This window comes from Paenibacillus shirakamiensis (assembly GCF_017874255.1).
In the GTDB taxonomy this organism is placed as follows: Bacteria; Bacillota; Bacilli; order Paenibacillales; family Paenibacillaceae; genus Fontibacillus; species Fontibacillus shirakamiensis.
Genome location: NZ_JAGGLD010000002.1, coordinates 288,358 through 403,700 on the forward strand (window position 1 = coordinate 288,358; position 115,343 = coordinate 403,700).

Annotated in this window: 117 protein-coding genes (2 of these 117 only partly in view); 42 read left to right on the top strand and 75 right to left on the bottom strand. The window is 43.0% G+C overall.

Going from position 1 to position 115,343, the window contains the following annotated elements:
* A protein-coding gene (pstA, locus tag J2Z69_RS08255; protein WP_209861018.1) for a phosphate ABC transporter permease PstA crosses the window boundary here: on the top strand, positions 1 to 836 show its 3' portion. 52 nt of this gene lie to the left of the window's left edge; only the last 836 of its 888 coding nucleotides appear in the window; its start codon lies beyond the left edge, outside the window; the stop codon is at positions 834 to 836.
* 21 nt (positions 837 to 857) lie between these two features.
* A complete protein-coding gene (gene pstB / locus J2Z69_RS08260) occupies positions 858 to 1,613 on the top strand; it encodes a phosphate ABC transporter ATP-binding protein PstB (RefSeq protein ID WP_209861020.1) in 756 nt (251 codons plus the stop codon).
* Positions 1,614 to 1,766: 153 nt separating this feature from the next.
* Here the strand turns inward: pstB and J2Z69_RS08265 are convergent, their stop codons facing one another.
* Positions 1,767 to 2,330: a GbsR/MarR family transcriptional regulator gene (locus J2Z69_RS08265; protein ID WP_209861022.1), complete on the bottom strand. Its 564-nt coding sequence runs from the start codon at positions 2,328 to 2,330 to the stop codon at positions 1,767 to 1,769.
* A 227-nt stretch (positions 2,331 to 2,557) separates the two neighbouring features.
* On the opposite strand from J2Z69_RS08265, the gene J2Z69_RS08270 reads away from it, so the two are divergent.
* A complete protein-coding gene (locus J2Z69_RS08270; protein WP_209861024.1) occupies positions 2,558 to 3,763 on the top strand; it encodes a quaternary amine ABC transporter ATP-binding protein in 1,206 nt (401 codons plus the stop codon).
* Positions 3,764 to 3,803: 40 nt separating this feature from the next.
* Positions 3,804 to 5,513 carry a glycine betaine ABC transporter substrate-binding protein gene (locus J2Z69_RS08275; protein ID WP_209861436.1) on the top strand — a complete coding sequence of 570 codons (1,710 nt, stop codon included), beginning with the start codon at positions 3,804 to 3,806 and terminating at the stop codon, positions 5,511 to 5,513.
* Between the two features lie 65 nt (positions 5,514 to 5,578).
* Here the strand turns inward: J2Z69_RS08275 and J2Z69_RS08280 are convergent, their stop codons facing one another.
* The 4 genes from J2Z69_RS08280 to J2Z69_RS08295 form a co-directional block, all read right to left on the bottom strand.
* Positions 5,579 to 5,968, bottom strand: coding sequence for a response regulator (locus tag J2Z69_RS08280; protein ID WP_209861025.1), 390 nt, complete (start codon positions 5,966 to 5,968; stop codon positions 5,579 to 5,581).
* A 149-nt stretch (positions 5,969 to 6,117) separates the two neighbouring features.
* On the bottom strand, positions 6,118 to 6,798 hold the full coding sequence (locus J2Z69_RS08285) for a Na-translocating system protein MpsC family protein (protein WP_245339133.1): 681 nt from the start codon (positions 6,796 to 6,798) through the stop codon (positions 6,118 to 6,120).
* A 455-nt stretch (positions 6,799 to 7,253) separates the two neighbouring features.
* Positions 7,254 to 8,363: a YhgE/Pip domain-containing protein gene (locus J2Z69_RS08290; RefSeq protein ID WP_209861029.1), complete on the bottom strand. Its 1,110-nt coding sequence runs from the start codon at positions 8,361 to 8,363 to the stop codon at positions 7,254 to 7,256.
* 83 nt (positions 8,364 to 8,446) lie between these two features.
* Positions 8,447 to 8,875 carry a MarR family winged helix-turn-helix transcriptional regulator gene (locus J2Z69_RS08295; protein WP_209861031.1) on the bottom strand — a complete coding sequence of 143 codons (429 nt, stop codon included), beginning with the start codon at positions 8,873 to 8,875 and terminating at the stop codon, positions 8,447 to 8,449.
* Positions 8,876 to 9,354: 479 nt separating this feature from the next.
* Here J2Z69_RS08295 and J2Z69_RS08300 point away from each other — a divergent pair, with 479 nt between their 5' ends.
* Together J2Z69_RS08300 and J2Z69_RS08305 are read left to right on the top strand one after the other, a co-directional pair.
* Complete coding sequence (locus J2Z69_RS08300) at positions 9,355 to 11,580, top strand: LamG-like jellyroll fold domain-containing protein (RefSeq protein WP_209861033.1); 2,226 nt, start codon at positions 9,355 to 9,357, stop codon at positions 11,578 to 11,580.
* Positions 11,581 to 12,031: 451 nt separating this feature from the next.
* Positions 12,032 to 12,253, top strand: coding sequence for an excalibur calcium-binding domain-containing protein (locus J2Z69_RS08305; protein WP_245339098.1), 222 nt, complete (start codon positions 12,032 to 12,034; stop codon positions 12,251 to 12,253).
* Positions 12,254 to 12,311: 58 nt separating this feature from the next.
* Here J2Z69_RS08305 and J2Z69_RS08310 read toward each other — a convergent pair whose 3' ends face one another.
* From J2Z69_RS08310 to groES, 3 genes are all read right to left on the bottom strand, one after another.
* Positions 12,312 to 12,533 carry a hypothetical protein gene (locus J2Z69_RS08310; protein WP_209861037.1) on the bottom strand — a complete coding sequence of 74 codons (222 nt, stop codon included), beginning with the start codon at positions 12,531 to 12,533 and terminating at the stop codon, positions 12,312 to 12,314.
* A gap of 585 nt (positions 12,534 to 13,118) precedes the next feature.
* Positions 13,119 to 14,747, bottom strand: coding sequence for a chaperonin GroEL (gene groL, locus J2Z69_RS08315; protein WP_209861039.1), 1,629 nt, complete (start codon positions 14,745 to 14,747; stop codon positions 13,119 to 13,121).
* A 62-nt stretch (positions 14,748 to 14,809) separates the two neighbouring features.
* The gene (gene groES, locus J2Z69_RS08320; protein ID WP_209861041.1) at positions 14,810 to 15,091 is read right to left on the bottom strand and encodes a co-chaperone GroES; all 282 of its coding nucleotides are present in this window, start codon (positions 15,089 to 15,091) and stop codon (positions 14,810 to 14,812) included.
* A 270-nt stretch (positions 15,092 to 15,361) separates the two neighbouring features.
* Here groES and J2Z69_RS08325 point away from each other — a divergent pair, with 270 nt between their 5' ends.
* A complete protein-coding gene (locus J2Z69_RS08325; protein WP_209861043.1) occupies positions 15,362 to 15,841 on the top strand; it encodes a DUF3885 domain-containing protein in 480 nt (159 codons plus the stop codon).
* Positions 15,842 to 15,894: 53 nt separating this feature from the next.
* The gene (locus J2Z69_RS19470; RefSeq protein WP_209861045.1) at positions 15,895 to 16,041 is read left to right on the top strand and encodes a DUF3885 domain-containing protein; all 147 of its coding nucleotides are present in this window, start codon (positions 15,895 to 15,897) and stop codon (positions 16,039 to 16,041) included.
* A gap of 113 nt (positions 16,042 to 16,154) precedes the next feature.
* Here J2Z69_RS19470 and tatC read toward each other — a convergent pair whose 3' ends face one another.
* From tatC to J2Z69_RS08355, 5 genes are all read right to left on the bottom strand, one after another.
* Complete coding sequence (gene tatC / locus J2Z69_RS08335; RefSeq protein WP_209861047.1) at positions 16,155 to 16,916, bottom strand: twin-arginine translocase subunit TatC; 762 nt, start codon at positions 16,914 to 16,916, stop codon at positions 16,155 to 16,157.
* Between the two features lie 73 nt (positions 16,917 to 16,989).
* A complete protein-coding gene (locus J2Z69_RS08340; protein WP_209861049.1) occupies positions 16,990 to 17,208 on the bottom strand; it encodes a twin-arginine translocase TatA/TatE family subunit in 219 nt (72 codons plus the stop codon).
* Positions 17,209 to 17,317: 109 nt separating this feature from the next.
* Positions 17,318 to 17,803: a MogA/MoaB family molybdenum cofactor biosynthesis protein gene (locus J2Z69_RS08345; protein WP_209861051.1), complete on the bottom strand. Its 486-nt coding sequence runs from the start codon at positions 17,801 to 17,803 to the stop codon at positions 17,318 to 17,320.
* Between the two features lie 41 nt (positions 17,804 to 17,844).
* A complete protein-coding gene (moaC, locus tag J2Z69_RS08350) occupies positions 17,845 to 18,327 on the bottom strand; it encodes a cyclic pyranopterin monophosphate synthase MoaC (RefSeq protein WP_209861053.1) in 483 nt (160 codons plus the stop codon).
* Between the two features lie 23 nt (positions 18,328 to 18,350).
* Positions 18,351 to 18,965: a 5-formyltetrahydrofolate cyclo-ligase gene (locus J2Z69_RS08355; RefSeq protein ID WP_209861055.1), complete on the bottom strand. Its 615-nt coding sequence runs from the start codon at positions 18,963 to 18,965 to the stop codon at positions 18,351 to 18,353.
* 199 nt (positions 18,966 to 19,164) lie between these two features.
* Between J2Z69_RS08355 and J2Z69_RS08360 the strand changes: the two genes are divergently transcribed.
* From J2Z69_RS08360 to J2Z69_RS08370, 3 genes are all read left to right on the top strand, one after another.
* Entirely contained in the window at positions 19,165 to 21,114 is a 1,950-nt protein-coding gene (locus J2Z69_RS08360) for an ABC-F family ATP-binding cassette domain-containing protein (protein ID WP_209861057.1), read from the top strand.
* 419 nt (positions 21,115 to 21,533) lie between these two features.
* Complete coding sequence (gene cysK / locus J2Z69_RS08365; RefSeq protein ID WP_209861059.1) at positions 21,534 to 22,457, top strand: cysteine synthase A; 924 nt, start codon at positions 21,534 to 21,536, stop codon at positions 22,455 to 22,457.
* A gap of 34 nt (positions 22,458 to 22,491) precedes the next feature.
* The gene (locus J2Z69_RS08370) at positions 22,492 to 22,869 is read left to right on the top strand and encodes a rhodanese-like domain-containing protein (protein ID WP_209861061.1); all 378 of its coding nucleotides are present in this window, start codon (positions 22,492 to 22,494) and stop codon (positions 22,867 to 22,869) included.
* A gap of 110 nt (positions 22,870 to 22,979) precedes the next feature.
* Here the strand turns inward: J2Z69_RS08370 and J2Z69_RS08375 are convergent, their stop codons facing one another.
* The 14 genes from J2Z69_RS08375 to tsaE form a co-directional block, all read right to left on the bottom strand.
* Positions 22,980 to 23,369 carry a tautomerase family protein gene (locus tag J2Z69_RS08375; RefSeq protein ID WP_209861063.1) on the bottom strand — a complete coding sequence of 130 codons (390 nt, stop codon included), beginning with the start codon at positions 23,367 to 23,369 and terminating at the stop codon, positions 22,980 to 22,982.
* An 11-nt stretch (positions 23,370 to 23,380) separates the two neighbouring features.
* On the bottom strand, positions 23,381 to 23,734 hold the full coding sequence (locus tag J2Z69_RS08380) for a hypothetical protein (RefSeq protein ID WP_209861065.1): 354 nt from the start codon (positions 23,732 to 23,734) through the stop codon (positions 23,381 to 23,383).
* Between the two features lie 34 nt (positions 23,735 to 23,768).
* Positions 23,769 to 24,251, bottom strand: coding sequence for a tetratricopeptide repeat protein (locus J2Z69_RS08385; RefSeq protein ID WP_209861067.1), 483 nt, complete (start codon positions 24,249 to 24,251; stop codon positions 23,769 to 23,771).
* 30 nt (positions 24,252 to 24,281) lie between these two features.
* Positions 24,282 to 24,737: a GNAT family N-acetyltransferase gene (locus J2Z69_RS08390; protein WP_209861069.1), complete on the bottom strand. Its 456-nt coding sequence runs from the start codon at positions 24,735 to 24,737 to the stop codon at positions 24,282 to 24,284.
* Positions 24,738 to 24,761: 24 nt separating this feature from the next.
* Positions 24,762 to 25,151: a DUF2500 domain-containing protein gene (locus tag J2Z69_RS08395; protein ID WP_209861071.1), complete on the bottom strand. Its 390-nt coding sequence runs from the start codon at positions 25,149 to 25,151 to the stop codon at positions 24,762 to 24,764.
* A 228-nt stretch (positions 25,152 to 25,379) separates the two neighbouring features.
* Complete coding sequence (locus J2Z69_RS08400; protein ID WP_209861073.1) at positions 25,380 to 25,772, bottom strand: VOC family protein; 393 nt, start codon at positions 25,770 to 25,772, stop codon at positions 25,380 to 25,382.
* 124 nt (positions 25,773 to 25,896) lie between these two features.
* Complete coding sequence (locus J2Z69_RS08405; protein ID WP_209861075.1) at positions 25,897 to 27,108, bottom strand: SLC45 family MFS transporter; 1,212 nt, start codon at positions 27,106 to 27,108, stop codon at positions 25,897 to 25,899.
* Positions 27,105 to 27,851, bottom strand: a complete 747-nt coding sequence (locus J2Z69_RS08410) for a glycerophosphodiester phosphodiesterase (protein ID WP_209861077.1) — start codon at positions 27,849 to 27,851, stop codon at positions 27,105 to 27,107. The genes J2Z69_RS08405 and J2Z69_RS08410 overlap by 4 nt, the downstream gene beginning before the upstream one ends.
* A 116-nt stretch (positions 27,852 to 27,967) precedes the next feature.
* Entirely contained in the window at positions 27,968 to 28,141 is a 174-nt protein-coding gene (locus tag J2Z69_RS08415; RefSeq protein ID WP_209861079.1) for a hypothetical protein, read from the bottom strand.
* A 241-nt stretch (positions 28,142 to 28,382) separates the two neighbouring features.
* Positions 28,383 to 28,565: a hypothetical protein gene (locus tag J2Z69_RS08420; protein ID WP_209861081.1), complete on the bottom strand. Its 183-nt coding sequence runs from the start codon at positions 28,563 to 28,565 to the stop codon at positions 28,383 to 28,385.
* A gap of 224 nt (positions 28,566 to 28,789) precedes the next feature.
* Positions 28,790 to 29,851 (bottom strand): tRNA (adenosine(37)-N6)-threonylcarbamoyltransferase complex transferase subunit TsaD, encoded by a 1,062-nt coding sequence (gene tsaD, locus J2Z69_RS08425; protein ID WP_245339099.1) that lies wholly within the window; start codon positions 29,849 to 29,851, stop codon positions 28,790 to 28,792.
* Positions 29,852 to 29,857: 6 nt separating this feature from the next.
* Positions 29,858 to 30,328: a ribosomal protein S18-alanine N-acetyltransferase gene (rimI, locus tag J2Z69_RS08430; protein ID WP_245339135.1), complete on the bottom strand. Its 471-nt coding sequence runs from the start codon at positions 30,326 to 30,328 to the stop codon at positions 29,858 to 29,860.
* Between the two features lie 97 nt (positions 30,329 to 30,425).
* Entirely contained in the window at positions 30,426 to 31,262 is an 837-nt protein-coding gene (tsaB, locus tag J2Z69_RS08435) for a tRNA (adenosine(37)-N6)-threonylcarbamoyltransferase complex dimerization subunit type 1 TsaB (RefSeq protein ID WP_425354990.1), read from the bottom strand.
* Positions 31,244 to 31,738: a tRNA (adenosine(37)-N6)-threonylcarbamoyltransferase complex ATPase subunit type 1 TsaE gene (gene tsaE / locus J2Z69_RS08440; RefSeq protein ID WP_209861085.1), complete on the bottom strand. Its 495-nt coding sequence runs from the start codon at positions 31,736 to 31,738 to the stop codon at positions 31,244 to 31,246. Before tsaE ends, tsaB begins: the two co-directional genes overlap by 19 nt.
* A gap of 212 nt (positions 31,739 to 31,950) precedes the next feature.
* On the opposite strand from tsaE, the gene ku reads away from it, so the two are divergent.
* From ku to ligD, 3 genes are read left to right on the top strand one after another with little or no spacing between them, the layout of a single operon-like run.
* The gene (ku, locus tag J2Z69_RS08445; protein WP_209861087.1) at positions 31,951 to 32,877 is read left to right on the top strand and encodes a non-homologous end joining protein Ku; all 927 of its coding nucleotides are present in this window, start codon (positions 31,951 to 31,953) and stop codon (positions 32,875 to 32,877) included.
* The gene (locus J2Z69_RS08450) at positions 32,874 to 33,827 is read left to right on the top strand and encodes an ATP-dependent DNA ligase (protein ID WP_209861089.1); all 954 of its coding nucleotides are present in this window, start codon (positions 32,874 to 32,876) and stop codon (positions 33,825 to 33,827) included. Before ku ends, J2Z69_RS08450 begins: the two co-directional genes overlap by 4 nt.
* Positions 33,828 to 33,843: 16 nt before the next feature.
* Positions 33,844 to 34,743 (top strand): non-homologous end-joining DNA ligase, encoded by a 900-nt coding sequence (ligD, locus tag J2Z69_RS08455; protein ID WP_209861090.1) that lies wholly within the window; start codon positions 33,844 to 33,846, stop codon positions 34,741 to 34,743.
* A gap of 51 nt (positions 34,744 to 34,794) precedes the next feature.
* Here ligD and cls read toward each other — a convergent pair whose 3' ends face one another.
* Complete coding sequence (gene cls, locus J2Z69_RS08460; protein ID WP_209861092.1) at positions 34,795 to 36,225, bottom strand: cardiolipin synthase; 1,431 nt, start codon at positions 36,223 to 36,225, stop codon at positions 34,795 to 34,797.
* 211 nt (positions 36,226 to 36,436) lie between these two features.
* On the opposite strand from cls, the gene J2Z69_RS08465 reads away from it, so the two are divergent.
* Together J2Z69_RS08465 and J2Z69_RS08470 are read left to right on the top strand one after the other, a co-directional pair.
* Positions 36,437 to 37,420: a M23 family metallopeptidase gene (locus J2Z69_RS08465; protein WP_209861094.1), complete on the top strand. Its 984-nt coding sequence runs from the start codon at positions 36,437 to 36,439 to the stop codon at positions 37,418 to 37,420.
* 15 nt (positions 37,421 to 37,435) lie between these two features.
* Positions 37,436 to 37,840 (top strand): bactofilin family protein, encoded by a 405-nt coding sequence (locus tag J2Z69_RS08470; RefSeq protein ID WP_209861096.1) that lies wholly within the window; start codon positions 37,436 to 37,438, stop codon positions 37,838 to 37,840.
* A gap of 301 nt (positions 37,841 to 38,141) precedes the next feature.
* Here J2Z69_RS08470 and J2Z69_RS08475 read toward each other — a convergent pair whose 3' ends face one another.
* From J2Z69_RS08475 to J2Z69_RS08505, 7 genes are all read right to left on the bottom strand, one after another.
* Positions 38,142 to 38,936, bottom strand: coding sequence for an ABC transporter permease (locus J2Z69_RS08475; protein ID WP_209861099.1), 795 nt, complete (start codon positions 38,934 to 38,936; stop codon positions 38,142 to 38,144).
* Positions 38,929 to 39,837 (bottom strand): ABC transporter ATP-binding protein, encoded by a 909-nt coding sequence (locus J2Z69_RS08480; RefSeq protein ID WP_209861101.1) that lies wholly within the window; start codon positions 39,835 to 39,837, stop codon positions 38,929 to 38,931. Before J2Z69_RS08480 ends, J2Z69_RS08475 begins: the two co-directional genes overlap by 8 nt.
* A gap of 93 nt (positions 39,838 to 39,930) precedes the next feature.
* The gene (gene rfbD / locus J2Z69_RS08485; protein WP_209861103.1) at positions 39,931 to 40,830 is read right to left on the bottom strand and encodes a dTDP-4-dehydrorhamnose reductase; all 900 of its coding nucleotides are present in this window, start codon (positions 40,828 to 40,830) and stop codon (positions 39,931 to 39,933) included.
* Complete coding sequence (rfbC, locus tag J2Z69_RS08490; RefSeq protein WP_209861105.1) at positions 40,820 to 41,365, bottom strand: dTDP-4-dehydrorhamnose 3,5-epimerase; 546 nt, start codon at positions 41,363 to 41,365, stop codon at positions 40,820 to 40,822. Before rfbC ends, rfbD begins: the two co-directional genes overlap by 11 nt.
* Positions 41,366 to 41,515: 150 nt before the next feature.
* Positions 41,516 to 46,111 (bottom strand): glutamate synthase large subunit, encoded by a 4,596-nt coding sequence (gene gltB, locus J2Z69_RS08495; RefSeq protein ID WP_209861439.1) that lies wholly within the window; start codon positions 46,109 to 46,111, stop codon positions 41,516 to 41,518.
* Between the two features lie 354 nt (positions 46,112 to 46,465).
* Positions 46,466 to 48,742, bottom strand: coding sequence for a YhgE/Pip domain-containing protein (locus tag J2Z69_RS08500; protein ID WP_209861106.1), 2,277 nt, complete (start codon positions 48,740 to 48,742; stop codon positions 46,466 to 46,468).
* Between the two features lie 53 nt (positions 48,743 to 48,795).
* Positions 48,796 to 49,371, bottom strand: a complete 576-nt coding sequence (locus J2Z69_RS08505; RefSeq protein WP_209861108.1) for a TetR/AcrR family transcriptional regulator — start codon at positions 49,369 to 49,371, stop codon at positions 48,796 to 48,798.
* A gap of 366 nt (positions 49,372 to 49,737) precedes the next feature.
* Here J2Z69_RS08505 and J2Z69_RS08510 point away from each other — a divergent pair, with 366 nt between their 5' ends.
* Positions 49,738 to 50,922 carry an MGDG synthase family glycosyltransferase gene (locus J2Z69_RS08510; protein ID WP_209861110.1) on the top strand — a complete coding sequence of 395 codons (1,185 nt, stop codon included), beginning with the start codon at positions 49,738 to 49,740 and terminating at the stop codon, positions 50,920 to 50,922.
* A gap of 17 nt (positions 50,923 to 50,939) precedes the next feature.
* Here J2Z69_RS08510 and J2Z69_RS08515 read toward each other — a convergent pair whose 3' ends face one another.
* From J2Z69_RS08515 to tatA, 5 genes are all read right to left on the bottom strand, one after another.
* Positions 50,940 to 51,737: a cell wall hydrolase gene (locus J2Z69_RS08515; protein ID WP_209861112.1), complete on the bottom strand. Its 798-nt coding sequence runs from the start codon at positions 51,735 to 51,737 to the stop codon at positions 50,940 to 50,942.
* Between the two features lie 265 nt (positions 51,738 to 52,002).
* Entirely contained in the window at positions 52,003 to 52,167 is a 165-nt protein-coding gene (locus J2Z69_RS08520; protein ID WP_209861114.1) for a hypothetical protein, read from the bottom strand.
* A gap of 148 nt (positions 52,168 to 52,315) precedes the next feature.
* Positions 52,316 to 52,780 carry a Dps family protein gene (locus J2Z69_RS08525; protein ID WP_209861116.1) on the bottom strand — a complete coding sequence of 155 codons (465 nt, stop codon included), beginning with the start codon at positions 52,778 to 52,780 and terminating at the stop codon, positions 52,316 to 52,318.
* Positions 52,781 to 52,963: 183 nt separating this feature from the next.
* Positions 52,964 to 53,353: a DivIVA domain-containing protein gene (locus J2Z69_RS08530; protein ID WP_209861118.1), complete on the bottom strand. Its 390-nt coding sequence runs from the start codon at positions 53,351 to 53,353 to the stop codon at positions 52,964 to 52,966.
* 297 nt (positions 53,354 to 53,650) lie between these two features.
* Positions 53,651 to 53,854, bottom strand: coding sequence for a twin-arginine translocase TatA/TatE family subunit (gene tatA / locus J2Z69_RS08535; protein ID WP_342591572.1), 204 nt, complete (start codon positions 53,852 to 53,854; stop codon positions 53,651 to 53,653).
* 142 nt (positions 53,855 to 53,996) lie between these two features.
* Between tatA and ytaF the strand changes: the two genes are divergently transcribed.
* Positions 53,997 to 54,608, top strand: a complete 612-nt coding sequence (gene ytaF / locus J2Z69_RS08540; RefSeq protein ID WP_209861120.1) for a sporulation membrane protein YtaF — start codon at positions 53,997 to 53,999, stop codon at positions 54,606 to 54,608.
* Positions 54,609 to 54,721: 113 nt separating this feature from the next.
* Here the strand turns inward: ytaF and J2Z69_RS08545 are convergent, their stop codons facing one another.
* Positions 54,722 to 55,573, bottom strand: coding sequence for an SDR family oxidoreductase (locus J2Z69_RS08545; protein ID WP_209861122.1), 852 nt, complete (start codon positions 55,571 to 55,573; stop codon positions 54,722 to 54,724).
* A 130-nt stretch (positions 55,574 to 55,703) separates the two neighbouring features.
* Here J2Z69_RS08545 and J2Z69_RS08550 point away from each other — a divergent pair, with 130 nt between their 5' ends.
* Positions 55,704 to 56,639, top strand: a complete 936-nt coding sequence (locus J2Z69_RS08550) for a hypothetical protein (protein WP_209861124.1) — start codon at positions 55,704 to 55,706, stop codon at positions 56,637 to 56,639.
* 67 nt (positions 56,640 to 56,706) lie between these two features.
* Complete coding sequence (locus J2Z69_RS08555) at positions 56,707 to 56,946, top strand: NHLP leader peptide family RiPP precursor (protein WP_209861126.1); 240 nt, start codon at positions 56,707 to 56,709, stop codon at positions 56,944 to 56,946.
* Positions 56,947 to 56,975: 29 nt separating this feature from the next.
* Here J2Z69_RS08555 and J2Z69_RS08560 read toward each other — a convergent pair whose 3' ends face one another.
* Positions 56,976 to 58,871, bottom strand: coding sequence for a sensor histidine kinase (locus J2Z69_RS08560; protein WP_209861128.1), 1,896 nt, complete (start codon positions 58,869 to 58,871; stop codon positions 56,976 to 56,978).
* Between the two features lie 292 nt (positions 58,872 to 59,163).
* Positions 59,164 to 60,597, bottom strand: coding sequence for a SulP family inorganic anion transporter (locus tag J2Z69_RS08565; protein ID WP_245339100.1), 1,434 nt, complete (start codon positions 60,595 to 60,597; stop codon positions 59,164 to 59,166).
* Positions 60,598 to 60,783: 186 nt separating this feature from the next.
* Between J2Z69_RS08565 and J2Z69_RS08570 the strand changes: the two genes are divergently transcribed.
* Entirely contained in the window at positions 60,784 to 60,960 is a 177-nt protein-coding gene (locus tag J2Z69_RS08570) for a hypothetical protein (protein ID WP_209861134.1), read from the top strand.
* A 187-nt stretch (positions 60,961 to 61,147) separates the two neighbouring features.
* A complete protein-coding gene (locus J2Z69_RS08575; protein WP_209861136.1) occupies positions 61,148 to 61,507 on the top strand; it encodes a hypothetical protein in 360 nt (119 codons plus the stop codon).
* A gap of 68 nt (positions 61,508 to 61,575) precedes the next feature.
* On the opposite strand, the gene J2Z69_RS08580 is transcribed toward J2Z69_RS08575, so the two are convergent.
* From J2Z69_RS08580 to J2Z69_RS08595, 4 genes are all read right to left on the bottom strand, one after another.
* Positions 61,576 to 62,688 carry a Ger(x)C family spore germination protein gene (locus J2Z69_RS08580; protein WP_209861138.1) on the bottom strand — a complete coding sequence of 371 codons (1,113 nt, stop codon included), beginning with the start codon at positions 62,686 to 62,688 and terminating at the stop codon, positions 61,576 to 61,578.
* Positions 62,685 to 63,794 (bottom strand): GerAB/ArcD/ProY family transporter, encoded by a 1,110-nt coding sequence (locus tag J2Z69_RS08585; RefSeq protein WP_209861140.1) that lies wholly within the window; start codon positions 63,792 to 63,794, stop codon positions 62,685 to 62,687. Before J2Z69_RS08585 ends, J2Z69_RS08580 begins: the two co-directional genes overlap by 4 nt.
* Positions 63,781 to 65,154 carry a spore germination protein gene (locus J2Z69_RS08590; protein WP_209861142.1) on the bottom strand — a complete coding sequence of 458 codons (1,374 nt, stop codon included), beginning with the start codon at positions 65,152 to 65,154 and terminating at the stop codon, positions 63,781 to 63,783. The genes J2Z69_RS08585 and J2Z69_RS08590 overlap by 14 nt, the downstream gene beginning before the upstream one ends.
* 127 nt (positions 65,155 to 65,281) lie before the next feature.
* Complete coding sequence (locus J2Z69_RS08595; RefSeq protein ID WP_209861144.1) at positions 65,282 to 66,352, bottom strand: GGDEF domain-containing protein; 1,071 nt, start codon at positions 66,350 to 66,352, stop codon at positions 65,282 to 65,284.
* A gap of 200 nt (positions 66,353 to 66,552) precedes the next feature.
* On the opposite strand from J2Z69_RS08595, the gene J2Z69_RS08600 reads away from it, so the two are divergent.
* Positions 66,553 to 67,278, top strand: a complete 726-nt coding sequence (locus J2Z69_RS08600) for a peptidylprolyl isomerase (protein ID WP_209861146.1) — start codon at positions 66,553 to 66,555, stop codon at positions 67,276 to 67,278.
* A gap of 99 nt (positions 67,279 to 67,377) precedes the next feature.
* Here the strand turns inward: J2Z69_RS08600 and J2Z69_RS08605 are convergent, their stop codons facing one another.
* The 6 genes from J2Z69_RS08605 to J2Z69_RS08630 all read right to left on the bottom strand — a co-directional run bounded on the left by J2Z69_RS08605 (position 67,378) and on the right by J2Z69_RS08630 (position 72,133).
* Complete coding sequence (locus J2Z69_RS08605) at positions 67,378 to 67,587, bottom strand: hypothetical protein (protein ID WP_209861148.1); 210 nt, start codon at positions 67,585 to 67,587, stop codon at positions 67,378 to 67,380.
* Between the two features lie 124 nt (positions 67,588 to 67,711).
* Positions 67,712 to 68,050: a cytochrome o ubiquinol oxidase subunit IV gene (gene cyoD / locus J2Z69_RS08610; protein ID WP_209861150.1), complete on the bottom strand. Its 339-nt coding sequence runs from the start codon at positions 68,048 to 68,050 to the stop codon at positions 67,712 to 67,714.
* A gap of 1 nt (position 68,051) precedes the next feature.
* Positions 68,052 to 68,657: a cytochrome o ubiquinol oxidase subunit III gene (gene cyoC / locus J2Z69_RS08615; protein ID WP_209861152.1), complete on the bottom strand. Its 606-nt coding sequence runs from the start codon at positions 68,655 to 68,657 to the stop codon at positions 68,052 to 68,054.
* Entirely contained in the window at positions 68,657 to 70,639 is a 1,983-nt protein-coding gene (locus J2Z69_RS08620; RefSeq protein WP_209861155.1) for a cbb3-type cytochrome c oxidase subunit I, read from the bottom strand. Before J2Z69_RS08620 ends, cyoC begins: the two co-directional genes overlap by 1 nt.
* A 23-nt stretch (positions 70,640 to 70,662) precedes the next feature.
* Positions 70,663 to 71,583: a ubiquinol oxidase subunit II gene (locus J2Z69_RS08625; protein ID WP_245339101.1), complete on the bottom strand. Its 921-nt coding sequence runs from the start codon at positions 71,581 to 71,583 to the stop codon at positions 70,663 to 70,665.
* A 289-nt stretch (positions 71,584 to 71,872) separates the two neighbouring features.
* On the bottom strand, positions 71,873 to 72,133 hold the full coding sequence (locus tag J2Z69_RS08630) for a hypothetical protein (RefSeq protein WP_209861157.1): 261 nt from the start codon (positions 72,131 to 72,133) through the stop codon (positions 71,873 to 71,875).
* Between the two features lie 241 nt (positions 72,134 to 72,374).
* Between J2Z69_RS08630 and J2Z69_RS08635 the strand changes: the two genes are divergently transcribed.
* The 6 genes from J2Z69_RS08635 (at position 72,375) to J2Z69_RS08660 (ending at position 78,285) form a co-directional block, all read left to right on the top strand.
* On the top strand, positions 72,375 to 73,151 hold the full coding sequence (locus J2Z69_RS08635) for a threonine/serine exporter family protein (RefSeq protein WP_281069389.1): 777 nt from the start codon (positions 72,375 to 72,377) through the stop codon (positions 73,149 to 73,151).
* A gap of 21 nt (positions 73,152 to 73,172) precedes the next feature.
* Complete coding sequence (locus tag J2Z69_RS08640) at positions 73,173 to 73,592, top strand: threonine/serine exporter family protein (protein WP_209861161.1); 420 nt, start codon at positions 73,173 to 73,175, stop codon at positions 73,590 to 73,592.
* A gap of 90 nt (positions 73,593 to 73,682) precedes the next feature.
* Positions 73,683 to 75,491 carry a DUF2339 domain-containing protein gene (locus J2Z69_RS08645; RefSeq protein WP_209861163.1) on the top strand — a complete coding sequence of 603 codons (1,809 nt, stop codon included), beginning with the start codon at positions 73,683 to 73,685 and terminating at the stop codon, positions 75,489 to 75,491.
* 26 nt (positions 75,492 to 75,517) lie between these two features.
* Positions 75,518 to 76,495: an aldo/keto reductase gene (locus tag J2Z69_RS08650; protein WP_209861165.1), complete on the top strand. Its 978-nt coding sequence runs from the start codon at positions 75,518 to 75,520 to the stop codon at positions 76,493 to 76,495.
* A gap of 101 nt (positions 76,496 to 76,596) precedes the next feature.
* Positions 76,597 to 77,388 carry an SDR family oxidoreductase gene (locus J2Z69_RS08655; RefSeq protein ID WP_209861167.1) on the top strand — a complete coding sequence of 264 codons (792 nt, stop codon included), beginning with the start codon at positions 76,597 to 76,599 and terminating at the stop codon, positions 77,386 to 77,388.
* 153 nt (positions 77,389 to 77,541) lie between these two features.
* Positions 77,542 to 78,285 (top strand): SDR family NAD(P)-dependent oxidoreductase, encoded by a 744-nt coding sequence (locus J2Z69_RS08660; protein ID WP_209861169.1) that lies wholly within the window; start codon positions 77,542 to 77,544, stop codon positions 78,283 to 78,285.
* Positions 78,286 to 78,392: 107 nt separating this feature from the next.
* Here the strand turns inward: J2Z69_RS08660 and J2Z69_RS08665 are convergent, their stop codons facing one another.
* The 4 genes from J2Z69_RS08665 to J2Z69_RS08680 form a co-directional block, all read right to left on the bottom strand.
* On the bottom strand, positions 78,393 to 79,004 hold the full coding sequence (locus J2Z69_RS08665; RefSeq protein ID WP_209861171.1) for an alpha/beta hydrolase: 612 nt from the start codon (positions 79,002 to 79,004) through the stop codon (positions 78,393 to 78,395).
* Positions 79,001 to 79,951 carry a ring-cleaving dioxygenase gene (locus tag J2Z69_RS08670; protein WP_209861174.1) on the bottom strand — a complete coding sequence of 317 codons (951 nt, stop codon included), beginning with the start codon at positions 79,949 to 79,951 and terminating at the stop codon, positions 79,001 to 79,003. The genes J2Z69_RS08665 and J2Z69_RS08670 overlap by 4 nt, the downstream gene beginning before the upstream one ends.
* Positions 79,952 to 80,076: 125 nt before the next feature.
* Complete coding sequence (locus J2Z69_RS08675; RefSeq protein WP_209861176.1) at positions 80,077 to 80,517, bottom strand: MarR family winged helix-turn-helix transcriptional regulator; 441 nt, start codon at positions 80,515 to 80,517, stop codon at positions 80,077 to 80,079.
* Positions 80,518 to 80,771: 254 nt separating this feature from the next.
* The gene (locus tag J2Z69_RS08680; RefSeq protein WP_209861178.1) at positions 80,772 to 81,674 is read right to left on the bottom strand and encodes a copper amine oxidase N-terminal domain-containing protein; all 903 of its coding nucleotides are present in this window, start codon (positions 81,672 to 81,674) and stop codon (positions 80,772 to 80,774) included.
* 257 nt (positions 81,675 to 81,931) lie between these two features.
* Here J2Z69_RS08680 and J2Z69_RS08685 point away from each other — a divergent pair, with 257 nt between their 5' ends.
* The 3 genes from J2Z69_RS08685 (at position 81,932) to J2Z69_RS08695 (ending at position 84,508) form a co-directional block, all read left to right on the top strand.
* A complete protein-coding gene (locus J2Z69_RS08685) occupies positions 81,932 to 82,861 on the top strand; it encodes an exonuclease domain-containing protein (protein ID WP_209861179.1) in 930 nt (309 codons plus the stop codon).
* Positions 82,862 to 83,051: 190 nt separating this feature from the next.
* Positions 83,052 to 83,936, top strand: coding sequence for a LysR family transcriptional regulator (locus J2Z69_RS08690; RefSeq protein WP_209861181.1), 885 nt, complete (start codon positions 83,052 to 83,054; stop codon positions 83,934 to 83,936).
* Positions 83,937 to 84,049: 113 nt separating this feature from the next.
* Positions 84,050 to 84,508: a rhodanese-like domain-containing protein gene (locus J2Z69_RS08695; RefSeq protein WP_209861183.1), complete on the top strand. Its 459-nt coding sequence runs from the start codon at positions 84,050 to 84,052 to the stop codon at positions 84,506 to 84,508.
* Here J2Z69_RS08695 and J2Z69_RS08700 read toward each other — a convergent pair.
* Positions 84,486 to 85,001, bottom strand: a complete 516-nt coding sequence (locus tag J2Z69_RS08700) for a mismatch-specific DNA-glycosylase (RefSeq protein ID WP_209861185.1) — start codon at positions 84,999 to 85,001, stop codon at positions 84,486 to 84,488. The genes J2Z69_RS08695 and J2Z69_RS08700 overlap by 23 nt on opposite strands.
* 500 nt (positions 85,002 to 85,501) lie before the next feature.
* Here J2Z69_RS08700 and J2Z69_RS08705 point away from each other — a divergent pair, with 500 nt between their 5' ends.
* The 3 genes from J2Z69_RS08705 to J2Z69_RS08715 are packed head-to-tail and all read left to right on the top strand — an operon-like array spanning position 85,502 to position 86,568.
* Positions 85,502 to 86,122, top strand: a complete 621-nt coding sequence (locus tag J2Z69_RS08705; RefSeq protein WP_209861187.1) for an RNA polymerase sigma factor — start codon at positions 85,502 to 85,504, stop codon at positions 86,120 to 86,122.
* Entirely contained in the window at positions 86,115 to 86,279 is a 165-nt protein-coding gene (locus J2Z69_RS08710) for a YvrJ family protein (protein ID WP_342591573.1), read from the top strand. Before J2Z69_RS08705 ends, J2Z69_RS08710 begins: the two co-directional genes overlap by 8 nt.
* A 7-nt stretch (positions 86,280 to 86,286) precedes the next feature.
* Positions 86,287 to 86,568: a helix-turn-helix domain-containing protein gene (locus J2Z69_RS08715; protein ID WP_209861189.1), complete on the top strand. Its 282-nt coding sequence runs from the start codon at positions 86,287 to 86,289 to the stop codon at positions 86,566 to 86,568.
* Positions 86,569 to 86,628: 60 nt separating this feature from the next.
* On the opposite strand, the gene J2Z69_RS08720 is transcribed toward J2Z69_RS08715, so the two are convergent.
* The 7 genes from J2Z69_RS08720 to J2Z69_RS08750 form a co-directional block, all read right to left on the bottom strand.
* Entirely contained in the window at positions 86,629 to 87,120 is a 492-nt protein-coding gene (locus J2Z69_RS08720; RefSeq protein ID WP_209861191.1) for an LURP-one-related family protein, read from the bottom strand.
* Between the two features lie 133 nt (positions 87,121 to 87,253).
* On the bottom strand, positions 87,254 to 87,424 hold the full coding sequence (locus J2Z69_RS08725) for a hypothetical protein (protein WP_209861193.1): 171 nt from the start codon (positions 87,422 to 87,424) through the stop codon (positions 87,254 to 87,256).
* On the bottom strand, positions 87,421 to 88,446 hold the full coding sequence (locus J2Z69_RS08730; protein ID WP_209861195.1) for a TIR domain-containing protein: 1,026 nt from the start codon (positions 88,444 to 88,446) through the stop codon (positions 87,421 to 87,423). Before J2Z69_RS08730 ends, J2Z69_RS08725 begins: the two co-directional genes overlap by 4 nt.
* A 36-nt stretch (positions 88,447 to 88,482) precedes the next feature.
* Positions 88,483 to 89,058: an SLOG family protein gene (locus J2Z69_RS08735; RefSeq protein WP_209861197.1), complete on the bottom strand. Its 576-nt coding sequence runs from the start codon at positions 89,056 to 89,058 to the stop codon at positions 88,483 to 88,485.
* Between the two features lie 118 nt (positions 89,059 to 89,176).
* Entirely contained in the window at positions 89,177 to 89,614 is a 438-nt protein-coding gene (locus tag J2Z69_RS08740) for a hypothetical protein (protein WP_209861199.1), read from the bottom strand.
* A gap of 111 nt (positions 89,615 to 89,725) precedes the next feature.
* Positions 89,726 to 90,718 (bottom strand): Gfo/Idh/MocA family protein, encoded by a 993-nt coding sequence (locus J2Z69_RS08745; protein WP_209861201.1) that lies wholly within the window; start codon positions 90,716 to 90,718, stop codon positions 89,726 to 89,728.
* A 12-nt stretch (positions 90,719 to 90,730) separates the two neighbouring features.
* Positions 90,731 to 90,877, bottom strand: coding sequence for a hypothetical protein (locus tag J2Z69_RS08750; RefSeq protein WP_209861203.1), 147 nt, complete (start codon positions 90,875 to 90,877; stop codon positions 90,731 to 90,733).
* Between the two features lie 79 nt (positions 90,878 to 90,956).
* On the opposite strand from J2Z69_RS08750, the gene J2Z69_RS08755 reads away from it, so the two are divergent.
* From J2Z69_RS08755 to J2Z69_RS08780, 6 genes are all read left to right on the top strand, one after another.
* Positions 90,957 to 91,442, top strand: coding sequence for a DUF4358 domain-containing protein (locus J2Z69_RS08755; protein ID WP_209861205.1), 486 nt, complete (start codon positions 90,957 to 90,959; stop codon positions 91,440 to 91,442).
* Positions 91,443 to 91,447: 5 nt separating this feature from the next.
* Positions 91,448 to 92,854: an MBOAT family O-acyltransferase gene (locus J2Z69_RS08760; protein ID WP_209861207.1), complete on the top strand. Its 1,407-nt coding sequence runs from the start codon at positions 91,448 to 91,450 to the stop codon at positions 92,852 to 92,854.
* Positions 92,855 to 92,886: 32 nt separating this feature from the next.
* Positions 92,887 to 94,035 carry a DHHW family protein gene (locus tag J2Z69_RS08765; protein ID WP_245339102.1) on the top strand — a complete coding sequence of 383 codons (1,149 nt, stop codon included), beginning with the start codon at positions 92,887 to 92,889 and terminating at the stop codon, positions 94,033 to 94,035.
* A 134-nt stretch (positions 94,036 to 94,169) separates the two neighbouring features.
* The gene (locus J2Z69_RS08770; protein WP_209861210.1) at positions 94,170 to 95,309 is read left to right on the top strand and encodes a zinc-dependent alcohol dehydrogenase; all 1,140 of its coding nucleotides are present in this window, start codon (positions 94,170 to 94,172) and stop codon (positions 95,307 to 95,309) included.
* Positions 95,310 to 95,618: 309 nt separating this feature from the next.
* Complete coding sequence (locus tag J2Z69_RS08775; RefSeq protein WP_209861212.1) at positions 95,619 to 97,262, top strand: SWIM zinc finger family protein; 1,644 nt, start codon at positions 95,619 to 95,621, stop codon at positions 97,260 to 97,262.
* Positions 97,259 to 100,207 carry a DEAD/DEAH box helicase gene (locus tag J2Z69_RS08780; protein WP_209861214.1) on the top strand — a complete coding sequence of 983 codons (2,949 nt, stop codon included), beginning with the start codon at positions 97,259 to 97,261 and terminating at the stop codon, positions 100,205 to 100,207. The genes J2Z69_RS08775 and J2Z69_RS08780 overlap by 4 nt, the downstream gene beginning before the upstream one ends.
* A 125-nt stretch (positions 100,208 to 100,332) precedes the next feature.
* On the opposite strand, the gene J2Z69_RS08785 is transcribed toward J2Z69_RS08780, so the two are convergent.
* From J2Z69_RS08785 to J2Z69_RS08810, 6 genes are all read right to left on the bottom strand, one after another.
* Positions 100,333 to 101,253 carry a DMT family transporter gene (locus J2Z69_RS08785; RefSeq protein WP_209861216.1) on the bottom strand — a complete coding sequence of 307 codons (921 nt, stop codon included), beginning with the start codon at positions 101,251 to 101,253 and terminating at the stop codon, positions 100,333 to 100,335.
* A complete protein-coding gene (gene gntB, locus J2Z69_RS08790) occupies positions 101,250 to 102,236 on the bottom strand; it encodes a guanitoxin biosynthesis L-arginine gamma (S) hydroxylase (RefSeq protein ID WP_209861218.1) in 987 nt (328 codons plus the stop codon). The genes J2Z69_RS08785 and gntB overlap by 4 nt, the downstream gene beginning before the upstream one ends.
* A gap of 164 nt (positions 102,237 to 102,400) precedes the next feature.
* Positions 102,401 to 102,823 (bottom strand): DUF948 domain-containing protein, encoded by a 423-nt coding sequence (locus J2Z69_RS08795; RefSeq protein ID WP_209861220.1) that lies wholly within the window; start codon positions 102,821 to 102,823, stop codon positions 102,401 to 102,403.
* Between the two features lie 141 nt (positions 102,824 to 102,964).
* Positions 102,965 to 103,792 carry a nucleotidyltransferase domain-containing protein gene (locus J2Z69_RS08800; protein ID WP_209861222.1) on the bottom strand — a complete coding sequence of 276 codons (828 nt, stop codon included), beginning with the start codon at positions 103,790 to 103,792 and terminating at the stop codon, positions 102,965 to 102,967.
* A 37-nt stretch (positions 103,793 to 103,829) separates the two neighbouring features.
* Positions 103,830 to 105,650: an ABC transporter ATP-binding protein gene (locus tag J2Z69_RS08805; protein ID WP_209861223.1), complete on the bottom strand. Its 1,821-nt coding sequence runs from the start codon at positions 105,648 to 105,650 to the stop codon at positions 103,830 to 103,832.
* On the bottom strand, positions 105,631 to 107,454 hold the full coding sequence (locus tag J2Z69_RS08810; protein ID WP_209861225.1) for an ABC transporter ATP-binding protein: 1,824 nt from the start codon (positions 107,452 to 107,454) through the stop codon (positions 105,631 to 105,633). The genes J2Z69_RS08805 and J2Z69_RS08810 overlap by 20 nt, the downstream gene beginning before the upstream one ends.
* A gap of 252 nt (positions 107,455 to 107,706) precedes the next feature.
* Between J2Z69_RS08810 and J2Z69_RS08815 the strand changes: the two genes are divergently transcribed.
* Complete coding sequence (locus tag J2Z69_RS08815) at positions 107,707 to 108,027, top strand: PadR family transcriptional regulator (RefSeq protein ID WP_209861227.1); 321 nt, start codon at positions 107,707 to 107,709, stop codon at positions 108,025 to 108,027.
* 172 nt (positions 108,028 to 108,199) lie between these two features.
* Here J2Z69_RS08815 and J2Z69_RS08820 read toward each other — a convergent pair whose 3' ends face one another.
* The 4 genes from J2Z69_RS08820 to J2Z69_RS08835 all read right to left on the bottom strand — a co-directional run.
* Entirely contained in the window at positions 108,200 to 108,466 is a 267-nt protein-coding gene (locus J2Z69_RS08820; RefSeq protein WP_209861229.1) for a metal-sensitive transcriptional regulator, read from the bottom strand.
* 73 nt (positions 108,467 to 108,539) lie between these two features.
* Entirely contained in the window at positions 108,540 to 109,031 is a 492-nt protein-coding gene (locus J2Z69_RS08825; protein WP_209861231.1) for a DsrE/DsrF/DrsH-like family protein, read from the bottom strand.
* Positions 109,032 to 109,868: 837 nt separating this feature from the next.
* Entirely contained in the window at positions 109,869 to 110,282 is a 414-nt protein-coding gene (locus tag J2Z69_RS08830; RefSeq protein WP_209861233.1) for a barstar family protein, read from the bottom strand.
* Between the two features lie 13 nt (positions 110,283 to 110,295).
* Positions 110,296 to 115,343 carry the 3' portion of a S8 family serine peptidase gene (locus J2Z69_RS08835; protein ID WP_209861234.1) on the bottom strand. Its footprint extends 3,700 nt past the window's final position, so only the last 5,048 of its 8,748 coding nucleotides appear in the window; its start codon lies off the right edge, out of view; it ends in the stop codon at positions 110,296 to 110,298.

Here is a 115,343-nt window from a genome sequence, read left to right on the forward strand (position 1 = left end):
CCCTATTCATCGTAGCGATACTGCTCGGGATGCTCGGATATATCATGGTACGAGGTCTAAGCCATATTGACTGGCATTTCCTTACTTCCCCACCTCAGACAATCAAGGAAGGCGGAGGGATTGGTCCTCAGTTATTTAACTCTTTATACTTGCTAGTGTTAACAATGATTATTACGATTCCGCTTGGACTCGGTGCAGGGATTTACATGGCGGAATACGCCAAACCTAACCGTCTTACGGATACGATTCGCTTAGTCGTAGAAGTGCTATCATCCTTCCCATCCATCGTAGTCGGCCTCTTCGGTCTTTTAGTAATTGTTAACGTATTCGGTCTTGGATTCTCGTTAATGTCTGGGGCCATGGTCCTTACGATCTTCAATATGCCTCTCATGGTACGGGTTACGGAACAGGCTTTCCGCAGCGTGTCTAGAGAACAAAAAGAAGCCGGACTTGCCATGGGGTTATCCAAGTGGAAAATCATTACCTCTATCTTGTTCCCTGTGGCGCTGCCGATCATCGTGACCGGAACCATTTTAGCCGCAGGACGGGTATTCGGTGAAGCTGCCGCACTACTATTCACGGCAGGGATGACTACACCACGTATTCACTTTGACGACTGGAATCCACTACATGCAGCATCCCCGCTTAACCCTTTCCGCCCAGCTGAGACGCTGGCAGTACACATTTGGAAAGTAAATAGTGAAGGGATTGCACCTGATGCTCTTGAGATCGCTGCTGGCGCTTCCGCTGTTCTTGTCATTATGGTTCTTATATTCAACCTTCTCGCGCGCTGGCTTGGAAGAGCACTCTACCGGAAGTTCACCTCCATTAAATGATAGGGATAGGAGCCAACTGCAATGACTGACTTATTACGCACACAAAATTTAAAAGTCTATTATGGGCAGAACGAAGCGGTAAAAGGTATAGACCTAAATTTTGCCGAGAATAGTGTGACGGCCCTAATCGGACCCTCCGGTTGTGGCAAATCTACGTTCCTTCGTTCTCTGAATCGTATGAACGATGAGATTGCGGATGCTCGGCAGACGGGAAACATCTGGATTGGCGATCAGGATATCAATGCACCTGGAACCGATGTAACGGTTCTGCGCCAGAAAATTGGTATGGTGTGGCAACGTCCTAATCCATTTTACAAATCCATCTATGACAATATAGCCTTTGGTCCTAAGTATCATGGCATCCGTAACAAAAAAGAACTGGACCGGATCGTTGAAGAAAGTCTACGGAAAGCAGCACTATGGGATGAAGTCAAAGATCGTCTGAGCAGCTCAGCGTTGTCCCTCTCGGGCGGACAACAACAGCGTCTATGCATTGCCCGTGCACTATCCGTTAACCCAAGTATATTATTGCTCGATGAGCCCGCCTCAGCGCTTGATCCTGTATCCACTTCCAAGATTGAAGAATTGATTACCGAACTTAAGCAGTCCCTAACTATTGCGATTGTGACGCATAACATGCAGCAAGCGGCTAGGGTATCCGATTATACAGCTTACTTCTATTTAGGAACGTTAATGGAATACGGAAAGACCGAGATTATGTTCACAAATCCAACCAAGCCTAACACACAGGAATATATTTCAGGTCGTTTCGGCTAAGGCATGAATCTTTATTTAATTCACAGCAAAAAGGTCCTAAGCGCATTCACTGCACTTAAGACCTTTTTTGCTGTAATCCCATATTTAAAAGTTCGTATAGTGGCGAATTAGGCTAAGGTCATACGAATTATATGTCGAATTCAAAACTCTATCTTAATCCTGTCTATGATCTACCTTCGGAACAAGCTTGTAGATGTCTCCACTCTCCATCGTATCAATCAACCGATCTAGCCACTCGTAATACTGCACGGCTTCCTTCATCTTTCGCTTGTCCTCTTTCAGGACACTTAAGACATTCTCCTCGGATTGCTGCCCTATCCAGCGGTCAATTTCTTCGATAGATCGTTGCAGAACACTCAGGTTCGTCTCCACAGCGTTACGCCACTTTGTCGAGAAGAAATCATGAAACGTCTGATACCAGTCGAATTCCACTTCATACAGATCCTTGCGTGATCCCTTCTCCCATACTTTGTTGACCATTTTGAGATCCAAGAGTGTACGTACTCCAGTACTCATACTGGTCTTACTCATTTTCATTTCTTCGCCCATTTCATCGAGCGTCATCGGCTTGTCTGCAAAAAATAACAGTCCATATAAATGACCTGTAGATAACGTAACACCATACAAATCCATATTCCTACCAATCGCTTCAATTACACGTTTGCGTATTTTCTGTACGTCCAATTGTTCCTGTTCCGTAAGCTGGTTCAAGCTCATGCTTGCGCCTCCTAGTATGCCTAGTTCTCTACCTATATTCTATCTTAAAAAATGACCTTTCAAAAGTAAAGAAACGACTCTTATAGCAATTGGGCGCATACATGAGGATACTCAATATATTATGTGTACAGTTTTTTCTGTACGTACAATATGTACAGTTTTTAAGTTTGATTAAAAAATAGTTATTTTGTTACACTAATCCAGACAGATACAAAGGGGTGAACGTTATGAATAACACAATTCTTGAAGTTAGAAACGTGAGCAAATTGTTTGGACCCGGCGCCGAACAAGGCGTTCTACTTCTCGAGAAAGGGCAGACCAAGGAACAACTTGCCCGCGACAAACAAATAACCGTAGGCGTCAATAGAGTAAGTCTCGACATCCGCCAAGGTGAGATTTTCGTGATAATGGGACTCTCGGGCAGCGGAAAATCTACACTAGTTCGCATGCTCAACCGGCTGATTGAACCTACATCAGGTGAAATTTTACTCCATGGAAAAGACCTGCGTAAGATGAATAAAGCACAGTTACGTGAAGTTCGCAGAAAGAATATAAGTATGGTCTTTCAGAAATTCGCCTTATTTCCTCATCGTACTGTCTTGCAGAATGCCGAATACGGACTCGAAATTCAGCAGGAAGATAAAGTAGTGCGTAGAGAAAAGGCGGAACGGGCCTTAGAACTCGTAGGGCTAAAGGGCTGGGGTGATAAAATGCCCGATGAGCTCAGTGGTGGCATGCAGCAGCGCGTTGGGCTCGCTAGAGCATTAGCAAGTGAACCTGATGTTCTTTTGATGGACGAAGCCTTCAGCGCCTTAGATCCTCTGATCCGCCGTGATATGCAAGACGAATTAGTGGAGCTGCAAGATAAAATGAAGAAGACTATCGTCTTCATTACACATGATCTCGATGAAGCCCTTCGCATCGGCGACCGGATTGCACTTATGAAGGATGGAGCCTTAGTTCAATTAGGAACGCCGGAGGAAATGCTTACGCAGCCAGCCAATCGATATGTTGAACGGTTCATAGAAGACGTCGATCTTTCTAAAGTTCTTACCGCTTCGCATGTCATGCGTCGACCAGAGAGCGTGACGTTAGACCGTGGACCCCGTGTGGCCCTTACACTTATGGGTGAGCGAGGGATTTCTAATCTTTTCGTCATTGATCGGGCTAAGCGCTTGCTCGGTGTCATCACAGCCGAGGATACTGCACATGCACTTAAGACGGGCGCGGCTCTTACAGATATTTTAATTCAAGATGGCCCTACTGTGGGACCCCATACCTTATTAGGGGATCTGTTCGAAGTGACTAGCTCAGCTAAAGTCCCGCTGGCCGTCATTGATGAGAATCGCCGGCTTATCGGGGTCATCGTACGTGGAGCTGTATTAGGCGCACTAGCTGGAGATACGAAAAAGGAGGTGCAGCCTCTTGCCTAAAATTCCTTTAGCCGACTGGATTGAGTCCATAGTAAGTTGGATGAGTATTCATCTAGCTGGGCTATTCTCTACCATATCAACCGTAATTGAACATATTGTAAGTTTTTTTGCGGGAATATTCTTGTTGCCGCATCCATTCCTATTCATCGCTATCTTAGGAACCCTTGCCTATCTAGTAGGAAGGTTACCCCTTACCTTGTTCACGGTAATCGGCTTCTTGCTTATAGATAACCTGGGGTATTGGACGCAGACGATGGATACACTGGGACTCGTTATTACGTCAGGACTTGTATCTATACTATTAGGTATTCCCATTGGAATATTTAGTGCATATAACAAAACCGCGCACCGCATAATCTCTCCAATTCTCGATTTTATGCAGACGATGCCGGCCTTTGTCTATTTGCTACCTGCTGTTACTTTCTTCAGTCTGGGTGTGGTTCCTGGTGTAATCGCTTCGGTCATCTTCTCCATTCCGCCGACCATTCGTATGACGTATCTTGGTATTCGTCAAGTATCTGGAGAATTATCTGAAGCCGCTGAAGCCTTTGGTTCTACCACGTGGCAAAGGCTCACCAAGGTTGACCTTCCCTTAGCTATGCCGACCTTAATGGCTGGGGTCAATCAGACAATTATGCTTTCCTTATCTATGGTCGTCATTGCCTCTATGATTGGCGCGCAAGGCATTGGTGCCGAAGTGTACCGCGCAGTGGCCCAACTTAAGATTGGGCAGGGCTTTGAGGCCGGTCTGGCTGTAGTGGTCCTAGCTATCGTGCTGGATCGCTTCACACAGAACTTATTTCGATCAGGAGTACGTAAGCCTTCGCTACAGCGCCATCCACGTTATCGCCTAATCTGGGCTTCTGTACTTGCAGGTGTAATCCTTATTGGGGGTATCGTTCAGTATCTCGTTGTGCCAAAAGAAGCATCTAATGGAAATTCTGCGGGAGGTGCTGTAGCAACGCAGTTCGATCATCGCATCATCGGAATCGATCCTGGCGCAGGCATCATGAAATCAACCGCTAAAGCTATGGAAGATTACAAACTTACCGATTGGACCCTAGTGGAAGGTTCAAGCACAGCCATGACAGCCGTTCTAGATAAAGCCATTCGTAATAAAGAACCCATTATCGTTACAGGCTGGACTCCACACTGGATGTTCACCAAATATGATCTGAAATATCTCGACGATCCGTTAAAAGCCTACGGCGATGCAGAAGAGATCCATACGCTGGCTAGGCTCGGTCTGAAGCAAGACCATCCTACAGCTTACACATTCCTTGATCGTTTTAACTGGAGTGCGGATGAAATGGGAGAAATTATGGTTGCCGTCCAAGGCGGTCAAAGTCCTGAACAGGCAGTTAAAGCGTGGGTGAATCAACATGCCGATCGCATTGATGAGTGGACTAAGGGCATTAATAAAGTGCAAGGAGATAAATTGACACTTAGTTATGTCGCTTGGGACTCAGAGATTGCAAGTACAACGTTACTGTCTTATCTATTAGAAGATCGTCTAGGATTCAAGGTCACTTCTCTACAAGTTGAAGCTGGACCTATGTGGACAGGTGTAGCCAATGGGGATGTGGATGCTACAGCTTCAGCATGGCTTCCTCTAACCCATGCGGACTACTGGGCTAAATATAAGGACCAAGTTGAAGACTTAGGCCCAAATATGACCAACGTACGAACAGGGCTCGTCGTCCCCGCTTATGTGAACAATATTCAGAGTATAGAAGATTTGAACAAATAAGAATGCTTGAGCTCCGGTCCTTATGGACTGGAGTTTTTTTATCCATCAGACGGACGAAATTCACCTTACCTCTGCTTCGATTCCAGACAACTCTGAACAATGTCTAGTAAAGCACCCACGCGTATGGGTTTTGTTATATACTCATCAAAGCCTGCTTTTAGACCTTTTTCAATATCTCTAGCGAGAGCAAATGAACTAATTGCGATGACAGGAATATGCCGAGTCTCGGGTTTACTTCGCAATAATTGTAGCGCTGCATACCCATCCATACCAGGTAGCTGAATATCCATTAAAATTAATGCCGGGATTTCTGTGACCATATGGTCGAATCCCGCTTCGGCCGAATCAACTTCAACCAGTTCCAAATGGGGAGCCCGCTTAAAAAGATGACGCATCAGTACTCTATTCAGTTCATTGTCTTCAATATGAAGCACTTGGTGCCGGACTGTACTCATCTCATCACTCCTCGTCTTAACAAAAAAATAAGCCAAAGAAGAGGCCTACTCTTCTTTGGCTTATGTTCAGCTCATTCTCATGTCTGATTCATTACTACCAACTGCATTATGAGATTGTTTGAATTAATTAACTGCAATGATTGTTTGGATTATTCAAACGTGTACGCAATAACACTGCGATCTCTGTTGAAATCCCAATCGACGTATAAATCTGATAATTTCTTATCGAGTACCGTAGTGAACTTGGCATCTTGATCCAAGAACCGCTTCTCCATCTTACGCTTTGTCGTTCTAAGTACATTTTCATACCCTAAATCCAAAAGTTCTTTCTCCAGAACAATCAGAATACCTTCACGAACTACAATGAGTGTCTTGCTATTCAGCCACCAAGAATCAATGTTGACCGGTTCCTTCTGGACCTTCCCGCTCACTTCAATCACATGATCATGAACACTCTTCTGGCCCTTATATACCTCGGCTTTATCCTGATGAGAATCAAAAAGTCCAACGATCATACCAGACGCATTATGAAATCCCCAATCATAATACATCTCTTGTGTGTCTAATGTAAGCTCACTTTTTAAAAAAGCGGCAAGCTCAGGCATTAGAGATTTCATTAATAATTCACGGGTGTGACGTAATGCCTGTTCTTCCTCCTTAGCGAGTAAGAATTCTTCTACAGGACTTATAAAATTACGAATGTGTATGGCAACCCCGCGTTTGCCGATGGAGACATGCACCGATTCTGGGCCTTTGCCGAATCGATTGCGAAGCAGCTTACCCGTAAAGCTAGCAATCTGCGTAGTTTGTTCTTTTACTGCCAATCCCATCACTTCTCCTCTACAAACGAGCTCTAACAAATAAAAGAGGCATTCCCCAAAATTCACCGTTACGGGAAGCCTCAGTACATAGCCTAATTGGAGACAAACATGTATCCGCATATTTAGAGAAGTTGACTCCGCCGTCCCAGACAGTCAACCTAAGTTTAATGCATCGATTAGCCAATGGTCAATTGGAATTTACTACTCTTTTATAATAAAAAAATCCCCCTGCAGCAACGGCTCAGAGGGATTTTCCATATCGACTATAAGTTACTGTGTAAAATAGCTGTAAAGGAACCTTTCCCACCATCATCCGTGACGGCTTCTACATACCAATTCCCTTTATCCTTTACAGAAAAATTAAGTGGAATATCTATACGTGCGCCCGGCTGAAGGGTATTTCTGTATAATTTAGACTGAGAAGGTTGCGGACCAGTTAACCAATAGGAGAAGGTTAAAATTGCTTATATAGCCTGCTCTTGGACAAGTGAGATCGGTTGCTTCTTAGAGCTTTTATCTAGCATGACCTTAAGCCATGTCGCTCCGCCCGTAACCAGGATAATGAGCAGCAGATGAACTACATAGGAAGCAATCGATGCATTGGTGTAGACGAGCTTCATGAATCCTTGCACACCATTCGGTGCGGGGAGGAAATTCCCGATATAACGATAAAAAGGAGCCAACATGACCACAGGAACAATGTTCCCGGCTGTCATCAACTGGAAAGGAATCATCGCTGTGTTGAACAAAGGGGCCACATGTCCAAGAAGCGTGAAGCTCATCTGTGTAAAGGAGACACATGCTGCATAGACTAGCACATGAAAGATATACATCTGTCCGAAACTAGCTTCTGTCTCTGTGAATAGAAGAGTAAGACCCGTAATGAGCAGCGGTGCGATCAGCACAGTGGCTAACAAAATGATTTGTTTGGCTAGGAATAATCGACGTAAGCTGTAGAACTTGCTCAAGATTTGTGTAGAAATATTGAACTGAATAGCTAGAGTCATTGTCCCTATATAAGTAATGAATCCTAGAATCATAGGAACCATAGAAGTGGCAAAATCCGAAGGGGCTTCTGAAGCCACGACCGTTGTCTTTATTTCGATCGGCTCAGAACCTGCGGCCAATTTGCTATTTTGTGCAATGCCTTTCTGTATTTGCTTGGACATTTGATCTGCCGCTTGCTCTAGAATGGAACGACTTACACTGGAACTTCCCTCATCTACATAGACGGATAATTGGCTGCTATGCTTTTGCGTAACCTCCTGCATGAATGCTTTAGGGATAACAATTAGCATGTCATATTTCTCATCAACCAGCACTTTTTTAGGATCTTTTGCCTCTTTCACTACTTCCATATGAAATGGAGCCGAGGATATCATACTCTTTTGGATTGCCTCAGCAGCATTTCCCGCCTCATTTACCACCGCTACACGGAGCTGGTCCAATCGTTCTGTAGCTTGATGATAGCCTGTCATCCATACAAGGACGAATAAAAGTGGAAGGCCAATTCCAAATACCAAACCCACCTTTGTATTGGTCATTTTCATAAAATCTCCAAGCGTTTGCATCATGTCTAAACACCCTACTTATCTATAAATTTAAATGAATGCATATGATATAATTGCACATGCTATTATTTATACAAAAAAAATTTTTATTGCAAATTATCGTATATTCTATTGATTAAGTCAGCAAACATCTCTTTCTCAATCTCAGTTAATCCATGGAATGCTTGCGCATGAAACTGATCCATTAACGGGGCTACTTTCTCTACCACATCTCTTCCTGTAGAAGACAGATAGAGCAAAAAAGCTCTGCGGTCCGTTGGATCTTCCGCTCGAATGAGCATCTCTTTATGTTCTAATTTATCTAAAATTTTGCCCGTACTCGTCTGGTCTCTTCCAATTAATTCAGCTAATTTCTTCTGAGAAATCCCTTCACCTAAGCTTAATTTGTGAAGCATACCATATTGCTCTGGCGTAACATCATACTCATTCATGGCTTTGGAGGCGACCTTTTTGAATGAAAGATAGGTCCGTGACAACATAAACCCAAGCGGATGCTGATCCAAATTAAATGACATCGAATGTCCCTCCTTACAAATTACATGCATATGCTATTATATAGGGCGTAATAAAATCCTGTCAATCCTCTATTCAATTCTGCATTAGGCCTGATGTGAAGAATTATGCTAAGATACAAGTAACATTTACCATAATATGGGGGTATTGATTATGTTCACATCGGCTTATTTCTATATGTTCATCGCTTTACTCGTAGTTTATGGCATATTCAGTGTTCGCAACAGACGCTAAGTAAGCATAAAAATTTATGTATCTGTTTTATAATTTCCTGCTATAATATTTTTGTATTTACTAGCGATTAACGAGTTGAGTTGGGGAATGCACAATTTATACAGAATTCATCTTCATGAATTCTAAGACACTTAAGCTTGATCCATGTGGTCGAGCTTACCTTTTACCCATTAAACCAAGTTAACCGCTACGTTTATACAAGATTACATATGTACGGCCAGTCAACTGGAGTCCATAACCCTATCTCATGGAGTTGATGGATATGATGTCGCAGTTCTTTATTAATCGGTTCACATTTTTGTTCAGACTGGTTCTAGCCGCCTTGCTTGTGTGGATACCCACGGGAATACAACCGGCTCTTGCAGCAGGTACGTCGTATTATGTGGATTGCTCAGCAAATGGTGAGGGAAACGGCACTAGTTCTTCACCTATCAATTCTTTAAATGCAGTGAATGCTTTAACGCTGAGCCCAGGTGATTCTGTCTTGTTCAAACGGGGTTCTTCTTGCAGTGGGTCACTGTCGCCTCAAGGAAATGGGAGCGCTAGTCAACCTATTGTAATTGGTTCTTACGGAACTTCCTCTGCAAGATCTCGCATTGATGCATCTGGGCAAGAAGACGCGGTAAAGTTACGTAATCTCTCTTATGTGACGGTGCAAGATCTGGAGCTGACCGCTTCAGGCGATAATACTTTAGCTAGACGTGGTGTTCATGTCCTGGGGCAAGATGCTGGTGAATTATATGGCATTCGGCTGAATAACTTGTATATCCATGATGTTCGGGGCTATATGCCTTCCACAGTCCCAAGTCGCTATCATGGAACTGGTAAATATGCCAATGCATCAGGTGGGATTGTCGTTGAAGTGCTTGGAAGTTCCGTACCTACGGCCTTTCACGGTGTCACGATTGAGAATAATATCATTACCGCGGTAGATCGTCAGGGGATTTATGTGTGGTCGAATTACTGCCAACGTGCGGAGTTAGCCGAATTCTGGGGCAGCTTGTGCACAAGCAATTGGAAACCCGCCACAGACGTAACGATTCAGAACAATATTTTATCTGATGTTGGTGGTGATGGGATTGCTCCCATGACTGTAGATGGCTCGTTAGTCCAAAATAATAAACTTAGTGGATTCAACGTGAGGTCACAATCGCCAAATGCAGGCATGTGGACGGCCAATGCCAATCATGTTACTTTTCAATATAATGAGGCTTCTGGTGGCAAAACTACAAGTGATGGTATGGGATTCGATGTCGATCACTCCACCAGCAACGTTATATTCCAATATAATTACTCTCACGAGAATGAGGGTGGCTTCTTCTTACTTTGCCCTCAAGGTAAAGGCAAATCCGTGGATTTCATTATACGTTATAACGTATCCGTGAACGATCGAGCCCGTCTGTTCCAAAGCTGCGGAGGCGAGATTCGTAACGGTCAAATTTATAACAATACGATTTATTCTGGGGACACCATAGGCCCTGTTATTTATCAGGAGTCTTCTGCACAGACGCAAGCTATTCAATTCCGCAACAACCTACTTTATAAAGAAGGATCGGGAAATTTAAGTTGGACGCTCAATGATACTACGTTCACTGTTGATCATAATGTATTCTTCCGCGTTCCCGACTCCACTACGCCAGCAGGAACGAATACGATTACGAGTGATCCTCTGCTTGTACATGCCGGAGGCCTGGCTACGACGGATTACAAACTAACCGAAGGATCCCCCGCGCTAGGTGCAGGTGCCATCATCTCAGCGAACGGCGGTCGGGACTATTTCGGTAATGCGGTATCCGCCTCATCTCCACCCAATATCGGCGCTTATCAAGGAGCTGGATTATCTGTTCCGCTACCTGTTCCGCTAGCCTCCTATCATCTAGATGCAACTAGCGGAGCCTCGGCTACAGACTCTAGTGGAGGTAGTTATAACGGAACGCTCATTGGCGGTCCAGTCTGGAATGCATCAGGTGGGGCTTCCGCTGGGTTCTTACAACTCGATGGCGTTGACGATTATATATTACTTCCTCCTTTATTGAATCCAGCTTCTGGTGATTTCACGATTACAGGCTGGGTCAAACTAGGGGCTGGAGCAGGCTCTTCCCAAATCATCGTGCAGCAAGAAGGTTCATCAGGTCGTTCCCTATTGTACCGAGATACCGCAAGCGGCAAATTAGGGACGTACTTAGGCAATGCTGCTCTCCTATCCAGTGCAACAATCCCTACGGGAGCATGGACGCATATCGCCCTTATAAAAAAAGGTACCACCATTTCACTATATATTAATGGCCAGCCCGATGCCTCAGCCTCCCGCACAGCAGAATCCGAGAGCAGCGGATTCAGACTCGGCTCTCACAAGTCTCCTACATCTAGCAACGTTAACTTTAGAGGGGGGCTTGATGAATTTCGAATCTACGGTAGCGCGCTGAGTTCCACGCAGATCGTGAAACTGTACAATGATGCTGGACTGCAATAAATCTCTAAATAGTACAGGTCTTGGATCTCCCTTAGGGATTCAAGACCTTTTTTTGTAGGATTTTTACGATCGTTAATATTGAAATCTTTAAAACTTATATCAAAAAAACTTATATCTTTAAAATTCAAATCTCTAATATTCAGATCTCTAAAAATATTTAAATCTCTAAAACTTAAATCTCTAATATTCATTTATCTTCAGTTTCATTTTTTTAATATTCTAGCTACAAAAACTAATACTTTTATAGACTAGGTTGATCCTTTTTTTTAATATGTATATGCGTTTCTTATTGTTCCTGCATTCCCCTAATTGTTAATAGAAAAACAAGCATATATATACTATCTATTTAAATTTCGCTTAATTTAATAAAATTTTACATTTTCTATATAGAGTTTTGCTATAATACACGTATGACAAAATACTATAAATCCTTTGGAGGTTAATGATGAACTTGAAAAAGAAGCTAGTATTCAGTATATTATCCACGGTTGTAGTCTCTACTTTTGCTGTAGGAGCTTTCACAACAGAGGTCCAAGCTAAATCCAAATCTCTATATTTTAAAAATTGTACTGCGGCAAAAAATGCGGGCTACTTCAATATTTTACGTGGTGAACCCGGCTATCGTGCAACACTCGACCGCGACCACGATGGGGTTGCCTGCGAAAAAAGATAATAAAAAACGATCTGCTGATCATCAGCAGATCGTTTTTATTTGAGCAGAATATACCTTCTTAAGCTGATTTCACTTTAAATGCAATAATACGCGTCACGTGTACAACTTCATCAAAGGGAACCCAAGCAGGTCCCTCATTTGTTAGTATGGTCAGTCGACTTTTTTTATCATCCCATTTAAGTAGCCCATGTGCTCTAGATCCATCTTGCAGCAAGATGGTAACTCGGTCAGAACGTTCTATTGCCGTATTTATGGCAATTCTATTTTCTCTCTCAGTCAAAAAAACAGCCCCTTTAGAGAATATTATTCTCCACTTAGGACTATTTTCCTGCTACCTATGTATCAATTCCGAGGTTTATTTTTAATATTCCCACAATATCAGGTCTAATTACTCAAATAATTACTGCTCAACATAGAAAGCCCTCAATCTCACTTTAATCTTATTCGGTATGATCTTTAATATTTAATTTCGTTATTCTATGTTCAAGTTTTTTCAGTATGGCTGACTTTTTTAATGAAGAAATATAAATAAGCACTAACATTAGAACAATAAGAGATTGCAAAGTTAAAGTATACACATAAAAATCACCCGATGACATTGGCATAATCCTCCGTAAATCTAATTTTGATTAAAAAAGTATGAGTAAGTTGTGACCTGAGTATTTATATCCCTACTATTCGCTTCATTCATATTGTCTATAACATAATTCCCTTCCCCTAATTCTAAATCAAAAAGTAAAGAGGCTTCTCAAAAGTTCAGCGAACTAATGAGAGCCTCTTAAAATCAATATCTAGTTAACACTTTGTTAACCTCATAAAACCAAGTCCACCTTAGCCCTTATTCATACAAGGGTTCTTGGCAGTATTACATCATGCCGCCCATTCCACCCATGCCGCCCATGTCTGGAGCTGCAGCGGATGCTGGTTCTGGTTTGTCAGCGATCACGGCTTCAGTTGTCAGGAACAAGCCTGCTACGGAAGCTGCATATTGAAGCGCAGAACGAGTTACCTTAGCTGGGTCAACGATACCTGCATCGAACATGTTAACCCACTCGCCAGTAGCTGCGTTGTAGCCTACGCCGATTTGTTCTTTTTTGAGACGCTCTACGATAACAGATCCTTCTTCGCCTGCATTTGCAGCGATAGTACGGATTGGCTCTTCCAATGCACGAAGTACAATATTCACGCCTGTTCTTTCGTCGCCTGTTACGTTCAGTGCAGATACAGCACCATATACATTCACAAGGGCAGTACCCCCACCGGATACAATACCTTCTTCAACAGCCGCACGAGTTGCATTCAACGCATCTTCAATACGAAGTTTACGCTCTTTCAATTCGGTTTCTGTTGCTGCACCGACTTTGATTACTGCTACGCCGCCAGCCAATTTAGCCAGACGCTCTTGCAGTTTTTCTTTGTCGAAATCAGAAGTCGTCTCTTCCAATTGGGAACGGATTTGGCTAACACGTGCTTGAATGTCACCTTTATCTCCGCTTCCATCTACGATTGTTGTAGCTTCTTTAGTTACGCGTACTTGACGAGCATTACCCAGTTGCTCAACTGTAGTGCTCTTCAGATCCAGACCCAATTTCTCAGTAATCACTTGACCACCAGTAAGGGCAGCAATATCTTGAAGCATCGCTTCACGGCGATCACCAAAGCCAGGAGCCTTCACAGCTACAGCATTGAATGTTCCACGAAGTTTGTTCACGATTAGCATCGCTTGTGCTTCACCTTCGATATCTTCTGCGATGATAACGAGTGGACGAGCTTGTTGAACGATTTTCTCAAGAACAGGCAAGATTTCTTGCGTGCTGCTGATTTTTTTGTCTGTGATCAAGATATATGGGTTCTCAAGAACGGCTTCCATCTTGTCCGTGTCGGTAATCATGTAAGGGGAGATATATCCACGGTCGAACTGCATACCTTCAACCACTTCAAGTTCTGTAGCGAATCCACGGGATTCTTCAACCGTGATAACGCCATCCTTACCTACTTTTTCCATAGCTTCAGCGATCAATTCGCCTACTTCTTCGTCAGCCGCTGAGATCGCAGCTACTTGAGCGATGGATTGTTTGCCTTCGATGGTTTTGGAGATCTTTTGCAATTCTTCTACTGCAGCGCGAACCGCTTTATCAATCCCTTTACGAAGACCAATCGGGCTAGCTCCCGCTGTTACGTTCTTCAAGCCTTCACGAATCAATGCTTGAGCAAGAACTGTAGCTGTAGTCGTACCGTCACCAGCTACATCGTTCGTCTTTGTAGCTACTTCTTTTACAAGTTGTGCGCCCATGTTCTCAAAAGCATCTTCTAATTCGATTTCTTTGGCAATGGTAACACCGTCATTTGTGATGAGCGGGCTTCCGAATTTCTTCTCTAATACTACATTACGTCCTTTTGGACCTAGTGTAACTTTTACTGCATTTGCCAAAGCATCCACGCCACGCATCATCGCGCGACGAGCGTCTTCACTGAACTTAATATCCTTTGCCATCTTCAAAAACCTCCCTAAGTATTGGTTGTGTACTCTATACGTTCATTTCGTTCGATTCTGTATTAGCCCAAGATTGCGTGAATGTCGCTTTCTTTCATAATCAAATACTCTTTACCTTCATATTTGATTTCTGTGCCAGCATATTTGGAGAATAAGACACGGTCGCCTTCTTTCACTTCAAGCGCTACACGGTTACCATCTTTAAGCGTTCCACTACCCACAGCAATAACTTTACCTTCTTGTGGCTTCTCCTTAGCAGAGTCCGGAAGCACAATCCCGAATGATGTAGTCTGTTCTTGCTCGATCGCTTCTACCAGTACGCGTTCACCTAATGGTTTGATCATGAAAAATAGCCTCCTTATTCATATATGGTGTTAATGTTATACACTTTATTATTTACGTTAGCACTCGACATGCTGTAGTGCTAACAACATGTTTTATGATACCCAATATGAGCGCAGATTTCAAGTCCCAACCCCTATTTTTTTCTGGGACATGCCACCTTTCATCCTATCCGAATCGCTACCTAAATATTCTTAGTCATCTATAAGTTGTATACTTTGATGCATTGCCGCTTGCTTAAAGATTCATTTCATAATATTTAAGGAGGTCCCATGAACAATGTATTAACTGACTTCATGCAAAAGTATTTTAATACGCCCGTGCTAGAGCCTGGCCTTTTCTACAATTCTCAATATGGGCTTCGCTTTGAGATATCCCAACCCAGTTTAGATTTTTATCATCCAAACAATCAGGAGCAAATCTATCAAAGGGCGACGACTTTATTTCAAAGTGTGTTCGAAGCTACGGACAACATCCTGCTGGTAACTCAAGTATATTGTGATCGAGACCATCGTGTACTTCAGCGAAAACCTCTAAATATCTATCGTAAATATATTCGCAATCGTTCTCTCCTTCGCCAATTACAGCATAAAATTCTACCTCCGCTTATTACGGATGATCGGGATGAAAGCTATGCACCGAACGAGATTACGCATCAATTCGTCCTTCCCTGTACAACGTCAGATATTAGATATGTTCCTCTATTATCTGCCATTTGGCATGAAGATTTTAAGCACCTACTTGCATATTAAAGGATTTCCCCCGGTACCAATATGATATATTTTTCATCCATCTCCGTAAAAAAATGATCTTTCATCTCTACGATGATCGAGGTTGCGATGTCATTTCTACAAATTTGTCCACCCTGCTCCCTCTATATCATCAATACAATGCATGGATTCTGGACTACGATCGAGAGGCTATAGACCAAATGGTGCTAAACAATGGATAATGTATTTCCCCCTCTATATAAAAAGGCCTGTCAACTCATCCAAAAGGTGATTGACAGGCCTTAATATTATAATCCTTGCTTGCTTTTGCTAATTGCAATCTATTCAGAGGATGTTACTCCTCATACTTGGCTTTACGCTCCGCATCCGAAGCCACTTGCTTCGTATGGATTCTAGCAGATAACATTACACTGAATTCATAGAGAAGAATCATAGGAATTAATACCAAGAAAGCCGAGAAGAAGTCAGGTGGCGTAATCATCACGGATAAGACCACCAAAGCAAAGTAGGCTACCCTCCGCATTTTCTTCAGACGTTTTGGATTCAGCAGTCTAAGATGAGTAAGGAAAAGGACCACTACAGGAAGTTCAAAAAGCAGAGCGATAGGAAGAATGATATTCGTCATGAACTTCAAATAATCAGCGATCCCATAAGTCTCAACTAATCCGAGCTGCTTATTCAGAGAAGACGTAAATGTCATTGCTAATGGAAATACAACATAATAGCCAAAAGCTGCCCCTGCTATGAAGCATATGAACACAAACGGAATGTATTTGAGCGTCGCTCTACGTTCCTTGGGCTTCAGCCCCGGACTTACAAATGCCCATAACTGATACATGATAAATGGCAACATAATGCCAAAAGCCACGATCAGAGCAATCTTCATGTACACGTTAACCCCATCCCAGAAGGAGAACGCATTCAATTGAAGGACGATGTGATTCGTATCGTGCGTAGTTAAATATTGATAGACAGGCTTAGCTACGAAAAATCCACCTACCAATACTATAGCGAATAAGATGATCGTTACGAACAACCGCCTGCGCAGCTCAACCAAATGATCGACCACGGTTAACTCATCTTTTTTTTCCGTCATGCGGTCGCCTCCTCATGTGCATCATGATCTAGACAAAAAAAAGCACTTCCTTCCAAGGAGGAAGGAAGCTCCATTATTCCGGCAACCGGCGATCCTGTGCCTTTGGCTGTTCTACAGCCTTTGGTGCAGCTTCCGTCTTATTCACGGGAGGTTCGTCCTCCACGATATCACGTGTAGCTTCTTTAAATTCACGAAAGGTTCGGCCTACAGCTCGGCCCAAATCGGGTAACTTGTTCGGCCCAAATAACAAAAGTGCTGCAATCACAATCAGTAGAAATCCACCTGCACCCACGAGAAAGCCCTCCGTTCATGCTTATGTTCAAGTCCACATCATAATAACATACCTATCTCAAAAGAACATCTGCTTCCAAGTAGAACATTCACATCTTCAGCTAGCTTACTTAAAGACGAAACTGTCCGGTAACCATCAGCAACGCTTCTGGAAGTTGCCCCATAATTGCAGCCAAATTCTCGTGGACTCCTTTTGGTGTACCTGGAAGGTTCACAATAAGCGTTCGGCCTCGAATACCTACGACACCTCGGAACAACATTGCTGCGGGATTTTTCTGCATGGCGCTCATCCGCATGGCTTCTGCCATACCTGGCACTTCACGCTCAATGATACGGCGCGTAGCTTCAGGCGTGACATCGCGCGCAGCCAATTCCGTTCCTCCCGTAGTCAACACCAAATTTGCTTGGAAATAATCTGTCATCTCAATAAGTGCCGCAATAATCTCATCTTGTTCATCGGGAACAATCCGATATTCTACAATCTCTCCACCTAGTTCTTCCTCGACCAGTTCCCGGATAACCTGAGCGCTCGTATCTTCACGTTCGCCCCTGGCTCCCTTATCACTTGCCGTTAGGATCGCTGTTTTCCACACCATGAAGTCACCCTCCTTATCCGAATCGGAACATTTTGTTGTGTCTAGACCTCGAGGTGATAGTCTCCGTTCTTGCCGCCCTTTTTGGACTTCAAAAGCGTAGGCCCGATGACCATATCTTTCTGTAATGCCTTACACATATCATAGATGGTTAGCGCCGCCGCGGATACCGCCGTTAGCGCCTCCATTTCTACACCCGTCCGGCCCTCCGTCTTCACGGAAGCTTCAATATACAATTCATCTTCATCATTATCCGAGAATACAATGTTCACACCTGTCAAAGGAAGAGGATGACACATTGGAATCCAGTCCGACGTTCTCTTCGCTGCTTGGATGCCCGCAATTTGAGCTACGGCAAGTACGTCTCCTTTACCGATGCGCCCTTCCTTAATAGCAGACAAGGTAGCCTTGTCCATCGTTACCTTACTGCCAGCAACAGCTGTGCGAAAGGTCACCGATTTCTCAGATACATCCACCATTCTTGCTCGGCCTTGCTCGTTAAAATGGGTTAACTTCGTAGGCTCCATGCTGACCTGTCACAACCTTTTAATTATATATAAGTGAGGCCAGATGCCGTAATAAGTACATCTAGCTTGACATCATGTTCTTCCATAGGAATGCGCGGTACAATTTGCTCCTTCAAAGCTAAGCTTCCAAGGATCATTCGATCATTGACACTAGGAGGATGAACAATATTATGTTCTAAAAAACGATCATAATAACCCCCGCCAAAACCAAGTCGTCCTCCGTTTCGATCAAAAGCAAGTCCAGGTAGGAGCATAAAGTCGAGGTCTTGTTGTTCAGGTTGCCAGATCGGACAGTGCTCCTTCGGTTCAGGTATGCCCCAGCTTCCTGAGACAATATCTTTCATAGAAGCAATTTCATGTAATGTGAATGTAGAAGTAGCTCGGTGGACACGCGGAACCCAAATTCGGTCTCCTCTGGACCAACACATCTGAAGAAGGGAAGTTGTAGGAGCCTCGTCTCGAAAAGCTAGATACATAGCTAAATGAAGATTACGCCCTTTACGCTGCCGCATAGGAGCTAGCAAGCCCTGTTCTATCCATCTACTTGCTACTTCTGCTTGTTCTGCTCTACTGGCTTTACTTACAGCCGCCCGTACGGCCAGCATCTGTTGTCTAAGTTCTTGCTTATTTTCTTTCATCTGCATCCGATTCACCTGTCATTTTATGTGTACACAGTTCTTTCTTTAGTTTAGCACTCTTCCGTCAAAATGAAAACTTGCTTGCTCCGCCCTCCTATTCCCGCCTAAGCGCGGTGCATTTGACTAATGATTCATGTAAAATAGAAGTAATCAGACCTGATGCATCAGGCTTCTTTAAGAGATGGAGGATCAAGACGTTATGTTGCTTCAAGCTACGGATATTCGTAAGGGATATGGCACTATAAGTATACTCGAAGGCATTAGCCTGCAAATCTTGGAACGAGATCGAATTGGCCTAGTTGGTGTGAACGGAGCTGGAAAATCAACCTTCCTCCAAATCGTGGCGGGTGAGCTCTCCTACGACGGGGGCCAGATCTATAAAGCAAAAGAAACAACCATCGGCTACCTCGCTCAGAACAGTGGTCTGCAATCCGAGAAATCCATTTGGGAAGAAATGCTTCATGTGTTCGACCATCTTACAGAGGCAGAAGCGGAACTACGCCGCATGGAGCAGCAAATTGCCAATCCTAAAGCGGGTGAGAATGAAAAAGCATTTGAAGATCTACTAGAACGATATGCACGTAAATCGGATTGGTTCAAAGATCATGGCGGGTATGAGATGGAGACGCGAATTCGCAGTGTATTGCACGGTATGGGATTCGGAACATTTGCCCCAGATACGTTGATCTCTACACTAAGTGGCGGTCAAAAGACTAGACTTGCCTTAGCTAGAATCCTTTTACAAGCACCCGATCTTCTTATGCTGGATGAGCCAACTAACCATTTGGACATTCAGACGCTCACTTGGCTGGAAGATTATCTACGCAATTATTCCGGTGCCTTGCTTGTGGTATCTCATGACCGTTACTTCCTAGATCGTCTAGTCACAGCCATTGTTGAGATAGAGCGTCATCAATCACGTAAGTATACCGGCAACTATAGTCGTTATATAGATCTGAAAGCGGCCGATTACGAGGCAGAGCTCAAACAATACGAGAAGCAGCAGGGTGAGATCTCCAAAATGGAAGATTTCATTCGCAAAAATATTGTACGAGCTTCGACGACCAAACGAGCTCAGAGCCGCCGCAAAGCACTAGACAAAATGGATGTGCTCGATCGTCCCATGGGGGACTTGAAGAAAGCTAATTTTGCATTTGAACCTGAATACATGTCTGGTAAAGAAGTGTTGCGTCTAGAAGACTTAGCTTTTGCCTTCGACCCCGAATCTCCGTTATTCAAGCATGTTTCATTCGATCTTCGACGAGGCGAGACCGTGGCACTCATCGGGCCGAACGGCATTGGAAAATCCACCTTACTCAAAATGCTTACGGGTGATTTGCGGCCAGCAACAGGACAAATACACTGGGGAGCCAAGGTCAAACTTGGATACTATGATCAGGAACAGACGAATCTAACTAAAGAAAATACGGTGCTTGAAGAACTATGGAGTGCTTTTCCTCATATGGAAGAGGCCCGAATACGAAGTGTCCTAGGTAATTTTTTATTTAGCGGAGAAGAAGTACTTAAGCGAATCAGCGCTCTTAGCGGCGGTGAGAAAGCACGAGTTGCTCTGGCGAAGCTCATGTTGCTTCAAGCCAACGTGCTCATTTTGGATGAGCCCACCAACCATTTGGATCTCTATAGCAAAGAAGTATTAGAATCGGCACTCATCGACTATGAAGGAACGTTGCTATTCATTTCACATGACCGTTACTTCCTGAACAAAATGGCAGAACGAATCATTGAGATGCATCCGGATGGAGCGAACCCTTATTTAGGCAACTATGATGACTACCTAGAGAAAAAACAGGAAATCGCAGAACTTGCCTTAGAACGAGCAGCAGAAATCAAGCCTAACCCCTCTAAAGTGATCAAAGATGAGTCGCCCGTCCTTAAAAGTGGTGCACAATCTTACGAAGCCAGCAAAGAAGCCAAACGAGAAGAACGTAATCGCCTTCGCCGTATTGAACAATTGGAGGCCCAAATTGCCCAGTTAGAACTTGATATTAACCGCCTGGAAAATGAACTCACTCTTCCCGAGGTATATCAGGACTATATGGCTGTGCAGGAGCGTCAAACGGCTATGACTGAGGCTAAGCATCAGCTCGAAATTGTCTTCTCAGAGTGGGAACAACTAGCTGACGAATAAAAAAACTAATTTTGTTCAAAAAAACATTAAAATGTTTATGCACAGAGTTATCCCCATGATAAACAGAATATAATTTATGAAAACGGTCCTTGAGACCGTTTTTTTACGCAGAGTTTACGAAACTTCCTGGTTTATCCACCAAGTTATACACATTATCCACAATTTGATCCCTTCATTTTGAAAATGATATCCCCTATTTCATGTTTCAATCAAAAAGAAGCTGGGTAAGGGTTTTTAAATTCTATCCACATAAAATGTTCATTCTGTGGATAACCTTGTCCACATCTTGACAAAGTGACTTTCGCCCTGTACGGTCCCTACTTCAGACCTATACCTATACAAGCTTCATCTTGTATCCATCTAGGCAAACCGATAGAATAGATTCGTAGAACCTAGCTTTAGGGAAGGTGTGCATTAAGATGTCCAGACTCGTTGTGAACAGCATTACAGAACTTATTGGGGATACCCCAGCCGTTCGCTTACAACGGATGACCGATGCTGAGGACGCTGAAGTATATGTGAAGCTTGAATATTTCAATCCTAGTCGAAGCGTAAAAGACCGTGCAGCCTATCATATGATTACAGAAGCAGAACAATCGGGTAAGCTTACGCCCGGGGCTACTATTATTGAACCTACGAGTGGCAATACAGGCATTGGGTTAGCCATGAACGCCGCTGCTAAGGGATATAAAGCGATTCTAATCATGCCAGATAATATGACGCAAGAGCGAATTAATATTTTGAAGGCTTATGGTGCTGAGGTATATCTTACCCCTGCCGCTGAGCGGATGCCGGGAGCGATTCGTAAAGCGCTTGAACTTCATGAACAGATGCCAGGGAGCTTCATTCCTCAGCAATTCGAGAATCCAGCTAATCCAGAAATTCATCGCCGCACAACGGCTCTAGAAATTTTACAACAGATGAATGGATCTTTAGATGCTTTTGTAGCCACTTCCGGTACAGGTGGAACCATTACAGGGACTAGTGAAGTCCTGCGGCAACATCTGCCGCAGATTCAGATCTATGTAGTTGAGCCTCAGGGGTCACCCGTATTGTCTGGCGGAGAACCCGGTCCACATAAGCTCGTAGGAACAAGTCCGGGATTTATACCTAAGATTCTCAATACAGACATCTATGATGAGATCGTGCAGGTCACAGATGAAGATGCGCTTAAGACGACACGTCAGCTAGCATGCCAAGAAGGGATTTTGGTGGGACCTTCAGCTGGAGCTTCCGTCTGGACTGCTCTGCAAGTAGCGCGCAAGCTAGGTAAAGGTCATAAAGTGCTCTGCATTGCCCCAGACACAGGTGAGCGATACCTCAGTATGAATGTTTTTCAATAACTATATATCGATAACAAGAGAGGTGGACCCTACTATGAGTACCCTAATTGATGGTGTATCCCACGTTGATCGCGAGGAACTATTTGATCTTCTTCATAATGATGAGCGTAAAGCCCTAATTATTGATGTTCGTGAGTTAGATGAATATGAAGAAGGACACATTCCCCAAGTTCCCTTGATTCCTATGGGAGAGATCGCAGCATATGTCAATGAATTTGACAAGGACAGAGAATATGTATTTGTATGCCGCAGTGGCAAACGCAGCTTTGAAGTGGCGCGATTTTTCCAATCTCAAGGTTTCGAACATGTGCATAATTACTATGGAGGCATGTTGAACTGGGACAAAGATATCGTATCGGGTCCGGAAAATGTAGTTGAAGATTTCAATGCTGAGCAGTTGGAGCGTAAGTAGTATTAGCTACACGCATGCATATCTGATCAATAAAAAACCATGTTGGAGCTAAGAAGCCCGACATGGTTTTTGCGTTTGTACATTGGAACTGTGAACAGAAGATATGTTCTTTAAACATCCACTTTATAGCCCAAGGTCAACTCATCTCCAGGTAAGCCTCGAATACCCCAGTGGTGTTTGGGCGTCTCATATATGGTAATCTCTACATCGTTAGGTTCAATATATGCATGCTGTGCTATGCGCTCAAATAATAACCGAATTAATTTACGCTTGGTCACCGCGCTTCTTCCCTCGAACATGCTGATCTCCACAATGATATACCGCTCACTTCGATCGCTAGGATAGATGAAATCCTGTGAATTCATTGGAAAAAATCGGTGGAATCTCTTCTCTTCTGGATAGGCTAGCGCCTCCATGACTGCCATATGTATAGCTTCAGATAGAACTGTGCGAACTTCTGCCAAATGATGATCTATTCCATATATTTTAACCTGAGCCATGGAAACCTCCCTCACATACTGGTAATGAACACGCCCATAATATACAAAATAAGAAGTATACTACCGATTCCACCTGTAATAAAAAAGAACACGACATTGATACGGTTTTTTGTTATTTTCCAAATTCCGTACACAGCGATATAGATCCCTGAAAGACACACCCACCACCAAATAATATGTCCCCAGATGCCCAAGGCTTGAATGACATCGGTGATAAATAAGAACAGGAAGATCACCTGAAGCCCGATCGTCAGACAACTATAGCCAAGAAACGTTCGATTCAATTCCTCCGTTAATGTACGTCGTCGATTCATTTCAATGATAAAGAGCGGCACAACCATCAATCCTATAAAAATTAAAATCATAAATATTGTCGTAACCACGATGTTCTCCTCTCATTTACCATGTCTCATTCAGACGATCTGCATAAAAGTGAATCGCTTTGCTATATTCCTGAATGCCTGAATGGGAAGAAGTATCCCCTAGCTCATGTAGCAATCTGCGCATTGCCGCTTCGTATTCTCCCAAATTATATAGGGCCATTGCTAAAAAAACACCAAATTCCTTATTCTCCGGATACTTAACCAGCCCATCTTCCAATATTTCTTTGGCTTTCTCGTAATGTCCCAGTGTGCGATATGTACTTCCTAGTCCTAACATAGCCCCCGCCCTATATCTTTCTGCTAATTCAAGAGAAAGAGCCTGCTCATAGTAAGGAATAGCCTCTCGTTCGAGTCCAAGTACATCATAGGTCCAAGCCAGTTGATACAACAGAAATGCATCTTTGGGCTGAAATTTCAATATACCCAGCATGTGTTCCAATGCTTCTGCCGCTTGGCTTGACTCTCTAAGCTCTATAGCATTCTGTAAGTCTTTCTGCATCGTTCATCCTGCCTTTGTAAATAAAAATGATTAACACTGTACATAGTAATGTTCATATTTCGTATCTTTAACATATCCGTGTTGCTTGTAAAGTGACTGAGCCTCGTAATTGGTACATGCCGTAGAAAGTTCGATCCCTTGAACACCCAATTCTACTCCACAAGCATAAACTGCGTCTAATAATCTCCCTGCTAGACCCTGTCTTCGATGTTCATTAACAATGTAAAGATCGTTCAATATAAGAGAGCGCTTCATACCGATAGAAGTAAACACAGGATATAATTGAGCAAATCCTACAATCCGGTTAGTAGACTCTTCTATAACTATAATAATTGTGGATTCTTGACGATCCATCCGTTCTTGCAAGAACGCCTTCGCCCCTATCACATCAGACGACTGTTCATAAAAAATACGATAGAAATCGAACACTTCACTTAGATTCTCCACATCTTGAATGGCAGCCTGACGTACGGTATAGGTTGGCATGTTGTTATTCCTCTCACAACTGAATTATAATGAAGTACCTTGTCTTTGAAAGCCTTTAAAACGAGTGCCTTGATAGGAAAGTTCACCTTGGTCGCCCTCAACCTGTAACCCATACACTTTACCAGACACTTCGAATTCCTCTCTTCGTCCATCTGTGAATTCATATGTAACAAAATATGAAGTAAAGCCAGTCGAATCCTCAGACCCCGATCCTATTTCCGTTCTCTTTGTAACAAGTTTGGCCGACTCCCTCAGAAGTTCCTTCCCGTTGTTAGAATTCCAGGTGTACAAACCTTTAATAATGACATAGGCAAATCCTGATATCACAAAGATGAAGATCATAATCATAAAGAGTGCCATTACAGGAGCATCTTGAAAAAGCTCTTCAAAAAAACCTGTCTCATCCATACCCATTCCTGTACCTCCTGTATTTCACACTTATGATAAAATGATCGTGGACAGATACAACAATACAAAACCTTTTTTACCACAATTATACAACGAATAGTAATCAGATGTTAGCTTCTTCTTTATAGAACATTTACAGCGCACTGCAACAAGCTGGAGTACATAACAAAACGGCTCTCCGAAGAGAAGCCGCTTTTTTGTATCATCCTATTGCCTTTACTAAAAGTTACGGAATTAACGTATCACTTGATGCACTACAAACAGATTGCCACTCAAATCAGAAAATTTCACAAATCTCATTTCAGCATTCTTTTCGATAGGCATAAGTTCGATTGTTGCTCCCGAGTTCTCAAGCTTCGCTGTGAAAGCCTCCATATCATCCGTCTCTAAGCCCATAACCGGAAGATACTCCCCGTCCACATGAATAGTCATCTCTCTTGTATCCTGCGTCTCCCACAGGAACAGGTCCGGGCCTTCTCCAAACTTTAGCACGGCAAAAGCTTCGAAATTCGCTTTTAGCTCCAAGCCTAAGTAGGTCGTATACCACACTACAGACTCTTCCACATTCTTCACAGGTAATTGAACGTGAGATATTCCTTTGAGCATTGTACCCACCGAATGGAACATCGAAATAGCCTCCTATTTCAAAAATTCATGACTGGCTCCGGAGTATGTACTAGAGTATAACCACCTGTTAAATATACCATATTAACCAATTAATTGGTAAATTATAAGAGGGTAGTATTCTCTTCTACAATCGAACGTTGGTTACAGTAGGATCTCCCTCTGTCCTACTCAGCTCTGATGGAATAGGTAGGAGACATAGAAGAGCTAACAAGAGACCTACGGAAGCCGTAATAAATAAGGCTGGATATCCCCACTGATCCATAAGAAGCCCTAGAAGAGGAGGCGAGATAATAGCAGCCAGGGAGGAGACCAGATAGTATAGTCCTGTGCGAGTACCAATGCTCTCTTCCGACCCGGTGGACACTATCCAAGGATACGAATTGATATTAATGCAGGCCCAGAATAGTCCTCCAGCTACTAAAAGGAGACGTAGAGCTAGTAGATGGTGTACAAAAACTATCGCGCTAAAAATGATAAATAGTCCAACAACTCCGCTCAGTATGACCCTCTTCTTCCCATATCGTGCACCCAGCCAGCCACTAGGAATTGCAAAGGCTAAGAAGGCTAAGGAGAAGAACGTAAGCGAGAAGGAAGCTGCACTGCCAGATAAGCCCAAATACTTCGTACCATATAAAGTAAACATGGCTTCAACTCCTTGATAGGCAAGGAACCAGCAGAAAATGGCCGATAAAATAAGGATGGTTGTGCGATCGAGCTGCGCTCGCAATGAAATACGAGGTTTACTGAAAGCATGGACATCTTTATTCGCTATTGGATTAGGAACTTCCTTAATACCAAATTTAAGTATTAACATAGCACCTATAATGATGACACCCGCACATAGAAAAGGCACAAAAGTACCTATTTTATATAATATAGAACCTACGCCAAAAGCTAACACCGAACCAAGACCGCCCATTACGTTGATGATCCCATTAGCCTTTGTTCTTTGGGGTTCAGGCGTAATATCTGGCATAAGAGAGACGGTAGGTGAGCGAAATAGACTCATCGAGAGATTCATAAGAACCATGAAGATCACGAGTGTACTTAGGCTGGTATACCAAGGAATTAAAGTTACGAATAGGGCAGCAAGCGGCATCCCCATTAGTAAATAAGGCATTCTTCGCCCGAAGCGAGTATTGGTTCGATCACTGCGATGACCAATCCAAGGCTGAATGAACAAGGCGAGATAATTATCAATAGTCATCATGAAGCCAATCAGTGAAGCTTTTTGCAGGTATTGAGCCAAAAATAACGGAACAAAAGCATTATAAAGCGCCCATGTAATACTTATACTGAAGAAACCAAGACCAAGCAGCCAGGTTTTCTTCGTCATACGGGCAATCCTCCCCGCGAGCCTAATAACTCAGCCAATCGATCGGGGTAATCCGTAATGATGCCCGAGATGCCCGCTTCAATCCATTTCTTCATCTCTTGTGGATCATTTACGGTAAAAGGATGGTAAGGCATACCTTGCCTTATAGCTTCTTGAATAAGTTCGGGGGTCAATGCGTATTTAAAAGGATGTAAAGCAGAAGCTCCAATCGTACTTGCATACGTCCACGGTTCATAGAGGCCTTCCATATAAAGCACAGCAGTTCGAATCGAAGGATCGATGGTGTGACACGCTACTAAAGAGTAATGATTAAAACTTGACAAGATAACACGATCTTCTAGCTGATAATCACGAATCAGATCGATAACCTTCTGCTCCATGCCAGTATAAGGAATAATACCATTCTTGAGCTCCAAGTTCAGACATAATGACTTATCTCGTGCCCATTCAAGCAAATCTGCTAATTGGGGAATCCCCTCCCCGCGGTATTGTTCATGATACCAGCTTCCTACCTCTCTAGTACGCAGTTCAGCAAGCGTCAAATCCTTGACCCATTCGGGAGTTCCCGCCGTTCGGGTTAAGGTCTCATCATGAATTAGGACGAGAGCCCCGTCTTTAGTCATTTGGATGTCGGTCTCTATGCCCGTAGCTCCGAGTTCCCACGCATACTTGAAAGAGATCATCGTATTCTCTGGACGATGCCCAGCCGCTCCACGATGAGCCAAATTAATTACCGCTGACATAACCTTTTCCCCCTTGGTTCGTGCATAACATTCACACTACTTTTAGGATACGGTCTAATTGTAAACGGGTTGTTATCTCCTTTAACAAATCCTATTCAAGTCGGGACAATTCCATGCTACGTCCATCTTTTAATTCGAATCGACTTCCACTGAGCATGCAGCATCCTCTCGCGATAAGCGTAACTGCCTTTCCTCCGTCCAAATACGGGGGAAGTTCGGCCAATATCCAGAATGGCCTCGGGTGATTCTCCCTTAATTTTGCCACACACCATTTCATACAAGATTCCCATAACTGTCCATCCTTTCTTATTTGAAATTTTGCTTAATTGATATTGATAATCATTATCATTATTGTCTGTAGTCAGTATAAAAGGAATTGTAGTGGAACACAAGCCTTAATTTGGAGAAGCAGAGGTGGCTATTAATAAATTAATGATTGCTATTAAAAGTAAAGATGATAGATAGCTTTCTAAACTAGTAGCTATTAAAAAAGGCCTGATATATTCTGCTTACCGCAGCATATATCAGGCTTTATCTAAATCTTAACATATAAACTACAGCAATAATAATGGCCATAATAGCTACTACAATCGACGTATTCATAAGCTGACTAAGCATAGTAGATCGTAATTTATTCTTGTCATTTTGTATTTCTGCATATCTCTTTTTTGCTAAGTCTTCCTCTACTCCATTAAGTATTCTAGGTTCAAACATGCATTATCCTTCCCTTCTTGCTCTGCATAACTCTTAGTAATTTCAATGAAATACCTTCTCTTAAAAGATTACTATAATCCATATTATACCATAATTTAACTTAAAATTACTTTTGATTTATTCACTTCTACTAAGGCTATGCTCTCAGATAAAATGCTTAGCCTAGTAAATAGAATCAAATAGATGAATAAAAAAGCTGTTCCGAATAACCGGAACAGCTTTTATTATGATTGCACGGACCAGGCTTCTAGCGAGAGCCCTGGCTCTGCTTTCATCGTCTGCGGAACGAACTCTCCATGTAACCATTTCAGATGAGCTGCGGCTCCAATCATCGCGGCATTATCCGTGCAGTATTTCAGAGGTGGAACGAGAAGCGCGATACTCTCCTGCTTACAACGAGCGGTTAAGGCTGCGCGTAACCCCTGATTTGCTGCCACACCTCCGCACAGTAACAACTGAACGGCGCCCGTCTCCCGGACCGCACGAATAGCTTTCTCGACCAATACTTCCATAACAGAGGCTTGGAACCCAAGTGCGATACCTGATTGATCGGGTGTCTCGCCCCGCATTTTGCTCTGATTTACAGCGTTGAGTACAGCTGATTTGAGTCCGCTGAAACTGAAGTCATAGGAGTCAGGTTCCAGCCAAGCGCGTGGTAACTTGACCTCGGTCTCAGACTGCATAGCAAGCTGATCCACATAAGGCCCGCCCGGATAAGGGAATCCGAGCGCCCGTGCTACTTTATCATAGGCTTCCCCTACAGCATCATCCCTTGTACGGCCAATCAGATGAAAATGCCCTTCTTGTTCCATAAGTACAAGCTCAGTGTGCCCACCAGACACTACCAGTGCCATGCAGGGGTACTCCAACTCTTGCACCAAACGATTGGCATAAATATGTCCTGCAATATGATGCGTGCCGATCAGAGGCTTGTCTAGCGCAAAAGCAAGGCTTTTAGCGGCCATAATTCCTACTAATAATGCTCCTACCAGACCAGGTCCCTGGGTAACAGCAATCGCAGACAATTGGTCCAGCGGAATACCCGCTTCTTCTACTGCCTCTTCAAGCATAACCGTGATACTTTCCACATGTTTACGTGAGGCGACCTCGGGCACTACACCGCCAAATGCTTTATGCGTCTCAATCTGACTAAAGATCATATTAGAAAGCACATCTCGCCCGTTCTTCACTACCGAAACGGCCGTCTCATCACAACTTGTCTCAATCGCGAGAATATAACTATCCTGACCCGGCTTTGGTGGATTAGACAATTGATTCGAATTCAATAGTTATCATTCCCATTCATTAGCTTCCCCGTGTAGAGAAGTCAGTTCTTCTGGAAGATCACACCACATAATCAGTGCATCTTCATTGTTATCTGAGTAATATCCTTGTCGCAAACCAACGGGATGAAATCCCAACTTCTCATAAAGCGACTGGGCTACTTGATTCGATACTCTAGCTTCAAGCGTCATCCTTAGCATACCAAGCTGTCCGGCAAGCTTCATCAATTCACGCATTAGCTTCTCGCCAAGGTGTTGACCTCGGTAGGCCTTGCGCACAGCAATGTTGGTGATATGAGCTTCATCTACGACTGTCCACATGCCGGCGTAGCCAATCGATTGTCCTTCATGCTCCATCATTAAATATTTAGCAAAGTGGTTGTTGGTCATTTCACTACGAAACGCATTCTCAGTCCAAGGAAGTGTGAAGGACTCATGTTCAATGATCATGACATCTGGAATATCTTCGAGCGTCATCATTCGAAATTCGACCTGACTTTGTTCCCTCGGCTCAAGTTCATTCGGCTGGTGATTAGGATGTTGATTGGTATGTTCTGCTTCCATTCATCGTTCCCCCTTATCCCCGCTGCTGATTCGCTTCAGCTTCCGATAGCTGGGTATAGTTAGGGACGAGCGTATGCAGCTCGTCCGATTCGCCGGCTAGCAGCCGCTCTGCTCCGAGCAGACCGGCTGCGGCCCCCTCCAGTTCATAAGGCATGAACTGGAGGCCTTCGCCAAGCAGCGGGCGCAGCGCTTCCGCCGCTTGGCCATGCACTGCCGTCTCGCCCGTGAACCACACGGCGGACGGCCGCGCCTGCGGCGCAAGAGCCGCAAGGCGTCCGGCGAGCGCGCTGACCCAGCGCTCCATTAGCCGGATGCCATCCGGCTCCAGGCGCCGGGGCAATTCGCCCGGCGCCGCTTCGAACAGCGCGGTATAAACTTGACCGCGCCGTGCATCCATCAGCGGAATGATCCATTCCGCTGGGGAGCCGGCCGTGCCCGGGGCAGATGGCCCCGTGGCCGCGGCGGCGAAGGCCTCTAGCGGCTGGCTAGTTCCAGCCGCCCAGCCCCCCAGCCCTAGCGCAGCTAGGCTGGAGAAGCCTGCCACGGGCAGGCGCAGCGACCAAGCCAGCGTCTTCGCTGTGGTCACTCCGATGCGAATGCCCGTATAGGAACCTGGCCCCACACCTGTGGCAATGCCTGTAAGTTCATGTTTGTTCACACCAGCTTCTTGTAATGCTTCCTCAATAGCTGTGATCAGGAAGACTGAATGATTGCGCTCTGCTGTTATCTTCTGCTCCGCAAGCAGATTTCCTTCTTCCATCACAGCTACAACCAAAGAAGCCGTGGACGTATCCAAACTTAATGTTTTGCGCGGACTTATTACCTGCTTATTCATTGCGTTAATCCCCATTCCCTAATCAGGTTCAGCATCCATGCTTCATATTTTGAACCTATAGGCTCCAAATAGATCCGCCTCGACTCATCCCCGCTCACTTCAAGATATACATGTAGATAAGCAGATGGCATGATTTCTTCAATAAGACTGGCCCATTCTACTACCGTGACGCCAGATCCTTCGAAATATTCATCCAATCCCAGCTCATCCGCTTCTTCCATAGATAACCGATATACATCCATATGATAAAAGGGCATTCTACCCTCATATTCCTTAATAATTGTAAATGTTGGGCTGTTCACTTGCTCCTGTACCCCAAGTGCTTTAGCGAACAATTGTGAAAAAGCCGTCTTCCCTGCGCCCAAATCGCCATCCAGTGCAATGACACTCCCCGGACAGCATAAAGCCGCTAGTATAGCCGCAAGTTTCCCCGTATCCTTCAGACTATGTGCATCTAGCACAAGCTTTGCGTCGTCTTTCTTCCAAGCCACTTCGACTCCCACCTTTATCCATCGCCCTATTCTGCCCTAATTCATAGGTCCATCACATATCCTTACATTATATCGGTCCCCTGCACAGGCCGCAAGAAGAGGTACCTAAGTCGCAATCAACGTGATTAGAACTATAATTTTGACCCATACTAGAGATAACCGCTTTCCAGTCAGAAGCCCTTATTTTTGATGAGCGAAAGGAGAATTTACTTATGCATACCGTTTGGAAAGGCGCAATAAGCTTCGGACTCGTTCATGTTCCGGTCAAAATGTTCTCGGCTACAGAGGATAAAGATATCTCTATGAAGTACATTCACAAAACATGCGGTAGCCCATTATCCTATGTACGGCGCTGCCCCGCTTGTGAAGTCGACGTGAACTGGGAGGATATCTCGCGAGGATACGAGTATGAAAAAGGCAGATATGTTCTGTTTGAGAAAGAAGAACTGGAGCAAATTTCCGCCCAAGCTAACCGAGCGATCACCATTTTAGATTTTGTCGATTTGAATGAAATTGATCCCATCTATTTTCAGAAGACTTATTATTTAGCACCGGATCAAGCTGGGTCCAATGCCTATTTGTTACTTTTAGAGGCCATGAAGCAGTCGGGCAAGATCGGCATTGCCAAAATTGCCATCCGTTCTAAAAGCAGCTTGGCCGCAATCCGAGTGATGGATGGATGTCTTGCTGTTGAGACCATATTTTATCCCGATGAGATTCGTCCTATTGCTCAAGTGCCGAACCTGCCAGACATGCAGCAACAAGTCAATGACAAAGAACTATCTATGGCTAAAATATTAATAGATCAACTATCTACTCCCTTTGATGCCAGCAAATATACCGATGATTACCGAGAGGCATTATTGAACTTAATTGAGCACAAAGTGGCTGGAGAGGAGATTACGCTCGCTCCTGACAAACCGCAAAATAATGTGATCGACCTTATGGCTGCGCTGCAAGCTAGTATTGAAGCAGTTCAACCCATCGCTACAGATCCAGGGCCATCCAAAAAGACACGAACTAAAAAAGCTTCGGCTTCAGTCGAAACAACCGCAGATGGGGGTAAGACGCCTGAGATCGTTACTACTCCTGCTCCTATGAAGAAAACTACAGCCAAAGCCAAGAAAACGATCTCATGAAGCTTCGCTTGGAACCTGTGATTCCTTTTGAACCTATATCTACATCTCATCTACCTCAAGGTAAGGCATGGACAGCTCAAATGAAGTGGGATGGCGTACGTATGCTGACCTATTATGATGGGCAAAATGTACGCTTAATTAACCGAAAATTAAATGAACGCTCCCAACAGTACCCTGAACTTCTCCCCATTCATGATTACTGTACTGCGAAAAGCATCATTCTCGATGGGGAGATTATTGCGTTTGATGCGGAAGGTAAGCCATCCTTTCACGAAGTGATGCGTAGAGACGCAGTACGACGACTACAGCAGATTCCTACGCTGACTCAACAAGTACCGATCACGTACATGGTATTTGATCTTCTTTTTCTTAACGGAGAATGGGTCATAGACTTTCCCTTAAAGAAACGACAAGATTTGCTTAGAAAAGTAATTCTCCCCTCTACGCTTGTACAGGTGACTGCGGATTTCGATGCTCCAGAATCGCTCTATAAAGCCGCCCTACAGCATGGTCTTGAAGGGATCTTAGTTAAAGACCTCAATAGCACGTATGCAGTGAACGGCAAAGATAAGCGTTGGATGAAACGAAAGGTGATTCAAGATACGATTGCAGTTGTAGGAGGATATACTCTAAGAGGTAATATAGCGAATGCCCTCATGTTAGGTCTATATGATGAACATGCGCAACTTCATTACATTGGGCATGCAGGAACGGGCAGACTAACTTCGGCAGACTGGAGGCAGATCACAGCGGCTCTTCAGACATTAACCATACAGCAGAGTCCTTTCACTGGAAAAGTGTCTAGAGCACGTGAAGCCTTATGGGTTCAGCCTGCACTTACAGTCAAAGTTAATTATTTGAAATGGACACCCGGCGGAACTCTACGTCAGCCCAGTATTCAAGCATTTGTCACTCAGAACCCCCTTGAATGTATCGATGACAGAGGATAAGAAAGGAGGATATAGCATGACCACAGCTGTAAAAGGTACGATCTTAATTGAGGGTCACGAACTTACAATTTCAAATCCCGGCAAGCTGCTCTGGCCTGAAGCCAATATTTCAAAACGTGATTATCTGAAAATTCTAGCCCAGCTATCCCCTTATCTCCTTCGTAGTTGTCACAACCGGCTTTTGACCACTATACGTTATCCAGGTGGCATTCATCATCCTTACTTTTATCAGAAGAATGCCCCGGAGCCTCTGCCATCCTTCGTGACAACGGTCCAGCATGATTCTATTCGCTATGTAGTCCTTAATAATTTACCTACGCTCATTTGGCTCGGGAATTTAGCTTCTATTGAATTCCATCCTTCCTTGCATCTTTTTGGCGAGGATCTGCCTTGTGAATGGATTATTGATCTTGACCCTACCCTTGAAGATGATGAACGGATTATGGAAGCAGCTTATTATGTTGGCGAAGTGCTCACTTCGCTTGGCCTGTCTTCTATTCCAAAAACGTCCGGAGCTACGGGAGTCCAGATTATCGTACCGATTGAATACGGCGTAACTTTCGATGAATTACGAACACTTGGACACTTTTTAGCGAGGTTTGTCACAGAACGCTATCCCGATTTGTTCACCATTGAACGTTTGAAGAAGGACCGTGGGCACAAAATTTATTTTGATTATTTGCAGCATTATAGCGGAAAAACACTGGCCGCAACTTACACACCCAGAGCGCGTAAAGCAGCTAGTGTATCCACCCCACTTACTTGGGAAGAAGTGCGGCACAATCCCCACCCTTCCGAGTTCAATTTACTGAATATTGTAGAGCGTCTAAAAACAAAAGGAGATTTAATTCAGACTGTACCTCCACAGTCGATTGAGCTGATCCTACGACATTTACAGATGCCGGGAGTACGCTGATTCCTGATACTATATATTAATACTCCACGGTCAACGTCCAACAGCATACCGTTAAAGTAAAGGGGAGAGCATCCGCGCGAGGATCTCTGCCCCTTTTTGCAACCTCGGACGATGCGAGAACTCCCTTAAAAATATCGGTCTGCATACTTGCAGATCGTTCTCGAAATCAGATGAAAGCCGCTCAATGGGAGTCTTGTCGAACAAAACAGCCGTCATTTCAAAATTATAAAAGAAACTACGCATATCCAGATTGGCTGTACCCACCGTAGCTAGTAGGTCATCTATGATCATAACCTTAGCATGCACAAATCCTTGCGTATATTGATAAAACTTCACCCCAGCATGCATCAACTCTTCTACATAGGAGAGAGAGGCTAGATGCACGAGCTTGCTATCTGATTTGTAGGGAATGATGATCTTTACTTCCACACCACTTACTGCAGCCGTTTTTAACGCTGTATAAATACTTGCATCGGGAATAAAATAGGGGGTTGTGATCCACACTCGTTTTTTGGCAACCGCAATCGCCTCAAAACACATCTCTTGAATAGCATCCCAATGTTGATCGGGCCCACTCGTCAAAATCTGTACCTGCTCGTCCCGCGTACAAGTATGCTCAGGGAATAGTTCAGGATCTGTAATGCGTTCGCCGGAAGCCAGTCGCCAATCGGCAAGGAAGGTATGTTGAAGAAAATACACAGCATCTCCTTCTACCTTAAGATGAGTGTCCCGCCAGAAACCAATTTTGGGATACCGACCTAAATAATCATCCCCTACATTGATCCCCCCCAAGAATCCGACATGCCCATCCACCACAACAATTTTGCGGTGATTCCGATAGTTAACCCTGCGGTCTATCGTCGCAATCAGCGGAGGTAAGAAGAAATGAAATTCCACCCCAGCCTCCCGTAACTCTTTAACAAATCTGTTCTTAAGATAATAACTTCCTAGTCCATCACAGACCATCCGAACCTTCACACCGGCCTGTGCCTTACGTATCATAATCTCTTGAAACTTCGTGCCGATCTCATCGCCACGGAATATGTAATATTCAATATGAATATGGTGCGTGGCTTGCTCCATCGCTTTGAGAATTTCAGAGAAGGCTTCCTCCCCATTCGTTAGGACTTGAGTAGAATTGCACCCGGTAATGGGGCTCTCTGATAAGTGTGTGAGCAGGTTGAATAAGCGTTCTTGATGTTCAAATTCAGGATTATGCATATTCTTAAGTGACTTAACAATGTCGGTCTGATTCCAAATCCGAGACTTCATTTCTTGAAATAATCTTGTTCCTCTACGCCGAACTTTTTTTCTCTTCTTATAATCTTGCGCCACAAAATAATAGACGACAAACCCAATAATCGGGAAGCAAAATAATATGAATAGCCAAGCGACGGTCTTTGAGGGATTACGGAATTCTAAGATTAATATCGTAGCGCTTTGAAAAATGAAGGCAATCAGAGCAAAAACCAACCAAAGCATAGTCATCCTCCTTTAGTGAACGTTTTATAATTTGCTTGTTTGCTTGCTATGTACTTAATTATGTATTAACCATTAATGTGTCCAATGATGCTACTGATCTTTAAGAGTCCAGCTAGATTTTAGCATGATTTGAGAGAATACCGAATACATAAAGTATAGAAGTATTTGAGATCGAAAGATACAACCTTAGCTACACCTGAAAGGAGAACCTATGCGAAATTCAAGCAAGATGACACTCCTCATTCTTCAAGACGCGAACCCATCCGTTAGACAAATCCAAGTATCCAAACCCTTGGTCTTAGCTGTACCGCTCGTTGTTCTTTTATCCATCTCCGGTCTACTCGTTAGCCTCCAAACCCACTCAGGGCAAATGGTCTCGGGTCTACAACAGGAATTAGAGCAGACTAATCTCCAGCTTGAAGCTACGGTAACTGACAAAGAAGAAGCCTTAAAGAGAATTCAACAAGAACTGACGAACTTATCTTCTCAATCCAAAAGTATGAAGTCAAAAATGCAAAAAGTTACGAATATGGAAGCTGAGCTACAAAAGATGTTAAAAAAGTTCGAAACACCAACACGAATGGCTAAAAACAAGAAGACTGCTCTGACCCCTTCTATATCGGACAAGCCAGGTAAGGGTGGAGAGTTCATCGCCATTCATAATATCAATACCTCCGAGCTTGCCGCCGAAGCCAAAGATGATTTCGCAGATATGGCCCGCTTATTCCAAGTTATGGAGCAAAAATTACCTTTAACACTAGAAGAAGCAGCTTCTGTACAAGAGGCTCTATCGGCAGCACCCTCCCTATGGCCAACTCTGTCTCATAGCTTAACTTCTAACTTCGGTTACCGATCTGATCCTTTTACGGGGAAGGGTGCTTTTCATGCAGGTGTCGATATTTCCGGGGAAATAGGTGATTCTGTCTTCGCTGCTGGTGCAGGAACGGTTGTTGCAGCTGAATCTAGCCCAGCTAGAGGCAACTACATCATTATTCAGCATGATTCAGGTCTTCAGTCTTGGTACATGCACTTGAGCAAATTAGACGTATCCGTGAATGATTCGGTCCTCAAAGGAACAGTCATTGGCGAGTTAGGTTCATCTGGAAGAAGTACGGGTCCCCATCTCCATTTTCAAGTCGTCAAAGGAATAGAACCCTTGAATCCTCTTCCTTTTTTAGAAAACACTTTAGATTAAATTGGAGGTTTTATCATGTTCAAAGATGCTAATAAAAATAATAAGCACACCCATACTTTACTAGGACAAGGGACAAAGATGAACGGCACATTGCAATGTGAGGCCAATCTTCGAATTGAAGGAAGATTCCACGGCGTCATAGAAAGTACCCATGAGATTATTATTGGCGAAACTGGTGAAGTTCACTCTTCTATAAAGGGAAGTAGTATCATTATCGCTGGAAAAGTATATGGCGATGTGCTTACAGAAGGAAAATGTCTCATTACAGCTAAGGGTCAACTAGACGGCAATGTGACTGCACATTCCTTAGTGATTGTAGAAGGAGGCATACTAAATGGAATTAGTATTATGGAGAGTGCTACACTTATTCCTGATAAAGTGAGCACACTCCAAGCAATACCTCGAACCGAAGCTGGATAAGAGTCCCTTATTCTTTATTCAGAGTTTAGAGTTTAGAATTTAAAAGTTAAAAGTTAAAAGTTAAAAGTTAAAAGTTAGAGCATTATCTGTCTCTTTCCCCTTCTGCTGCAATCATTTATTATTGATTCATTATTCTTTTGCTATTCAGTATTGCATGAACAAAGTTTGTTTGGGATCAACCTGCCCGTGCTTCATTACTTAATCGACTACACGAAAAAAGTTTCCCTCTGTCTTAACGACACAAGGAAACTTTTTTGTTCAATCTATATTGAAGAATTTAATACCCTTCTACTTATTACTCTCAAGCCGCTACGTCTCTTTTCATGAATACAACCCAAGATATCACGAGAAATGCAACCACATATACAAGCAAAATAGTTACAGAAAAGCCCAAGGACATCCCCGTTGTTGTCGTTATATTCGTAACAGCACTCTTCATATATTCATATTTGGATAGATCCATATTATTAAATAACAAGTATTTTGCCCAATCGTATTTTACAGGACTGAAGATAGCGGAAAGAATGTTTCCAGCTACTAGCAGGAACATCGACAGTCCAATGGCTAGGCCACTGGTCCGAAACACAGTAGACAACATAAATGAAAAAATAGTAATGACTAAAAGATCAACAAACTTATAAAAGACTTGAAGAAGCAATTGCCCTGATTCAGTGCCTCCAAAAACGACTTCTATAGGGAGATTCGGGAACAGACTGAATGAAGTGGCTAAGTTCGTAACAACGAACACTACGGACATACTTATTGCAAACAGAAGTACAACGATAAATTTGGATAGCAAAATTTTCGCTCTAGACCATGGGCGAATCAATAGTAGTTTTACAGTACCCCATGTAAATTCTGAGGACACCATGTCCGCAGCAATGATTACCGAAAAGATGGAGACTAGAAAATAGATTATGTTCAATTCAGAGGCAATATCCCAAGCACTTATGGGTTTACTACTTGGCGTATTCACGGCTACCACAATTCCCAAAACAATAGGCAATGCTACAACAAGACCTAACATAATCCATGTGCGCAGACGCCGATATATTTTCATATGCTCATTATGAATCAGTCCCATGAAATTACCCAATTGTACCGCCTCCTGTCATCTCTAGAAATTGATCCTCTAATGAACGTGTAACTACCTGTATTCCATATACTTTGAGTCCAGCAGCTACTAGACGACTATTGACCTCAGCAATCTGTTCCCGGTTCAATAGCACAATGAAATGGTCTCCTTCGGCGCGTCCACTTCCAAGTAAATCCAAGGCCTGGGCTGGATTATCGACTTCGAACATCGTCTCACTGGCTTGATCCCCTACTTGACTAGCTTTGAGATCCTGTACATTGATTAATTTCCCACTCTGGATGACTGCTACGGTATCACACATTAATTCCATCTCGGACAACAGGTGACTGGAGACAAATACAGTTGTCCCTTCTTCTTGCGTAAGTACTCTTAAATAGTCACGAAGTTCTCGAATCCCTTGCGGATCTAATCCATTAGTGGGCTCGTCCAATATTAATAACCGTGGGCGATGTAAAATAGCTTGGGCTACTCCAAGACGCTGCCTCATCCCAAGCGAATATGTCTTCACTTTATCATGAATTCGATTCTCAAGCCCAACAAGCTTGATCACTTCCTGAATTCGCTCTTTAGGTACTCCCGGCGACATACGAGCAAAATGGAGCAAGTTCTGATATCCGGTTAGGAATTTGTACATTTCCGGGTTCTCTACAATCGCACCTACATATGCAATAGCTTTCTCAAAGTCATTCCGAACGCTTATGCCCTGGATGAAGATATCGCCTTCCGAAATAGACATCAATCCCACCATCATGCGAATGGTTGTCGTCTTTCCTGATCCATTAGGACCGAGGAAACCGAACACTTGACCCGAAGGAATATCTAGTGTGAGACGATCAATAATAGTCTTTGAACCAATCCGTTTTGTTACATTGGACAGCCTTACAATAGGTTCTTGTGACATAGATTTCACTCTCCTTATGTATCTGTATCGGTAATTTCCGACACAGTATTCTTTTATGTTACCATACTTATTTAGACATAATTTACAAATTTGTTAAGTGATTTCATTAGAACTCCGTTGTATTAGGAACTCCTCCAGTGCTTCTCGCCATGGACGCATCTCCTTGAATCCATTTAATCTCAAGGCTTGATGCTCTAGCACCGAATAAGCGGGGCGCGGCGCGGCGCGCACAAATTGATGTGAGGTGACCGGAAGCACCGTTATCTTCAGTCCTGATATTTCGAAGACTGCCTTGGCAAAACTGCACCAAGAACATGAACCCGCTCCCGTAATGTGATAAGTCCCATAGTTCTCAGTACGTAGAATTTTACTAATCGCCATTCCTAAGTCAAGGGTATACGTAGGGCAGCCAACTTGATCTTCTACCACAGATATTTGATCTTTAGTAGTAGCAAGATTCAACATCGTTTTGACAAAATTAGGTCCATATTCGCCATACACCCAAGAGGTTCGAATGATAAAAAATCGATTATGCATCTGCCGCACGAACTGCTCTCCTTCCCATTTGGAGCGTCCGTATACATTGATGGGATCTACAAGATGGAATTCGTCATAAGGCGTGGTCCCTTCTCCATTGAATACATAATCCGTACTGATATAGACGAGCTTTGCACCGCTTGAAGCTGCGGCGACTGCCATATTCCTCGTTCCCCATGCGTTGACTTGATAGGCCAGATCTACATCTGTCTCCGCTTGATCTACTTGCGTATAGGCTGCTGCATGAATTACCACATCGGGACGAATGGAGGTGATCTTCTCTCTGCATGCTTCTGCATCGGTAATATCTAGTTCAGCTCGACCCAGCCCCGTCACCGCATATCCTTGCTTTGTGAGGAGTGCGACCAGTTCTCTTCCGAGTTGACCACCCGCTCCCGTAACGACAATTTTTCTTTTGTATCCCGGTATATCTCCACTCCGATAGTCAAAAATCATAGTCGGCCTCGTGCAATAGCGGATGTACTTTATCCTTGTCAGAGGTAACTACCTTTGTGCTTGGCCATGGAATATGAAGGGTGGGATCATTCCAAAGAATACCTCGATCATGCTCTTTAGAAAACATTTCGTCCACTTTATACAGCACTTCCGTATGAGGAACTAACGTGCAGAAGCCATGTGCGAATCCTTGCGGAATCAACACTTGTCTACGATTGGCCGCAGTTAAGATCACCTCACCCCATTGCCCAAAGGTAGGAGAGTCTTTTCTCAAGTCCACAAATACATCATAAATAGCTCCAACTAACACCCTAACTAATTTCGTCTGAGCTTTCGGTTTTAGTTGATAATGTAGTCCCCGCAAAGTTCCCGCCTCCGCAGAATAAGAATGATTATCCTGAATGAATGTGTACCCTATCCCTTGTTCAGCAAAAGCTTTTTGGTTGTAACTTTCAAAGAAAAGACCTCGGCTGTCTTCATACGCATCCGGCTCTAGAATAACCGCATCGGCAAGTCCTGTATGGATCACTCTCATTACTGATATCCCTCCTGAATGGATCTACTCAATTGTAATATCCTATTCAATGAGGGAACTAAAAGACAGGGGTATCCCCCCTCTCTCCTAAAAGAAAGAAAAAACCCGCATCATCCTCATCCAAGGACGATACGGGTTTATTTTAATCCTTTAGTTACCTGCACGTGCCAGCTCGCGCATATTAGCTTCGAAGGCAGCGAGTAAGGCCGCTTCTCCTTGAAGGCCTTGATCTAGAACTTTGCGAATCTGTTCTAACATCCGTTTGTAGTCTTTAGGAATGACACGTACAAAGTCTTGCAGAGACTCGTTCCAATTCTCCAGTACCCGGCGTCCTATTGCACTATCCGTATAGTCAATATGGCGTCCAATCAGAGCCTGAAGTTGCTCCGCTTCCTCCGCATCTTCTACACGCTCAAGCAATACCATTTCTAAATTGCAGCGTTGTAAAAAAGTACCTTGTGGATCATACACGTAAGCAATACCGCCAGACATCCCTGCTGCAAAGTTGCGGCCCGTATCACCAAGCACAACAACACGTCCACCGGTCATATACTCGCAACCATGATCGCCTACGCCTTCAACTACCACATTGGCACCTGAATTCCGAACGGCGAATCGTTCGCCAGCAATACCTCGAACATAGGCTTCTCCACTCGTAGCTCCATAGAAGGCTGTGTTACCAGCAATGATATTTTCTTCCGCTACAAATGTTGCCTTGGACGAAGGTCTAACCGCAAGTTTCCCTCCAGAGAGACCTTTTCCGATATAGTCATTCGCATCCCCATCAATAGTTAGCGTCATTCCTTTCGGTACAAATGCACCGAAGCTTTGACCAGCTGAACCGACAAAGTTGAAGCGAATTGTATCTTCTGGAAGACCTGCAGCACCGTAGAGCCGTGTCACTTCACTCCCCAGAATGGTCCCGGTCGCCCGGTCTACATTCGTAATCGGAAGTTCAGCAAATACGGATTCCCCGCGCTCAAGCGCAGGTGCAGCAAGATCCATTAATTTCGTCATATCCAAAGTCTTCTCTAGACCATGGTTCTGAACTTGCGTATTAAAGCGATCTGCTCCTTCATGCTGAGTAGGCATATGCAGTAGTGCATTCAAATCTACGCCACTCTTCTTCCAGTGATGCACAGCTTTGTTGCTCTCCAGACAGTCCGTACGGCCTACCATTTCGTTAATGGTGCGGAAGCCAAGTTCAGACATCCATTCTCTTAAATCCTCAGCTACGAAGGTCATAAAGTTCACCACATGCTGTGGATCCCCCGTAAAGTTTTTGCGAAGCTCTGGATTCTGAGTGGCCACCCCTACAGGACAAGTATCCATTTGGCATACTCTCATCATGATACAACCTACCGCTACAAGCGGTGCCGTTGAGAATCCATACTCTTCTGCGCCAAGCAATGCCGCTACAGCTAAGTCCCGGCCACTAAGAATTTTGCCGTCTGTCTCAAGAACGACGCGATCCCGCAGGTTATTGAGCATCAATGTCTGGTGCGTCTCAGCAACGCCAAGCTCCCAAGGAAGGCCTGCGTGACGAATGGAACCTTGAGGAGAAGCTCCTGTTCCCCCGTCGTACCCACTGACTAGGATGACATCGGCGCGACCTTTTGCTACCCCTGCTGCGATCGTTCCCACGCCCGCTTCCGATACAAGCTTCACGTTGATTCGTGCGCGAGGGTTAGAGTTCTTCAAATCATAAATTAGTTCTGCCAGATCCTCAATCGAATAAATATCATGGTGAGGAGGTGGAGAGATTAGACCTACGCCTGGCGTAGACCCCCGAACTTCAGCTACCCAAGGATAGACTTTACGTCCTGGAAGCTGACCGCCCTCACCTGGCTTCGCTCCTTGTGCCATTTTGATCTGAATTTCATCGGCATTCACTAAATAATGAGAAGTAACTCCGAACCGTCCCGAAGCCACCTGCTTGATCGCACTACGGCGTGAATCGCCATTCGCATCAGGAATATAACGCGCTGGATCTTCCCCACCTTCACCTGTATTACTCTTACCACCAATTCGGTTCATCCCGATCGCAATAGACTCATGTGCTTCTTTACTGATAGATCCGAAGGACATGGCGCCAGTCTTGAATCGAGTCATAATCGAAGCCGCAGACTCCACTTCTTCTAGAGGAACCTTAGGACCTACAGGTCTAAGTTCGAGCAACGAACGAAGCGTAAGATGCTTCTCATTCTCCCCTTGAACCAAGTCAGCAAATTTCTTATACAGACCATAATCTCCTGTGCGGACGGATTGCTGAAGCAAGTGAATCGTCTGTGGATTGAACAAATGTTCTTCTGCGTGGGCACGCCATTGATATTCCCCGCCAGAATCCAGAACTTTGTCATTGCCATCTTTATCTGTAAATGCACGGTAATGCTGCGTAAGTGTCTCTTGAGCGATCTCTTCCAGACCAATTCCACCTATACGGGAAGGCGTCCAAGTAAAGTAACGATTAACAAACTCGTCATTCAGACCTACGGCTTCAAAAATTTGTGCACCACGATAAGATTGAATGGTGGAAATCCCCATCTTGGACAAGGTCTTCACTACGCCTTTAGAAGCAGCTTTGATATAGTTTTTTACGGCTTTATCATGGGTGAGTCCACGCAACATGCCTTGAGATAACATATCGTTCAGCGTCTCAAAAGCAAGATAAGGATTTACCGCACTTACGCCGTAGCCAAGTAAGAGTGCATAATGATGAACTTCACGAGGTTCACCCGTTTCGAGCAAAATACTGACTTTAGTCCGTGTCTCTTGACGGATCAAGTGATGGTGAAGGCTAGATACGGCTAAAAGTGCAGGGATAGCGGCATTCTCAGCATTCACGCCACGGTCAGACAAGATAATTATGTTATGTCCTTTATCAATGACACGATCTGCTGCACTACATAGGACGTCAATTGCTGAACGTAGTCCTTCTGCACCTTCCGAAGCAGTAAACAAAATCGGAATGGTCATCGATTTGAAGCCTGGACGATGTACATGGCGTAGCTTCGCAAAATCTTCATTGGATAGAATCGGAGACTCAAGTCGGATATGACGACAGCTCTCCGGTTCAGGATTAAGAAGATCCCGCTCAGGTCCAATCGCTGTTAATGTGGATGTTACCAGTTCTTCCCGAATCGCATCAATGGGAGGATTTGTGACCTGTGCAAACATCTGCTTAAAGTAGCTGTATAGCCGCTGAGGCTGATCCGACAATACGGCTATCGGAGCATCATAACCCATGGAGCCAATAGCTTCTTGGCCTGTAGATGCCATCGGTTCGATAACTTTACGAAGTTCTTCATACGTATAACCGAAAGCTAACTGTTGTTGAGTCACATTATCATGACCTGGTTCTGGAAGTTCCGGTGCATCAGGAAGTTCATCCAGACGAATCAAATGTTCATCAAGCCAGTCACGGTATGGATTCTCCGCAGCAATCGAGGCTTTCACCTCTTCATCTGAAATAATCCGTCCTTCATGGGTATCTACGAGCAGCATCCGACCTGGACGCAAACGATCTTTATATAATACATTCTCCGGAGCAATATCCAAGACCCCAGCTTCAGAAGACAGCACAATTAGATCATCTTTAGTTACATAATAGCGGGATGGACGAAGACCATTCCGGTCAAGAATCGCTCCGATCTGTACGCCATCCGTAAAGCCCATTGCGGCCGGTCCGTCCCAAGGTTCCATCAGTGAACTGTGGTATTCGTAAAAGGCTTTCTTATCATCGTCCATGCTCTCATGGTTATTCCAAGGCTCTGGAACCATCATCATCGCTACATGCGGCAAAGAACGTCCGCTTAAGTACAGAAATTCAAATGTATTATCAAACATGCCTGTATCCGAACCATCTGGGTTAATAACAGGTTTTACTTTCGCTAGATCTTCGCCGAACACTTCACTCTTGAAGAGAGATTGACGGGCATGCATCCAGTTCACATTACCGCGCAAAGTATTGATCTCACCGTTATGAATCATGAAGCGATAGGGATGCGCCCGCTCCCAGCTAGGGAACGTATTCGTACTAAAACGGGAATGCACTAAAGCAATAGCAGATTCTAATAACTCTTCTTGCAAGTCAAGGTAGAACTCGCCCACTTGATCGGTAGTTAACATCCCTTTATATACAATTTTGCGACATGACAAGCTCGGCATATAAAAAGCGTCCGATTGCTCTGCACCACTATAACGAATCGCAAGCTCGGCACGACGACGAATTACGTACAGCTTACGTTCAAAACTCATGTCATCTGTAATTCCCGCGCCACGGGCAATAAAAGCTTGGCGGACGTAAGGCTTGGCTTCTCTGGCTGTTTTACCCAGCATGTGATCATCGGTAGGCACCGTACGGAATCCGATCAGCTGTTGTCCTTCTTCCTCAACAATTTGAGTGAACAACGCTTCTTGACGGCTACGAACCTCTTCATCATGGGGAAGGAACATCATACCTACACCATATTGTCCTGCTTCAGGAAGATGGAATCCAAGCTTTTCTGCTTCGGATTCGAAGAAACGATGCGGGATCTGAATCAGAATTCCTGCTCCATCTCCAGAGTTAGGTTCCGCTCCTTGTCCTCCGCGGTGTTCCATATTAATTAGCATGGTCAGCGCTTGGCTGACAATCGAATGGGAAGGCCGCCCTTTGATGTGAGCAACAAAGCCCATTCCGCATGCATCTTTTTCGAACGAAGGATCATACAAACCTTGCTTTACAGGGATATCGGTATGTTTCATCATCATCTATGCAACCTTTCTGTCAGTAAAATATCTTGTTCCCAACAATTTATACGCAAATCGACGGCTTTCCAATAGACTAAAGAACACTTTATTTGCATAAATTTCACGTCATGTTAGGTGTGAGTAGTCACAACATTGTAGCATCCAGTTCACTTATAGGGAAATCTAATCTTTTTATAATCTCGATAATTTTTTTTATCAAGCCGATGCTCATAAGCCTTACTAACACTTGAAATTACTATAGCATCTCAAGCCTGGAATAGACATCCTATACAAACAGAAAAATAGCTGTCTGGGCATCCTGCCCAAACAGCCATAATTTATCTAATACTTATAAATCAAAATTTATGATTATGCAGTTACTGCAGCCTCGGTATTGCTCTTATTCACTCGTTCTTGCTTTGGTGTACGAATAAGAAAATATGCAAGCGTCAGCAGAAGGAAGCTAACTCCATAAATTAAGAGTAGGTCGAATTGTCTCCACATCACACTATAATCACCACTAGCAATTACGGCTTTGAAGCCCGTAACCGAATGACTCATCGGCAACCAAGGATTAATAGGCTTCATCCAGTTAGGTAAAAGTTCGAGTGGGAATGTACCTGCACTCGTGGTCAGCTGCATAACCATCAAGATAACCACTACGAAACGGCCTGGTTGATCCAGCCAAGTTACAATCGCTTGAATGATCATCATGAAGGCAAAGCTCGTAGCTAATGTAAAGAGATAGAATAGAGGTATGCTTTGCACTTTGAGATCAATCAGTTCCAGAACAATTGTATCCAAAATTAAAGACTGGAGTATACTCATCAACATGAAAGTAAATGCCCGACTGAAGAATCGTTGCCATCCTGTCGCCCCCTCCACCGTTGTACCTCTCATGGAGATAATGATTGTAGATATCAAGCTTCCCACAAACAAGCTGATGGATAAGAAATAAGGAGCAATACCTGTTCCATAATTTTTAACTTTCTTCGAAGTATCTTCCGTGACTTTCACAGGTTGTGCGTACATCGTCACCGTCTCATCGGTAGTTTTGACATCTCCTGTTTTGTGCGCAGCTTCTGTCAACTTGTCGGCGAGCTTGCCTGATCCGCTAACTAAGTCTCCCATACCATTTTTCAACTCACCAGCACCATCATTCAGTTTCACTGAACCACTTGCAAGTGTGTTTACGCCGCCGCCAAGCTTTTGAATCCCTTGCACAAGTGAATTACTTCCACTTTCAAGCTTAGTAGTACCCGCAGCTAGCGTATGACTTCCTGTTGCTGCTTCGGAGAGCTTAGAACCAAACTGCTTCATGCCTTGCTCAATTTTGGTGCTGCCAGCATTAAGCTTATCTGCACCACTTACCAATTTTTTATTTCCAGCTACGAGTTGATCGCTACCTTTAGCTAATTGACTCGTGCCTGTTGCTAATTGATCCGCACCTTGCGATAATTTCTTGCTTCCCGCAGCCAATTGTTCGCTACCTTCGGCTAGCTGCGTCTGACCTGCTGCAAGTTGTTCGCTCCCTTGAGCTACAGCCTGACTTGCGGCCAGTAATTTCTGCACGGAAGGATCTTGGGCTAACGCTGGGTTGGATTTGGCTAACTGTTCTAATCCTTGGGCAACGCCCTTGGCTCCCTGCGCTACTTTGTTACTACCTTCTACAGAAGATTGTAATCCTTGGTTCAGCTTAGTTGCGCCTGTCTCTGAAGCTTGAAGTCCTTGTTGCAGCTTCGCAGCTCCATCAGCAGAAGCATGTGCGCCTTGATTCAGCTTCGTATTTCCTGCGAGTGCCGAGTGCAGTCCTTGGGACAGCTGTTTTACTCCGCCTGAGGATTGGCTCACACCTGATTGGAGTTGTTGATGAGCTGCATTCAGCTTATCCAGACCTCCAGATAAATTGTGGGCGCCAGTACTCAAGTCGGCAGTGCCGCTATGGATTTGAAGCGCACCATTTTTGAGTGGGCTCAGACCGTTCTGAAGTTCACTTGTTCCGCTCACAAGCTTACTAAGATTCTCTTTTAACTTGGTGGCTCCATCTTCTAGTTTGCCAGCACCTGTATGCAAGTCGCCTGCCCCATTTCCGGCCTCTTTAAGCCCGGAAGAAATTTCAGTTATTTTATCGAACAGACTATTTGTATAAGCCTCTGTAACTTTTGCAGAAATCTTTGATTTTAGATCTTTCATCGCCGTATTTCCAATTTGCCCAGCTACAAAGTTATAATTCCCGTTAGGTTCATAGACTAAATCTGCTGGCTGAGGATGATCATTCATTAACGTAGTAGCCTGAGAAGAGAAATTCTCTGGAATGGTAATCTTCATGTAGTACTGATTATCATCCATTCCCTTATTAGCTTGATCATTATTAACAAATATCCATTTAAAATCTTTCGTCTTCTTCAGTTCATCCACTAAATCAGTACCGACATGAAGAGCCTTTCCATCATAAGTGGCTCCCTTATCCTGATTTACAATAGCCACAGGCAATTCATCCAAGTGACCATATGGATCCCAAAAGGCAGATAAATACATCCCACAATACAAAATGGGTATAAATATCACCGCAATGAATGAAACTAAAGTCAATGGTTTCTTGACTCCGGCTTTGATGTCTTTCGCAAATACAGATAATAATTTCATCGCGGTTTCTCCTATTCTCTTGGTTATACTCTCTCCAAATGTTTCTCTACGTTTTATTTAGGTAGCAATCCCTCGGCAAAAAAAAGCCGGATATAAGATTTAATATCGTCTTTGTCCATCGGATCATGCTGCTTGCTCCATTCAAGCGTCAACGTGATATAGAGCTTCAACAAGACGAATGAGGCTACTTTCGCGTCCACTTCCCGAATTTCACCTTGAATCGTGGCATGTTCAACCTGTCTCTCCATATAATCCAGAATGGCGTTCTCAACGCGCTGCATGGCTTCCCTAGCTTGTGGGGTTCCGAACTCCCGTACCTCTTGTGCTAGTTTAATCAATAATTCATGTTCCACTCGGAATTCCAACAATCCATCCAAAGCATCATATAAATTCTCGAAGAAAGCTTGATCCTTACGAATCTTCTGCTCAGTAATTCGCTTCATCTCTGCTATTACACCTTGCAAGATGTCATCGAACAGCTCTTCCTTGTTCGCAAAGAACGTGTAGATCGTACCTTTGCCCACATTTGCAATTCTTGCTACTTGATCCATTGTCGTCGCTTTATATCCAAACATAGAGAATGACTTGGTTGCAGCATCCATGATTTGTGTACGGCGATCTACCGACATTGAACTCCTCCTCTCTACAAGGTTACGCCCTTATAAATGACTAATATTCTAAAACGGTCAATTAGTCATACGGTCATTTATTAATTTAGCATCTTTACTATGGATTTGCAACTTTTTTCATGAAATAAGCATGTCCTTTTTCATAATAGTTAGTCATACGCTTTGACTTTCATCCTAGACCTTGGTCCAGCCCTTTTTCCGCCCACGGTCTGTTCTCTATAACTCAGCTTGAAAATAAACTATATATAGAAAGTTTGCGTCCCTATACATATGAAGAAGGAATTATCCCCCCCTCATAGGGAATAGAATAAAAAAAGCCTCCCTCTACTAAAGAAGAGGAAGGACTACTTGAAGCAGGTGAATTCAGTGACTAGAAAAAGAGTGCTAATTCTGTCCGAAGGTTTCGGGAGCGGACACACCCAAGCTGCTTATGCTATTGCTGCCGGCATGAAGAAGATTAGCCCGCGTATTCAGACTAAGGTGCTCGAACTAGGATCGTTCCTTAATCCAATGGTTGCCCCTTTGATCTTATCCGCCTATCGAAAAACGGTGACGACAAGCCCTGCTCTGGTTGGACTATTGTATAAAAAGAAGTATGAAAAGCGAATGACTCGCCTAACTAGGCTAGCACTACATAAAATTTTTTATACGCAAACGGCAGAAGTCATTCGTCATCTTCAACCTGATTTAATCATATGCACGCATCCGATTCCCAGTGCCGTAGTAGCCCACCTCAAATCTACAGGACTGAGTATTCCTCTTTATACGGTCATTACAGATTATGATGCTCATGCCTCATGGATTAACGCTGAAGCGGATCGCTATCTAGTATCTACACCTCAAGTGCGGCGTCTTCTTCTAGAACGAGGCATCGAATCTAGAGCTATTCAGATTACAGGCATTCCTGTGCATCCTAATTTCTGGACGATTCAAAATAAAGAACATGTGCGATTAGAACTAGGTTTAAAACATATGCCTACTGTCCTCATCATGGGAGGCGGCTGGGGCATGCTCTTCAAAAAAAATATATTGGATCGGATGACTGCCTGGAGCAATCAAATCCAGTTGGTATTCTGTGTTGGAACAAATACCCGTCTAGCCGACAAGCTGCATGATCATCCTGCATTCAGACATCCTCATATTATCGTATTAGGACATACGAAAGAGATTAGTAAGTGGATGGATGCTTCCGATCTCCTGATTACTAAGCCAGGGGGAATGACTTGTACTGAAGGGCTCGCCAAAGGAATACCTATGCTTTTATGCGAATCCATTCCAGGTCAAGAAGAAAGCAACAAAAATTATTTTATCGCTAGCGGCTTTGGACAATCCTTATCATCTGAAGAGGAAATTGACCTCTGGTTTCAACGATTAATACAGACCGCTACCCATTCAGAAACATTACAAAATTCTTCAGCCTCATCACATAACACCTATGAACCTGATCTTTGCGCAAGAAATTTAGTCTCTATGCTATACTCTAGCTCGAACTTTTCCCGTAAGGTTCCTCTAAGTTCGGATGAGTCGGTTTGGACGCAAGTTGGAGTCTAATTCTTATTTATGAAAGATTATTTATAAAAGGTATGATTGCCAATTTGTTTTGTCTTATGTTGAGTCCGTGCGATGGTAAGGTCCTTAGCTAATTTAATGGACAAAAAATAGTACGTATCGTCAGTAACCTCTTTGGTACCATATAAAGCAGCAGTCACTGCGCGTACGGAGTCTTTATTTGGCGTGACACGATTAAGACGCCCATTTCTAACCGGACTAAATTGATATTTTTGATATACAACTTCTCTAATGGTTTTGGGATAATTAGCTGACCGCAGCCGGTTTAAGACAACATTGGCAACTGCCACTTTGCCTTCGTACGGTTCGCCTTCCGCTTCTGCCATAACAATCTTTTGCAGGAGAAGCAGTTCTTTATCAGACAGTGCGTACTTCCAAGTAGATTGATCTTGATCTTCTGGACTTAGTAGCGCTGTTCTTGTAAAGAGTATTTGTTTTGGGGGGATGGTCTTGTCAATCTTTGGTGTTACAGGTAAGGCTTGTACAGGTATGGCCTGAGAAGCTGCATGCTCTGAATGAGTGAGTTCCACCTGACTAGAATGCGGTAATGTGTGTACAAATTGCTTTTGAGCAGGCACGACTACATTAGCACTCGACTTCACTAGCGAGGCATGATCTAGTTTCAAAGACAGACTATCTTGCATTAAGATCGGCGTTCCGGCATGCAACTTTGGCATGTACACTTTCGCTTCACCTTCAGCTTGTCCTGTTCTCCACAAAAGACAAATTGATCCAACACATACTAGAATAGCGCCAATCAAGAGCGCGACATAACGGTTTTGCTTAAAAATATCCATAAAAACCTCCTATTGGTTCCGGCCTTCATCTTATCCTCTGAACCTCCCGCTTCCCCAGCAGGAAAAAATCTACACAGAACAGATACTATGATATGTAACCAATAAACAAATCATAGAATCACGTTGCATATATTGGTATAGGTTCATAGTTGATGAAAGAATCTCGAAACATTTCTGCAAATTAAAAAGCTCTTTCCACAGAAAGAACTCATTCTAACACATAAATGTACTTTTGACAAAATCGCTTCCATTCATTGTTAGCTCTCTACAAATTTGCCTCGGATCTATTTTGATCACCGACATGATGATCCTTATTGAATTTTCTCGCAATCGGGGCATAGGTCAATCTATCAATAAATAAATCATTATTGGTTCTTTTTCCATTTACTGTAACGATAATTTTTGTATAATCTTGATTTTGCGTATTCATAACTTACTCTCTCCTTACATATATGCTTGTTCCAACTAACTATTAACCTCTTTTAAGCATTTTGAAACTTATCAATCCCTACTATATATAAAAATAGCCCTTTCGCTGAATCATGTTCGACTCAGGAAAGAGCTTTACGAAGAGAATTTTAATGTCCAAGATAGGATTGTAACATCCAAATGTGCTTGTCCAATTTGGACTGAATGCTTAGGAGTAAATCTTCTGTAACTCCATCCTGTGCTTCTTCTGCCACTTGTCTGGCTTCCTTGAGCTCGGTTACGAGTTGAGCAAAGTCACGAATCGTCTCGGCAACCCATGCGTTGGGTTCTTGAGTTCCTTTAGCTTCTTGAATAGTCGCTGTAGATAAGGTTTCCTTAAGCGTAGCAATAGGTCGACCTCCGATTGACAATAATCGCTCTGCGATTTCATCCAGATAAGTTCCAGCCTCAGTAAATAACTCTTCAAATTTTACATGAAGTGTAAAGAAGTGAGGTCCTGAAAGATACCAGTGAATATGATGAAGCTTCGTATATAGTAATGTCCAGTTGGCTACTTGCAGGTTCAAATGCTGTTCAAGTGTTGCCTGTTGCGTACTTTGAATTTGAGTTGGCATGCGTAATCCCTCCATGAGGTTTAGATTCATGTACTATTTTTAGATTTGATCTAAATCTTAAATCTATCTTATCATAATAGATCATCCTATACCCATGAAGATTCCATGAAAATTATCCTCATCAGTAAATTCGCTTAACTACACTCAAGTATGTGTACCTACCTTAACTTTTATACGAATGAACTATACTTCGAACTCTTTGCGTATATTCAAGCGGAAATGTTCTAGACTACGCTCTAAAGCACGAATGCCTTCATCTACAACTTGACGGTCTACCACGTTCGTATTCTCAAGTTTTGCTCGCTGTGCAGACCATTGCCGCTTCTCTTCTTCAAAATAGGCTTGTCTGCGCTGAATTTCTTTATATTTATCTAGAAGGTCCGTAATAATATCGTAGAACCGCTCATAATCCACAATGACCTCATCTAGCAAACGGTCTACATCTTCCTTTTCATAACCGCGCATCTTAATAGGGAATTCCTTCTCGTGAATGGACAAGGCATCCAGTTTGATCCCTAGCTGTTTGAATAAGTCTTTTTGGTCCTGCAATTTGCGTTCGTAATCTTCTTGCATCTCTTATCCCTCCATAAGCTGTTTGCTGCAACTACTCTCTACATTATAATGTACCACATTTAATTAGGAGGAATACAACTCCTTGTGTCCTTAATATCAGCAGTTAATAAAGTGAAGAACCTCTAACTCCAGCCCTTCTAGAGGGCACCAGAAAAGAATATACTCAGAGGAATACACATCTAATGACTTACATTTCGTAATTATGGCTCAGCCTATCAGGCAATAATTCCTACACAATAAATAACGCTAAAATAGCACCAAAAATAACAAAAAAGGCACCCGATGGGTGCCTTTCATTTATGGTTTGCTGTTCTCTTCTACGGCTCTAACGTCCTGATGCTTCTCTTCATCCATATAATCTCCACGCGCGCCTTTCTTGAACTCCTTCAGCATAGAGCCAAAGCTACGTCCGAGTTCAGGCAACTTGCTTGGACCGAATAACAACAATGCAGCGATGACCAATAAAAGTAGGTGCGTTGGCCGCAACAAATTCTCCAGCACATGTATCACTCCTCAGTGGATCTTGCCTTCAATTATACACGTTTATCTTGCTTCTGGGTAACCTTTTGTCTCTAAATGTAGAAACCATTTCGATAATCTGGGCATATGCTGTCTCATAAGCAACGGTAAAGGGGCGAACCTCATGAGTAGTACTTATCATCTGCTGGCAGTCCTGATTATAGGTCTGGCATCGAATCTGGACAATGCTGGTGTTGGCATTGCCTACGGTGTACGTAAAATACGAATTCCCTGGTATTCTAATCTAGCCATCGCCATAATTTCTTTTTTGGCCACAGTTCTGTCAGGACTTTTCGGCAGCCTCATTTCTGCATGGGTTGAACCATGGGTGGGTCAGCTTGTAGGAACATTAGTTATTGTAGGCGTTGGAGTATGGGTAGTCATACAACCTTTCCTAGAGCAAAAAAAATCCCTCCCTGAGCATAGTGGGCACATTACTCGCCTGCTCAGCAATCCAGAAGAAGCAGATAGAGATCTATCCCAGTCCATTAGCTTAGGCGAGTCCATACTGCTGGGTGCCGCACTAGCTATGAATGCCTTGGCAGGGGGCTTTAATGCCGGAATTACCCATTTGAATGTATGGCTAACTTCATTATCCGTGGGTGTATTTAGCTTCCTCCTTCTCTCGCTTTGTTCATTATTTGGTGAAAAATATGCAGCGGAGAAACTTGGCAATCGAGCTACGGTCATTTCTGGCCTGCTTCTTATTATTATTGGCATTCATCAGATGTTCTAGCAGTGAATTTTCCCATATACAGCATACAAAAAAACCTCCTAATCCGTATAAGCGGATAGAAGGCTACATAGTTAAAAATATATTAGTTATGTTCACATGTGAATTTGTTCTTACTATTCTTCGGTATGAAGCCCTACCTCTTGTTCACTCCAACCCCAGAACTTAAGAGCGGCTTGGGGATCTGTGGCTTTAGACTGTAAGGCTTGCGGCTTCTTCTTATAGAAGTATTCGCCGCTTATGTTCTTCACTTCAGGTGAGGTTGCTAAGTATATAGCTGTCTCTGCCCCCTGTTCAGCCGTAAGGAAGAAAGGACGAAGCATACCTACGATGGTCTTCCCAAATCCCGTTCCTCGGTCTACCCCAATATTGGTAGCTACTGCGCCCGGATGTAGACAGTTTACGGTTAGCGAAGTCCCCTTCGTTCTCCGCGCTAACTCCTTAGTGAACAGGATATTAGCTAGTTTAGAACGAGCATACCCTTTGGCAACAAAATATCTTTTGGACAACGTAGGATCCTCATAGTGAATCGCTCCAATTTTATAAGCTCCCGAGGATACATTCACGACTCTCCCTTGTTCAGCGCGAAGCAAAGTATCCAGCAGCAGACGCGTTAACAAGAAATGTCCCAGATGATTCACGCCTAGCATGACCTCAAAGCCATCTTCAGTGAGCTGCCTTTTCAAGGAGACCACACCTGCATTATTTACAAGCACATCCAACGCCTCATATTTTGCTGTAAAAGCCTCCGCAAAGGCTCGTATACTTCGTAAAGAGCCCAGATCCAATAACATTAATTCGATGCGAGAAGAACCACTCCGGCTCTTTGCTTCTGCCAGAGCTTTCTCTCCCCGCTCTTTATTTCGGCAGGCCATGATTACCGTGGCACCTTGTCGCGCTAACTCCACCGTGGTCGCAAGTCCCATCCCGGAATTTGCACCCGTTACAATGACTAGTTTATTCTTCATACGCTCCCCATTTCCGGTTCATCCCATTCTTTTTATATCCAAAAAAGTGCAACTATAGTTCCTTGGTCCGTGTTGTTCTAGTAACATCTGGCTAATCCACTTACAATCTATTAACCAGGAGGGCTTACAATTGAATTGGTATGAGGACTATGAAGAAGATATACGTTGGGTTTTTACGGAGGCAGAGAAGATTATTCAGGAATTTCCCGAACCCTTCGACACCAATGGACAAGTATTTTTAAGTAAATTTAATATTTTTGTTAAAGGGAGTTCCAAGAGTTATATCTGTTTCCTTCTTCCATTCTGGTTGGAAGACTTCGCTCATCTTAACCGCGAGGAGAGCCGACAGTTCTCTTTAGCCAATGTATTCATCATGCTGTTCTTCCACCTGCAAGATGATGTCATGGATAACCCTTCATCCCCCATCAAAAGTCATCTTGCATTAGCAAACCTCATTCAACTAAAGTATATGTCTATTTTTCATCATTATTTTGAAGCCTCATCAAAATTCTGGCATTATCTTCGCACCTATCTAGAGGAATGGGCTTCTGCTGTTTCTCGCGAGGGACGCATAACGGGCGGTTTACTGGACACATCCACTATGGCGCATAAAGCAGCTCCATTAAAATCTGCTCTAGCTGGCTCCCTCCTCCTCTCTAATCAAGAGCATCAGCTTGCAGAACTAGAGGATGCCGTCAATCGTACCTTAGTCACATTACAGATGCTGGATGATTGGCAAGACTGGGAAGAAGATTTAGCCCTTGAAAACCATAATAGCCTACTTGCTTTTATTCGCAGAGAATTGGATATCCCTCTAGAAGCTCCTCTGACTACCTCAATCATTGAACAATCCATATACTCCGGAGGCATTCTTAAGCGTTTTGCTGAACAACACTCCTTATTTGAATCTAACTTCGAACTAGAGATAGTCCCACATCTCTATGCATTTCATCAAGATCTGTTAGAAGATCTACAAGCCGCAGCAGCTCGAATTGATTCTAGGCGTCTAATGCTAGAAAAAGGAGGATTGCACTATTGGATTTCCAAAAATGTAACAAATACCTAGATTTACCATTTGCAATATGATATATTCATTTATGAAACCAAATACCTATTTTGAGAGGATGAATTCTATGACAACAGAGGCTATCCTTCATAATCAAGTCATTCAAAAAGCATGGCAAGATCCTAGTTTTAAAGCAAAACTTGTAAGCAATCCTAAAGCAGCGATCCAAGAAGCGCTCGGCGTTTCCCTCCCGGATCACATCAACATCCAAACCGTTCAAGAAACACCAGATCAATTCTTCCTCGTATTGCCTGCGAATCCAGTAGAGCAAAAAGAAGAAGACAAACAAGTTAAATACTACTGGTAATATAAAGACATCGGTCCGGTTCTCTGAGATTATTCAATATCCTCGGGGAACCGGATTATTGCTTCCGTTCCTACGCCTTTTTCACTTACAAAGGTTAGTTCCCCCTCCATCACCTCAATAATGCTGAAAGTTACCATTAATCCTAGTCCCGTTCCCTTACTTTTATTAGAAAAATAAGGTTCTCCTAACCTCGAGACTTCCATCGGTGTCATTCCTTCTCCAGAATCCCTCACATGAATGTAGACGTTCCCTTGCTTAGCATACGCCCAAATTCGAATATCGCCTTCTCCATTCAAGGCTTCAATGCTATTTTTAATAATATTAATGAGTGCTTGTTTGAATTTTGATGAATTACCTCTTACATATAAATGCTCGGGTATTTCCGTACTGATCTTGCCGCCTTGCAGATTAGCCATCGGTATAAGAATGCCTTCAATATGTATAAATTCATCTAGTATATTAAGAGAAGTAAATTTTGCTACCTCCGGTTTGGCAAACGTGAGGAAATCCGTAATGATGCCCGAAGCTCGATCTAGCTCTTCAAGGGCCATATTCAAGTACACTTTATCCTGACTCTGTTGCTTCTCCGCTAGCAATTGAAGGAATCCCCGAGTCACCTGCAAAGGATTTCTAACCTCATGGGCTACCGAAGCGGCAAGCTCGCTTATAATTTCCATTTTCTCTGAACGCTGAAGTTCATCATTAAAAATAACCAGACGCTTTGAATATTCTACGACCTGCTCATGGTTATTAGCGAATTTCCGTCCTAAGATAACGATCAACGATAACATAAAGCAGACAATTCCCCATTTCCAGTAGTACACTTGATACTTTTGATCCGAGGCAAAATATTGCACCAGTTCACTAATACAAATCCCTGCTAATAAGACAAATCCAATACAGAAGATGATCGCTTCACTTTTGCCTCGGATCGCATCAAGTAGGGCGGTTACCATCAAGACCGTAAATAATAAAATCATAAAATAGCCAATAATATTCACAGTAAAATAGCTATAGGTATCCGAATATTGTTGTCCCGACCATTGGTTCACAAGTAGGAATACAAAGCAAAACAGGCTATACAAGGTTTGCACTCGCATACACCACAATATAATCGAGTATCTCCCTGCCCCAATGACCTTCCAAAAGAAAAAATACATGGCTGGAAGGAAGGTAAACAATGAAATATCAAATATCCAGCTTGTCCCTTTCTGACTTATCTCAAAAAAGGTATATAAAAATGAAGAATACGTAATTACTAATAATCCACTGGTCAGAATCACAATGGATAAGGAAATCCAGCTATTTTTGTGCTCCATATTAAGAAAAAACGAACAAGAAAACATGACAACTGCTATGAAAATTAGCGCAGTACCGAGTACAAAGTCGATAACATCTTTTTTTACATATGATTTCAATAAGTCATCATAATACCCTACCTGTATCTCATCTTTCATAATCCCAATTCGGGAATTCGTAGAATGCATGCCTATGTAAAATGTACTTCCTCGTGTAGGATCCACAGGAATAATTATTTTTTTGAGATTGTAGGTGTTGCTAGCTGGGCTTTGATAGATTTTCTTACTCTCATTAAAGACAGTTACATTGGTGGCGTAGATTTTGTCCATTAATAAAGCTTGAGGAATTTGAAGGCCAGGATCGACTTGAAGCTGAATCCATGCATCTACGGAACCTGATGGGCGATTGGGCATGGGATTGCCAATATTCGCATCATTCCATCCTGTCAGAGGAACGATGTGCAGTTCATCTGTATTGAAATCCACCTCTTGAACCCAAGCTACTTTCCAAGAGTGAATATTGTAAGATGGATTCGATTTCGGATCTAATATCCCGGAGGAATACACGCTTATTCCCATAATTAATAGAATCATTGAAATACCTAAACCTTTTAACAACGCGTTCATGAGTGCACCTCTAACTTCTTAATCAACTTGGTTAAAGAACATGTAAAGTAGGAAAGGAAACTAGGTAAGAGGGAAAAGTAAACATCATCAAAAGGTGGGTAATTCGTCGGTGTGGACAATCGTCTTTCTAACCCTAACAAGCTTCTCTAGGAAAATAATAAAAGCACCATAGCGGTGCTCTAGGTGTCGACTCTAGGTTCAAAGTACATAGATAAGACTATCAAATTATTCCAAATTGGTAAATAGATTCTCTTCAATTACCTCTTATCTCGAGTTGCTTTTTTGCATCTATTTACCTAACTCTCCCTATCAGTTGCGCACTTTCATCATTCAAACCTAGGATTTCTATCTGTTTGTGAAGGACATCATATTTTGCAATAAGCTTGTGAAGTGCCTCACAACCAGACTGATCCCACACGTGGGAGTGGTGCATATCTACAATGATCTGGTCAGGATCATCAACACCTTGGAAAAATTGCTGAAATTGAGCGGTGGTTCCAAAAAATAAAGGACCTGCGATCGTGTATCTTTTAGCACCACTTTCCTCTATTTCTATCCCTACTTTAAGTGTAGCTGAGCGCCATCCATAAGAGATTGCACTAAGAATCACTCCTGAGACTACGCCAAGGGCAAGATTAGAGGTCCATACGACAACAAGAACGGTAACTACCATGACTACAGCATCTGCTCTGGGTATTTTATGAAGTGTACGGAGTGATCTCCAATCAAATGTCCCAAAAGAAACCATGAACATTACCCCTGCAAGTGCGGCCATAGGAATCTGCTTTACGATTTCGCCTAAACCAAGGATAAGGAATAACAAAAATGAGCCTGCCACAAACGTAGATAGACGAGTTCTTCCTCCAGATCTAACATTAATTACAGTCTGCCCAATCATAGCGCAACCCGCCATTCCTCCAAATAAACCGGTAAGAACATTAGACATTCCCTGTCCACGAATCTCCTTATTCTTTGAACTTGATGTATCCGTCATATCATCTACAACCGTTGCTGTGAGTAAAGATTCTGTGATGCCTACAACCGATAGAGCCAATGAAAAAGGGAAAATAATAGTTAATGTATGAAGATTAAAAGGAACTTGGGGCAAATGAAAGAAAGGTAGGCTTTGTGGAATCTCACCCATATCTCCAACTGTAAGGATTTTCGCTCCGGACAGAAATGTTATTACCGACATAATGATGATAGCTACAAGAGGTGAAGGCACTGCTTTAGTCAAATATGGAAGACCATAGACAATTATTAGTGTACCTAAAAGAAGGGCATAGGCGATCCATGTAGCTCCCTCGAAATTCGGTAACTGAGCCATGAAAACAATAATAGCAAGAGCATTTACAAACCCTACCATAACAGGATGAGGTACAAATGTAATAAATCGACCAAATTTAAGTACTCCCATCATCCATTGAAGAATCCCTGTCATTATGGTCGCTGCAAATAAATATTCTATACCGTACTTCGCAATCAGAGGTCCCATTAAAGAAGCCATCGCACCCGTAGCTGCGGATATCATACCCGGCCTTCCTCCAAAAAATGAAATACTCACAGCTATTGTAAAGGAAGCATAAAGACCCACCATCGGATCAACTCCGGCCATAATCGAGAAAGCTATTGCTTCTGGAATAAGGGCGAAAGCTACCGTTAGACCTGATAATATATCTTTTCGGACATTACTAAAAAAGTTGTATCTAATCCATGCTAAATTCAAACTTTGTTCACTCCTCATCGTGTGGTTCACATTTGTCCATTATAAACTACACGTCAAGCCAAAAGATGAGAGGTTTACCTCATAGCTGTTTCAGCCTGTCTTCTTTGTGTGTATGTATTACCAAGTAACGGGAAGTCAGGGCATTAAGCCCAGCAGACTTCTACGCTAAGGGGAGGATGGATGAACATGATTGAAAATCAAAATCGTAGTGAAGTTAGCAATGTAGAGGTTGAACACCGGGATATTCAGAAAAAATCTGACTCGAGCATGGTGGCTTCCACTTTTATCAAATATGCGGCTTATATTATTATATTTTTTGGATTCTTATACTTCCTGGTCAAGTATGTATTTCCTAAATTTTAATCGTCTCGATTTCGTAATACATAAAGCCTGAGGAATCGTTGATTCTTCTGGCTTATTTTTATAGATGTAGCTTCCAATCATATGCCTAGTTTGACCTACGAAGTTTGATACGACATGGTTTAGGGTAAGCTCCAAGTAAGGTGAAATTTATGGCTGAACAGCCATCCATGAAAGGATGTTAACAGATATGGCAGATGAATTTGATGATGTGAAGAGCAGAGGCCAACAAGAATACGATGAATATAAAACCTTAGCAAGTTATAATGAAGAAAATGATATTCCAAGTGATGATTTGTTACCGCACGATTCCAGATCTACACAAAGTCTGAGTGAAGGGGAGTCCATTTCCAATTCTAATTCACACTTTGATAAGGATCTGCCCGCAGCTCCTTTAGATGATGTTGAAGAAGACATGCCACTGCAAGACGTTCCAGATGCAGATGAAGTTTCCGAAGATAGCCCGGTAGATCCTGTCTCACCACCTGAGATTTTGGATCATGGTATTGATATTATCAATGGTTATGATGGTACAGATGAAGATGTATAAAATAACATATTAGATCTCAAAAAAGCGTCTCTCCATTAGGAGAAGCGCTTTTTTTTGCTAGATGGTATCTAGTTCAACATCCCTGAGTAATGAATCTTAATTGAAGCGTGGACTTTAAAATCCAGCTTAGGATACATTTCTGTCCATTCTTTCATCTCGGTGCTGTTATTCCAGTGAGTTGCCTCATAACGTAGTCCCCAACCTATAGGGTCCAGATGTGATTTCTGGATTTTCTTTAACAGAGCTTCTACCTGTTGGTTCATTTCTTCGCTAGCGGCTACTGAGATTTTTTCCAATGTTGTTTTGTTCATAGGGAGCTCCTGCTGGTTTTCTTCCAGTTCAGCTGTGATATTAATTTTATAGTCAATAGAAGATTTATCTTTGACATTGGATTGAATCTTATAATTTGATTTCGAATGCTCAACATTGTAATCCATCTTATCTCCTTGATATCGGAAACTAAAATTGGTTTTCAGATCTTTGGTGGTCAGTAGATTGAAGAGCCTGGTCTCTTCTGGAGTAAGAAGAACTTGTATTTTCTTTTTGTCCAAAAGATAAATCTTATTAATCAAAAATTCATCATCTGTTTGGAATTCAATCACAGGCAGCACTGGGTCCCACCCTTTTTCTTGCAGCCTTCTATATAAATTGTACAAATAAATGTTCACGATAAATGGGGATTCCGTACCATCCTTACTCAGGGCAAGCAAAATAGAATTCGCAGGAATCCGCTCTGTAGGAGGTTGTACCGTCAGAACCTCTTTAGCTGAAGGTTTGGCAATACCAATAAAGTTCAACAGCTGGATATCCCGTCTTCGTAGGGCCCAGTCTGTTCCGCCTCGAAGATCTTTACGAGCATAGGCCTCGCCAAAAAGGATCGCCTTACAATGACCAAAATCAATTTCCTTATCCACTCTGGATTTGGCTTCTCGGATAGCCTCCGCAATACTCACGGCTTCTTGCGTCAAAATTTCCACCTTTTCATCGGAAGTTTTGGGATCACCTTGTGGAATAGCTATTTTTAAAGTGACACTTAATTTATCCGGTGATTTTTCAGATACATCAATTCCCATAGCAATCACAAACAATTTAAGATCGATATCTTTGAATTTGCAGGCTTGTATGGGGAGCATTAACACTACAACTACTAAGATTAGTACTATCCGAAAGGTGGGCTTCATGTACTTCTCCCCCTTTTAAGCTTTCTAAATACCAGAAAAATCGTAGCTAGAAGCATGATTTCCCCTATCAGGCGGACGTCGAGAAAAATCTGTCCAACCTTATACATCGTATATTGATTCAGGTTATCCATTAGTAAAGTAATACCGCTAAAAATGATAATACAAGCCCAATCCACAACTTTTTTTGTATTTTTCCCCTGATCTTTTCCTTGTTTGGATTGAAAAGCACCTTTGAGGAGCTCCAGCGTAATGTGCCAGCTAGTAATCGCACTGACCAAAGAAAATGTCAGATAGGTAAAGTAGAACAAAAATAATACACGTTCAATAATAAAAGCCTTAGTTCGAAGAGAATCTGCTGTAGTAAACCAAGGATATACATGTTTGCTGATTCCCTCAACTCCTGAAAAGCCAATCGGCATCAGAAATGCTATTAATAACGTGACTAGGGCCGTCAAGCTAATAAGCCAGACATGTCTTACCTTTAAGTTTTCAAATACACGATTAAATATAGCCAGATTAATATACCCTGTGAATACAAAGGTCGATTTTGCAACGGAACTATAATGCGGTATATCCCATAGATAGGTAACCATCTGCCTAACCGCATCCCAACTGAAATATGGATTGAATATCCCTTTAAGCAGATAATATATTATTAACGGCAGATTCAAGACAAGCAATACTTCTAAACCATAGAGAATAGATTCAGTACGCATTCTCATGCTGAAACAGATAATCAAGAGAAACCCGAGAATGACTATATAAGATGGGACATCTGAACTGATATAACGCATAGTAATATCGACAAAAGCTAAAATCGTAATCAGCCCTGCAACAAACCAGATGGTCGAATACAGAACTAATAAAGGACGTGAAACAAATCCAGATAAATTCCCGTTAAGGATTTCAGGTAAACCCTGCTGGGGGAATTTTGACATCAATTTGGTAAACAGGATTAGTAATACTGTCCCGATAGGAATCGAAATGAGAATAGACATCATAGCGCCGTCAAATCTTCGGTCGATTAGAGATCTCGGCACATAATTGATGACGCTAATCAAGGCAGTAATGAGGAAGAGATAATAAAAATATTTATTTTTGACCATTTTCTTTCCCTCCTTGTACCCGATTAGCCCATTGATCCAACGCAAATATTTTAAAGTATGGCTTGCCAAAACTTCGCAGAGAACACAAGTACATAACCACGCCTACGAGACCCAATACGATCCCCAATAGACCAAAGACTGCTGCAAATATGATAAAGAAATATTTCATCACCCGTATGGAATACATCATCATATTCAAAGGAATCACAAAATTGGAGATCGCCACGGCAGATACAATGATGATCATAATGTTACTTACCAATCCCGCTTCTGTAGCCGCTGTACCCAAGATTAGACCACCAACCGTCGTAGCCGTAGGACCAATCGATTTGGGCAACCGTAGGGAAGCCTCTGTCAGGAATTCCATAAGTACCAACATAATAAATACTTCCAGATACGATGGATAAGGGACAGAGGCTCGGCTGCCGGCTACTAGCAAGGCAATTTGTACTTTCCATACTTCTGGATTAAAGGAAGTGAAGGCCACATAAATCGCAGGAAGTATCGTAGATATTATCAGACCAAAATACCGGATCGTCTTCAAAAACCAGCCGCTGATGGGGAGCTGTAATTTATCATCCATCGCAGTGAGGTAGTCATTGAATATGGAAGGCAAAATAACTACATACCCCGTGGTATCTACAACAAGCAATATTTTACCTTCGGAGAGGTTAAATACCGCTCTATCGGGACGTTCTGTTACAACCACTGTAGGAAATAATCGATGTTTGGTGTCACTTAAATGCTTGTCTAGTTCTCCTGCCCCTTGGATTAAATCCACCTTGATTCCCTCAAGGCGAACACGTAGTTCCTCAAGAATGGCCTTATCCACCCGGACATCATCATACATAATGGCAACTCGGGTTCTTGACTTTGCGCCTACTACCGTAAGTTCAGCTTTGAGATGCTCCGATTGATAGCGATGCCGAATCAGGTTGATATTGACTTGTAAATTCTCAGTAAAAGCATCGGATGGCCCTTGTACGATCACTTCAGTCTGACCATCGGATACCGGAGAAGATTCATTTTTATTGGCTTCAAATAGATAGATATGTCCATTCTCGAACTCTAAGCAAATGAAACCTTTGAGTACATTTTCCAATAGCGTCTTCTCATCTTTACCTACCGTAGTACCTGGATAATTCTCGATATAACTCTCGTAAGCTAGAATATCCTTCATCTCATAAAAAGGAGTAATTACGTAACGACTTACAATAGATGAATCACTCATACTCTTCAGGTAAAGCATATGTACACCGTCTGCTCCCCGCCCGAGCTCCTTTTGAGCCAGATCCGCATTGCCAGACAACTGCTGACTTAACTGTTGCAGTAAGGAATCTCCACTTTGTCTGATTCGCATGTTCCATGCCCCGTTTCCTAAATGTTGAGGTTATTTTGGCACAAAGCGGACAAATCCATGCAAAAAAGAGAAAGATTGCCTAAAAGGCATTCTTTCTCTTCATCTTCAACATTCAATTATTAGATCATTAACTAGCTAGACAAACAAGGTTCCTACCGGACTTTTTCGCCGTATATAACGCATCATCGGCTTTATGGAACAAATTCTCTGGGATAATATCTGGATAGGTTGCCGCACCTACGGATACTGTTAATTTCAACTGCTCACCCGTAGGCAGTATGAACGCAAACCGCTCTACATTCGTCCTCAGTCGCTCCGCTGTTCGTCGAATTCGTTCCTGTCCACAATTATCTACAATAATGATGAATTCTTCTCCCCCATTGCGTGCAATATGGTCTCCAGGTCGGAAGGAATCTCGGAGTACATCTGCCAGCTGAATCAGTACGGCATCCCCAGCTGCATGACCGTACGTATCATTCACCAACTTAAAGTGATCAATATCTACGGCTAAGATGGAAAAGGGAAGGGATGTGTTCTGACTAGACTCTACTTGTTGATCAAAAAATGCCTTGAATGCTCTTTTATTATGTAACCCCGTCAAAAAATCTCGATGTGCCGCTTCCTCCATCATATGAAGCAGATCATCAGATTTCTTCAGATTACGCAATAAGAAATAGGTGAATAATCCAGCTGCAGTAGACAATAAAGAAAAGATTACAATGGGTTGCAGCTTGTCCTCAGGTAAAATAACAAGATAGACGAGATCTGTAGCCACTAGAGCAAGCATCTGAACGAGGAACCAATTCTTAAAACGGAGTCTTTTGCGCGGCATAAGCCACAGAGCAATACCCAAAGTCACCACCGCATTCATAGCCGCTATTATAGAAGCAAAGCTTACCCCGTGTATGAAAAATAACCGATAAGCAGCGATGAGTATGACGGTTATACCTCCGGATAATACCCCGCCTAGATATACAGAGACCAATATAGGAATTTGACGAAAGTCAGATGTGGCATTCTCCGTAATAGGAAATGTAAAATACATAAGAAGGATACCAAACAAACCAAGGAACAATCCACTAATTGCATGATTCCATACGGTACTAAATTTATTTTTCATATATTTACTTCGCAGCAGATTACCAAAAAACAAAAATGTAGTAAGCAACGTAAAATTACTAATTAATTTTTCAATCATGACACCTACACCTCACTTACTTGCCTAAGGGCAGCTATATCCTAAAAAAGTTCAACCTACTTTAAGCCAATTGTACCATATGATGTGAAACTTAAGGCCTACAGCATTGGAAGAAATTTTTCATTTCGATCATAAATCCGTATAATAAATAAAAGTTAGTCAAAAGGCTCGAATTATACTTAAAGGAGTGTATTCAACACATGTTCAATTGGCAACGCAGCAAACCTCTATTCGTTCTCCTGATATTTACGCTCGTCTTTGTATTATCGGCTTGCGGAGACAAAAACAGAAGCGAATCCGGGCAAAACAAAACAGATTCTCCAAAAACCGCTTCTCCAGCACCCGCTGAACCCACTCAGCCAGCACCAACCGAATCAGATAAGACAACGGACAAGAACAGTGCGAAGAATCCAGTAGTCACCATTGAAATGAGTACAGGTCAAAAAATCAAACTAGAGCTTTATCCCAAAGTAGCTCCAAATACGGTGAATAACTTTATCTCATTAATACACAAAAATTTCTATGACGGCAAGATCTTCCACCGCGTTATTCCAGGCTTTATGATTCAGGGGGGAGACCCGAACGGTAATGGTTCAGGGGGGCCCGGCTATTCCATCAAGGGCGAATTCACATCCAACAACTTTCCGAATGATCTCCTGCACACACGCGGAGTTCTTTCCATGGCACGGACAAATGAACCGGATTCTGCGGGTTCTCAGTTCTTTATTATGGCCGCAGATGCTACTTCATTGGATGGACAGTATGCGGCATTCGGTAAAGTAGTTGAAGGACTTGAAGTCGTTGATAGTATTGTAGGTCAGAACCGAGATAGTAATGATAAACCTGCTACCGATCAAGTGATGAAAAAAGTAACTGTCGATACTTTTGGGGTCACGTACAAAGAACCTGAGATTATCAAACCTTAATTTTCTACAGCAACCTATTCGAAGAGAGCCATGGATAAAGCCCACAAAGGCCTATCATGGCTCTCATTTTATTTTATGTATACTTCCTATATTGCAACATCAGACAGATAGCATATACAGCGCCGCTGTCCCTACACTCACTACAGTAACCACAAGATAAATCCAGCTTAATCTGCTTATATTTCCTAAGCTACGCTTCTCATAATTCGGATTAGAGGTCTTATTATCTTTAGACTGACCAATGATGAAGGTGCCAATACCGCCAATCAGAGCCACACTTATAATCAATATATATGGTATGTAATTCACCCTGTGATCTCCCCCTTTTGCTTCATTGTAACATCGTATGTCAACACTGCTTGATTAACTTTGTTCTTCACTATGTATAAAAAAAAGCCGGAACCTTAAAAGGTTCCGGCTTTTAATGACAACCCTATTGAACGGTAGAGTTAAAGGACATAATCCAGATGGATCCACCTACGACGGTGAATACGATCAGGAGTCCAACGATTAACGTCATAACGTTCCATCTTGGCTTCTCACCTTCACGAATATGCATGAAGAAGAACAATTGAACCAAGAGCTGCATAACTGCCATAAGCATTAAAGTCACGACAGTTTGCGTCTTATTGAGCATATCATTCATAACGATAACAAGTGGAATGATCGTTAGTACAATAGAGAAGATGAATCCAAGTAGGTAAGATTTCAAAGAACCGTGACCTTGGCTCACTTCATCAGTCGTAGAATGACCGTGTGTATGTTGACTCATCTTACATCACCCCCATCAAGTAAACGACGGTGAATACAAAGATCCAGATAACATCCAAAAAGTGCCAATACAGACCTAAGTTGGTCAACTTCCGAGTAGTGACTTCCGTCACACCTCTGCGGGAGACCTGAATCATCAGTGCAATCATCCAGACAAGTCCGATGGATACGTGAAGTCCGTGCGTACCAACTAGGGTGAAGAACGATGACAAGAACGCATTACTTGCAATCGTATGCCCTTCGTTAACCATCTTCACAAATTCCGTAACTTCCATGCCGATAAATGCAGCACCGAGAAGCGCTGTAACAATTAGCCAAGCAATCAACTGCTTCACGTTCTTCTTGTGCATAGCCAGCATAGCTAGACCACTTGTAAAACTACTTGTAAGCAAGATAAACGTTTCAATGATGACGCCTTTCATTTCGAACAATTCTTTAGCGCCCGGACCATTATTCGTATGCGTATGAAGTACTGCATAACAAGCGAACAACGTACCAAAGATCAAAATATCTGTAATAATGAAAATCCAGAATCCAAGCACCTTCAAGGACTCATGACTCTCATGGGCTTCATGCGAATGGGAATGTGTTGTTGCCGCGTGTGCCATTAGACGGTCCTCCCTCTTAAAGCTGCTTCTGTACGCTCAATCTCATCGACTTGAACATAATAATCGGTATCATAAGTGAATGAACGAGCAAGTAGACTAATTGCTACCCCTACAAGACCCGGAATCGCCATCCACATCCAACCAAATACAAATCCAAATCCAGCAATGAACCAACATACGGACATGATGAATGGTATAGCTGAATTCTTAGGCATATGAATCGGCTCAAGCTTCACAGGAGCAGGTTTGATGCCGTTCTTCAGATCCTCTTTTGTCTTCCACCAAGCATCAGTTCCCTCAACTTCAGGAACTACAGCGAAGTTGTAGAACGGTGCAGGAGATGGGATTGACCATTCCAGCGTACGACCATTCCAAGGATCTCCCGTAAGATCACGTTCACCTTTACGAATGCTGTAACTGATCTGCCATACTTGCACAATGAAAGCCAGACCCATGACGAATGCACCTACAGTAGAAATCATGTTAAGCGGTGCCCATCCTAGATCCCAACCGGTGTCGGAACCGTAGGTATATAGACGACGTGTCATACCCATGAAACCAAGTGCATATTGCGGCATGAAACATACATAGAAACCAATATTCCATAACCAGAATGACCACTTACCTAGTTTTTCATCAAGTTTGAAGCCGAATACTTTAGGCCACCAGTAGTACATACCTGCAAAGTAACCGAACACTACACCACCGATCAGAACTTGGTGGAAGTGAGCAATAAGGAAGTAACTGTTGTGATATTGATAATCGGCAGGCGCTACAGCAAGCATAACCCCTGTCGCTCCGCCTACGACGAAACAAGGAATGAATCCAAGTGTCCACAGCATCGGCTGCTTGATGGTGATCCGCCCTCGGAACATCGTAAAGAGCCAGTTAAAGATTTTAACCCCGGTCGGTATCCCAATCACCATCGTCGAGATGGCGAAGAATACATTGACGTTGGCACTAGATCCCATGGTGAAGAAGTGATGGGCCCAAGTGAAGAAGGACACTACGCTGATCAACATCATGGAGAATACCATCGATTTATATCCGAATATGGATTTCTTAGAGAAGGTAGACACGACTTCGGAGAAAATACCGAAGGCAGGAATAACTACAATGTATACCTCAGGGTGTCCCCACATCCATATTAAGTTGACGTACATCATCGGGTTCCCGCCTAGATCCATGGTGAAGAAATGAGCACCCACAAATCGGTCGAGGAATAGTAAAGCTAGTGTTACCGTAAGGATCGGGAAGGCAAAAATGATCATTACAGAACTGGATAACACGGACCAAGAGAAGAGTGGCATTTTCATCATCTTCATGCCTGGTGCGCGCATTTTAAGGATCGTTACTAAGAAGTTAATCCCTGTTGCCAAGGAACCTATACCGGAAATCTGAATCCCCCATATATAGAAGTTCTCCCCTACACCCGGACTATATGCAAGCTCCGATAACGGTGGATAACTTAACCATCCTGCATCAGGAGATCCCCCGATGACAAAAGAAAGGTTGAACAGCATGGCTCCCATAAGGAACAACCAGAAACTCATCGAGTTCAGGAACGGGAACGCAACGTCCCTTGCTCCTAATTGAAGCGGTACAACTAGATTAAATAAGGCAAACATCAGCGGCATCGCCATGAACAAGATCATGATCGTACCATGCGTAGTAAAGACCGCATTATAATGGTCCGCTTGTAAGAATTTCATATTCGGCAAGGCAAGCTGGGTACGCATCAAGAGCGCATCCACACCGCCACGGAATAACATCAATAAGGATGCAATCAGATACATAATCCCAATCTTTTTGTGATCGACGGTAGTAATCCATTCCCGCCAAAGCCACTTCCACTTTTTAAAGTAAGTTAGGACAAACAAAATTGCGATACTTGTAAGTCCTATGGAGACGTCCGCTCCATAAATCAGCGGGTCACCTGTAACGAAAAAAGTGGAGGCGAAGTCTTTAATATTTTCCCACATTACAATCCCTCTTTCGCCTGTGTTTATGGTTTTGTAGAACCGTTATAGCTACCGGAACTCATACTTTCTGAGCCATGCTTCATATAAATCCCGCCATTTTTGTTCACAATATCTGTATACAGCGTAGCTGGATAATCTGAATAGAACTGTTGTTTCATCGTGCTTGGTTTGGCAAGCTCTGTGTAGCCTTCATTCGTAAGTTTAGGTGAGCTTGATTTCACTTCTTTCACCCAAGTATTAAAGTCAGCCTGCGGTTTGGACTCGACAACGAAATTCATCTTCGCAAAGTCTCTCCCACTAAAGTTCGCCCCTGAACCATAATAGGTACCCGGCTTATCTGCTTGTAGCCACAGCTGCATGGCCATACCTGGCATAGAATATTCTTGTCCGCCTAGTTGAGGAATCCAGAATGAGTTCATCGGTGCATCCGATGTTAACTGGAAGCGAACCGGAACTCCTGCAGGAATCTGAACATAGTTGACTGTTGCAATCTTCTGATCTGGATATTGGAATAACCATTTCCAATCTAATGAAGTAACCTGAATCGTAATCGGTGTACTATCCGACACAGGCGGCTTAGCCAGTTTGTAAGTATCCCGTGCAGTCACAACCCCCAAAATGATGATGATGACAATCGGAATTCCCCACCAGATCGTCTCCAGCAACTTGCTGTCGTCCCAATGAGGTTGATACGGAGCTTTATTATTTGGCGTATCTCTGTATCTCCAGACGATAAAGACAAGAAGTCCGATAACAGGAATAACAACCGCCATACAAATCATACCGGTCAACATAATTAATTTCTGCTGTACCTCAGCGACAGGACCTTTGGCATCAAGCACAATAAACTTATCCCATCCCAGATACACGGACACCCCTATAATCAGAGCATATCCGACTACAATGAGCATCAGTAGCTTCCATCCGGAAAGCTTGTTTTTCATTTCCCCATCACCTCTGCATCTATACAGAATGAACTGATGAATGGGCCAAGAGTTCAAGCTGTATACTTAGTTTTTTATCGAATAATCCTTTAGCTGTTTCAGTGTATCAGATCGCATGTGAGTTATGTCACTAGTTAACCAAATCGTCATAATTGCTTTTCCATTATCCAGTAATTTTTTTCACAAACTGTTCACAACTCCTTTTCATACGAAAAAAAGCCCTTAGGAGCTTCTCCTAAGGGCTTTCATACATTCCGATTATAAGTTCAAGTCACTTCTATCCTTAGTCTTATCCATTACCCTTATCTGCATTGGACTGAACCAGATATATTGAAGTTCCCACGGTATAGACAAAGACACTAGAGATCATAAAGCCTAGACCCGCCATTAAAGTCATATTACGATCGGTGAAATCACTAATATTCATTAGACACATCACTACACCCACGCCTAACAATATCCAAGAAATTACCGTCATATAAGCCGCCAAGCTATAACCTTCATCTTTCATCTGACGCACTCGATCTAATGGATATACTTTCGCTGACATTCTTCATCACTCCTGTTCAACATCATGAAAAGGCTTTCTTGTACATAGTATACCACAAAGTTCACAATTTTGTTCATAATTTGTACAAATTTATTTTGAAATTTCGTCACATTTAAAATCTTTTATTACCTATAACCCTACATACCCTAAATTAAACATGTCTGATCGTTTTTTGGCCATACTAGAACATGCTATAATAGGAAACGTTTAGATAAGAATTGAGATGAAGGAGAAGATGATATTGAATTCTGACCCGGTCGTTCATAAGCCGGATCGTGCGGATATAGCAACGACTACTGATCTTTGCCTTCTGGCAGGTAAAATCATGCTTCAAAGTGGTGCGGAGACGTACCGAGTAGAGGACACGATGTCCCGGATTGCCGCCTGCCTCGGATTTCCTAAATCCACAAGTTATGTGACGCCTACAGGAATTATGTTTCAAGCGGATGAAGCTGGAGCAGCCAAGTTAACAGGAATCGCCGAACGAACCACGGATTTGCAAAAGGTTACCGCTGTGAATGGGATATCCCGTCAATTAAGCGGAGGCCAACTAACAGCAGAGCAGGCTCGGCTGAAGTTAAAAGAAGTGGAATGTGCAGCACATGCTTTCCCGATATGGCTGCAAATTGCGGCAGCTTCCATCGCTAGCGGTTGCTTTATGATTATGTTCCAAGGGGGATGGAACGACTTCGTTCCTGCTATGTTCAGCGGAGGATTTGGATATTGCGCTGTAATATATTTTCATCAATTGGTTCGTGTTAAGTTCTTCTCAGAACTTATGGCTTCCTTTGTTGTGGGTCTGATCTCACTGATCTTTGTACAGCTTGGATGGGGACATGCATTAGACAAAATTATTATCGGTTCCGTAATGCCACTTGTACCGGGACTCTTGATAACAAATGCTGTACGTGATCTGATGGCAGGTCATCTGGTGTCTGGGCTATCCCGAGGTGTAGAAGCTTTTCTTACAGCCTTTGCGATTGGTACGGGGATCGCCGTTGCCATTACTATCTTTTAAATTCAGAGTGAGGTCTATTTAATGTTTGCACAACTTGTCACTAGCTTCATTGCCTCATCCGCTTTCACAATTCTATTCAACACACCCAAACGTTCTTTATTGCAGTGCGGTATTGCCGGAATGATTAGCTGGATGATCTATCTTCTGCTTCAAGGCATTTGGGGTCCAATCTTAGCTTCATTAATAGCTACTACACTTGTAGGAATCATGGGGCAAATTTTTGCAAGGCTCTACAAGCTCCCCGTTATTATTTTCAGTGTTGCTGGGATTATTCCTTTAGTACCTGGTGGGATTGCTTATGATGCGATGCGTAAATTCGTAGAAAATGATCACAACGCTGCCGTTCAGCTAGCTGCTCAGGCCTTTTTAATCTCAGGTTCCATTGCCATGGGTCTTATTCTGTCAGAAGTGCTTAACCAGATGGTACGAAGAAGGGCTTAATCAAGATATACTTACGTTAACAAACATATTTTAATTTACAAACCATTTCAAATTACAAACATAATCCAAACTTTTCAAGGGAGGTTAAGAATGTTGAGTATTCAGCGACGTATGGAGGAATTGGAGAAAAAAGTCCAGATTCTTGAACAAGAAGTGGTTCATCTGCGCAACAATTCATTACACACTCTCCATTCCAATACAGACGAGGTACCTGAGACTGATTCATCAGCGACACATCAGGATTCACTACATACTCTTCCGCTGAATGCATCCACAAATATTACCGCTCCTCTCGCGCATGAGAAAAAACTAATCGATCAATTCAATGTGCTTCATGGTCGTAACGAGCAGGCTTCCATAACAGCAACTCCTAAAGAGCCTATAGATTGGGAACACTTATTAGCTCGCATTTGGCTTCCCCGGATATTTATTATTGTGCTTTTACTAGGTGTATTGTGGGGATTCTCGGCTGCTGTACGCAATGGAATCTTAACTGAACCGCTGCGCTGTATTCTGGGACTTATGGTCGCAGCCATAATGTTCTGGTATGGCGAAGTACAGTATCGGCACAAAAGATCCGCTCTGGCTCAAGTTCTGCTTGGTGGATCTATTGCTATTTTAATTCTTACCTTATTCGCCGCCCACATGCTGTATGGGTTAATCCCTGCTCCGCACTCCTTTGTATTATATTTGCTCTCCATTGGAGCTGGGGTATTCACAGCCATAAGGCACCGCTCTCAGACCCTCTTGATTGTGACCATGCTGGGGGGCTTTATGGTTCCATTCCTTATTCGCTCTACAGTACCAAATACTTGGGTCTTCGTCGGGTATGAGACGCTCTTTTCCGTAACGATGTTGATCTTATCTTCTATATTTGCTTATCGAATCGCTCACTTTACCGCCATCGGATTGCTTCATATTCCTTTGTTTTTCTTATTCATCTTTCTAGGGAATCAGTCCGGATCTGTAGCCTACGCCTTCATTACAGGAGCTACGTTGCAGTATATAACCATATTTGTCATTGCTCTTTTACAAAAGAACCGTGACATCTACCACAAAAGTATCGTGGTCTTCTCGGGTTTCTTATTGCTAACCGGCTGGGCTTCCATGGTATCGAATCGAGAGAACCTACCCATGTTATTTGACATCTTAATTGGCTTATGGGCTGGGATATTTACACTTACAGCACTTTGGAAACATGTCTGGAAAGAGAACGAACCCGTATATCTTGCTGCGGCCAGCTATGCATGGTTCATCTGGTTATCCCACATCCTAGGTACGGAAAGCCTATACATGGCCTGGACCATGGAAGGATTCATTCTTTTGCTGCTTGCTATACGTAGCAAAAGCCCGCTCCAACAAATCTCTGGATGTGTGATTTACTCCCTAGGACTTATGGGTACTTTATCGACGGATATTCGTGACATTGCATCCTATGCTTCTGCAAGCTGGATCATTCTCATTGCTACACTGATCATCATGCTTCAAGTTATTCGCAGACGGCCTCATCTGAAACATACATTTATCTATCACTCATATATTTGGTTCTGGCTTACCCTGTTCATTATCCTTTTGTTCACCAAAGAAATGAGTGAAGTCTTCACATGGTATCTCAGCACAGATACTCAACATTTGGTGTTATCTAGCGTATGGGCTGCTTATGCCGTAGTTATGATTGTGATTGGAGTCCTATTTCAACATAAGTATGCAAGACTAGCAGGTATTCTCCTTCTACTCCTAACTTTACTCAAGCTCATTCTTATTGATATTCCAGGGGTATCGTTACCTATCAGAGCCATATTGTTCATAGGACTAGGAGCTATAGGCATTATTATTTCCCGACTATTATATAGAAAACAGGCAATTCAGCCTCCAGCCGACCCGCCAGCAACACGATAAATTACAACCTTAGGAGGAATATATTCATGAAGATTATGCCCCTTGAACAACGTGGTATTTCCACGAGTCGACTCATTTTGGGTTGCATGCCTTTTGGTGGAGGATGGAACCGTGAGCCTATCGAACAGCAACATATCCTTGAAGCGGAACGTGCTGTAGATGCAGCATTGTCCATTGGCATCTCCATGTTCGATCATGCAGATATTTATACGATGGGTAAGGCGGAGGAGACCTTCGGTCACCTATTGAAAGCCCGCCCCTCTCTCCGCGATCAAGTAGTCATTCAATCCAAATGCGGCATTCGAGTAGCCAAGGGACAAGTACCCGGTCGTTATGATTTCTCCAAAGCTTATATTCTTGAATCTGTAAATGGCATCCTTCAGCGTCTGGGAACAGAGTACTTGGATATTCTATTACTTCACCGTCCAGATCCACTCATGGACCCAAACGAAGTCGCTGAAGCCTTAGGCAAGTTAAAGTCCTCAGGAAAAGTCCGTTACTTTGGCGTATCCAACATGAACAGTTCGCAGGTTCGCTTCTTACAAAGTGCCCTTCCTGAAGCCATTGCAGTTAATCAATTAGAAATGAGTCTATCTAAGCTTGATTTCGTAGATCAGACTGTACATGTTAATCAAGCTGAAGGAAACTCCGTTCACTTCGGAGAGGGACTGCTCGAACATGCTCAACTTCAGCGAATTCAGCTTCAAGCTTGGGGACCCTTGGCTCAAGGAGCTTTCTCTGGTCGTTCTTTAGAGGGCGAATCTGAACGAGTTGTACAGACTGCGGCCCTAGTTACACGCTTAGCCGAAGCTAAAAATACTACACCAGAAGCCATTGTACTCGGCTGGCTTATGAGGCATCCGGCGATGATTCAGCCAGTTCTAGGCAGCTCTAATCCCAAGCGAATTATTGCCTGCCGAGATGCGGAGCGTGTCTCTGTGAACTTGACCCGAGATGAATGGTACAGCTTGTACGTGAGTTCTCGAGGTCATGCGCTTCCATAAAGCCTGATACTAAATCATCTAGGTTCGTTGTTTCACGTTTTGCGGCAAACGGGTATGTACTACTAACACAATGGAAGTACATATGAGTGGAGGTTTATGATATGCCTGATCAACGAATAGGTGGGAAAATTGCTGTAGTTACGGGTGGCGGTTCTGGAATTGGTCAAGCGGCGGCCATTCGTTTTGCTGAGGAAGGTGCAACGGTATATATGTTGGACCGTACTCCTGAGAAAGCCGAAGCGACTCGTGCTACTATTGAAAATAACGGCGGGGTCGCCCATGTCGTCGAATGTGACATTTCCAAACCTGAGATGGTAGAGAAAGCCTTCCAGCAAGTAGCGGAACAAGCTGGGAAGCTGGATATTGTATTTGCAAATGCCGGTATTAATGGCACGATGGCGCCCATTGAGACGATGGAGATTGAAGATTGGGATCGAACTATCAACATCAATCTTCGCGGAACTTTCGCCACCGTGAAGTACGCCATTCCTCATCTTAAAGATCGAGGCGGTAGCATTATCATTAACAGTTCTATTAATGGAAACCGTGTCTTCTCAAATATTGGCTTCTCAGCCTATTCATCTACTAAAGCCGCGCAAGTCGCTTTTATGAAGATGGCTGCTCTAGAACTAGCCAGATACAAAATCCGTGTCAATGCTATCTGTCCTGGTGCGATCAAAACTCATATTGATGAGAATACGTACCCTACCGATGACCTCAAAAACGTACAAATTAAGGTCGAATTTCCGGATGGAGATCAGCCTCTTGAGCAGGGGCCTGGTACACCCACCCAGGTAGCTAATGTCGTTCTTTTTCTAGCGAGTGATGAATCCTCTCATCTTACCGGAACTGAAATTTTCGTCGATGGGGCAGAATCTTTGCTTCACGGCTAAATATATATGAATAAAGACCTCATACCTTGAACCAAGGAATGAGGCTTATTCTTTATTAGTCACTATAATAGTCACTATCTTGTATGAGAACGATTCCTTAAGGATAACATGAACACAGCGTTATAAATCCACAACTAGAGGAGATGCATCATCATGAGATTTCACAATAAAGTAGCGATTGTCACAGGCGGAGCCAGCGGTATTGGAGAAGCAACCGTAAGATTATTCGCCCAAGAAGGAGCCAAAGTCGTCATTGCCGATTTCGCGCCTCACGGACAAACTGTGGCCGACGAGCTGAAGCAAAATGGACAAGAGGCCTTATTTGTGAAAACAGATGTCACTTCGGAGACCGATGTTCAGCATCTCATTACTGCTTCTGTAGAAGCCTTCGGTCGTGTCGATATTCTTTTTGCCAACGCAGGAATTGCCAAAGATGGTATAGCGGATCAATTAACGCTTGATGCTTGGACCAAGACCATTGATATTAATTTGACCGGCGTGTTCCTGTCCGACAAATACTTCATTGAACAAGTACTCAAACAAGGGGATGGCGGTGTCATCGTCAACTGTGGGTCCATTCACAGCCATGTGGGTAAAGGAAGCGTTACGGCCTATGCAGCTGCCAAAGGTGGAGTGAAACTGCTCACTCAAACTCTAGGCATTGATTATGCCCAAAAAGGCATTCGCGTGAACGCCATCTGCCCAGGGTATATAGATACGCCTCTTCTCAAAGAAGCAGATGCTTCTATTAAGCAGCATCTAGCTGGACTTCATCCGATGGGTCGTCTCGGCCGTCCGGAAGAAGTTGCGAAGTCCGTTCTCTTCTTAGCAAGTGAGGATGCTTCATTTATTACGGGAACAACGTTGCTGGTTGATGGCGGTTATACGGCGCAATAATAAATTGAAATACACAACGAAAACAATCGCTACCGTACATACCTACGGCATCGATTGTTTTGTTGTATACAAAGCTAGGTCTCTAAAATGATCTCAAAAGCAATGTCTTATTTCTTAAAGTATTCTTGATACCAAGCGGCTGCAGCAGCTATTTCCGTGGATGTTAATTGATGACCCGCATTCTCCCAATGGAGTGTGACTTCAGCATGAGCACCTTGGAGAATTGCCTTTAATTCCTCCGACTCCTGTGCTGAACACATCATATCATTACGACCTGCCCCCATAAAAATAGGCATGCCTTTCAGATCAGGCAATGTCACACCACGTCTAGGCACCATCGGATGGTGCAAAATGGCTCCCCGTAGAGCATGGGGATAATGAAAAATCAGACTGCCTGCAATGTTAGCCCCATTCGAATAGCCTAGAGCTATTACTTGACTACGATCGAATCCGTAATCATTAGCCGCCTGATCTAAGAATTCATGGAGTTCTTTCGTTCTTGCAATCAAATCAACTTCATCAAAAACCCCTTCAGCTAATCTACGGAAAAATCTAGGCATCCCATTCTCTACTACATTCCCTCTTACACTGAGATAGCTTGCACCCCGATCGATATGTGAAGCTAGTGGAATCAGATCCTGCTCAGTTCCACCTGTGCCATGCAGCAGCAATAACACAGGGCCTCTTGCATCTGAACCTTGGTGAAATATATGTTTCATGAGAGATCTCCTTTCAATACACGGACTTCAAAAGGCAACAAATTCGCTTCGATCTCAGACCGATGTGGTTCGAACCATTCGGGAAGCATTAGCTTTTGACCCAACTGTTCTGTAGGTTCGTCATTATCAAATCCCGGTGTATCAGTAGCAATCTCGAATAAGATCCCCCCTGCTTCGCGGAAATACACAGCATTGAAATATTGGCGATCTACCACAGGAGTGGGGCTATATCCGTTCTCTTCCACCCATTCTCTCCATGCCAACTGATCCGCATCATCTTTCGCACGCCATGCAATATGATGAATCGTTCCACTTCCCCCTTGTCCCCAAGGTACAGGCTGCATATTGATATCAATAATATTCCCTATGTCCCCGATGGAACGATATCGAACTAAGCCCGCTTCTTCACCCACACGAGTAAGACCCATTGTATGCTCCAGCAGATGCTGAGTTTTGTCAGGGGCTGTACTTAAAAGCAATGCGCCACCAAATCCTTTAATAGCTTTTTCAGCAGAAACCCCACCAAAGGACCACTTGCTTTGTGCTCCCTCAGCACGTTCAACCATTTCCAATTTCAGACCATCATGATCCTTGAATTGCAGGAATAGTTCGGAGAATCTTTCTACTTTCTCAGTAGCAATATCAAGCCGTGACAGTCGTTCTTCCCAAAATCCAAGGGTACCTACAGGTACAGCAAACGTTACAATTCCAACCTGTCCCCCACCAATCGTTCCCATTCTGGAATTCGGCCAAGGGAAGAAGGTCATGGCTGTTCCAGGACTACCCACCTGATCTCCAAAGTACAAATGATACACTTCTGGGGCATCAAAATTAATCGTTTTCTTAACAAGATGTAGGCCGAGTACGCCGGCATAAAAATCAACATTCTGTTGAGGGTTAGTAACAAAAGCAGTAATATGATGAATTCCTGCGGTAATTTGAGACATGCGAATCACTCCTAGATTTAATTTAATTTTTAGTTTGTTATCACCGATTTGAATACTTCCAATATTAATAATTGAACATTTTGAATTTATCTTAAACTTAAGATATTTATTAAAAAAGAGAGGAGCTATCCTTCTTTTTTGGCAGACTTGCCTAATTTTTTAATCAAAGAAATAGCTGTTTTCTTTTCTTCAGGCGCAAGGCCCTTCATCAGGTTCTCGATAACCTCAGCATGTTCTGGGAATATGCGATCAAAAAGTTCCTTACCTTCAGGCGTAATCTCCGCAAAAGTTACTCGCCCATCATCGGGTGATGGCAGGCGCTTGAGCAGCCCTTTCTTCTCAAGCTTATCAATATTGTACGTAATACTTCCACTAGTAACTAGAATCTTATCGCCGATTTGTTGTAATGGGAACCGACCTTTATGATAGAGTAATTCGAGAACTGTAAACTCCGATGTAGATAAACCATACTTCTTCATATCTTTAACCGCTTGATCCATAATCAATTTATAAGATTTAGCTAAGACTACCATAAGTTTAAGCGATAATTCACGATTGCTTTTCATTAGGTCACCTCCTCACAACAAAATAATATCTTAACTTTAAGATAAATATACGCCTGATTATGATAGATGTCAACCCTTATCTTCTTATTCGAACTTTAAAATCCAACTTTATATAGTGATCTATATGGGCTCTTGAATAACTGAATAACTTGTCTAGTTCAACGATTTATGTATCCTTAAAGCAGTAAAACAAGGACTTATGAAAAAATCAATTAAAAAAAGAGTGCAAGGTCGTAGAGACCCTGCACTCTGCACTAATCTACCCTTTTCTCATTGGGAATTTCCCTTACGCCATCCTTTAATTCTTTTGCTTCCTGCGTTATGCCTATTTGAGTAGGGACTCTACTATTATCATAAGTACCATATTTAACTGAATCGTCTAAAGGTGATATCTGAAAATACACAGTATTACGATAATCAAAACTCCACCTTTTTCCTTTTTCTTCAACAATGCGTCCCTTCCTGTCCGATCTGCCTATCCATTCCAATCTTGCAATCCCGAATGAATCAACTTTGATATAACTAGTGATATCACCATTCACTAAACTATATTCTAGTGCCGATCCTTTTGGAAATACGTATTGAACCGTTCTGCTTAATTCACCAGATGGCTGAAAATCATTTGGGCCTATATTCCAATGCTTATCTATGTAGGGTTGAAGAGAGAGAACCAATTTGCGAGCACTAACTAGATCACCTGTTTTCAATGTTTTCAAGTTCTCAATTTTATCAGAGCTATATATAATAACATCCTTATGAGTGTTGTCCCACTGTACACTACCTCCAAAGGCTTCTCCGATAAATCGTATAGGGACTAGAATTCTTCCTTTCACTTCTATTACAGGAACATCTAATTCAATTTTACCACCATTTTTGTAAGCGTCTTTTTTATTTACTGTTAATTTCACCGTATTATCGTTTTGGGTTATAATTGCAGTTTTACTACGTGAATCCCACTGATAAGCTAAGTTCATTTCTTTTAGTGAGCGAATTGGAACTAATATACGGCTTGACTTCTGTATTGGAGCAACATCTACATTCATTCGCAGTCCATTGACAAAAATCCCAACTTGGTTTGTAGGAGCTGCAGCTACAAAGTCACTAATCGAAAAAACAACCATAAATAATGATATAAATATTAGTAATTTACTTTTCATTTTTCAGTAATCCTCCTTATTTTTATATATAGTTAAACGTTTTTATCAACTAAAAGTTACTTAATTTTGGGATTTATGATACGTTAAAAATAATTTCTGTATGAATTCCTAAAAGCTTACCGTCTTCAACTACCTCCATTGATCATTTGGGAACCACCACAATGAAGATAGAAATCTTGGTAAAACGTAAAAAACGCCCCAACTTCTATCTAATTCATGTAAAATTACAAGTGAAGACCTACAAAGAGGTGAACGACATGAATTTTGTATCGATTGACTTTGAGACGGCTAATATGACGAGTAAAGGCAGCGTCTGTTCCGTTGGGATTGCTGTCGTCGAGGATGGGCACATCACGAAGGAATTTTATTCTCTGGTTAATCCTTTAAGCGAATTTGACCCGCATTGTGTTCGGGTTCACGGCATCACAGAACATATGGTACAAGACGCCCCTACTTTCAAAGAAGTATGGAGTACGATTGGCCCGATGTTAGATGGGCAGACGGTCATTGCGCACAACGCTGCGTTTGATATGAATGTGTTAAGCTACTGCATTTCGACTTATGAACTGCCTAGTACAGGCTTTCAATACTTATGTTCCTACCTAGTTGCCAAAAGAATCTGGCCTGAGCTGCCGAGCTATCGCTTGAATCAATTGAGCAGCCATCTACAGCTCAGTCCATTCCGGCATCATGATGCGCTTGAAGATGCCAAGGCCGCCGCACTGGTATTCATAGAATGTCTTAAAGACGCGCAAACATCAGATTACAACCAGCTTGCCACGCAATTAGAATACAGACTAGGCCAGTTGCAAGACGATTATACACATATCACGTTCTCCTCCACCCGCTCCACAGGTGGCAGTGTGAAGGCGAGCCAGATTGTACCGCAGTCGAATGATTTTGATAAGGATCATACTTTATATCGCAAGCAGGTCGTATTCTCGGGTACACTGAGTTCGATCTCACGAAGAGAAGCGATGCAGAAGGTTGCTGATCTCGGCGGCTTACTTGCGGACAAGATTCACCCTGGCGTCCATTACTTGGTTGTTGGTTCCAAAGATTATATGAAGCATCAACATGGACTGAAGAGCAGCAGCAAAATTCGCGCAGCCGAAAAATTAGCCTCTTCGGGTAAAAAAGTTCGTATTATTCCCGAAGAGGATTTCATGTCCCTGCTCTCTTCGTAATTGTTCCTAATTATTGTAGTTGGATTACTATAATCATACATGTGTATTGTAGGCCCGAAAGTTTTCGGGTCTTTTTGCTATATATTGTTCTGCTTAACTTAATACTATTGTTCTGCTTTACTTAATACTATTGACTTTCTAGAAGCCATCTTCTACCTTTACATCAGGCTTATGATTAGGAGGGTATATTATGGAACTTGTCTATCTACAGACTTTTCGTGAGGTGGCGCGCCTAGGCAGCTATACCAAAGCCGCTGAGGCACTCGGCTATGCCCAGTCCAGTGTAACGACCCAAATTCAGAAACTTGAAGAATCTTACCGGACAGTGCTTTTCGAACGATTTGGCCGTACGATGCGTTTAACGCAAGCAGGGGAAGCGCTACTTCCCTTCGCCCATGAAATGATACGTCTTCATGCCGAATCTAAGGAAGTCGTTGCAGAACAGTCCAAGGGATCTTTAAATATCGGCACTATCGAAACGCTAGCTGCCTTTTATCTGCCACCCTTTCTTCAAGCTTACCGAAAAAATTACCCGGACATTCAGCTTCTTATTCAGCCCGGCAATGAACTTGTGATTATTGAAGGCGTGAAGAATGGGACGGTCGATGTTGGATTTATTCTTGATCCCCCGCTGCAAGATCCTCAAATTCATAGTATCATCCTACGCGAAGAACCTATAGTCATTGCCATGAGCCCTGATCATCGACTAGCTAGTGTATCTGGTCTGCATCTGTCTGACCTAGAACAAGAGACCTTTATTCTTACAGAAGCCGGGTGTACGTATCGTTCCTCGCTTCTTGACCTCTTGAATAAGCAGGGGATCTCGTTCCAGATTTCATGTGAATTTGGTAATCTAGAAGCCATTAAACAATGCGTCATTTATGGACTTGGCGTAGCCCTTCTCCCCGGTATTACTCTAGATCATGAGGTAAGGCAAGGGAAGCTTGCCGCCATCCCCATACTAGATCCAGATATGAAGTTCTACACTCAGCTTATCTATTCTCGTAAAAAATGGCTGTCTAAATCCTTTCAAAATTTCCTGCAACTGCTCCATCCCGAGTATTCATCAAAATAATTGATGCTTCTTATCAATTCCTATCCATAACTCCCCTTGTATTAGCCGTGATACAGTCTCTATAGATGCAGATCAAGCTTCATCTGCGGACTATACATTGTGGAGGTTATCCTATGAGTTCAACCCCGATATTCCCCCTAACGTTAGAGACACCTGCGGCTTCACCAGAAGAAGCACATCGCTATTTCTCTAGTCGCTTGAGTTATGAGACGGATGCGTCTGATGTGAATTATGATATGGCGCAAGGATTTCATGATTTTATTCTACTCGATGTAAGATCTGCTTCAGCGTATGATGAACTGCATGCCCAAGGTGCTCAGAGTCTTCCCTATCGTTCTATTAACAAAGAAAGCACCGCCTCTTTTTCAAAAGAAAAGCTGATTATCGTCTACTGCTGGGGGCCAGACTGCAATGCCGCTGTAAAAGCAGGGGTTCGCTTAACTACTCTTGGTTTTCAGGTGAAAGAAATTCTCGGTGGTATAGAATATTGGACTCGTGAAGGTGCGCCAGTTGAAGGTACACGAACTAAGCTGCGATTAACTTCCAGACCTACTGCGACGCATTCTGAATAAATTCACCGAGCTGCTGGTAAATGGCTATGATGTCCGACATTGGCATTCTTACAAGTCCACTGGAGGAGGGAGCCACAAATTCATGCACACCGTCCACGAAGGATTGAGGTTGGAAACCCCACGAAATGCTGGATTGCTTCGTGAACTCCTGATAAACCCCTTTGCCTACAAAACAAGTAATTTGCGGGCGGTAGTATTCCAGCTTCTCTCTAAGGATCTCTCTTCCTACGCGGTATTCCTCTCTTGTAATGTCATCTACCCCTCGGGTAGGACGAGAGACAATATTTGTGAATCCATAGCCAAGCTTTAGGAGATCCCCATCTTCATTCGGTGCATATAACCTTGGTGTAAGGCCCGATTCATAGAGAAGCTTCCAGAAATGATTGCGTGGATTAGCATAGTGATGTCCGAGTTCCCCGGATTTGGGGCTTGGATTGAAGCCGACAAAGACAATTTGAAGCCCATGATCTAGGTGATCCGATACTTCATTCATAGATCGTTCCTCTTTTCATATATAGGAATAAGATATTAAAAATCCAGCCATCCGCCTTAAAGAGGTGATGGCTTTTCTTAACGATAGATTTCTGACTGAATGTTCGTATATATACAGTATTTTTTAACATTTCTCTAACTAAGTAGAGGGCAATTTTAGAACCTTCACTGAATGTTCAAGATGAACGCCTCTGCCTGTGAAAATATTCATGGTTAAAGGGCAGCTGATGATGGAATAGGGTTGTTTTTTTGAGGCGTTGTGACACTTTAATAGTATAAGCTTTCCTCTATACAGAAGCTTAAATCCTCAGCGGGAGGAGCTGATTCTTTTTCTAAATGAAAAGATACAGTTCAGACATCAAAAACAGGTCCTTGGACGCACCCTTCCCTTCTCTGAAATGGATTGTAAATAAATCCCAACTATGAAACAATAAAGATACTTTTCTGCACCTATTGAAATATCCTATTACAAGGAGCTTATATCAAAGGGGGTCAGACTTTATGGAAAATAGGACATTAACTCGCGAAGAAACCACCATGTTCCTCCAGTATGTATCCCAGCATGAAATCGCTTTTCGCAATCCCATCATTCAATCCTTCTTCAGCCATGTAACCCACGTCATTTGGCTTGTCCGTGCCATGCATGGCCATCTGCCGAGCCAAGCCCGCATTGAACATTCCTTCCGCCAGCATGTATTACAGCTTCGCTTAGTTAGCTATCTAGCTTCTGTGATTCATTATTCTACCGTTTCCTTTATCCGCTCCACTCAAAAAGTGATAGATCGCAATCCTTTGATTATGGATCACTCCTCTTCCGATGAAGATTCGCGAAATTCGGCCGATGCCCTGCTTTTTCAATACCTCCCCTCCTCCGATATGTATTTCATGGATCATTCCGCTTTCGCCGACCATATAGAAGATGAACAACTGTACGGCTCGTTCCGGTCTTTGACCGCCAAGCAGCGTCAGATTGTATTAATGTCTTATGTACAGTGTTATCGAGATACCGAAATCGCTCAGACCATGCATGTTAGCCCACAGGCCGTGTTCAAATCCAGACAAAAAGCGCTCGATAAACTTCGTTCTTCCATCCTATCTAAAGGAGTGAAGCAAAGTGGATGAAACCTTGTTCAAATTCCTGATGCAGGCGATTAATAATGTGGGATTCCCGATTGTTGTCATAGGATATCTGTTCTTCCGATTTGAAAAGAAACTCAGTGCGCTGGACCATTCCATTCAAGAACTCGATGCGGATTTTCACAAAAAAGCAAAGGGGTAAACAGCGAATGACAGATCATATGTTGCTTCATTGGATGAAGCTAGCACAGCAGGGAGACAAAGAGGCGTTGTACAAAATTCTGCATCAGTTCTCACCGCTGATTAAGAAGCATAGCCGTTCCGTTCGAAGATCTGACCAAGAAGATTTGGAACAGAGTATTCATGAGAAGCTAACCGAGAAAATTTTAGCCTATGACATTCATCGTGTGCCTAATTTCTCAGAGTTCATGCAGTCTGTTGAAAAAGATTCCCTTCCTTTTGATCAAAATCTCAAACATAATAATATATAGTGAAATCACAAAAGCCTCTCTTCGGTGACTCACCGGATCGAGGCTGTTCTCTTTTTTAAATTAAAAAGATCCTTGAGTATTCTTCTGCATCGTGTGCACACCCATCACTACGCCAACTAGAACATATTCATCTAATAACTGTGATCCATTCTGTAGACAATACGCTCCTGATTCCAACCACCTGCTCGTCTGAATGAACCTTGCTACAACGTCACCGGTCATAGAGACGATAGAATATTCTTTAGAAAATAGAGGGCAGGTAATCTCGTAGACCCCCCGACCTTCGCCTGCATCATACTCATACCGTTTGGACAAAAAACTTAGTCGTTCTCTTACCGTTCCCAAGGGACTCCCACTAGGCGCAGTGAGATCCCAACGATTAGCCATAAAGCGAAGTTTACCTGAACATACTATGGAGCCTGTATAGTCGTAGATATCAAGTGCAGAACCAAATGTACTTCTCAAATCTACACTCCCTGCTGGTTGTCCCGCTTCATTCATAATCTCGGTTCTTCCTGCGTTAAAGAAATTATCTCTAAAATACAGTTCCATAGCTTCGCCCCCTCTAACCGACTTTGGCTTCTCTTCATCATTACCCTAATCCTAGTTCTATTTGCAGTCACTTTCTAAAAAAAAATCAAAAAAGGCACCCTCTACAGGAGGAGTGCCCGGATAAGATCACTTATTATATGCGGTAGACTGGCTTGTCGTACTCTGCCTTGCGCTCAAAAAGCACGGTATATGCCTCTTCATCTCCATTCGTATCAGATGCAAGGGCGAGCTTCAACGGCTCAGGTAGTAGTAACGGCCGCTTTAGTCGGTACTTTCTGAACAAGCGTCTTGATTTGGGTTTCAAGTCGAGTCCCCTCCTAACAGGTCATGAATGGAGTCAAGCAACGTCTTATTCACCTTACATATGGAATCGAAAAGTTCCTCCGTCACTTGCATCGTACCTTTGAGATGGATGGTAAATACATAATCTTTAGCTAGAGGATAACATAAGATATATTCCTTCACAATGGACTTACGCTTATGTTGACTGAAAGATACATTTCCGCTGAGGTGAACATCTACCACATGAATGATGTCTTGCGCTGCATGGTTCCCATGCATTGGGTACTGTCGCCCCACATCTCCAATGCCATCACTGCCCACTTGGGTAATTTGATCATGATTCGCTAGGAATAATGCAGAACCACTAATCATATAGGGGGACGCTACAAAAGATAATCGCAAGGCCCGGCACAAGCTATTATATCGATGGGTATCGAACAGGGTCTTACGGTTCAGCTCTTCAAAAAAACCAATGATGCGAATGAAGGATTCTCGTTCCTCTTCCCAGTGAAGGAGCTTTTCCTTGACATCTGTATCCTTTGGACCAAGTTCCTGCATAACCCCGCTGATCTTCCCGCAGGCTACACCTACCGCGGCGTTCCAATTGTTAGGATACATCTGATACGTTAGGGTCGTTAATCCTAGCAGATCCGTTGGCGTGCGAAATCCCTCCACGGTCTCCTGATGCTCGGATGCTTCCTGAATGTCTGCAGGAATAATGAAGAATACACGTTCTCTTCCAAGTCTGCTCCAGAATAGACCCATCTCAAATACAGTATTATCCCTTGTTGTATAATATAATTTCCCACGGAGCCTTGTGACATCATCTACATGAAATACAAATACAGCAAAATCACTCCCGTATACCTGCTGTTCCAAATCTTCCATAGTATATCGACCAGCTTGAAATACTCCCCTATGCCAAGGTGTCACTACGGCATCATGCTGAAGTTCTTCTTGCACCGCATTGACGATTGGTATAGCCTCACGGGAGGAACCGATGAATACCGTCGGCTTCGTCATGACATCCCCCATATTTACCATAATATAACTTTATTTTAAGTATACCATAGGACAATCTCATGATTCGATATCGTTCATAAATACGGGGTCCCCTTCATCCTGATCTGCAATGGACTGGATATCCTCCGAAGTAATAATCATGCATGGGTATCCGTCTTCTTGTTGTTTTTTGAGGACACGTTTTTTCATGAATTTAGGGCTCGCCTCCCCTACATCCTCATCATAGACAAGGATGATCCCCTCTGTCTTACGAAGTAACATCTCATCTCTTGCAGTTAATTGCCATACGCCATCATAGGGTTGATTACTTACGGCTCCGTAATAATCCAACTGGTTCTTAAGCTGGGTGTAATACGCTTTCTTATCTTCTTTCCATTTCTCTTCTGGATCCCGATAGGCCGTTAGAATGGAGCATTTAAGCTGAGGATAATCCTTCTTCAGTTCAAGTGCAGCCTCAATGGCCCAGAGATCTACTCCGAACTGTCCGGGAGTAATGACCCATTCTAACCCCTCTTCCAAGAGAGGAATTAGCTTGCCTGTTATAGCCTTACGTATATAAGGAATTCCTGCATGCTTGAGGCTATGAATACCTAATTCATGCGCGCGATAACCGGTAACCAGTACATTTTTCAAGTCAGATAGCCCCCTATTCATGTCCTTTGCCCATTCTTTTACTGTGTCCATTCATAATAAAAAAGACCACCCTAGGTTCATAATGAACTCGGATCGTCCTTAGTTCTATGTTGCAGCTCTAATGGTGATGACTGATGTGTCGGTCCTTCCGGGGAGTCCTTGGGGCAGTCATAACCACGGAGATTCCAATGGCAATCATATAATACAAAATATCCACCCAGCCAAAAAAGTCACGAATGTGATCCAAAAAAATCGACAAAGTGAAACTCCCTGTAGCTCCTTGCAGGTTCCCATTGATGAAATAGGCGAATAAGAAATATTTTCCTATTAAGATAGACAGCGTACTTGCGAATCCAGCGAGAACAGGATGTAGGCCATTGGTCCGCCCCACGGCTCCTCGGCGAACACTGATCCCTATAATCCATCCGACAAATATAGACATCATGCCAATCTCGGATTTACTAATCATTCCTATGATCACCCATGCTGCAGCCCCACCCATAATCGCAATACATAGCATAAAGTTCGATGTCCATACTTTACGGTTTGTTACCATACCCCAGCCCCCTCAGGCCATGCAATTATGAAACTGTATATATAGTCCCATATTATCCCTATTGAGAGCTGATTAAAATACAAATTTCTACATTTTCCAATTATTTTTGAACTAGTTCCAGTTATCGGTGTTATACCGTAGTCCTATTTGCTGTCTGGCCTGTTCCATTATATTCGACACGCTTCGCGAAGTCGCTAGCGAATTAATTGCGCTCTCATGTTGTCCACTCTGGATAAGTTGGATGAATTCTTTCGCTTCGTAGTACATCGATTCATGCATCTGTGGGCGCGTAAGATTCTCAATTGTACCATCTCGATAATGAATTTTGACATCATAAGGCTGATTAATTTTATCAATGACCATCGTTCCATTCTCGCCCTGTATCTCTGCCTGTAGATAGGAATCACTAATCTTAGAATGCATAATTACAGCTTCCATCTCTTCATACTTCATGAGTACGCTGCCCTCTCCATCTACACCCGAAGGGAGCATAACGCCCGAGGCTTGCACCGTCAGCGGTTCTCCGAACAACGCCACTAAAGGGTAGATGCAGTAGATGCCCAAATCCATAAGTGAACCATTGGAGAATGCAGGATTAAATGCATTGAGCACGGTGCCTTGTTTGAATGCATCGTATCTTGAGGAATATTGTCCATAACTCGCAAAATAACGGCGAACTCGATCAAGCTTATACAAATTGTCTCGAATCACGCAAAAATTTGGCATCAGCGTAGATTTGAGCGCTTCCATTAAAACAACGTCATGCGCCTTAGCGGTCTGTATCATCTGATCTAACTCCCGCGTATTCGTAGCCATGGGCTTCTCGCATAATACATGCTTACCGTGCTTCATGCACAGCATAGCTTGCTCCGCATGATAAGAATTCGGGCTGGCAATGTAGACAGCATCCACTAAGTCTCCACTAACCATCGCTTCAAGATCTGTGAACACTTGAGGGGCACTGTTATATTTAGCTGCAAAAGCTTTCCCTTTCTCCTCGGTCCGGGAATAGATCGCACTTAGTATAAATTGGTCCGTCTCCACGGCCCCCTGCACAAAACGTTCTGTAATCCAGTTCGTGCCCACTATACCGAAACGTATCATTCGTTTGGCCTCCTATTTGTCCGCCTGCTCCATTACTATGTATTTTCTCATTCTTCCCTGTGCTTTGTCCACCATTCGGCTGGAAGATTCCGTAAGTGTATAGCACCATATTTTAAAGGAAATACCAATGGCATTATCTAACAACTCAATTTGGGTCATGTTCATGCAACCTTTTTGGATGCGGTACCGTCAGAAGACAGGAAATTACACAGAACATAACATCTTAGGAGGTCATCGTATGAAAAAGAATTATGCAGCATTACTATTGGTATTCACGCTTGTCCTTGTGCTTAGTGCATGCGGCAGTAAAACAGAAAAGGCTAAAGATCCTGGACTTACCACGACACAAATGGCTGACCAAATGCTAAAAAAAGTGGAACAACCACAGCTCATGGAGGTAGAACCGGATCTGATAAAGAGTCAATTTCATCTAGACCCTGCACTGCTGGATCAATCTACAATTCGTATGCCTTTAATGAATGTGAAGACCAATGAAATTGCGATTCTGAAAGTCAAAGACGCCAAAGACTTGGCTACCGTACAAGCATCACTCAAGCAACGTGCCACCGATGTACAAAAACAATTTGAGCACTATTTGCCTGATCAATATGAGAATGCCAAGAATTATAAAATCGTTACCGAAGGTAATTACGTTTTCTATGTTATTTCCGATAAGGCAGATACGCTCGTTGGTATTTTCCAAGGCTTCTTTACCGGTAAATAAATCCGATGGTATTCAGCAGCCTGCTGTTTCTGTTCCTCTTCCTTCCTGTTGTGCTACTGCTGTATTATGTAGCCCCAGGGAGGCTTAAAAACCTCATTCTTCTAGGGACAAGCTTAGTCTTCTATGCATGGGGCGAACCCGTCTATATTGTGATTATGTTGTTCTCGACACTCATGGATTATAGCTTCGGTCTGCTGCTTAGCCGGCCGAAGCTGACTAGATATCAGCGTAAATGGATTATAGCAGGCTCGATTCTCGTCAATCTAGCGCTACTCTCCTATTTCAAATATGCAGATTTCCTCATCCATACTATAAATCAAGTGCTCGGAACCCAAATCCCCCTTACCGACCTCCCTTTACCTATTGGGATCTCTTTCTATACCTTTCAATCGATGTCTTACATTGTTGATATCTACCGCGGGACGGCCAAAGCACAGCGGAATTGGCTGGATTTTGCCACCTTCGTGGCTCTATTTCCTCAGCTTGTGGCCGGGCCAATCGTCCAATATTCAGTGGTCGCCGATCAAATTAAGCACCGAACTGTAGATATAGATACATTTGCTGAGGGGGTACGCCGATTTATCATTGGACTTGCCAAAAAAGTGCTACTCGCCAATAATATTGGGCTTTTATGGCATGGCATCTCTCAGACAGATACAAGCAACATGTCCATCCTGATGGCGTGGTTAGGCATCATTGCGTTCGCTTTTCAAATCTATTTCGATTTCAGCGGATATTCGGATATGGCGATTGGACTCGGGCTCATGTTCGGCTTTCATTTCAATGAGAACTTCAATCGACCTTATGCGGCGCGAAGCATTACTGATTTTTGGAGGCGATGGCATATCTCGCTTAGCAGCTGGTTCCGGGATTACCTGTACATCCCCTTAGGTGGGAATCGGCGGGGTCTACCTATTCAGCTGCGGAATATAATGATTGTCTGGGTGCTGACGGGACTATGGCATGGAGCGAGCTGGAACTTCCTCTTGTGGGGTTTTTATTTCGGGGTGATCTTGTCACTTGAAAAGCTTGGACTCTTACGATTATTGAACAGACTCCCTGCATGGATTGCTCATGGGTATGCGTTAATCCTGATTCTTGTAGGCTGGGTGTTCTTCGCATTCGAGCAGTGGACTACAATGACCGGTTATCTTAGTGCGATGCTAGGCATGGGTGGTCAACATGAGCATCATGCTGTGTGGGACAACACTACCTTATACCTGCTATACACCAATATCCTATTGCTGATTATCACTACACTCGCTTCTATCCCTTGGGAGAATTCGAGGATCTACCTCAGATGGATGAATCATCCCTATGTCCAGCTCCCTGTACTTGGGGTTTTGTTCTTCCTAAGTTCAGCGTATCTGGTGGATGCTACCTTTAATCCATTCCTATATTTCCGATTCTAACCTGTTCATTGATGAGAGAAAGGACCTTTTCTATGAAATTTACATCTCTGAAAATCACTCCACAAAAGATGTTAGTATCCGGCTTTCTTTGCGCCATCTTTGGGATGTCTGGCCTATTTTGGGTATTACCCAAAACCTCCTTCTCCGAGACTGAGAATCGCAGACTGCAACAAGCGCCCAAATTCACTTGGGATCACCTGATCTCCAAGCAATTTTCAGAAGATACCGAGGCCTACATTACAGATCACTTCCCATGGCGTACAGGATGGGTACAAGTGAAATCAGAAATGGAACAAGCCAGGCTTCAACAGGAGAACAACGGAATATATAAAGGCAAAGACGGGTACTTGTTCGAAAAATTCAACCAACCCAGTGATGCTGATCTTGCCCAATATACGGAGGCGATCGGTCGTTTTGTCCAGCGTCATCCTGAATCTCATATGACGCTTCTGCTTGCACCGAATTCCATTGGGCTCTATCCAGAACGTCTGCCAAAGTTCGCTCCTTATGGTTCTGAAGCTTACGTGAATCAATTCGTGGGTACTAAGCTCGGACAGCGGCTTACTTATCTTAATGGATTTGATTTTTTACCGAAGGATTCAACGCAGCCCCTTTATTACCGTACAGATCATCACTGGACAACCTATGGCGCATTCCTTGCCTATCAGAACTATGCTCGTCATATGCAGTGGACCCCTGAATCGTTAATTGATTATAACGTGCATACGGTAAGCGATGCATTCCTAGGGAGCTATCAGACACGTAGTCAATATGGTGGTCTCACTCCAGATACAATTCAAATGTATGATCCGAAGTCAGGAAGATCTTCGACACAATATGTGGCAGATACCAATCAGACGATAGGTCTTTATGATCCATCCTTTTTACAGCGAAAAGACAAGTACTCCTATTTCCTTGGGGGGGTGCATGGCCTGTCTGTCATTCATACACAGCTTCCTAAGAATCAGACGAAGATTCAGAAGATACTAGTCATTAAAGATTCATATGCCCATAGCTTTCTACCTTTCCTAACTGCTCACATACCAGAAATCCATGTGATTGACAGCCGTTATTATAACGGAAATATCTCGGAGTATATGACAAAAAATCAGATCACCGAAGTGTTGTTTGTGTTCAACACAGCTACGTTTGTAGATAATCCTGCTCTTTTGAAGCTATGAATATAAAAGGAAAAACATCTTATTTTATTATTTTTTCCTCCATTTTTAAATTTCCCCCTCCATATAGACTAATATCGAGAACCTCCGGGCATAGTTTATTTATCCAATTATCGCTATAGGAGGTCTCTCCCCATATGAAGGCAGTCACTTATCAAGGAATTAAACATATCGAAGTGAAGCAAGTTGCTGATCCACGCCTTGAAAAACAAGATGATATTATCGTACGCATTACATCCACTGCAATTTGCGGTTCGGATTTACATATTTATCAGGGTGCCATTCCGGCGGAGAAAGATTATGTGATTGGTCATGAGCCGATGGGCATTGTAGAAGAAGTAGGGAAAGACGTGACCCGAGTGAAAAAAGGAGACCGTGTTGTCCTCCCTTTCAACATTGCCTGTGGGCACTGTTTCTACTGCGAGAATGAGATGGAAAGCCAGTGTGATAACTCTAACCGGAATGAGAAGATTGATACTGGCGGTTACTTCGGGTTCACGGATCGCTATGGGGACTACCTTGGTGGTCAAGCGGAGCTTCTGCGTGTTCCTTTTGGGAATTTTGTTCCATTTAAGGTTCCTGAATCTTGTGAGCTTGAAGATGAAGCCCTACTCTTCATGTCTGATGTACTGCCTACGGCATATTGGAGCGTAGAACATTCGGGAATGAAGCCAGGGGATATTGTTATGATTCTAGGCTGCGGTCCGGTGGGTCTCATGGCACAGAAGTTCGCTTGGATGAAGGGGGCAAGCCGCGTCATTGCGGTGGACCGCGTTCCTTATCGTCTCGATAAAGCACGGCGGATGAACAACGTAGAGACATATAATTTTGAAGAACATGAAGATATGGGGCAGCTGATTAAAGAGATTACGAAAGGCGGTAGTGATGTCGTCATTGACTGTGTAGGGATGGATGGGAAGAAGAATCCACTGGAAGCCATCGGTCAGAAGCTCAAACTTCAGGGCGGTACGCTGAGTGCACTCGATATCGCTATACATTCAGTCCGTAAATTCGGCTCCATTCAGCTCACAGGTGTATACGGCTCCATGTACAATATGTTCCCACTCGGCTCCATGTTCGAACGCAACATCACCCTCAAAATGGGTCAGGCTCCTGTCATTCACTACATGCCTAAAATATTCGAGATGATCACAAAGGGGGATATTGATCCTACCGAGATCATCACCCACAACGTTCCGCTCGATCAAGCGAGTGATGCTTATAAGGTGTTCTATGAACATGAAGATGACTGCATTAAAGTTGTGCTTAAACCTTAGGATGTTAGAGAAGAATGACAGTATCTATGTAAGTTTTAACTAGAAGATGCTCTAGCGTCAACATTCGGTTCGGTTTAGTTCGATTCTATTTAGTTTGGTTTAGTTCGGTTCGATATAGTTCAGTTCAGTAACATTAGCTTAATTCGGCTAGGACGAGAAATTTACGATGAATGATTCTCTGCGCGAAGGTCAGGGCCCGCCCTTGAACTCTGCGCTTTTTGCTGTTTATGCTTGTTTTTACCCAAGAACTGATATGATATAAGAAAGCCTTACAAGTAAGACGATACACGCTCAGGAGACGAGTAACCTATGAATAATACCTACAATTTAGATGATATAGCATGGCAGCAGCTCACTCAGCAGATTGGTGAACAATTCAGTGATCTTACGCTGAAACGAGGGTTCCAGTATTTCAGGCAACACCGTGTTCATCAACTCACGACACCTGATGCCCATCACATCGAAGCCATGGTTCAAGGTACGGAAGATTATCATGTGACATTCAACTTAGAATCCTTTAGTTCTAGCCATTGTCAATGTCCGGTCCCTTCTCACTGCAAGCATATGGTTGCGGTGCTGCTAGAGTATGCCGATCAGCAGGGAAGATCTGTACATGCCATTGTCAATGCTAGTTCCCATGTTGATTTCAAAACACCGTCTAAAACTCCGCCTGAGGCTGGGAGACCTCGCGCTGGACTTCAGACATTCGAGCAGAAGGAAAAGGCTTTAGCCCAGATTCAGCAAGATGCCTTGCAATTATCTACACTCCCTATTTCAGCATGGCATGATCTATTTGCTCGCTTGGTCACACTTAACGGAGTAAACAGTCAAAATACGCATTATGTCCAGAATATACTCAGCTCCCTCTATGCTTTACAGCCCGTTCTTACTCCAGCGCTGTCCCTATGGTTCGAACTTCATGTTCAGTTGTATGTCCTTCGTACTTTAATTAAGCCGCAGTCAAGTGGTCTGACACCGCCTTCGAATTACCATATGGGGTATTACACCCAAATTGCCGCCGAAGACCTGCAGAAATCAATGCGTCAGCTATTCACTAGAGACCCTGAACTTGCCGATTCTGATGATAGTTGGCAAAGCGTGTCTGAGACGCTGAACATCCTTCGGCAATACATGCTGACGGAACCGCCCAATATTAGTTACTTTTCAGAAATCTATGACCTGCTCTGGATGAATTGGATCCGTCCATCTAGGACAGATGATCAGATTATTCTGGATGAACTTGTGCAATTGCAATCAGCTGAAGAAGAGATAGGCCCCGCTCTAGCCCGCAAGCCGTGGGCTATTGCCCAGAGCCGAATGTACTTCTACTTGGCCCAAGATGACCAAGCCAAGCATTGGCTGCGAGCTGCTAAGCTAGTAGCTCCTGCAATGATGTTAAGGTATCTTGAAATACTGCAGAACGAGCAGAATTGGGATCGACTGAAAGATTGGCTTCTTCACGTTGGACCAGATCTTAACAGCCATCGTAGTGATCATATGACCGAGTATATGTCGTACTGGCAGACTGAGCTAGACCATCATCCGGAAGCCGAGCCGCACATGTGGAATATGCTTGTTCAAATGCTACCTCAGTCGAGGAAAATCTATGAGGATACTTTACTAGCCCATGAACGCTGGCAGGAGTGGATCGACTATCAACTCACGACTGGGCAGGAGCCTCTTCATTTTCGTGTGAGTGTACTCCAACCAATTGAAAAGAATGCACCTGAATTGCTTCTCCCCTTCTACCATCAAGCGGTAGAGCGGTACATTATACTTAAGAACCGAAGTAGCTATAAATCTGCCGTGAAGCTACTTAAAAGGCTAGCCAAACTATACAAAAAAATGAAGCGGGAAGAGCGCTGGGAGCAGTTCCTTGATGCGTTCGTACGCCGCCATAGTCGTTTACGCGCCTTGCAAGAGGAGCTTCGGAAAGGGAAGTTGATCTCATGAGTACATTTCCAGAAACAATTACGATACAGCTAACACTAACCGCCTTCGGAGATGCATTAATCTATGGATTCATGGCCGATCAAGATTATGTCCCTGGAGCTTATCTCAAACAACTTGTCTTTGCGTGGCATGAGGCCTCCTTCTATGGAACGGATCTCGATATTCAGCGCATATCGGGCGTGGATCTAATTATGCTGCCTGCGGATCAGGTAATTCCTTTCTTCGCAGAAGTCCCGTTACTTAGCCATGTGAACTGGAACTTTGGAGAAGGGGCATCGGAACTACGAGAACTGGCCCCACTTCTATCCTCTTATGTACAGGAGAAGAAATATATCCCTAGCTTTATGGCCTTTCAAGAAGGGAAGCGGATGTGGACTTGGGACAAGGATGCAATAGATCCACAGGAGCAATCCGTAAATCAGCAACGGATGCAGAACCTCGCCTTAAATGAGGGACTTGAAGCTGCCTTCTCTGCTAACGTGGAGGCTACGTACTATTCATCAGAGGAGACGACCGCGGATCTGCGTCGAGAGTTTCCTATCCTCTTCGCTACAGACCGCAAGAAGTTCCATGGATATAATGAGAAATCTTGGCTCATTACGATGGGCTGGAAAGCGGATATATCCCCATTTCGCCCCTTGTTACAACTTCTTGAACCAGATGAAGAGGTAGCCGATTGGCGGCTGCAGCTTATGTTACAAGATAAGCAGGATTCAGCACAGCTTATTCACGTAAGACTTAGCACAGACGGACAAGTATCTGGAGTATGGCCTGAGGAATGGGCCTCTTCTATCCATGAACGGGCGGGAGGCTGGTCTGAGCATCTCCTTACTATACTGCCAAGTCAACCCGAACCAAAAGAAGCAAAAGATATACTAAGTTCCCCTCTATCCGATGCCGCTGCTTGGCAGTTTCTAACCACGGACAGTCAGCGCCTGCTTGAAGCGGGTTGGCAGGTTCTTTTGCCAGCTTGGTGGGAGACCGCTTCGCGGAAGAAGACTAGACTTCGGGCCAAAGTACGCTCAGCAGAAGATGGGGCAACTAAAGGCAATGAATCATTATTCGGGTTACACTCTCTAGTGAACTTCGATTGGCGAATTGCCATTGGGGATACTGATCTCACCGAAGAAGAGTTCCATGCCTTGCTTGCCCGTAATGAACGGCTGGTGCGATTTAGAGGACAGTGGATTACCCTAGATCCCGCTCTACTTGCTCAAATTCGCCAGATCATGGAGGGCATCGATCCGGCAGAAGGTTTGTCGTTCCAAGATATTTTACAGCTCCATCTGCTTGGAGCAGAGGATTCTTCCTCTAATGTATCTTTAGAACAAGCGGAAGAGGAGCAGACACGCATACAACTGGAAGTGGAACTGAACGATCATCTGAATGAGATCATGGCTCAGCTTCAGCAGCAGGCCGCTTGGCCTGCCCTCCCCGTTCCTACTGCTCTTCAGGCGGACCTTCGTCCCTATCAGCGTGATGGCTTTACTTGGCTCGCTTTCCTACGCAGATTTGGTCTCGGGGCCTGCCTTGCAGATGATATGGGACTTGGTAAAACTGTGCAGTTCATTACGTATTTGCTGCATGTGAAGGAGAGCACGCAGGAACAAAATACCCACTTTCCTTCGCTTCTCATCTGCCCGACGTCGGTCCTTGGCAATTGGCAGAAGGAATTACAGCGATTTGCTCCCTCTTTGCGGGTCATGCTCCATTATGGTGGGTCAAGACGGACAGGGAATCGCTTTGAGGAAGAAGCTCTATCAGCAGATATCCTTCTCACTTCCTATGGAACAGCGACACTGGATCAGGAACTCCTGCAAAGCTATACGTGGGAATCGATCTGTCTAGATGAAGCTCAAAATATAAAAAATGCCCAGACCAAACAATCTGCAGCCGTGCGCAGCTTCCCTGCGAAACATCGCATTGCTATGACGGGTACGCCGATTGAGAATCGGTTATCTGAGCTTTGGTCGCTTTATGACTTTATGAATCCGGGTTATTTAGGAACTTCGAGAGGATTTAATCATCGCTTCATTACCGCCATCGAGAAAGAACATAACGAACAGCGAACACAAGATTTACAGCGTCTTGTCAAGCCTTTCATGCTGCGGCGTAAAAAGAAAGATCCCGCCATTCAACTGGATCTTCCAGATAAAAACGAGATGAAAACCTACATTCACCTCACGGCGGAACAAGGGGCGCTCTATGATCAGACGGTGAATGAATTGATGAAGCGGATGCAGGAGCTTGAAGGCATCGAGCGAAAAGGGGCTATTTTATCCGCGCTCACGCGTCTCAAGCAACTATGTGATCATCCGGTCCTTTTAACGAAGGAATCAATGCCGCAGAATAGGAATACCGGCGAGTTAGATACAGAATCCCTAATTCCCCGTTCCGCTAAGCTTGAACGCTTACTGGCGATGGTCCGAGAACTACGTGATGAGGGAGAACGATGCCTGATCTTCACCCAATATATTGGTATGGGAGAGATGCTCCAGCAAGTGCTCCAGCATGAGCTGCAAGAACCCGTACTCTATCTGAATGGTAGTTCATCCAAGACAGCAAGGGATCGCATGATTGAGCAATTTCAATCGCAGACCCTCCACGCATCCGAGCAGCCTTCCATCTTCATTCTCTCGATTAAAGCGGGTGGAGTTGGTCTTAATCTTACGGCAGCGAATCACGTCTTTCACTTCGACCGCTGGTGGAATCCCGCCGTAGAGAACCAAGCTACAGACCGAGCCTACCGGATGGGACAGACCAAAGATGTGCAGGTACACAAATTCATATCACTCGGTACCTTGGAAGAACGTATTGATGAAATGCTGGAAAACAAACAGCAACTTAGCGATAATGTCATATCGAGCACGGAAGGCTGGATTACGGAGCTTTCTACCGAGGAGCTTCAAGACTTGTTCATGATGCGCAAGGATTGGACGGGATAATTAGTGTTCCAAGCCACAGAATCGATGATGCTTTTAATGATAGATACAGTATACGTACTACAAAAAGTCTACTCATCTTTTGGATGAGTAGACTTTGTTGTGCTTATTAAGTATAGTAGCTCCTTTTAAAGTAGATCCTGATGAACTGAGATCGTGTTTGATAATTTTTTTTCTTTGGGAGAATATTCAGATATTACAATGGCAATCAGAATTATTATAGCCCCCAACCACTCCATGCCATGAACGGTCTCCTGTAGAATGATAAAGGAGAACACGGTAGCGAAGATAGGCTCCGAGAGTTCAAGCATCTGTACTTTATTGGCTTCTAGCATGGTAAGTGCCATAGTAGTACAGTAAAAGCCTCCTATCGTTGGAAAAACAGCAAGAGCAACAAGAGAGGGATATGTACTTATCTCTGGAAAAATCCAACCTTCTCTAGAAAAAGGGATGAATAGATAAATTACACCAAATAACATGAAGTACCAGATTAGCGGTAGTCCCCCCTCCAACTTAAAGCGTTTCGTAAAGACAAGGAATAACCCATAACCCAATCCTGCTATCCCCGCCAGAACAGCACCCTTGGAGAGACTGCCTATAGCCCCTTCGGCTAAAGCCATAATGACAAGTCCTACAATCAATAATAGGAGTCCTACATATTTGACAATATGTTTCTTCTCCTTTAACCATATGGAACTGCACAGGAACGTAGTTACGGTTGATGCGCCTAACAAGATAAATACGACATAAGGTACCACTTCAAAAGTGTAGGCTGTAGTCTCAAAAAAGTATAAAACAAAGATTCCTAAAAAAGAGCATAACGCAATCGACATGATCTTGGAGGTTAAATGCACAATGGCCCGTCTGAAACTTGCACTAAAAAGTGAATATAAGGAAAGGGCAAGGAAAGCAATAAGACATTTATAAAAAGATACTGCTGATGATGTTAATTCCGAAGAAATGAGGTCCTTGGATAGAATCCCTACCGTGCCATTTAATAAGGCAGCTCCTAATGCTAAAAAGACGCCAATGATATTTGTATTTTTCATTCCATCTCCTTCTGTGAAGTTAAAATAGGTAATTTGCTAGTAGTAAGTAAATCTATAATCAATGGACGATTGGAATTAGAGGAAATAAAAACCCCGCCCATCAGACTGTTAAGCTCAGCATAAGTATTGTCTTTCAACATAATTTGATGTGCTTTGGCGATATTCCAGTAGGGGATGCTTGATTGCAAGTGATGCGTTAGATGATAATTCTCTGCATGAATACTCAGAAAAAAGGCTTCCAGCCAATGGCTGAATCTATTCCGCGTCATTTTGATACTCTTCTTTGTGTCTAATACTAATGGATAATGTTCTGCTAATTCAATGAACCAGCCAATCACCATAAATGTTGTAAAGTAAGGCACAATCCAGTACATAAAGAGCTCTTTAATACATCCCATATAAGCCAATATTCCTATAATGCCTATCCACAGCAAAAGCATATGCATATATTGTCTTGGGTATGTTCTAAATTGCATCATTCTATATCTGAACACATAATAAGCATAGCTAAAAATATTCAACAAAAATAGAGGCCTTAGAACATACTTATTGAGAAAATGTCGCTCACTTTTTAGTTTGTATAGACCAGCTTCTATATGGAATTGATAATCAGGATCTTTCTGAGGATCCCCCAGATGAGTGTGATGCCCTTTCACGTGAGAATCTTTATAAAGATTAAATTCCTGGCCTATTAAATACCCTGAGAACAATGTGCCCAATACATAATTCAATTTGCGATTTTTGGCCAGACATAGGTGGGAAGCATCATGCAAAATAGTAGCCAGTGCCCTCTGCCTTGACCCAATAACCACTAATGAAATGATATAAAAGTATAGATTGTATTGACTGAGGACTATAGCTACAAAGATGATAAAGTAATCATACATAATCCCTACAAAAGCTCTGTAATTATTAGATTTGGAAAGTGGTTTTAACTGCTGTTTGATTTCATTAGAGAACGCATAAAATTCATAACTAGCCAAAATAAAACCTCCACTCTATTATTAAATACTATATTTTACATAATTTTAGTATTATTTGTAATAAAAATAAAGGTTTATTTTGCTTTAATTGAGAGAATAGAATACATAAATTACACAAGCCAAAGAACTATGGCTTAGTTGCATCTCCATAGTCCTTGGGTTCATTATTTAACTTTCAAATGCAGATTGGATGAGGTGCTGTAGACTGCCTTCGGCTTCGATGTGGCTTCCGCCTTAGTAGAACTGGCTTGAGACGGAGTAGAACCATGCAGCATCGCATCCGTTACCTGATGCAGTGCTTCCCCGACATCATGTGCGGTCTCTAGTAGAGGATCTACCGATTTGATTCGGCCTTTAATGTCTTTGGTAACGCCATTTGCCTGATGAATAAGCTGCTTGGCTTCGGACGAGATTTGTTTGGCTTCACCAGACAAATCCTGAATTACTCCTCTGGCATCCACCAGCGTCTTATTCACTTCATCTAGTGTGGTCATGCTTTTTTTAAGTGTCCGAATTAGATACACATTCAGCCCAATAAAAGCAGCAGCCGCACCGGCCACACTATATCTTATTTTGAGTTCAACCATAGGAACAGCCCCTTTCTCTACTCATTTTATGAGCCATGAGGGCAAGGCATGCCGATTGTTTGTGAATTCAAGTTCGCTTATTCGTAATCAGAAGACTAAAATATTTTCTCGCTCCTCTCTCTTAAGGGAAACGTTAGAAATTTACCAAACATGTTCATAGTTCACTCGAGCCTTTGAAGTACTTACTGAAGGCATATGATAGTCGACTAAATCGAACGTTTCATAGATTAGATCTTCTAACAGGTGGATAGCATCCACATGAGTCATCAGGTGCGATATACTCTCTTGCAGATGAGAAGGCTGTATGGCTAATCCTGCTAGTGTGTGATCTAACCTCTTCAACCTTCCTGGATGATAGGTTCGATTAAGGCCACAGAGTACCCCTACTAAATTTAATATAGACTGAAGCTTGAGTTCCGCTAAGTAAGCCCAGTCCTGCCTGAGTAATCCTTGCTGCTGGAGAATTAGTTTTGGCTCAAATGTTAAGTTATCTTTGACCAAGGCCTCGGCCAAGGCTATAGGATAACTAGCCAACTCATTTTTCCACTGCTTCATGATATCGTAATGATCATATAGCACTCTAGATGAATGAATTCCAGTTACAATCGTATGATCTTGCAAATTGGTACTGTTCTCTTGCAAGATGCGGTGGATGACGGTTTGTGCCTTCTTTTTATCTAAATGAGCAATCTCGCACTTTACTCCCTCTATAGACTTAATAATAATGAGCACTTCACTGCTAGAGAATTTAATTTCTCCTCCGGATCTAATTATGTTCTCATGGGTAGACTGAACAACCTCTTCAGGAATATTTCCCTTGTGATATACAATTATATCGATATCCGAGGCAGCATCTACTCTTCCCTTAGCCAACGATCCTGTAACTATAATAGAGAGTATATCTGGGCATGTTCTAAGTAGTTCTATCTTGATCTCTTCGGCAATGGCAAGTAAATGATTGGAATCCATGGCAAATCCCCTTCCACTTAAAAAGCAATTCCGCATTTCACTCAGGCAAAGAAGCCATTTTCCCTTGATGAAGACTGCTGTAGAACCCCTCAAGCTTCACCAGTTCGTCATGAGAACCCCGTTCAATGATGCGGCCATCTTGGAGAACAAGAATCTGATCCGCTTGGCGAATCGTATTCAGACGGTGGGCAATGACAAAGCTGGTTCTACCCTTCATCAGACGCTTAAGACCTTCTTGGATTTTGATCTCCGTAATCGTATCGATGCTGCTGGTCGCCTCATCTAATACGAGCATGGCTGGGTCTGCTAACATAGCACGAGCAATGGCTAACAACTGCTTTTGTCCTTGGCTTATTCCGCGGCCATCCGATTGAAGTTCTCTATCATATCCCCCATCGAGCCTCATGATAAATGAATGTGCATTAGCTAACTTCGAAGCTTCCTCCACTTCCGTATCGGTTGCATCCAATCGACCGAACCGAATATTGTCGCGAATCGTCCCTCGGAACAAGAAGGAATCTTGAAGGACAAACGCCATATTCTTCCGAATACTCTCCCTTTGCAGGATACAAATATCTTGGCCATCTAACGTAATGAGACCTGCCGTAGCATCATAAAAGCGGGATAAGAGCTGAATGAGAGTCGTCTTGCCTGCACCTGTAGGTCCAACAAGGGCAATCATTTCGCCCGGCTTCACCTCAAAACTGATGTCTTTTAGAATCGGAGGAGCTTTTTCATCATAGGCAAAAGATACGTGTGAGAATGTCACTGCACCCTGCACATGTTCAAGAGCGATAGCTTCCTTTTCATCGGAATTCTCGGTCTCCTCATCCAACACCTCAAATACACGTTCTGCTCCTGCAATCGCAGATAGCAACGTATTCCATTGGTTGGCGAGATCATTTAATGGACGTGTGAACTGCCGCGCATACTCTACAAACACAATAATGATCCCAATCGTTACGGAACCATGAATGGCGAGGGTACCGCCTATTCCTGCAACAAGGGCAAAGCTTAGATTATTCAGACTGTTCATTAGCTTCGGGATGAATCCTGAGATGGTCTGCGCCCAGAATCCAGAAGAACGAATTGCGGCATTCCGTGCTCTGAATCCTCGCATTACTCTTGCCTCTTGGGAGAAGGCTTTGATGATCCGCTGTCCCGACAATGTCTCTTCAATATATCCATTCAATTCTCCAAGGTTTCGTTGACGCTCTTTGTATAGCGGTCCCGTTCTGCGTGTTATCCAGCGCATACCTAGAATCATTAACGGCACAACAATGAATGTCAGAAGGGTGAGGAGCGGACTGAGATAGATCATGACCCCTAGCGTCCCTACAAGGGTAAGCACACTAGAAAAAATCTGAATAGCTGAACTGTTCAGGGTTCCGCTAACATTTTCGATATCGTTCGTAACCCGGCTCATAATCTCGCCCTGCTGCCTTTTACCGTAGAAAGAAATGGGCAATTTGTGCAAATGGCTGAATAGGTCAAATCGCATTCGGTACACCGTTTCTTGAGAGACCTCAATCATCCATATATTTTGCAGCCAAGAAGTTAGAGAGTAGAACACGTAGACGAATCCTAGACCCATAAGAAAGAGCGGCCAGGGTACCGTCCCCGTGCCTTGAAGGTAGTGATCCACCGCTTGACCGATCATATACGGACCGAGGAGGGCTAGACCGGAGCTTAGCACCACCATCAACAGCACGAAGATCAGCTTCACTTTGCGGACAGCGAGATAATGCCAAATCCTCCCTACGGTACCGGACCAGTCTTTGGGCTTGGCTTTTGCTTTTGGCGTTAAAGTAAGATCCGGGAATGGATGCTGAAAAGGCTCAATAAATGCTTTGAACATGATGTGCTCCCTCCCCATGCTGAGATATATAGATGCGCTGATATAGCGGCGAGTTTTTCATTAATTCATCGTGTGTACCTTGGGCGATAAGCTCCCCATCATCCATAAGTAAGATGAGATCGGCGGATGAGGTCGAACTGATTTTTTGAGTAATCAAAAATGTAGTGCATGACAGTTCATCCAGCGCTTGAAGAAGGAGCCCCTCCGTACGGACATCGAGCGCACTTGTACTATCATCTAAGATAAGAATCGCCGGTTGACGCACCAGCGCTCTCGCGATGGACAACCGCTGCTTTTGTCCGCCGGAAAGATTCACACCCCGCTGCCCTAGCTTCGTGTCGTAACCATGCGGCAGCTTAACTACCGTCTCATGAATTTGAGCTTGCTTAGCCGCCGTCTGAATCTCTTCTAGCGTCGCATCTTCTCTTCCCCAAGCGATATTCTCCCGTATCGTTCCCGTGAAAAGCATTACTTCTTGCGGCACGTAGCCAATAGCCCCTCTTAATTCAGCAGGCTCCAAGCTTACGATATCCCTACCGTCAATGTAGATTTCACCCTCCGTCTGCTCATGCAAGCGGGGAATTAACTGGACTAGGGAAGATTTCCCTGATCCGGTAGCGCCCATGATTGCCACCCGTTGCCCGGGCTTCACCTCAAATGAAATATGTCTCAATACAGCTAGATCTCCCAATGGATACCGAAAAGCTACATCTCTGAACTGAATTCGTCCTTCAATCTGCATAAGACCACGGGCTGGTGATGGAATCTCCGCTGAGTATGACGTGTTCTTGGACGTGTTCTTGGACGTGTTCTTGAGAGTCTTCTCAGAAGTGTTCTTCGTAATTATGGCAATGTCCGTGCTATCCTCTGTATCCAGCACTTCTACGACACGCTGCGCGGAAGCGAAGGCTCTAGAGTAAGACATCATGATCCAAGATAAAGCAGATAACGCCCCAATGATTCTTAAGGAGTAGTTCATGACCGCTACCACTTCACCGATACTTGCGTTCCCGGAGCGAATGTCTATCCGGCCAAACCACAGCACGGCAATAATTCCCGCGTTAATAAGCAATAAAATAAAAGGGACCGTCGTCTCCGTAATCCTCAGTGCTGATATCGTACCTTTCATTAAATTGCGGCTGTAACCTGCGAACTTCTCCACTTCATGCGCCATACGAACGAAGACGCGAATCAGACGCATGCCCGTAAGGTTCTCTTGAATCACCCCGTTCACTCGGTCTAGACGCTGCTGGACATCTTTGAACTTGCGAGTAGTAATTCTCATCATCCATAGCACAAATCCAAGCAGGACGGGAACCGTAATGAGTAGTAGCAATCCAAGCTTCGCATGAACGACCATGGCCATAATAATGCTGCCGATGACAACCAGCGGAACCCGAGTGGCAAATCGCAAGCTCATAAAGATCATATCCTGAAGCTGAGTAATATCTCCGGTCAGCCTAGTAATGAGCGAAGAAGATTCGAATTTGCTGAATACCGTATAGGAGAATGATTGGACTTTATCATACAGCTTGTCACGAAGATCATACGCGAACCCTTGACTAGCATGGGAAGCAAAAAAGGAACTCGATAAGCCTGCACCAAACGCAATGAGCGCACTGCCCATAAGCACCCCACCCCACATCCATACCACCGATAAGTCCTTCACGGCAATGCCGTCATCAATAATTTTGGAGATGAGAAAAGGTTGCAACAGCTCCACCGACAACTCCAGAAGCAGCATAACCAGAGCCATCCCGGCAGCAATTTTGTACTTTTTGAGATAAGACAGAATCCATTCCATAAGGTGTCCTCCGCTAATTATGTAGATTGCCTTAGTATAACTTACTCCAATATTCTTCTAAAAGAAGACTTGTAATTTTGTATATGGCCTCTTGGGTCTGAAATAACTTAATTATATCATGGCCTGATGAGGAGAATTTTAGGTTGTAAAACAATACATATGAAATGGAAAATTCACTTCTACATCACAACGTGATATACTAACTACATCACAACTCGATATATTACTCTGTGATATAGGAGGCGATTAATTATGGAAAAAGAAATAGAACTCATACAACGGTATGTTCCTATGAGTGAGACAATGTTCTATATTTTGCTATCTTTAAGAGAAGAAAGGCACGGTTATGGCATTATGCAGCATGTGAAGACTCTAACCCAAGGCCGGATTGCACTCGGTGCGGGAACCATTTACCAAACCTTACATAAGCTCGATCAATCTCATATGATTTCGGCAACACGGGAGGCAGAGCGCAAGAAATTTTACCACATCACAGAAGCGGGAGAAACGGTCTTACAGGCAGAGATCATACGAATTCGGGAACTCTATCATAATATAGAGGGACTCAAGTAATGGATGGTCCATAAGTATGGAAATAGCTTGGCGTATTCGGTTGAAGACAACAATTCACCTGTGGATCATCTTGAATAATTGCTTCTATGCACCGCTACAAGAAGCCTATTGACTCACAAAAAAAGCCGCTTCCGGCTGATAACCGAGAACCGACTTTCTATAGACATACCGTCTACCGACTTTTGACCAAAAGCTCAATGGCTTCTTGCACCATTTTGCTGGAGTCTCTCCCTGCTTCTTGCTCTTCCAAAATACACTGCTGTAAATTCTCCGCCACAATCTGAGCTATTGCCTTATCTGCGGCACTTCGGATTGCGGATAACTGGCTTACTACATCTTTGCAGGATTTCTCTTCTTCCATCAGACGGAGTACCCCGCGGGCTTGCCCCTCAATGCGGCGGAGTCTTTTTTTAATATGATCCGGATATGTGTAGCTCAATGCACTAACCCCTTTCAGATCTGCTGTAAAAGGCCTATACCTCTATAGGTATAATTATACCTATTATCCTTAGTCAAATAAACAGGTTGACCTTCGCCTCGGTGGCATCCCCCAGATAAGCGGCTACTCCTGCATATTCAATCCCTTCTATAAGCTCTTCTTTTTTTAGTCCGAGCAGATCCATCGTCATCGTACAAGCCACCAGCTTCACACCTTGCTCTTGAGCGAGCTCCATTAACTGTGGCAACGATAACGCATTATGCTTTTTCATGACATTCTTAATCATAGCGGGGCCCATACCCATCATATTCATTTTGGATAATCCAAACTTACGCGGCCCTCTAGGCATCATCGCTCCAAACATCCGCTCTAGTAGATTCTTTTTGACTGGAACTGCTTCGTCCTTACGCAGAGCATTCAGCCCCCAAAACGTGCAAAAAATCGTAACTTCATGATCAAAAGCCGCTGCTCCATTTGCAATAATAAAGGCCGCAATGGCCTTGTCTAGCTCCCCACTGAACAGAACGATTGTGGTTCGTTCTGGTTGTCTTTCTTGCAAAGTCATTAATTTGAACTCCTTTGTGATGTAGTAAAAGATTTTTGAATGATTAAAATTATTATTTTGAACTTTACATACCCTATAGGGTATGTAAAAGAGCAAAAAAATTTACTCTATTAACAAACAAGTGCGAGTGCAATTTAAATAAATTCACCCAATATACACATACCCCTATTAGTATATTGTGAGTTTATCTAACACTAGGATTTTCGTCAAGTCGCTTTACCAAGAAATTGTGATGTAAACACCGGAAGATAGCTGCGACTTCACTTTTTTGGTCGGTATTAGCTAACGTTACAGTGAAAAGGATGAACATAGGGTATGCGGCTATGGATTATTCAGTTCTGATTTGGCCGCTATATGATACATAAGAATGGCCCGAATTACGTCGACAATTCGTGGAACTAGCAGGGAAACATGTTGTGACTCGGATGGACTATTATTTTTGAGCTAAGCTTTTAGATGAATATTATCTATGTTCTTATGAAGAATATTAATGCGGAGACTACACCCGAAGGAAGAGCAATATCTCAAACAAAGACTAAACAAATTAATTTTGGCGCTTACTCAGCTTACGTAGAAAAGTAGGAGGGACTAATAATTTTAAGCGTTTTTAGATACTAGATATATATCTTGTTCCTATAATAGAATTGGATTTAAGCACTAGCTTCTATTTTACGAATTTATACACGATGAAAGAAATTTAAAAATTACGTTTACAAGGATCTTAAGGATATATCAAACGGGAGTTATTACAGCTAGCTTAACCTTCTCTTTATTCTCCATTCGATTGAAAGAAAACCTTGATCAGCATTAAAGCCAATCAAGGTTAAAATTTAATCATTATTCTTTCACTAAGTAAACCATGAAGGTTTTAGCTTTCCCTCCCACTACAACAGATTCTACTTCTTCTTGCCAAAAAGGTAAGATGATATCCGTGAAATCTGCTAAAATATCATTTTTTAATTTTGGATTTTGCTGAAGAAATTTATCATATTGATGTATAACCAGTATATATTTTTCTCTTTCAATCCAACTCAGATCTCTTATCCAATCAAGATATCTATCAATACTGTCAGTGCAGGATGTAGGAAATCTAAAATTCTGCTGTATTGCTAAGGCGTAATCTTCCCAAGACTGTATTTCAGACCCATTCAGTTCAACAACGAGTATATTAGGGTAACTAGTTAATTCCTGTTTAATAAACATAAGCTCTTTGGGACTAATTTCTTGCATAAGATTATTTTCAAATTGCATATTTTCACTTCTCCTATTTTACCACCTTAGTGAAATTAGCATAGTGGTCATTTGTATAATAAATAGAGCCGTCAGTACCTCGTACAAACCTTTGTGCATCTCGAGCCTCATTAGGTAATTTATTATTCACATCATATTCTTTGTAATTTATTGGATTACCAGCGCTGTCTGTAACGGGAAGTTTTCCATCTTTATTGTTATATTTACTCCCTGCTGCAGTGCCCTCAGTTTGCCCTGAAACATTTCCCTGCCAACCGTTTTTTTCATACTTTTTGTAGATGTCTTGTGCATTGGTAGGAAGATCGGTGATTTTACAATTTGTATTATGCACCCAAATCCCCAGATCACTCACAAAGTAAGTATGGAACTCATCAACGGTCATGTTGTAAACTGTGACGTGCTTGTGCAACAGTTCAATGCTGTCTATCTTGAGTGTATTCCCATCACTTTGAACAAGCAAGTCACCAGGTTTGAGGTCTTTGACGAAAGTCCATCCTTTTCCGTAAACCCAGAATGGATGATTAAATGTCGATTCAATCGTCTGACCGCCTACATGAATCTTGAAGATCTCATCCGTTTTGTGATTAAACGTAGCTGTAACTTCTTTATATGCTACCTCACCCGTTACCTCATCTTTCGAAAGAACCATATCTCCGACTTCAATGTCTTCAATATTCTTCTCTCCATTGTCAGTAAGCACTTTTGTACCGGCCGTGAAACAATTACATCCTCCTGTTGTTGTTTTAGTGCCTGCTGTTTTGGTGCCTGTTGTTTTACTGCCAGCAGCCTTGCCAGCTGCATTTCTCTCCCCAACTGACATTTCCCTAATAACCTGTCTAGTTCCAATTACTCCTAATTTTAAACCTAATCCATTAAATACACTTGAAGAATCTAATCCTATAAATGGAAGATCCTCTACAGCCGTCCCCTTCTCTGCAAACCAAAATATCGTCTCTAATGCTCCCTTAGCCCAATCAGATTGTCCTTTTTCATAATTTACGTTTAATGCATTCATAGACTTCTTAGAAATATCGAAATTGTTATATTGAGAATTTTTTTTCATAAAATCATAGATAGCTAAGCCTTGAGTTGCATTTGTAGCTAATTTTTCTGTAAGAACTTGATCTAGAAACTTTTTTTCATTATTTGTAATAGTATAACCAATATCTGCTTTAACTTTTACATCTGCCGTACCCTTAGTGCTTACTTCAATAAAAGTACGACCAATAGTAGTTCTAGTCGTCTGTTCATTGACCTTTGTCGAAGATATACTTGATGCTTTTAAAGCGCTATTCCATTGCGCAGCTGTCATATTACCTTTTTGGGATACCACAATATCGATAACTTTATTCATATTTGCTTTTGTCTCGTACATTAATGGTGTGATAACTTTTTGCTTAGCAGCCTGACTCTCCCTTAAATTTGTAGCAGTTTGAGAGATTGCAGTTCTCTGTGCAGACGTCTTAGCATTGAAATAGGCCGTTGTTAAAGATATCAGTTCGGCTTTAACTTCCAGATTTTTAATATTCTTATCTGACTTTTGCAAATGTCCTGTAGGATCGCTGTACATAATCGGTTCATTGCTTACATAAGTATACAAATTTAACGATAATGCATCCTCATCTGAACCTCTATACGTATCCTCACTCATGAACCTTGCAATGCTAGGATCATAGTAACGTGCGTTCAGATAATAAAGCTTGTTCTCTTCATCATATTCATACCCTGAATACCTTACGGAGTTATTTACATTACCCGTTGAATCTGTAATGTTCCCAAAGGCATCATAATAATATGAAGCTTTGATCTCTCCACTATCGTTCACTAATGCTGTGACATCGGCATGTCCATTGTATAGATACGAATATTTATCTGTTCCTACCTTACGAGTTAACAGGTTGGTACCATACAAGTTAAATGCTGTCTGTTTGCCGGAACCATCGGTTTCTAAGACCACTTTATCGTATTCATAGACATACTGATTTACGGTGCCATTGGAGGTCTTCTTCGTCCTTAATCCTTCACCATTATACTCATAGGTTACGGTTCCTCCAGCAGAACTAGACTTAGTTAATTGATCCCATACATCATACTCATAACTAGCTGTTCCTGAGACGATATTCTCAATTCTTGGATTTTCATTCTTTTGGCCATAAATAAACATGCCAAATGATGGATCTGTTGGTTTAAGTGGATCAATCTTCTTAATCGTCTCAGAGGTCTTGCTCATTAGATTACCATTGTTATCATAATGGTAATTAACCGCTTGAGCACTTCCTTCTGATGTGATTTCTCGGGTCAGATTCAATCGATTCTGATCATTGTATTCATACTGAGTGGTCTTGACTTGAGCAGCATCTTTGACCCGTTGTTCCGTACGGTTGCCTGCCGCGTCGAATGCATACGTAGTCTGTCTTCCTCCAGGTTCAAGCACACTTTGAAGGCGATTCAACACATCATAAGCATAAGTCGTCTTGCCTTTGGGAACATTATTAATTAGCTCATCCTTGGATAATTGATTACCTGCTGCATCATAAGCATATTGATAGGAATCCATAACTTGATTTCCTTTGAAATTCTTCAAAGTACTCAATCGATTCGCAGGTGTGTAGGTGTATTCCTCTCGAATTCCATTGGGATACGTGGCAGTCTGACGCGTTCCGTCAGCATAATAGCTATAGGTATACGATGCATCATTATTCGCTTTAACCTCTGATAATCGATTGGTCTTGTCATAGACTTTACGAGTTACATTTCCCTTGACATCCGTTGTGATCTCCGCTCGATTTCCTTGGGGTAATCCCGTGATTTCATCGTATTGATACGTATTTGTACCTAACTTCGGCAAAGATTTGGTCACCGTACGATTCATTTCATCGTACGTTCTCGACGTGATTCCGTTCTTATCTGTGACCGTAAGCTGATTGTTATTATTATCGTAGCTGTATGACACTTTACGATCTTGCAATGGCGTTGACGCTAGAGTTGGACCGTCTACGACACGAGAGACTTGACGCTTATGGATATCTAGTACATACGAAGTGATATTTCCATTACGATCCTTTTTCGTCTTCATCATGCCATTAGCATAATAAGTATAGGTCTCCATCCGACTATCTTGATAGGTTGAATTCCCTTTTGAAGTACTTACTGCTGCCGGGTCCATTCGCCGAATGAGCAAATCGCTCACATTATATTCAAATGTACTCTTATTTCCTTTACCATCCGTCTGCGTAAGCTTGTTCCCATTAAGGTCATACGTGTATGAAGTTACTTCATCCAATGCATTCGTAACTGTACTTAGGTGACCTAAATAATCATAGCTATATCGAGTTGTGTTACCATTCTCATCGGTCACTGACTGCTTCTGTCCTAATACATCATAGTCTGTTGAACTGGTATTCCCTTCTGCATTCACGCTAGACACTAGGACATTATTCTTGTTATATGCGAAAGAATTCAATCGATTTAATGCATCCCATGAGCGGACCTGTGTATCATTTAAGTTGTATTCCAATCGTTGTGTGGTTACACCACTTGCATCTTTTCGCTCAACTAATCGGTTCTTGTCGTCATAAATTAATGTTCCCGTATTCCCCAGCCAATTCGTCTCCGTAAGTTTGTTACCATTGGCATCGTACGTATATTGGGTAACATGAACTTTGACACCTGCATTCAAATTTGTAACTGAGTTGCGTTCCTCGATCAGACGATTGAGACTGTCATATACATTTTCATGAATATTACCATTTCCATCCGTCTCATAACGCTTGTTCCCAATTACATCGTATGCTGTCTTCGTAGTAATTGGCTGTGAACCATCCTCTGCTTGTTCGGTTGAACTAATAAGATGGGATTCTTTATCATATTCATAGAGGTTCACTTTACCTAAGGAATCCCCTTCTTTGGCAAGATTACCTAACCGATCATATTGTTTGGTTATGGTGTAATCGGAGATGGTCTCGTCGCCTGGTGAGGTTACACTACGTATCAAGCCAAAATTATTATATGAATATGACGTTACGTTACCATTACCGTCCGTCTGACTAAGAGGTTGTCCAGCTAAATCATACGTGTGAAGCTCCATAGTCTGCTCTGGTGAGGTTACAGATTTCTTAACTGCAACAGAAAGGACCTTACCTGCATCGTCATAGGAAGTCAATTCAAGGACGTTGTTAGCATCTGTCTCGACAATTTTACGTCCAGCACCATCATAAGCATAAGATGAGCTATTCTTCAGCCCACGATCCTTAGCTATTGGATCCAGTGTGGAACTAACGAGATTTGCTGCATTATAACGAGTTATAGTACCATAACCCGTTTGCAATTTAGCATCGATGTTACTTCCTACACCTGTAGCGTAACCTTCTCCGTCCAGCTCCTTGGTTACGTTACCATTCTCATCATAGAGGTAACCTTTGGACACTTTCTCTGTCCATTCCGGGGACCAAATCCACGAAGCACTTAGCTTTTGCTCATTGAATTTCTCCGTAATCACCTTAATTCTACTCATGGTATCGTATGTGAATTCCGTACGGCTAAGATCCTTCCATGATTTAGAGGCATCATAACTCTGAGGTGAAATTTCCGCAATCTTCCGGTCTGCCTTGTCATAGACAGTGAGGGAGACGCCTGCCAGTGCATCCGTCTTCTTAACTGCTAGTCCCTTCTCGTTATACTCTAACTGAGTCTTGTTCCCCTTGGCATCGGTTGAGACCAACACCTTCCCTTGCCAATCATAGGTCAATGAGGTTCTAACAACGACTGGATTGCCCTGCTCATCTATAGAAGGTTTCTTGGTTGCTATAGGACGATTCAAGGCATCATAAGTTACTTCCGATCGTACTCCATCAGGTGTAGTCTCGGCTACTGCATTACCATTCAAATCATATTCCGTTGTAGTCTCTAACACAGCCTTATCTCCACGTCCGGTAGTCACCGAGTATAGATCTTTAGTGTCTACAACATGCTTCTCTGAAGTTTTTTTACCTTGATCATTGTAGGCATATTCCGTACTAATCGATGTATTAGCTGAAGTATATATTTCTTTCTTGATTAAGT

Coding starts and splice junctions, on each gene's coding strand:
- J2Z69_RS08695 (WP_209861183.1), top strand. CDS start 84,050: ATGAGTTCAACCCCGATATTCCCCCTAACGTTAGAGACACCTGCGGCT.
- J2Z69_RS08785 (WP_209861216.1), bottom strand. CDS start 101,253: ATGAAAAATACAAATATCATTGGCGTCTTTTTAGCATTAGGAGCTGCC.
- J2Z69_RS08370 (WP_209861061.1), top strand. CDS start 22,492: ATGAGTACCCTAATTGATGGTGTATCCCACGTTGATCGCGAGGAACTA.
- rimI (WP_245339135.1), bottom strand. CDS start 30,328: ATGATGACGCTCGAAGATATTCCAGATGTCATGATCATTGAACATGAG.
- ligD (WP_209861090.1), top strand. CDS start 33,844: ATGACCACAGCTGTAAAAGGTACGATCTTAATTGAGGGTCACGAACTT.
- J2Z69_RS08465 (WP_209861094.1), top strand. CDS start 36,437: ATGCGAAATTCAAGCAAGATGACACTCCTCATTCTTCAAGACGCGAAC.
- J2Z69_RS08530 (WP_209861118.1), bottom strand. CDS start 53,353: ATGCAAGAAGATTACGAACGCAAATTGCAGGACCAAAAAGACTTATTC.
- J2Z69_RS08645 (WP_209861163.1), top strand. CDS start 73,683: ATGTTGAGTATTCAGCGACGTATGGAGGAATTGGAGAAAAAAGTCCAG.
- J2Z69_RS08500 (WP_209861106.1), bottom strand. CDS start 48,742: ATGAAATTATTATCTGTATTTGCGAAAGACATCAAAGCCGGAGTCAAG.
- J2Z69_RS08295 (WP_209861031.1), bottom strand. CDS start 8,875: ATGTCATTTAATTTGGATCAGCATCCGCTTGGGTTTATGTTGTCACGG.
- J2Z69_RS08395 (WP_209861071.1), bottom strand. CDS start 25,151: ATGGGTATGGATGAGACAGGTTTTTTTGAAGAGCTTTTTCAAGATGCT.
- J2Z69_RS08560 (WP_209861128.1), bottom strand. CDS start 58,871: ATGAACGCGTTGTTAAAAGGTTTAGGTATTTCAATGATTCTATTAATT.
- J2Z69_RS08515 (WP_209861112.1), bottom strand. CDS start 51,737: ATGGATATTTTTAAGCAAAACCGTTATGTCGCGCTCTTGATTGGCGCT.
- J2Z69_RS08810 (WP_209861225.1), bottom strand. CDS start 107,454: ATGGAATGGATTCTGTCTTATCTCAAAAAGTACAAAATTGCTGCCGGG.
- J2Z69_RS08680 (WP_209861178.1), bottom strand. CDS start 81,674: ATGAAAAGTAAATTACTAATATTTATATCATTATTTATGGTTGTTTTT.
- J2Z69_RS08415 (WP_209861079.1), bottom strand. CDS start 28,141: ATGGGAATCTTGTATGAAATGGTGTGTGGCAAAATTAAGGGAGAATCA.
- J2Z69_RS08275 (WP_209861436.1), top strand. CDS start 3,804: ATGAGTATTCATCTAGCTGGGCTATTCTCTACCATATCAACCGTAATT.
- J2Z69_RS08380 (WP_209861065.1), bottom strand. CDS start 23,734: ATGATTTTAATTTTTATAGGATTGATGGTTGTGCCGCTCTTTATCATT.
- J2Z69_RS08480 (WP_209861101.1), bottom strand. CDS start 39,837: ATGTCACAAGAACCTATTGTAAGGCTGTCCAATGTAACAAAACGGATT.
- cysK (WP_209861059.1), top strand. CDS start 21,534: ATGTCCAGACTCGTTGTGAACAGCATTACAGAACTTATTGGGGATACC.
- J2Z69_RS08345 (WP_209861051.1), bottom strand. CDS start 17,803: ATGGTGTGGAAAACAGCGATCCTAACGGCAAGTGATAAGGGAGCCAGG.
- J2Z69_RS08625 (WP_245339101.1), bottom strand. CDS start 71,583: ATGAAAAACAAGCTTTCCGGATGGAAGCTACTGATGCTCATTGTAGTC.
- J2Z69_RS08355 (WP_209861055.1), bottom strand. CDS start 18,965: ATGAAAGAAAATAAGCAAGAACTTAGACAACAGATGCTGGCCGTACGG.
- J2Z69_RS19470 (WP_209861045.1), top strand. CDS start 15,895: ATGATCTTTCATCTCTACGATGATCGAGGTTGCGATGTCATTTCTACA.
- cls (WP_209861092.1), bottom strand. CDS start 36,225: ATGCTTTGGTTGGTTTTTGCTCTGATTGCCTTCATTTTTCAAAGCGCT.
- J2Z69_RS08780 (WP_209861214.1), top strand. CDS start 97,259: ATGAGTACATTTCCAGAAACAATTACGATACAGCTAACACTAACCGCC.
- J2Z69_RS08595 (WP_209861144.1), bottom strand. CDS start 66,352: ATGATTGAAAAATTAATTAGTAATTTTACGTTGCTTACTACATTTTTG.
- J2Z69_RS08360 (WP_209861057.1), top strand. CDS start 19,165: ATGTTGCTTCAAGCTACGGATATTCGTAAGGGATATGGCACTATAAGT.
- J2Z69_RS08375 (WP_209861063.1), bottom strand. CDS start 23,369: ATGGCTCAGGTTAAAATATATGGAATAGATCATCATTTGGCAGAAGTT.
- J2Z69_RS08655 (WP_209861167.1), top strand. CDS start 76,597: ATGCCTGATCAACGAATAGGTGGGAAAATTGCTGTAGTTACGGGTGGC.
- J2Z69_RS08705 (WP_209861187.1), top strand. CDS start 85,502: ATGGAAAATAGGACATTAACTCGCGAAGAAACCACCATGTTCCTCCAG.
- rfbC (WP_209861105.1), bottom strand. CDS start 41,365: ATGAGAGTGATCCATACAGGACTTGCCGATGCGGTTATTCTAGAGCCG.
- J2Z69_RS08795 (WP_209861220.1), bottom strand. CDS start 102,823: ATGGTTGAACTCAAAATAAGATATAGTGTGGCCGGTGCGGCTGCTGCT.
- J2Z69_RS08545 (WP_209861122.1), bottom strand. CDS start 55,573: ATGAAGAATAAACTAGTCATTGTAACGGGTGCAAATTCCGGGATGGGA.
- J2Z69_RS08590 (WP_209861142.1), bottom strand. CDS start 65,154: ATGCGAATCAGACAAAGTGGAGATTCCTTACTGCAACAGTTAAGTCAG.
- J2Z69_RS08730 (WP_209861195.1), bottom strand. CDS start 88,446: ATGGTAAATATGGGGGATGTCATGACGAAGCCGACGGTATTCATCGGT.
- J2Z69_RS08740 (WP_209861199.1), bottom strand. CDS start 89,614: ATGGTAACAAACCGTAAAGTATGGACATCGAACTTTATGCTATGTATT.
- J2Z69_RS08585 (WP_209861140.1), bottom strand. CDS start 63,794: ATGGTCAAAAATAAATATTTTTATTATCTCTTCCTCATTACTGCCTTG.
- J2Z69_RS08390 (WP_209861069.1), bottom strand. CDS start 24,737: ATGCCAACCTATACCGTACGTCAGGCTGCCATTCAAGATGTGGAGAAT.
- J2Z69_RS08570 (WP_209861134.1), top strand. CDS start 60,784: ATGATTGAAAATCAAAATCGTAGTGAAGTTAGCAATGTAGAGGTTGAA.
- rfbD (WP_209861103.1), bottom strand. CDS start 40,830: ATGATTTTTGACTATCGGAGTGGAGATATACCGGGATACAAAAGAAAA.
- J2Z69_RS08770 (WP_209861210.1), top strand. CDS start 94,170: ATGAAGGCAGTCACTTATCAAGGAATTAAACATATCGAAGTGAAGCAA.
- J2Z69_RS08755 (WP_209861205.1), top strand. CDS start 90,957: ATGAAAAAGAATTATGCAGCATTACTATTGGTATTCACGCTTGTCCTT.
- J2Z69_RS08700 (WP_209861185.1), bottom strand. CDS start 85,001: ATGAATGAAGTATCGGATCACCTAGATCATGGGCTTCAAATTGTCTTT.
- J2Z69_RS08450 (WP_209861089.1), top strand. CDS start 32,874: ATGAAGCTTCGCTTGGAACCTGTGATTCCTTTTGAACCTATATCTACA.
- J2Z69_RS08715 (WP_209861189.1), top strand. CDS start 86,287: ATGACAGATCATATGTTGCTTCATTGGATGAAGCTAGCACAGCAGGGA.
- J2Z69_RS08815 (WP_209861227.1), top strand. CDS start 107,707: ATGGAAAAAGAAATAGAACTCATACAACGGTATGTTCCTATGAGTGAG.
- ku (WP_209861087.1), top strand. CDS start 31,951: ATGCATACCGTTTGGAAAGGCGCAATAAGCTTCGGACTCGTTCATGTT.
- J2Z69_RS08290 (WP_209861029.1), bottom strand. CDS start 8,363: ATGATGCAAACGCTTGGAGATTTTATGAAAATGACCAATACAAAGGTG.
- J2Z69_RS08750 (WP_209861203.1), bottom strand. CDS start 90,877: ATGACCCAAATTGAGTTGTTAGATAATGCCATTGGTATTTCCTTTAAA.
- J2Z69_RS08765 (WP_245339102.1), top strand. CDS start 92,887: ATGAAATTTACATCTCTGAAAATCACTCCACAAAAGATGTTAGTATCC.
- ytaF (WP_209861120.1), top strand. CDS start 53,997: ATGAGTAGTACTTATCATCTGCTGGCAGTCCTGATTATAGGTCTGGCA.
- J2Z69_RS08665 (WP_209861171.1), bottom strand. CDS start 79,004: ATGAAACATATATTTCACCAAGGTTCAGATGCAAGAGGCCCTGTGTTA.
- J2Z69_RS08720 (WP_209861191.1), bottom strand. CDS start 87,120: ATGGAACTGTATTTTAGAGATAATTTCTTTAACGCAGGAAGAACCGAG.
- J2Z69_RS08555 (WP_209861126.1), top strand. CDS start 56,707: ATGACAACAGAGGCTATCCTTCATAATCAAGTCATTCAAAAAGCATGG.
- cyoD (WP_209861150.1), bottom strand. CDS start 68,050: ATGAGTCAACATACACACGGTCATTCTACGACTGATGAAGTGAGCCAA.
- J2Z69_RS08685 (WP_209861179.1), top strand. CDS start 81,932: ATGAATTTTGTATCGATTGACTTTGAGACGGCTAATATGACGAGTAAA.
- J2Z69_RS08580 (WP_209861138.1), bottom strand. CDS start 62,688: ATGAAGCCCACCTTTCGGATAGTACTAATCTTAGTAGTTGTAGTGTTA.
- J2Z69_RS08525 (WP_209861116.1), bottom strand. CDS start 52,780: ATGCCAACTCAAATTCAAAGTACGCAACAGGCAACACTTGAACAGCAT.
- J2Z69_RS08800 (WP_209861222.1), bottom strand. CDS start 103,792: ATGGATTCCAATCATTTACTTGCCATTGCCGAAGAGATCAAGATAGAA.
- J2Z69_RS08690 (WP_209861181.1), top strand. CDS start 83,052: ATGGAACTTGTCTATCTACAGACTTTTCGTGAGGTGGCGCGCCTAGGC.
- J2Z69_RS08825 (WP_209861231.1), bottom strand. CDS start 109,031: ATGACTTTGCAAGAAAGACAACCAGAACGAACCACAATCGTTCTGTTC.
- J2Z69_RS08420 (WP_209861081.1), bottom strand. CDS start 28,565: ATGTTTGAACCTAGAATACTTAATGGAGTAGAGGAAGACTTAGCAAAA.
- J2Z69_RS08265 (WP_209861022.1), bottom strand. CDS start 2,330: ATGAGCTTGAACCAGCTTACGGAACAGGAACAATTGGACGTACAGAAA.
- tsaB (WP_425354990.1), bottom strand. CDS start 31,262: ATGGGGATTAACGCAATGAATAAGCAGGTAATAAGTCCGCGCAAAACA.
- J2Z69_RS08675 (WP_209861176.1), bottom strand. CDS start 80,517: ATGAAAAGCAATCGTGAATTATCGCTTAAACTTATGGTAGTCTTAGCT.
- J2Z69_RS08280 (WP_209861025.1), bottom strand. CDS start 5,968: ATGAGTACAGTCCGGCACCAAGTGCTTCATATTGAAGACAATGAACTG.
- moaC (WP_209861053.1), bottom strand. CDS start 18,327: ATGGAGCCTACGAAGTTAACCCATTTTAACGAGCAAGGCCGAGCAAGA.
- J2Z69_RS08775 (WP_209861212.1), top strand. CDS start 95,619: ATGAATAATACCTACAATTTAGATGATATAGCATGGCAGCAGCTCACT.
- J2Z69_RS08575 (WP_209861136.1), top strand. CDS start 61,148: ATGGCAGATGAATTTGATGATGTGAAGAGCAGAGGCCAACAAGAATAC.
- J2Z69_RS08325 (WP_209861043.1), top strand. CDS start 15,362: ATGAACAATGTATTAACTGACTTCATGCAAAAGTATTTTAATACGCCC.
- J2Z69_RS08385 (WP_209861067.1), bottom strand. CDS start 24,251: ATGCAGAAAGACTTACAGAATGCTATAGAGCTTAGAGAGTCAAGCCAA.
- J2Z69_RS08650 (WP_209861165.1), top strand. CDS start 75,518: ATGAAGATTATGCCCCTTGAACAACGTGGTATTTCCACGAGTCGACTC.
- J2Z69_RS08630 (WP_209861157.1), bottom strand. CDS start 72,133: ATGTCAGCGAAAGTATATCCATTAGATCGAGTGCGTCAGATGAAAGAT.
- J2Z69_RS08620 (WP_209861155.1), bottom strand. CDS start 70,639: ATGTGGGAAAATATTAAAGACTTCGCCTCCACTTTTTTCGTTACAGGT.
- J2Z69_RS08830 (WP_209861233.1), bottom strand. CDS start 110,282: ATGCAATTTGAAAATAATCTTATGCAAGAAATTAGTCCCAAAGAGCTT.
- J2Z69_RS08470 (WP_209861096.1), top strand. CDS start 37,436: ATGTTCAAAGATGCTAATAAAAATAATAAGCACACCCATACTTTACTA.
- groES (WP_209861041.1), bottom strand. CDS start 15,091: ATGATCAAACCATTAGGTGAACGCGTACTGGTAGAAGCGATCGAGCAA.
- J2Z69_RS08745 (WP_209861201.1), bottom strand. CDS start 90,718: ATGATACGTTTCGGTATAGTGGGCACGAACTGGATTACAGAACGTTTT.
- gltB (WP_209861439.1), bottom strand. CDS start 46,111: ATGAAACATACCGATATCCCTGTAAAGCAAGGTTTGTATGATCCTTCG.
- J2Z69_RS08660 (WP_209861169.1), top strand. CDS start 77,542: ATGAGATTTCACAATAAAGTAGCGATTGTCACAGGCGGAGCCAGCGGT.
- J2Z69_RS08520 (WP_209861114.1), bottom strand. CDS start 52,167: ATGAATACGCAAAATCAAGATTATACAAAAATTATCGTTACAGTAAAT.
- J2Z69_RS08285 (WP_245339133.1), bottom strand. CDS start 6,798: ATGGGATTGGCAGTAAAAGAACAAACTACGCAGATTGCTAGCTTTACG.
- J2Z69_RS08270 (WP_209861024.1), top strand. CDS start 2,558: ATGAATAACACAATTCTTGAAGTTAGAAACGTGAGCAAATTGTTTGGA.
- pstB (WP_209861020.1), top strand. CDS start 858: ATGACTGACTTATTACGCACACAAAATTTAAAAGTCTATTATGGGCAG.
- J2Z69_RS08410 (WP_209861077.1), bottom strand. CDS start 27,851: ATGTCAGCGGTAATTAATTTGGCTCATCGTGGAGCGGCTGGGCATCGT.
- J2Z69_RS08505 (WP_209861108.1), bottom strand. CDS start 49,371: ATGTCGGTAGATCGCCGTACACAAATCATGGATGCTGCAACCAAGTCA.
- J2Z69_RS08400 (WP_209861073.1), bottom strand. CDS start 25,772: ATGTTCCATTCGGTGGGTACAATGCTCAAAGGAATATCTCACGTTCAA.
- J2Z69_RS08760 (WP_209861207.1), top strand. CDS start 91,448: ATGGTATTCAGCAGCCTGCTGTTTCTGTTCCTCTTCCTTCCTGTTGTG.
- tatC (WP_209861047.1), bottom strand. CDS start 16,916: ATGACGGAAAAAAAAGATGAGTTAACCGTGGTCGATCATTTGGTTGAG.
- groL (WP_209861039.1), bottom strand. CDS start 14,747: ATGGCAAAGGATATTAAGTTCAGTGAAGACGCTCGTCGCGCGATGATG.
- J2Z69_RS08640 (WP_209861161.1), top strand. CDS start 73,173: ATGTTTGCACAACTTGTCACTAGCTTCATTGCCTCATCCGCTTTCACA.
- J2Z69_RS08300 (WP_209861033.1), top strand. CDS start 9,355: ATGGAGTTGATGGATATGATGTCGCAGTTCTTTATTAATCGGTTCACA.
- J2Z69_RS08670 (WP_209861174.1), bottom strand. CDS start 79,951: ATGTCTCAAATTACCGCAGGAATTCATCATATTACTGCTTTTGTTACT.
- cyoC (WP_209861152.1), bottom strand. CDS start 68,657: ATGGCACACGCGGCAACAACACATTCCCATTCGCATGAAGCCCATGAG.
- J2Z69_RS08405 (WP_209861075.1), bottom strand. CDS start 27,108: ATGACGAAGAAAACCTGGCTGCTTGGTCTTGGTTTCTTCAGTATAAGT.
- J2Z69_RS08805 (WP_209861223.1), bottom strand. CDS start 105,650: ATGTTCAAAGCATTTATTGAGCCTTTTCAGCATCCATTCCCGGATCTT.
- J2Z69_RS08600 (WP_209861146.1), top strand. CDS start 66,553: ATGTTCAATTGGCAACGCAGCAAACCTCTATTCGTTCTCCTGATATTT.